The sequence below is a fragment of the Thiohalobacter sp. genome (assembly GCF_027000115.1).
GTDB lineage: Bacteria > Pseudomonadota > Gammaproteobacteria > Thiohalobacterales > Thiohalobacteraceae > JALTON01.
On sequence record NZ_JALTON010000040.1, the window covers coordinates 1 to 113696 of the forward strand.

At 67.3% G+C, this 113696-nt stretch carries 104 protein-coding genes and 1 pseudogene (1 of these 105 running past the window's edge); 71 read left to right on the forward strand and 34 right to left on the reverse strand.

All coding sequences use genetic code 11. The annotated features are described in order from the left end of the window. A pseudogene (locus MVF76_RS07040) lies at window positions 1-455 on the reverse strand (hypothetical protein); the annotation flags it as partial. After that, window positions 421-2004 carry a 2,3-bisphosphoglycerate-independent phosphoglycerate mutase gene (gpmI, locus tag MVF76_RS07045; protein ID WP_297528097.1) on the reverse strand — a complete coding sequence of 528 codons (1584 nt, stop codon included), beginning with the start codon at window positions 2002-2004 and terminating at the stop codon, window positions 421-423. The gene gpmI and the pseudogene MVF76_RS07040, both read right to left, overlap by 35 nt. A gap of 261 nt (window positions 2005-2265) precedes the next feature. Between gpmI and MVF76_RS07050 the strand changes: the two genes are divergently transcribed. The 5 genes from MVF76_RS07050 to MVF76_RS07070 all read left to right on the forward strand — a co-directional run bounded on the left by MVF76_RS07050 (window position 2266) and on the right by MVF76_RS07070 (window position 4980). Next, window positions 2266-2604, forward strand: coding sequence for an ArsR/SmtB family transcription factor (locus MVF76_RS07050; RefSeq protein WP_297528098.1), 339 nt, complete (start codon window positions 2266-2268; stop codon window positions 2602-2604). A gap of 72 nt (window positions 2605-2676) precedes the next feature. Beyond that, window positions 2677-3102: a rhodanese-like domain-containing protein gene (locus tag MVF76_RS07055; RefSeq protein WP_297528099.1), complete on the forward strand. Its 426-nt coding sequence runs from the start codon at window positions 2677-2679 to the stop codon at window positions 3100-3102. A 14-nt stretch (window positions 3103-3116) separates the two neighbouring features. Beyond that, complete coding sequence (gene grxC, locus MVF76_RS07060; RefSeq protein WP_297528100.1) at window positions 3117-3398, forward strand: glutaredoxin 3; 282 nt, start codon at window positions 3117-3119, stop codon at window positions 3396-3398. A gap of 101 nt (window positions 3399-3499) precedes the next feature. Beyond that, window positions 3500-3976: a protein-export chaperone SecB gene (secB, locus tag MVF76_RS07065; protein WP_297528101.1), complete on the forward strand. Its 477-nt coding sequence runs from the start codon at window positions 3500-3502 to the stop codon at window positions 3974-3976. Between the two features lie 5 nt (window positions 3977-3981). After that, on the forward strand, window positions 3982-4980 hold the full coding sequence (locus tag MVF76_RS07070) for an NAD(P)H-dependent glycerol-3-phosphate dehydrogenase (RefSeq protein WP_297528102.1): 999 nt from the start codon (window positions 3982-3984) through the stop codon (window positions 4978-4980). 580 nt (window positions 4981-5560) lie between these two features. Here MVF76_RS07070 and MVF76_RS07075 read toward each other — a convergent pair. Continuing rightward, a complete protein-coding gene (locus MVF76_RS07075; RefSeq protein ID WP_297528227.1) occupies window positions 5561-6025 on the reverse strand; it encodes a tRNA (cytidine(34)-2'-O)-methyltransferase in 465 nt (154 codons plus the stop codon). Window positions 6026-6123: 98 nt separating this feature from the next. Here MVF76_RS07075 and MVF76_RS07080 point away from each other — a divergent pair, with 98 nt between their 5' ends. The 15 genes from MVF76_RS07080 to pilM all read left to right on the forward strand — a co-directional run bounded on the left by MVF76_RS07080 (window position 6124) and on the right by pilM (window position 19860). Continuing rightward, entirely contained in the window at window positions 6124-7101 is a 978-nt protein-coding gene (locus MVF76_RS07080; protein WP_297528103.1) for a dihydroorotate dehydrogenase, read from the forward strand. A gap of 199 nt (window positions 7102-7300) precedes the next feature. Beyond that, window positions 7301-7903, forward strand: a complete 603-nt coding sequence (locus MVF76_RS07085) for a PilN domain-containing protein (protein WP_297528104.1) — start codon at window positions 7301-7303, stop codon at window positions 7901-7903. Further along, window positions 7900-8547, forward strand: a complete 648-nt coding sequence (locus tag MVF76_RS07090) for a type II secretion system protein GspM (protein ID WP_297528105.1) — start codon at window positions 7900-7902, stop codon at window positions 8545-8547. The genes MVF76_RS07085 and MVF76_RS07090 overlap by 4 nt, the downstream gene beginning before the upstream one ends. After that, window positions 8544-8858, forward strand: a complete 315-nt coding sequence (locus MVF76_RS07095) for a general secretion pathway protein GspB (RefSeq protein WP_297528106.1) — start codon at window positions 8544-8546, stop codon at window positions 8856-8858. Before MVF76_RS07090 ends, MVF76_RS07095 begins: the two co-directional genes overlap by 4 nt. Continuing rightward, window positions 8855-10585, forward strand: coding sequence for a pilus (MSHA type) biogenesis protein MshL (mshL, locus tag MVF76_RS07100; protein ID WP_297528107.1), 1731 nt, complete (start codon window positions 8855-8857; stop codon window positions 10583-10585). Before MVF76_RS07095 ends, mshL begins: the two co-directional genes overlap by 4 nt. Window positions 10586-10595: 10 nt before the next feature. Then, window positions 10596-11501: an ExeA family protein gene (locus MVF76_RS07105; RefSeq protein ID WP_297528108.1), complete on the forward strand. Its 906-nt coding sequence runs from the start codon at window positions 10596-10598 to the stop codon at window positions 11499-11501. After that, window positions 11498-12604 carry a tetratricopeptide repeat protein gene (locus tag MVF76_RS07110; protein ID WP_297528109.1) on the forward strand — a complete coding sequence of 369 codons (1107 nt, stop codon included), beginning with the start codon at window positions 11498-11500 and terminating at the stop codon, window positions 12602-12604. Before MVF76_RS07105 ends, MVF76_RS07110 begins: the two co-directional genes overlap by 4 nt. 1 nt (window position 12605) lies before the next feature. Beyond that, window positions 12606-14306, forward strand: a complete 1701-nt coding sequence (locus MVF76_RS07115; protein WP_297528110.1) for a GspE/PulE family protein — start codon at window positions 12606-12608, stop codon at window positions 14304-14306. A gap of 1 nt (window position 14307) precedes the next feature. Next, window positions 14308-15531: a type II secretion system F family protein gene (locus MVF76_RS07120; protein ID WP_297528111.1), complete on the forward strand. Its 1224-nt coding sequence runs from the start codon at window positions 14308-14310 to the stop codon at window positions 15529-15531. A 147-nt stretch (window positions 15532-15678) separates the two neighbouring features. After that, window positions 15679-16071, forward strand: a complete 393-nt coding sequence (locus MVF76_RS07125) for a type II secretion system protein (protein WP_297528112.1) — start codon at window positions 15679-15681, stop codon at window positions 16069-16071. Window positions 16072-16172: 101 nt separating this feature from the next. After that, a complete protein-coding gene (locus tag MVF76_RS07130; RefSeq protein WP_297528113.1) occupies window positions 16173-16643 on the forward strand; it encodes a pilus assembly FimT family protein in 471 nt (156 codons plus the stop codon). Continuing rightward, entirely contained in the window at window positions 16640-17035 is a 396-nt protein-coding gene (locus tag MVF76_RS07135; RefSeq protein ID WP_297528114.1) for a prepilin-type N-terminal cleavage/methylation domain-containing protein, read from the forward strand. Before MVF76_RS07130 ends, MVF76_RS07135 begins: the two co-directional genes overlap by 4 nt. 11 nt (window positions 17036-17046) lie before the next feature. Next, window positions 17047-17580: a prepilin-type N-terminal cleavage/methylation domain-containing protein gene (locus MVF76_RS07140; RefSeq protein ID WP_297528115.1), complete on the forward strand. Its 534-nt coding sequence runs from the start codon at window positions 17047-17049 to the stop codon at window positions 17578-17580. Continuing rightward, window positions 17577-18857, forward strand: a complete 1281-nt coding sequence (locus MVF76_RS07145) for a pilus assembly PilX family protein (RefSeq protein ID WP_297528116.1) — start codon at window positions 17577-17579, stop codon at window positions 18855-18857. Before MVF76_RS07140 ends, MVF76_RS07145 begins: the two co-directional genes overlap by 4 nt. A gap of 67 nt (window positions 18858-18924) precedes the next feature. Continuing rightward, entirely contained in the window at window positions 18925-19860 is a 936-nt protein-coding gene (gene pilM / locus MVF76_RS07150) for a type IV pilus biogenesis protein PilM (protein ID WP_297528117.1), read from the forward strand. Window positions 19861-19898: 38 nt separating this feature from the next. On the opposite strand, the gene ntrC is transcribed toward pilM, so the two are convergent. The 8 genes from ntrC to MVF76_RS07190 form a co-directional block, all read right to left on the reverse strand. Beyond that, window positions 19899-21329, reverse strand: coding sequence for a nitrogen regulation protein NR(I) (gene ntrC, locus MVF76_RS07155; RefSeq protein WP_297528118.1), 1431 nt, complete (start codon window positions 21327-21329; stop codon window positions 19899-19901). Beyond that, on the reverse strand, window positions 21322-22398 hold the full coding sequence (gene glnL / locus MVF76_RS07160) for a nitrogen regulation protein NR(II) (RefSeq protein WP_297528119.1): 1077 nt from the start codon (window positions 22396-22398) through the stop codon (window positions 21322-21324). The genes ntrC and glnL overlap by 8 nt, the downstream gene beginning before the upstream one ends. 199 nt (window positions 22399-22597) lie before the next feature. Further along, the gene (locus MVF76_RS07165) at window positions 22598-23143 is read right to left on the reverse strand and encodes a DUF4124 domain-containing protein (RefSeq protein ID WP_297528120.1); all 546 of its coding nucleotides are present in this window, start codon (window positions 23141-23143) and stop codon (window positions 22598-22600) included. A 135-nt stretch (window positions 23144-23278) separates the two neighbouring features. Continuing rightward, on the reverse strand, window positions 23279-24688 hold the full coding sequence (gene glnA, locus MVF76_RS07170; RefSeq protein ID WP_297528121.1) for a glutamate--ammonia ligase: 1410 nt from the start codon (window positions 24686-24688) through the stop codon (window positions 23279-23281). Window positions 24689-24910: 222 nt separating this feature from the next. Further along, on the reverse strand, window positions 24911-26074 hold the full coding sequence (locus tag MVF76_RS07175; protein ID WP_297528122.1) for a cation diffusion facilitator family transporter: 1164 nt from the start codon (window positions 26072-26074) through the stop codon (window positions 24911-24913). A 70-nt stretch (window positions 26075-26144) separates the two neighbouring features. Then, window positions 26145-26372, reverse strand: a complete 228-nt coding sequence (locus MVF76_RS07180) for a sulfurtransferase TusA family protein (RefSeq protein WP_297528123.1) — start codon at window positions 26370-26372, stop codon at window positions 26145-26147. Next, the gene (locus MVF76_RS07185; RefSeq protein WP_297528124.1) at window positions 26369-27409 is read right to left on the reverse strand and encodes a tRNA (5-methylaminomethyl-2-thiouridylate)-methyltransferase; all 1041 of its coding nucleotides are present in this window, start codon (window positions 27407-27409) and stop codon (window positions 26369-26371) included. The genes MVF76_RS07180 and MVF76_RS07185 overlap by 4 nt, the downstream gene beginning before the upstream one ends. 360 nt (window positions 27410-27769) lie before the next feature. Further along, window positions 27770-28345 (reverse strand): hypothetical protein, encoded by a 576-nt coding sequence (locus MVF76_RS07190; protein ID WP_297528125.1) that lies wholly within the window; start codon window positions 28343-28345, stop codon window positions 27770-27772. A gap of 395 nt (window positions 28346-28740) precedes the next feature. Between MVF76_RS07190 and MVF76_RS07195 the strand changes: the two genes are divergently transcribed. From MVF76_RS07195 to MVF76_RS07225, 7 genes are all read left to right on the forward strand, one after another. Then, entirely contained in the window at window positions 28741-29268 is a 528-nt protein-coding gene (locus tag MVF76_RS07195; RefSeq protein ID WP_297528126.1) for an outer membrane beta-barrel protein, read from the forward strand. A gap of 102 nt (window positions 29269-29370) precedes the next feature. Beyond that, window positions 29371-30309, forward strand: coding sequence for a glycine--tRNA ligase subunit alpha (gene glyQ / locus MVF76_RS07200; protein WP_297528127.1), 939 nt, complete (start codon window positions 29371-29373; stop codon window positions 30307-30309). 57 nt (window positions 30310-30366) lie between these two features. Beyond that, entirely contained in the window at window positions 30367-32451 is a 2085-nt protein-coding gene (glyS, locus tag MVF76_RS07205; RefSeq protein ID WP_297528128.1) for a glycine--tRNA ligase subunit beta, read from the forward strand. A 9-nt stretch (window positions 32452-32460) separates the two neighbouring features. After that, the gene (locus MVF76_RS07210) at window positions 32461-32838 is read left to right on the forward strand and encodes a nucleoside triphosphate pyrophosphohydrolase family protein (protein ID WP_297528129.1); all 378 of its coding nucleotides are present in this window, start codon (window positions 32461-32463) and stop codon (window positions 32836-32838) included. A 132-nt stretch (window positions 32839-32970) separates the two neighbouring features. Beyond that, a complete protein-coding gene (gene gmhB, locus MVF76_RS07215; protein ID WP_297528130.1) occupies window positions 32971-33519 on the forward strand; it encodes a D-glycero-beta-D-manno-heptose 1,7-bisphosphate 7-phosphatase in 549 nt (182 codons plus the stop codon). After that, window positions 33516-34259, forward strand: coding sequence for a lysophospholipid acyltransferase family protein (locus MVF76_RS07220; protein ID WP_297528131.1), 744 nt, complete (start codon window positions 33516-33518; stop codon window positions 34257-34259). The genes gmhB and MVF76_RS07220 overlap by 4 nt, the downstream gene beginning before the upstream one ends. Window positions 34260-34318: 59 nt before the next feature. After that, the gene (locus tag MVF76_RS07225) at window positions 34319-34720 is read left to right on the forward strand and encodes a hypothetical protein (protein WP_297528132.1); all 402 of its coding nucleotides are present in this window, start codon (window positions 34319-34321) and stop codon (window positions 34718-34720) included. Between the two features lie 40 nt (window positions 34721-34760). Here MVF76_RS07225 and gyrB read toward each other — a convergent pair whose 3' ends face one another. The 4 genes from gyrB to dnaA form a co-directional block, all read right to left on the reverse strand. Beyond that, window positions 34761-37175: a DNA topoisomerase (ATP-hydrolyzing) subunit B gene (gene gyrB / locus MVF76_RS07230; RefSeq protein WP_297528133.1), complete on the reverse strand. Its 2415-nt coding sequence runs from the start codon at window positions 37173-37175 to the stop codon at window positions 34761-34763. A gap of 38 nt (window positions 37176-37213) precedes the next feature. After that, entirely contained in the window at window positions 37214-38296 is a 1083-nt protein-coding gene (recF, locus tag MVF76_RS07235; protein WP_297528134.1) for a DNA replication/repair protein RecF, read from the reverse strand. 24 nt (window positions 38297-38320) lie between these two features. Beyond that, complete coding sequence (dnaN, locus tag MVF76_RS07240) at window positions 38321-39421, reverse strand: DNA polymerase III subunit beta (RefSeq protein WP_297528135.1); 1101 nt, start codon at window positions 39419-39421, stop codon at window positions 38321-38323. Between the two features lie 234 nt (window positions 39422-39655). Next, window positions 39656-41008, reverse strand: a complete 1353-nt coding sequence (gene dnaA / locus MVF76_RS07245; RefSeq protein WP_297528136.1) for a chromosomal replication initiator protein DnaA — start codon at window positions 41006-41008, stop codon at window positions 39656-39658. Window positions 41009-41245: 237 nt separating this feature from the next. Here dnaA and rpmH point away from each other — a divergent pair, with 237 nt between their 5' ends. The 5 genes from rpmH to mnmE all read left to right on the forward strand — a co-directional run bounded on the left by rpmH (window position 41246) and on the right by mnmE (window position 45113). Next, complete coding sequence (gene rpmH / locus MVF76_RS07250) at window positions 41246-41380, forward strand: 50S ribosomal protein L34 (RefSeq protein ID WP_297528137.1); 135 nt, start codon at window positions 41246-41248, stop codon at window positions 41378-41380. Between the two features lie 10 nt (window positions 41381-41390). Continuing rightward, window positions 41391-41759 (forward strand): ribonuclease P protein component, encoded by a 369-nt coding sequence (gene rnpA / locus MVF76_RS07255; RefSeq protein WP_297528138.1) that lies wholly within the window; start codon window positions 41391-41393, stop codon window positions 41757-41759. After that, window positions 41744-41968, forward strand: coding sequence for a membrane protein insertion efficiency factor YidD (gene yidD, locus MVF76_RS07260; protein WP_297528139.1), 225 nt, complete (start codon window positions 41744-41746; stop codon window positions 41966-41968). The genes rnpA and yidD overlap by 16 nt, the downstream gene beginning before the upstream one ends. 18 nt (window positions 41969-41986) lie before the next feature. Next, entirely contained in the window at window positions 41987-43621 is a 1635-nt protein-coding gene (gene yidC, locus MVF76_RS07265) for a membrane protein insertase YidC (protein WP_297528140.1), read from the forward strand. A gap of 148 nt (window positions 43622-43769) precedes the next feature. Next, a complete protein-coding gene (gene mnmE, locus MVF76_RS07270; protein WP_297528141.1) occupies window positions 43770-45113 on the forward strand; it encodes a tRNA uridine-5-carboxymethylaminomethyl(34) synthesis GTPase MnmE in 1344 nt (447 codons plus the stop codon). 86 nt (window positions 45114-45199) lie between these two features. Here the strand turns inward: mnmE and slyD are convergent, their stop codons facing one another. The 4 genes from slyD to MVF76_RS07290 form a co-directional block, all read right to left on the reverse strand. Continuing rightward, entirely contained in the window at window positions 45200-45682 is a 483-nt protein-coding gene (gene slyD / locus MVF76_RS07275) for a peptidylprolyl isomerase (RefSeq protein ID WP_297528142.1), read from the reverse strand. Window positions 45683-45808: 126 nt separating this feature from the next. Further along, window positions 45809-47791: a transglutaminase TgpA family protein gene (locus MVF76_RS07280; RefSeq protein ID WP_297528143.1), complete on the reverse strand. Its 1983-nt coding sequence runs from the start codon at window positions 47789-47791 to the stop codon at window positions 45809-45811. Further along, entirely contained in the window at window positions 47788-48753 is a 966-nt protein-coding gene (locus tag MVF76_RS07285) for a DUF58 domain-containing protein (RefSeq protein ID WP_297528144.1), read from the reverse strand. Before MVF76_RS07285 ends, MVF76_RS07280 begins: the two co-directional genes overlap by 4 nt. Before the next feature lie 205 nt (window positions 48754-48958). Then, window positions 48959-49864 carry an AAA family ATPase gene (locus MVF76_RS07290; RefSeq protein WP_297528145.1) on the reverse strand — a complete coding sequence of 302 codons (906 nt, stop codon included), beginning with the start codon at window positions 49862-49864 and terminating at the stop codon, window positions 48959-48961. A gap of 111 nt (window positions 49865-49975) precedes the next feature. Between MVF76_RS07290 and mnmG the strand changes: the two genes are divergently transcribed. The 15 genes from mnmG to glmS all read left to right on the forward strand — a co-directional run bounded on the left by mnmG (window position 49976) and on the right by glmS (window position 65304). Beyond that, entirely contained in the window at window positions 49976-51871 is a 1896-nt protein-coding gene (mnmG, locus tag MVF76_RS07295) for a tRNA uridine-5-carboxymethylaminomethyl(34) synthesis enzyme MnmG (RefSeq protein WP_297528146.1), read from the forward strand. A gap of 9 nt (window positions 51872-51880) precedes the next feature. Then, entirely contained in the window at window positions 51881-52567 is a 687-nt protein-coding gene (gene rsmG, locus MVF76_RS07300; RefSeq protein WP_297528147.1) for a 16S rRNA (guanine(527)-N(7))-methyltransferase RsmG, read from the forward strand. A gap of 40 nt (window positions 52568-52607) precedes the next feature. Next, the gene (locus MVF76_RS07305; protein WP_297528148.1) at window positions 52608-53408 is read left to right on the forward strand and encodes a ParA family protein; all 801 of its coding nucleotides are present in this window, start codon (window positions 52608-52610) and stop codon (window positions 53406-53408) included. A gap of 13 nt (window positions 53409-53421) precedes the next feature. After that, window positions 53422-54303 carry a ParB/RepB/Spo0J family partition protein gene (locus MVF76_RS07310; protein ID WP_297528149.1) on the forward strand — a complete coding sequence of 294 codons (882 nt, stop codon included), beginning with the start codon at window positions 53422-53424 and terminating at the stop codon, window positions 54301-54303. A gap of 194 nt (window positions 54304-54497) precedes the next feature. After that, the gene (locus MVF76_RS07315) at window positions 54498-54863 is read left to right on the forward strand and encodes an ATP synthase subunit I (RefSeq protein WP_297528150.1); all 366 of its coding nucleotides are present in this window, start codon (window positions 54498-54500) and stop codon (window positions 54861-54863) included. Next, on the forward strand, window positions 54853-55722 hold the full coding sequence (atpB, locus tag MVF76_RS07320; protein ID WP_297528151.1) for a F0F1 ATP synthase subunit A: 870 nt from the start codon (window positions 54853-54855) through the stop codon (window positions 55720-55722). Before MVF76_RS07315 ends, atpB begins: the two co-directional genes overlap by 11 nt. A 55-nt stretch (window positions 55723-55777) precedes the next feature. Next, window positions 55778-56014 (forward strand): F0F1 ATP synthase subunit C, encoded by a 237-nt coding sequence (gene atpE, locus MVF76_RS07325; RefSeq protein WP_297528152.1) that lies wholly within the window; start codon window positions 55778-55780, stop codon window positions 56012-56014. A gap of 47 nt (window positions 56015-56061) precedes the next feature. Beyond that, entirely contained in the window at window positions 56062-56532 is a 471-nt protein-coding gene (locus tag MVF76_RS07330) for a F0F1 ATP synthase subunit B (protein WP_297528153.1), read from the forward strand. Window positions 56533-56544: 12 nt separating this feature from the next. After that, the gene (locus MVF76_RS07335) at window positions 56545-57081 is read left to right on the forward strand and encodes a F0F1 ATP synthase subunit delta (RefSeq protein ID WP_297528154.1); all 537 of its coding nucleotides are present in this window, start codon (window positions 56545-56547) and stop codon (window positions 57079-57081) included. Between the two features lie 14 nt (window positions 57082-57095). Further along, the gene (gene atpA, locus MVF76_RS07340; RefSeq protein WP_297528155.1) at window positions 57096-58637 is read left to right on the forward strand and encodes a F0F1 ATP synthase subunit alpha; all 1542 of its coding nucleotides are present in this window, start codon (window positions 57096-57098) and stop codon (window positions 58635-58637) included. Between the two features lie 66 nt (window positions 58638-58703). Further along, window positions 58704-59567 carry a F0F1 ATP synthase subunit gamma gene (atpG, locus tag MVF76_RS07345; protein WP_297528156.1) on the forward strand — a complete coding sequence of 288 codons (864 nt, stop codon included), beginning with the start codon at window positions 58704-58706 and terminating at the stop codon, window positions 59565-59567. A 134-nt stretch (window positions 59568-59701) separates the two neighbouring features. Then, the gene (atpD, locus tag MVF76_RS07350) at window positions 59702-61078 is read left to right on the forward strand and encodes a F0F1 ATP synthase subunit beta (RefSeq protein ID WP_297528157.1); all 1377 of its coding nucleotides are present in this window, start codon (window positions 59702-59704) and stop codon (window positions 61076-61078) included. Between the two features lie 88 nt (window positions 61079-61166). Beyond that, the gene (locus MVF76_RS07355) at window positions 61167-61592 is read left to right on the forward strand and encodes a F0F1 ATP synthase subunit epsilon (RefSeq protein WP_297528158.1); all 426 of its coding nucleotides are present in this window, start codon (window positions 61167-61169) and stop codon (window positions 61590-61592) included. Window positions 61593-61944: 352 nt separating this feature from the next. Further along, a complete protein-coding gene (gene glmU, locus MVF76_RS07360; RefSeq protein ID WP_317622947.1) occupies window positions 61945-63303 on the forward strand; it encodes a bifunctional UDP-N-acetylglucosamine diphosphorylase/glucosamine-1-phosphate N-acetyltransferase GlmU in 1359 nt (452 codons plus the stop codon). 174 nt (window positions 63304-63477) lie between these two features. Beyond that, on the forward strand, window positions 63478-65304 hold the full coding sequence (gene glmS / locus MVF76_RS07365; RefSeq protein ID WP_297528160.1) for a glutamine--fructose-6-phosphate transaminase (isomerizing): 1827 nt from the start codon (window positions 63478-63480) through the stop codon (window positions 65302-65304). An 11-nt stretch (window positions 65305-65315) separates the two neighbouring features. Here the strand turns inward: glmS and MVF76_RS07370 are convergent, their stop codons facing one another. After that, on the reverse strand, window positions 65316-65711 hold the full coding sequence (locus MVF76_RS07370; RefSeq protein WP_297528161.1) for a DUF2237 family protein: 396 nt from the start codon (window positions 65709-65711) through the stop codon (window positions 65316-65318). Window positions 65712-65993: 282 nt separating this feature from the next. Between MVF76_RS07370 and MVF76_RS07375 the strand changes: the two genes are divergently transcribed. The 11 genes from MVF76_RS07375 (at window position 65994) to uvrD (ending at window position 80838) form a co-directional block, all read left to right on the forward strand. Then, window positions 65994-67676, forward strand: a complete 1683-nt coding sequence (locus MVF76_RS07375; protein ID WP_297528162.1) for a putative bifunctional diguanylate cyclase/phosphodiesterase — start codon at window positions 65994-65996, stop codon at window positions 67674-67676. Window positions 67677-68137: 461 nt separating this feature from the next. Then, window positions 68138-68674, forward strand: coding sequence for a MarR family winged helix-turn-helix transcriptional regulator (locus MVF76_RS07380; RefSeq protein ID WP_297528163.1), 537 nt, complete (start codon window positions 68138-68140; stop codon window positions 68672-68674). Continuing rightward, the gene (locus tag MVF76_RS07385; RefSeq protein WP_297528164.1) at window positions 68671-68955 is read left to right on the forward strand and encodes a hypothetical protein; all 285 of its coding nucleotides are present in this window, start codon (window positions 68671-68673) and stop codon (window positions 68953-68955) included. The genes MVF76_RS07380 and MVF76_RS07385 overlap by 4 nt, the downstream gene beginning before the upstream one ends. A gap of 28 nt (window positions 68956-68983) precedes the next feature. Then, on the forward strand, window positions 68984-70351 hold the full coding sequence (locus MVF76_RS07390; RefSeq protein ID WP_297528165.1) for a KamA family radical SAM protein: 1368 nt from the start codon (window positions 68984-68986) through the stop codon (window positions 70349-70351). Window positions 70352-70375: 24 nt separating this feature from the next. Further along, complete coding sequence (locus MVF76_RS07395) at window positions 70376-71275, forward strand: PfkB family carbohydrate kinase (RefSeq protein WP_297528166.1); 900 nt, start codon at window positions 70376-70378, stop codon at window positions 71273-71275. Beyond that, the gene (locus MVF76_RS07400; RefSeq protein ID WP_297528167.1) at window positions 71272-73434 is read left to right on the forward strand and encodes an HAD-IIB family hydrolase; all 2163 of its coding nucleotides are present in this window, start codon (window positions 71272-71274) and stop codon (window positions 73432-73434) included. The genes MVF76_RS07395 and MVF76_RS07400 overlap by 4 nt, the downstream gene beginning before the upstream one ends. Beyond that, window positions 73434-75836 carry a sucrose synthase gene (locus MVF76_RS07405; RefSeq protein WP_297528168.1) on the forward strand — a complete coding sequence of 801 codons (2403 nt, stop codon included), beginning with the start codon at window positions 73434-73436 and terminating at the stop codon, window positions 75834-75836. Before MVF76_RS07400 ends, MVF76_RS07405 begins: the two co-directional genes overlap by 1 nt. Before the next feature lie 21 nt (window positions 75837-75857). Then, complete coding sequence (locus MVF76_RS07410; protein ID WP_297528169.1) at window positions 75858-76715, forward strand: hypothetical protein; 858 nt, start codon at window positions 75858-75860, stop codon at window positions 76713-76715. Beyond that, window positions 76715-77068: a hypothetical protein gene (locus MVF76_RS07415; protein WP_297528170.1), complete on the forward strand. Its 354-nt coding sequence runs from the start codon at window positions 76715-76717 to the stop codon at window positions 77066-77068. Before MVF76_RS07410 ends, MVF76_RS07415 begins: the two co-directional genes overlap by 1 nt. A gap of 37 nt (window positions 77069-77105) precedes the next feature. Beyond that, a complete protein-coding gene (locus tag MVF76_RS07420; protein ID WP_297528171.1) occupies window positions 77106-78596 on the forward strand; it encodes a 2Fe-2S iron-sulfur cluster-binding protein in 1491 nt (496 codons plus the stop codon). Between the two features lie 67 nt (window positions 78597-78663). Next, the gene (gene uvrD / locus MVF76_RS07425) at window positions 78664-80838 is read left to right on the forward strand and encodes a DNA helicase II (RefSeq protein ID WP_297528172.1); all 2175 of its coding nucleotides are present in this window, start codon (window positions 78664-78666) and stop codon (window positions 80836-80838) included. 67 nt (window positions 80839-80905) lie between these two features. Here the strand turns inward: uvrD and MVF76_RS12990 are convergent, their stop codons facing one another. Next, window positions 80906-82042 (reverse strand): methyl-accepting chemotaxis protein, encoded by a 1137-nt coding sequence (locus MVF76_RS12990; protein WP_317622945.1) that lies wholly within the window; start codon window positions 82040-82042, stop codon window positions 80906-80908. 199 nt (window positions 82043-82241) lie between these two features. Next, complete coding sequence (locus MVF76_RS07440; RefSeq protein WP_297528173.1) at window positions 82242-85115, reverse strand: putative bifunctional diguanylate cyclase/phosphodiesterase; 2874 nt, start codon at window positions 85113-85115, stop codon at window positions 82242-82244. Window positions 85116-85367: 252 nt separating this feature from the next. Here MVF76_RS07440 and MVF76_RS07445 point away from each other — a divergent pair, with 252 nt between their 5' ends. Then, window positions 85368-86447: a TRAP transporter substrate-binding protein gene (locus MVF76_RS07445; protein WP_297528174.1), complete on the forward strand. Its 1080-nt coding sequence runs from the start codon at window positions 85368-85370 to the stop codon at window positions 86445-86447. A gap of 138 nt (window positions 86448-86585) precedes the next feature. Here MVF76_RS07445 and MVF76_RS07450 read toward each other — a convergent pair whose 3' ends face one another. Genes MVF76_RS07450 through MVF76_RS07465 form a run of 4 tightly spaced genes read right to left on the reverse strand, consistent with a single transcriptional unit; the run spans window position 86586 to window position 89627 of the window. Beyond that, entirely contained in the window at window positions 86586-87986 is a 1401-nt protein-coding gene (locus MVF76_RS07450; protein ID WP_297528175.1) for a TRAP transporter large permease, read from the reverse strand. Continuing rightward, entirely contained in the window at window positions 87986-88498 is a 513-nt protein-coding gene (locus tag MVF76_RS07455) for a TRAP transporter small permease subunit (protein WP_297528176.1), read from the reverse strand. Before MVF76_RS07455 ends, MVF76_RS07450 begins: the two co-directional genes overlap by 1 nt. Window positions 88499-88535: 37 nt before the next feature. Next, the gene (locus MVF76_RS07460) at window positions 88536-88877 is read right to left on the reverse strand and encodes a DUF2782 domain-containing protein (protein ID WP_297528177.1); all 342 of its coding nucleotides are present in this window, start codon (window positions 88875-88877) and stop codon (window positions 88536-88538) included. A 24-nt stretch (window positions 88878-88901) separates the two neighbouring features. After that, entirely contained in the window at window positions 88902-89627 is a 726-nt protein-coding gene (locus MVF76_RS07465) for a TIGR00730 family Rossman fold protein (RefSeq protein WP_297528178.1), read from the reverse strand. A 133-nt stretch (window positions 89628-89760) separates the two neighbouring features. On the opposite strand from MVF76_RS07465, the gene polA reads away from it, so the two are divergent. Continuing rightward, entirely contained in the window at window positions 89761-92472 is a 2712-nt protein-coding gene (polA, locus tag MVF76_RS07470) for a DNA polymerase I (RefSeq protein WP_297528179.1), read from the forward strand. 494 nt (window positions 92473-92966) lie between these two features. Here polA and yihA read toward each other — a convergent pair whose 3' ends face one another. After that, a complete protein-coding gene (gene yihA, locus MVF76_RS07475) occupies window positions 92967-93569 on the reverse strand; it encodes a ribosome biogenesis GTP-binding protein YihA/YsxC (protein WP_297528180.1) in 603 nt (200 codons plus the stop codon). A gap of 155 nt (window positions 93570-93724) precedes the next feature. Between yihA and MVF76_RS07480 the strand changes: the two genes are divergently transcribed. The 7 genes from MVF76_RS07480 (at window position 93725) to MVF76_RS07510 (ending at window position 102856) form a co-directional block, all read left to right on the forward strand. Further along, the gene (locus MVF76_RS07480; RefSeq protein WP_297528181.1) at window positions 93725-94336 is read left to right on the forward strand and encodes a c-type cytochrome; all 612 of its coding nucleotides are present in this window, start codon (window positions 93725-93727) and stop codon (window positions 94334-94336) included. 95 nt (window positions 94337-94431) lie between these two features. Next, window positions 94432-96471: a cytochrome c biogenesis protein ResB gene (locus tag MVF76_RS07485; protein WP_297528182.1), complete on the forward strand. Its 2040-nt coding sequence runs from the start codon at window positions 94432-94434 to the stop codon at window positions 96469-96471. 5 nt (window positions 96472-96476) lie between these two features. Further along, window positions 96477-97652 (forward strand): c-type cytochrome biogenesis protein CcsB, encoded by a 1176-nt coding sequence (gene ccsB / locus MVF76_RS07490; protein ID WP_297528183.1) that lies wholly within the window; start codon window positions 96477-96479, stop codon window positions 97650-97652. Window positions 97653-97729: 77 nt separating this feature from the next. After that, complete coding sequence (locus MVF76_RS07495; RefSeq protein ID WP_297528184.1) at window positions 97730-98353, forward strand: thiol:disulfide interchange protein DsbA/DsbL; 624 nt, start codon at window positions 97730-97732, stop codon at window positions 98351-98353. Window positions 98354-98396: 43 nt separating this feature from the next. Further along, window positions 98397-100031, forward strand: coding sequence for an acetolactate synthase large subunit (locus MVF76_RS07500; protein WP_297528185.1), 1635 nt, complete (start codon window positions 98397-98399; stop codon window positions 100029-100031). Further along, entirely contained in the window at window positions 100028-100855 is an 828-nt protein-coding gene (locus MVF76_RS07505) for an endonuclease/exonuclease/phosphatase family protein (protein ID WP_297528186.1), read from the forward strand. Before MVF76_RS07500 ends, MVF76_RS07505 begins: the two co-directional genes overlap by 4 nt. A gap of 117 nt (window positions 100856-100972) precedes the next feature. Further along, window positions 100973-102856, forward strand: a complete 1884-nt coding sequence (locus MVF76_RS07510; RefSeq protein WP_297528187.1) for a GGDEF domain-containing protein — start codon at window positions 100973-100975, stop codon at window positions 102854-102856. 58 nt (window positions 102857-102914) lie between these two features. On the opposite strand, the gene MVF76_RS07515 is transcribed toward MVF76_RS07510, so the two are convergent. Together MVF76_RS07515 and MVF76_RS07520 are read right to left on the reverse strand one after the other, a co-directional pair. Next, window positions 102915-104585, reverse strand: a complete 1671-nt coding sequence (locus MVF76_RS07515; protein ID WP_297528188.1) for a monovalent cation:proton antiporter-2 (CPA2) family protein — start codon at window positions 104583-104585, stop codon at window positions 102915-102917. Next, complete coding sequence (locus MVF76_RS07520; RefSeq protein ID WP_297528189.1) at window positions 104585-105253, reverse strand: hypothetical protein; 669 nt, start codon at window positions 105251-105253, stop codon at window positions 104585-104587. The genes MVF76_RS07515 and MVF76_RS07520 overlap by 1 nt, the downstream gene beginning before the upstream one ends. Window positions 105254-105327: 74 nt before the next feature. Between MVF76_RS07520 and MVF76_RS07525 the strand changes: the two genes are divergently transcribed. Beyond that, the gene (locus tag MVF76_RS07525; protein ID WP_297528190.1) at window positions 105328-105711 is read left to right on the forward strand and encodes a SirB2 family protein; all 384 of its coding nucleotides are present in this window, start codon (window positions 105328-105330) and stop codon (window positions 105709-105711) included. A 7-nt stretch (window positions 105712-105718) separates the two neighbouring features. Here MVF76_RS07525 and MVF76_RS07530 read toward each other — a convergent pair whose 3' ends face one another. The 4 genes from MVF76_RS07530 to MVF76_RS07545 form a co-directional block, all read right to left on the reverse strand. Further along, window positions 105719-106681, reverse strand: a complete 963-nt coding sequence (locus tag MVF76_RS07530) for a sigma-54 interaction domain-containing protein (protein WP_297528191.1) — start codon at window positions 106679-106681, stop codon at window positions 105719-105721. A 106-nt stretch (window positions 106682-106787) separates the two neighbouring features. Further along, window positions 106788-107474, reverse strand: coding sequence for a sulfite exporter TauE/SafE family protein (locus MVF76_RS07535; protein WP_297528192.1), 687 nt, complete (start codon window positions 107472-107474; stop codon window positions 106788-106790). Between the two features lie 183 nt (window positions 107475-107657). After that, window positions 107658-109100 carry a DUF5666 domain-containing protein gene (locus tag MVF76_RS07540; RefSeq protein WP_297528193.1) on the reverse strand — a complete coding sequence of 481 codons (1443 nt, stop codon included), beginning with the start codon at window positions 109098-109100 and terminating at the stop codon, window positions 107658-107660. 1 nt (window position 109101) lies between these two features. Further along, window positions 109102-109935, reverse strand: coding sequence for a DUF6502 family protein (locus MVF76_RS07545; RefSeq protein WP_297528194.1), 834 nt, complete (start codon window positions 109933-109935; stop codon window positions 109102-109104). 251 nt (window positions 109936-110186) lie between these two features. Here MVF76_RS07545 and MVF76_RS07550 point away from each other — a divergent pair, with 251 nt between their 5' ends. The 3 genes from MVF76_RS07550 to nhaA all read left to right on the forward strand — a co-directional run bounded on the left by MVF76_RS07550 (window position 110187) and on the right by nhaA (window position 113489). Beyond that, window positions 110187-110855 carry a TetR/AcrR family transcriptional regulator gene (locus MVF76_RS07550; RefSeq protein ID WP_297528195.1) on the forward strand — a complete coding sequence of 223 codons (669 nt, stop codon included), beginning with the start codon at window positions 110187-110189 and terminating at the stop codon, window positions 110853-110855. A 149-nt stretch (window positions 110856-111004) separates the two neighbouring features. Beyond that, window positions 111005-112198: an NnrS family protein gene (locus tag MVF76_RS07555; RefSeq protein WP_297528196.1), complete on the forward strand. Its 1194-nt coding sequence runs from the start codon at window positions 111005-111007 to the stop codon at window positions 112196-112198. Between the two features lie 103 nt (window positions 112199-112301). After that, on the forward strand, window positions 112302-113489 hold the full coding sequence (gene nhaA, locus MVF76_RS07560; RefSeq protein ID WP_297528197.1) for a Na+/H+ antiporter NhaA: 1188 nt from the start codon (window positions 112302-112304) through the stop codon (window positions 113487-113489). On the opposite strand, the gene MVF76_RS07565 is transcribed toward nhaA, so the two are convergent. Next, window positions 113486-113696, reverse strand: partial view of a nitric oxide reductase activation protein NorD gene (locus MVF76_RS07565; RefSeq protein ID WP_297528198.1) — the final stretch only. It continues 1625 nt past the right edge of the window; 211 of the gene's 1836 nt are visible here — the last part of the coding sequence; its start codon lies beyond the right edge, outside the window; it ends in the stop codon at window positions 113486-113488. The genes nhaA and MVF76_RS07565 overlap by 4 nt on opposite strands.

A 113696-nucleotide genomic window follows, 5' to 3' on the forward strand; every position in this document is an offset into this window, starting at 1 on the left:
CGCTGCGGATCCTCCTGACTGAGCAGCAGCTTGATCCGGGCCTGGCGGCCGAGAACGTAGGCGCTCCGCACCTGCTCGCGCAGGGCCACGGTCTGACGGTCCAGTTGTGCCCGGGCCTCGGCCCGGGAACGGCGCAGCGCCTCCAGCCGCTGACGCCGGGCAGCCCGCTCGGCGTCCAGCCGACGCAACGCCCGGCTGGACGCGCCGATGGCGCCCTCGAGACGCGCCAGTTCGGCCGCCAGGCGCGATTCGCGATCCCGGTTGCGTGACAGCTCGCTGCGCAGGGACTCGATGCGGGCGCGCAGGTCGGCAAGTCGGCGCGCGGCGGCCTCTGCGTCCTGATCGGCCGCCGGAACCGGTGGCGGGAGCAGCGCCAGCAGCAGGGCGGCGGCCAGGCCCCGCCCCGTGCGGCAAGGCCCCTCAGGCGCCGCGCTGCTCCAGTTCCGCCGGTGCATGCCGGTCGTCGAGCAGGCGCACCAGTGAGGTGCCGGTCATCTCCGGGGGCACTTCCAGACCCATCAGGTAGAGCATGGTCGGGGCGACATCGCACAGCGCACCGCGGTCGGCCATTTCCGCCGGCCTGCCCACATAGACGCAGGGCACGGGGTTGGTGGAGTGGGCAGTGTGAGCCTGGTTGGTCTCGGGGTCGCGCATCTTCTCGGCGTTGCCGTGGTCGGCGGTGATGAGCATCTCGCCACCGACTCGATGCAGGGCGTGCTGCAGGCGGCCGAGGCATTCGTCAATGGCCTCGATGGCCTTGACCGCGGCGTCGAAGTTGCCGGTGTGACCCACCATGTCGGGATTGGCGTAGTTGCAGATGATCACATCGTAGCGCTGGCTTTCTATGGCTTCGACCAGCCTGTCGGTGACCTCGTAGGCGCTCATCTCCGGCTTGAGGTCATAGGTGGCGACCTTGGGCGAGGGCACCAGGATGCGGTCCTCGAACTCGAAGGGTTCCTCGATGCCGCCATTGAAAAAGAAAGTCACGTGCGCGTACTTCTCGGTCTCGGCGATGCGCAACTGGCGCAGGCCCAGTTTGGAAACGTACTCGCCGAACACGTTCTGCAGGCGCTCCGGCGGATAGGCGACGGGGATGTCGAATTCGGAGTTGTACTCGGTCAGGGACACGAAGCGGCCCAGCCGGGGCCAGTAACTGCGCTCGAAACCGTCGAAATCAGGCTCTATGAAGGGCCGGGTGATCTGGCGGGCGCGATCCGAGCGGTAGTTCATGAACACCACCACGTCACCGTCCTCCACCCGCACCCGCTCGCTGCCGGGCGGGACGATGGCCGTGGCCTTGACGAACTCGTCGGACTCGCCGCGTTCGTAGGCCATCTTCAGGCCGGTGAGGGCATCGGGCGCTTCGTACTCGGCCTTGCCCAGGGTGATGAGATCGTAGGCGGCCTGGATGCGCGGCCAGCGATGGTCGCGGTCCATGGCGTAGTAGCGGCCGATCATGGACGCAAAGCGGCCGCCGCCGAATTCGCGGAACTTGTCTTCCATCAGCCTGATCGAGGCCTCGGCGCTGCGCGGCGGGGTGTCGCGGCCGTCGAGGAAGGCGTGCAGATAGACCTTGTCGGCGCCGCGCTCGACCGCGAGCTGCACCATGGCATGGATGTGACACTCATGGCTGTGCACGCCGCCCGGGGACAGCAGCCCGAGGATGTGCACCGCCTTGCCGTTGGCCTTCGCCAGGTCGACGGCGTCGGTGAGCGTCTGGTTGCTGAAAAAGGAGCCGGTCTTGATGGAACGGCTGACGCGGGTGAACTCCTGGTACACCACGCGGCCGGCACCGAGGTTCAGATGGCCCACCTCGGAATTGCCCATCTGGTCACCGGGCAGCCCCACGGCCGCGCCGGAGGTGCGCAGCAGGGTGTGCGGATATTCCGCCCAGAGCCGGTCCCATACCGGCTTGCGGGCCGCGGCGATGGCGTTGAAGTCCGGGTCCTCGCTGTAGCCCCATCCGTCCAGGATGACCAGAACCATGGGTTTCGGCGTGCTCATGGGCTCGTCAGCTTCCTCTTGAACTCGATGTTTGGAATAAGTCTAAATTGTCCGCGCGGCCCCGCCAAGGGGGTACACGGCCAAGCATCCGGTACACGGGGTGGGAAAACGCCGAAACGCGGCCCTCGGCATCGCCACACTGGTAGAACGGCTTATTATTGTATAATGTTTCTTTTATGAAAGTCAGCGTAGGGGAGGCATGCCGTGTCCGACGGCCCGTGCTGCTTGTCCATCCTTTGTGCGCCCGTCGAGGGGGGTATCATGAGTGCAGATCCCATGAATGCGGAAATGTCGAGCGAGGAACTGATTTCCCGCGACGAGGACATCGAGCGCGCCTCGCGCTCGCTCAAGGCCATGTCCCACCCGCTGCGGCTGAAGATCCTGTGTACGCTCGGCGACCGCGAGGTCAGCGTCCAGGACATCGTCGAACACGTCGGCACTTCGCAGAGCAACATCTCGCAGCATCTGGCCATTCTTCGTGACAAGGGCATCCTCACCGCCCGCAAGGACGCCAACCGGGTCTATTACCGGGTCGGTGACGCCCGTACCCTGGCACTGATCGGCATGATGCGCGAGGTGTTCTGCTCCCGCAGCCGGTAGCCTTCCGCACCGCTTTCATCCGCCCGGCCGCCGCGGCCGGGCGGGGTTCCCGTTCACTCGCAGCGAGTCTCCATGCAGCAGTTCATCGAATTCGTCGCCCGTCACTGGATCCTGTCCCTGACCTTCGTGGTCCTGCTGGGCCTGCTGGTCGGTGGCGAGATCCGGCGACGGCGCTACGGCATTCCCCAGATCGGCCCGCTGGCCGCCACCCAGGCCATCAACCACGAGGATGCGCTGGTGCTCGACACCCGGGAAGACAGCGAGTACGCCCGGGGCCATCTGCCGCACGCCTTGCACCTGCCGCTGGGCAAGCTGCCCGAGCGCCTCTCGGAACTCGAGAAGTACCGTGACCGCCCCATTATCGTCTACTGCCGCAGTGGCAACCGTTCCATGTCCGCTGCCCAGCAGCTCGCGAAGGCCGGCTTCGGCAAGGTCTACAACCTGCAAGGGGGCATCATGGCCTGGGAAAGCGCCAACCTCCCCGTTACGCGCAAGTAAGCAGCGAAAGTACCATGAAGCATCAGGACAACCCCCCGCCCGTGGTCATGTATTCGACCCGTTTCTGCCCCTACTGCGTCCGCGCGCGGATGCTGCTCGACGCCAAGGGCGTGCCCTACGAGGACATCCGCGTCGACTTCGACAGCGGACTCAGGACCGAGATGGAACGGCGCAGTGGCCGCACCTCGGTGCCGCAGATCTTCATCGGCGACACCCATGTCGGCGGCTGCGACGACCTCTATGCCCTTGAACGGGCGGGGCGGCTGGACGCCCTGCTCGGCCTGGCCACCGAATAGGCGGGCCGGCTGTCGCGGCGCGGTCCGCCGCGCTACCATGGCCCACATTCGATCACCCGACGGCCGGCGGCCGTCGCCGCAACCCACAGGATGGAAGACCCATGTCCGAAGAAAACCAGAACGCCGGCGACAAGCAGTTCGCGATCCAGAAGATCTACGTCAAGGACCTCTCCTTCGAAACGCCCAATTCGCCCCAGATCTTCACCGAGGAGTGGCAGCCCGAAATCAACCTCAACCTCAACAGCGAGTCGCGCCCGGTAACCGATACCGTGTTCGAGGTCGTCCTTTCCCTCACCGTGACCGCGAAAATCGGCGACAAGACCGCCTATCTGGCCGAGGTGCAGCAGGCCGGCGTGTTCACCATCGCCGGCTTTGCGGAGGAAGAACTCAAGCCCATGCTCGGCGCCTTCTGCCCCAACACCCTCTATCCCTTTGCCCGCGAGACGGTGGCGGACCTGGTCAACCGCGGCGGCTTTCCGCAGCTCCTGCTGGCGCCGATCAATTTCGACGCCCTCTACGCCCAGCAGGCCGCAGGAAACGTGCAGGCACAGGTCGATCCGGGCAACGCGCAACACTGAGGCCGATGGACGCGGCCGACATCTCGGTCCTCGGGGCCGGTTCCTGGGGCACCGCCCTCTCCCTGCTGCTCGCCCGCAACGGCCATCGCGTCTGTCTCTGGGGCCATCTCGCCGACGCCATGGCCGAGATGGCCCGGGATCGCGAGAACCGCGCCTTTCTGCCCGGTTTCACGCTGCCCGAGCGCATCGCCCCCACCGCCGATCTGGCGCAGGCGCTGGCCGCCCGCGACCTGCTGGTGGTGGTACCCAGCCACGCCTTCCGCGAAGTGCTGACGCGCATGGCGGATGGCCTGCGTGACGACGCCCGGCTGGCCTGGGCCACCAAGGGCCTGGAGATGGCCAGCGGCAAGCTGCTGCACCAGGTCGCCGGAGAGGTGCTGCCCGGCCGGGCCTGCGCGGTCCTGTCGGGACCGACCTTCGCCCGCGAGGTCGCTGCCGGCCTGCCCACCGCGGCCACCGTGGCCAGTGCCGATCCGGCACTGGCCGAACAGTTCGCCGGACGCGTGCGTGGCGAGACCTTCCGCGCCTACACCAGCGACGACGTCATCGGCCTGGAACTGGGCGGCGCCATCAAGAACGTGCTCGCCATCGCCGCCGGCATCTCCGACGGGCTCGGCTTCGGCGCCAACGCCCGCGCCGCCCTCGTCACCCGCGGCCTGGCCGAGATGATGCGCCTGGGCGTCGCCCTCGGCGGCCGGCGCGAGACCTTCATGGGCCTCGGTGGCGTCGGCGACCTGGTGCTCACCTGCACCGACAACCAGTCCCGCAACCGCCGCCTCGGCCTCGCGCTGGGCGAGGGCCGCGACCGCGCCGAAGCCGAGCGCGAGATCGGCCAGGTGGTCGAGGGCGCCGCCACCGCCCGCGAGATCCACAAGCTCGGCCACAAGCACGACATCGAGATGCCCATCTGCGAGGCGGTGTACCGCGTGCTGTACGAAGACCTGACCCCGAAGGCCGCGGTGCGCGAGCTGCTGACCCGCGAGCCCAAGGCGGAGACCTTGTGAGTGCCCGGCCGGTCACCCCTGGGTAGGATAGGCAAAGGGAAGCGTGCCCATCAGAACCCCGCAAGAACGCCACGGACGACACGGAAGGCACGGACAGAAGAATGATGCCGGGCTGGCAGGCAGCCAGACCGGCCACCGACCCGGGTTCCGGTCCCCTCTGCCGCCCCGAGCATCGCAGCGGGACGCGGATCAGGCCGCGCGAGTGTCTGAGCGCAGCGAGTTGCGCGCGGCCCCGCGGCCCGCGAGAAGCGCAGGGCACCCGAAGGGGGCGGCAGCGGGGCGGCCTTTCTTTTGGTTACTTTCCTTTGGCCGGGCAAAGAAAAGTAAGCCGCCCGGCAGGGGCGGAAGAAAGCGCGGCTCCCGCCCATCCTGTAGCCCGGACGCAGGCCCCCAGGGCCGTAATCCGGGAAACGCGGTTGTCCCCGGGTTGCGCTCCGCTCCACCCCGGCTACGGCGTCAGCTGCGAGAGCCTAGCAGTTGATTGGATCCGTGCCTTCCGTGTCGTCCGTGGCGCACTTGTAGTTTTTCTGATGGGCACGCTTCGCTTTGCCCATCCTACCCGGGGCGAGCGGGTGGGCACTCATTCCGCACCCTCGAACCCCAGCTGCCGCCAGGCCTCGAACAGGGTGACCGCCACCGCATTGGACAGGTTGAGGCTGCGATTGCCGGGCCGCATGGGCAGGCGCAAGCGCCGTTCCCGTGGCAGGGCATCGAGCAGGGCCTGCGGCAGGCCGCGGGTTTCGGGTCCGAACAGGAAGGCATCGCCGGGGCGGTAGCAGGGCCCGTCGTGGCGGGTGTGGCCGCGGGTGGAAAGGGCGAACAGGCGCGCCTCCGGCAGCGTGGCCAGCGCGCCATCCAGATCGTCGTGGAGGGCGACCTCGGCCCATTCGCGGTAGTCGAGCCCGGCGCGGCGCAGGCGGCGGTCGTCGAACTCGAAGCCCAGCGGGCGCACCAGATGCAGGCGGCAACCGGTGTTGGCGCACAGGCGTATGATGTTGCCGGTGTTGGGCGGGATCTCCGGCTGATAGAGGATCACATGGAACATGGGTACCGGTACAAGCACGACGGTTTCCGGTATTCTACCGGCCATCCGAGCCGCCATCGGCCCCGTTTTCCCTCTCGAGTCCTGTATCGGCCCGCTGCATGACGCCCGAAGAATCTGAACTGCTCGCCCTGGATTTCTGCGGACTGCGTTTCGCCAGCCCGCTGGTGCTGCTGTCGGGCTGTGTCGGCTTCGGCGAGGAGTACACCCGCGTCGAAGGCTTTTCCAACCGCGATGTCGGTGCCGTCTGCCTGAAGGGCACTACCGGCGAGCCGCGGCTGGGCAATCCGCCACACCGGGTTTACGAAACGCCGGCCGGCATGCTGAACGCCATCGGCCTGCAGAACCCGGGCGTGGACGCGGTGGTCGAGCGGATCCTGCCGACCCTGGATTTCTCGGAGACCCGATTCATCGCCAATGTCTCGGGATCGACGGTCGAGGAGTACGTTCGGGTCACCGAGCGCTTCGAGGATTCGCCCATCGACGCCATCGAGATCAACATCTCCTGCCCCAACGTCAAGGAGGGCGGGGTGGCCTTCGGCAACGACCCGGACATGTCGGCGCGGGTGGTGGAGGCCTGCCGCAAGGCGACCCGCAAGCCGCTCATTACCAAGCTCTCCCCCAACCAGACCGACATCGCCGAGAATGCCCGCCGCTGCATCGATGCGGGCGCCGACGCCTTCGCCGTCATCAACACCCTGATGGGCATGGCCATCGACATCGAATCGCGCACCCCCGTCATCGGCAACAATCAGGGCGGCCTGTCCGGACCCGCCATCAAACCGGTGGCCCTGCTCAAGGTGCACCAGGTGGCCCAGGTGTGCCGGCCGCACGGCATCCCCATCATCGGCCAGGGCGGCGTGACCAGCGCCGAGGACGCCCTGGAATTCCTGATCGCCGGCGCGACCGCCGTCGGCGTCGGCACCGCACTTTTCTACGATCCCCTCATCTGCCGGAAAATCAACGCCGGCATCGCGGCTTACCTTCGCCGCCATGGCCTCGGAAACGTCAGCCAGTTGACGGATACCCTGGTCCTCAACCAGCCACCAGCGCCCGGCGGCGGTGGCTGCGGCAACTGACCTCAAGCCTATCTGACTGTTTTCCCTTTTCTTTCTGGCCCCGATCCGGTACACACCGGTCACCATGGTGCGCGCTGGTCCGAACCTTGCTTCAGCTTGGCCGGGAACGTGCGGCCGCGCGCCGGCGGCGCGTGAAACCCTCCGCGAGTCAGTCACCTGCGGCTGGCACAAACACAGGTCCACAGGGTCATCGGAGTCCATGCAACAGCAGGTCAACCTCTACCAGCCCGTCTTCCGCCGCGAGCAGCATCTGCTCTCGGGGCGGACCCTGATGCAGATTCTCGCACTGGCGGTGCTGGCGCTGGGTCTTTGGGCGGTGGCGGCAAGCTTCCAGGCCACGCGCGCTGCGCACAGCGCGGCAACGCTGGCCCAGGCCTACGAACGGCAGGCGGCCGGACTGGCACGCCTGGTCGATCCCGAGGCCCGTGCCCGGCTCGCCGGGCTGGACCGCGAAATCGAACGACTGGAAAGGCAGCTTGCGGAGGGCAAGCGGCTGCTGACCGCGATCGACACCCTGGTGGTGCCAGGTCAGGGCGGCTTCTCGCCTCGCCTCGAGGCGCTGGCCCGCCACCGGCTGCCCGGCCTCTGGCTGACCGGCATCCGCCTGCAGTCCGGCGGCGGCACCCGTCTTTCGGGCATGACGCTGGATCCACGGCTGGTGCCCCGCTACCTGGAACTGCTCAATCAGGACCCGCGGCTGGCCGCCTCGCCGCTGTCGCAGGTGCGCATGAACCGCGCCGGCGAGGACCCGCGTGCCCTGCACTTCGTTCTCGGCGGGGCCGGCGAAGGGGAGGCGTCATGAAGCTGCCCGCGCGCGTCGAAGGCTGGCTGGAACGACTGGACGCGCTGTCGCTGCGCGAGCGTCTGATCGTGCTCGGCACCGGGCTGCTGCTGGCGTGGTTCCTGTTCAACAGCCTGTTCATCGACCCTGCCCTGCGCCAACTGGAACAGCGGCGGCTGGAAATCACCGAGTGGGAGAGCCGGCTGGCCACGCTGGAGATCCAGACCCGCGAAATGGCCGGTGACGGCAGCCAGGCCATTGCCAGCCGTGAGGCCCGGCTGCAGGAACTGCGAGCGGCGCTGGCTGCGCGCCACGCCGAACTGGAAAGTCGCCTGGGTACCCTGCTCGAACCGCGTCAGGCCGCGCACCTGTTGCGCGACCTGTTGCGCGGCCATCGCGACCTGCGCCTGCTGGCCCTGGAAACCGGCGACCTGACCCCCTGGCCCGCAGACGAGACCGCTGACCCGGCGACCGGCTTTGCGCGCTATGACCTGCACCTGGAGCTGGAGGGCAGTTATCTCGCCGCGCTGGATTACCTCGCCGAACTCGAAGCGCTGCCCTGGCGGCTGATGTGGGATCGTTTCGAACTGGAAAGCACCGGGCATCCGCGGGCGCGGATCCGCATCGATCTCTACACGCTCGGCATGCGCGGAGGTGATGCATGAATGCCTGGCTGCTGCTGCTCGCGCTGATCGGCACCCCGTCCCAGGCCGCGCCGCTCGGCGACCCCACCGCCCCCAGCGAGCCGCTGGGCACGGCGGCCGCCAGCGGCCGTTCCGGCGGCTGGACCCTGAGCGCCACCCGTATCCGCAACGGCGACCGGCGGGCATTCATCAACGGCCGCGAGGTCCGCGAGGGCGATGCCATCGGCAACGCCCGTGTGCGCCGCATCCGCCACACCGAAGTCACCCTGGAGGCAGACGGCCAGCGCTTCACGCTGCGTCTGCTGCCCACTGCCATCAAGGCCAAGCCATGAACCGACCGACACAACCATCCATCGCGCTCGGACTGCTGCTCGGCGGCGCGCTGTTCGTCACCGCCGGCTGCCAGATGAATCCGGCGCGGGACAGCCGCGAACTGGCACCGAACCTGGGCGCCATCGACGACAGCCTCAAGAACCCGCCGGCCGCCGCGCCCGCGACGCCGCCACCGGAGGTCAGCGCGGCCCTGTTGCCGCCGCTGCAACTGTCGGTACCGACCCCGCGTGTGGTGGAACCGCGCTTCGACGTCGCCGTCAACGAGATGCCGGCGCGGGCCTTCTTCATGGGCCTGGTCGAGGGCACGCCCTACAACGTGGTGGTACATCCGGATGTCGCGGGCAAGCTGTCGCTGAACCTGCGCAACGTCACCGTGGACGAGGTGATGCAGACCCTGCGCGACGTCTACGGCTACGAATTCCACCGCCGCGGCAACCTGTATCAGGTGATGCCGGCACGCATGCGCTCGCGCATCTTCCGCATCGACTATCTCAATATCCAGCGCATCGGTGCCTCGCGCACCCGTGTCAGCTCCGGTCAGATCAGCGGCACCGACGTCGGCAACTCGGGCACTGAATCCGACACCGACAGCGACACCGAAACCACGAGTTCGAGCACCGGCGGCGCCGTTTCCGGCAGCGAGGTGGAAACCCGGTCCGATGCCGACTTCTGGCACGAACTGACGGAGTCCCTGCGCATGCTGATCGGTGAGGAAGACGGGCGCCGCGTGGTGGTCAATCCCCAGGCCGGCATCGTGGTGGTACGCGCCATGCCCGGCGAACTGCGCGACGTGCAGCACTTCCTCGATACCCTGCAAAAGGTGGTCGCACGCCAGGTCATTCTGGAGGCGAAGATCATCGAAGTGGAACTCAACGATGGCTTCCAGTCCGGCATCAACTGGGCGGCCATCGGCCGACCCGCGAAGGGCGAGACCATCCAGGCCGGCCAGACCGGCGGCGGCAACGTGTTCGAGAACGGCACCTCGGCGCTGGCCGGCAGCACCCCGGTGCTGTCGCCCGGCACCAATGTCACCAGCCTGGCCACCACGGCGCTCGGAGGCGTTTTCACGCTGGATCTCAACCTCAATGACTTCAATGCCTTCATCGAGCTGCTCAAGACCCAGGGCAAGGTGCAGGTGCTGTCCAGTCCGCGGGTGGCGACGGTCAACAACCAGAAGGCGGTGATCAAGGTCGGTACCGACGAGTTCTTCGTCACCGACATCGACACCCAGACCAACACCACCGGCGTCAGCGCGCTCAACCAGACGGTGAACGTGCAGCTGACGCCCTTCTTCTCCGGCGTCGCGCTGGACGTGATTCCGCAGATCGACGACAACGGCGAGGTGATCCTGCACATTCACCCGACGGTGAGCGAGGTCAAGGAAAAGACCAAGGAGATCAACGTTTCCACCGAAAGCACCCTGTCCGTGCCCCTGGCGCTGTCGAGCATCCGCGAGTCGGACACCATCATCCGCGCCCGCAGCGGCCAGGTGGTGGTGATCGGCGGGCTGATGAAGGACCAGCAGCGCGACGAAACGGCGAAAACCCCCGTGCTCGGCGACATGCCCGTGGTCGGCAACCTGTTCCAGCATCAGCGCCGGTCGCGCACCAAGAGCGAACTGGTCATCCTGCTGCGGCCCATTGTCACCAACGGCGTCGATTCCTGGTCCGAGGCGCTGCGCGCCAGCGCCGAACGCGTGCAGGCCATGGACCTGCCCCGCCACTGAGGCAGTCCGCATGTACCGCGCCCACTTCGGACTGCAGGACCGGCCATTCGGGATCACGCCCGACACCGGCTACTTCTTCGAGTCGCCGGGTCACCAGGAGGCGCTGAACGTACTCACCGTGGCCCTGCGCAGCGGCGAGGGTTTCATCAAGGTCACCGGCGAGGTCGGTACCGGCAAGACGCTGCTGTGCCGCAAGCTGCTCAACGGCCTCGACGAGGACTTCGTCAGTGCCTACATCCCCAATCCCTTCCTGAATCCGACCGCACTGCGCATGGCGCTGGCGGAGGAACTGGGGCTGCAGTTCGCGCGCAACATCGGCCAACACCGCCTCCTGGGGCTGATCCGCGAACGTCTCATGGCATTCGCCGCGGATGGCCGGCGGGTGGTGCTCGTCATCGACGAAGCCCAGGCCATGCCCGACGATTCGCTGGAGGCACTGCGGCTGCTCACCAACCTGGAGACCGAGCGCGAGAAGCTGCTGCTGGTGGTGCTGTTCGGCCAGCCGGAGCTGGACGAGCGCCTGTCGGCACGCTCGGTGCGCCAGCTCAAGCAGCGCATCGTGTTCTCGCATCACCTGCGGCCGTTCACGGCTGCCGAAACGGCGGCTTATGTACAGCACCGGCTGGCCCGCGCCGGTGCCAGCCGCTTCCAGCTCTTCGATCGCGGCGCACTGCGTCTGCTGCATCGCGCCAGCCGCGGCATCCCGCGCCTGATCAACATCCTTGCCCACAAGGCGCTGATGTCGGCCTATGGCGCCGGGGCGGCGCAGGTGAGCGCGCGTCACGTGCGCCTGGCCGCGGCCGATACCGAGGACGCCGAGCACCTGCCACGCTTCGGCTGGCCGGCGCTGCTCGGCAGCTTCGGCTCGCTGACCGCGCTCAGCCTTGCGGCCTGGCTGGGAAGAGGGCTGCCGTGAGCCTGGTCAACCAGATGCTGCGTGATCTGGAGCAGCGCCGCGGCGATGCCGCTGCCGCGGTACACACGCTCGAGGGCCTGCGCGCGGCGCCGGCCAACGGACCGGAAGCCGGGCTGCGCTGGCCGATCGCCCTGGCCGGACTGGGCCTGATCGCGGCTGCCGCCGCTGTCGGCTGGTGGCTGGCGTCCGCGGATGAGGCCGCGCCGGGTACGGCGTCACCGGCGAGCATCCAGGTCGCGTCTCCGGCAGCGGTGCCAGCGACGACCAGAGCGGAAACGATGCCGGAAAACGCGCAGCTTGCAGCGTCGGATGCCGGCGCGGACAGTGCGGCGCCCCAGGAACCTGCCGCCGGCAACGATCAGGTGCCTGCCGGGACCCCCGGGCCGGCAGACCGGCCCGAGGCCGCGGCGCCAGCGCCGACGGCGGGCGATGCAACACCGAAGGCACCCGTACGGGTGCGCGAGGCGGCACCGACGCCTGCGCCGGCGATGCGCAAGTCGGTGCACACGCCCACGCCCGCCGAGCAGGCCGAAGCGGCCTACGCGGACGCGGTGCGCGCCTTCGGTCGCGGACAACTCGGCCAGGTGGAGGCCGCGCTGCAAAGGGCGTTGGCCGCCGATCCGGACCATGTACGCGCCCGTGAAACCCTGGCCGGGGTGCTGGTGCACCAGGGCCGGCTGGCCGAGGCCGAGCGGGTACTGGCCGAGGGCCTGGCGCGCAATCCGACCCGGCCCGGACTGGCACGGCTGCAGGGGCGGCTGCTGGCCGAGCGTGGTCAGGATGCCGCCGCGATCGGCGTTCTGGAGGGCGCCCTGCCCGAAGCCGGCAACGATGCCGGTTATCTCGCCCTGCTGGCCGGCGTCTACCAGCGCAGCGGTCGTGCCGCGGACGCGGTGGCCGCCTATCGCGGGGCACTGGCGCTGCTGCCCGACCGGGGACCCTGGTGGATGGGCCTGGGCCTGTCGCTGGAATCGCTGGGCGACAGCGCCGGCGCGCGTGAGGCCTATGGTCGCGCCCTGCAGACCCGACTGCAGCCGCGCATCGAACAGTATGTCCGCCAGCGACTGGCGGTGCTCGATGCCGCTGCCGGGGAGGTGCACTGAGATGGCGGTACCCAAGCGCGTCCGCATCGGTGACCTGCTGGTCGAGAAGAAGGTCATTTCCGAGGCCCAGCTTCAGGCCGCGCTGGCCGACCAGAAGAAATCCGGGCGCAAGCTGGGACGGGTACTGGTCGACAACGGTTTCATTACCGAGGATGCACTGCTCAGGCTGCTGTCCGAACAGCTCGACATCCCCTATATCGATCTGAGCCGGTTCGAGCTGGACCCGGCGCTGGTGCAGCGCCTGCCCGAGACCTATGCCCGCCGCTATCGCGCGCTGGTGCTGAAGGAGACCGACGACGGCTATCTGGTGGGCATGGCCGATCCCACCGACATCTTCGCCTACGACGAGCTGGCGCGTATCCTGAAGAAGCCGCTGTCGCTGGCGGTGGTCAAGGAGGCCGATGTCCTGCGCTGCATCGACCAGGCCTACCAGCAGGGCGAGCAGCTGCGCAGCCTGGCCAGCGAGGTCGGTCAGGACATCGCCGAGAATGCCTTCGATCTCGGTGATCTTGCCGCCGACAGCTCGCGCAGCGATGCGCCGGTGGTGCGGCTGATCCAGACCATCTTCGAGGATGCGGTCCGGGTCAATGCCTCCGACATCCACATCGAACCGGACGAGGACGCGCTGCGCATCCGCCGCCGCATCGACGGGGTGCTGCACGAGCAGGTCATGGACGAGCGGCGCGTCGCGGCTGCCCTGGTCTCGCGCCTCAAACTGATGGCCGGACTCGACATCTCCGAGAAACGGCTGCCGCAGGACGGCCGCTTCACCCTGCGCATACAGGACAAGCGCATCGATGTCCGCCTGGCCACCATGCCCACGCAGAACGGCGAGGCGGTGGTCATGCGCCTGCTCGATCCCGACGCCGTGCGCCTGGACCTGGCCGAGCTCGGCATGCCGCCGTCGCTGCTGGCCGCCTATCGCAAGGTGGTTCACCGCCCGCATGGCCTGGTGCTGGTCACCGGCCCCACCGGCAGCGGCAAGACCACGACCCTGTATGCCACCCTGGCCGAACTCAACCGGCCGCAGACCAAGATCATCACCGTCGAGGACCCGGTCGAGATCCAGATGCCGCGCATCAACCAGGTGCAGGTGAATCCGAAGATCGGCCTGGACTTCGCCACCGTGCTGCGCACCGCCCTGCGCCACGACCCGGACGTGGTGCTGGTGGGCGAGATCCGCGACCGCGAGACGGGCGAGATCGCGCTGCGCGCGGCGCTCACCGGCCACCTGGTGCTGTCAACGCTGCACACCAACGACGCCGTGAGCACCGCGCTGCGCCTGATCGACATGGGCCTGGAGCCCTATCTGGTGGCCTCGGCGGTGCAGGCCATCGAGGCCCAGCGGCTGGTGCGTCGCATCTGCGACCACTGCCGCGCCCCGTACCGGCCCGAGCCGGCCGAACGGGCCTGGCTTCAGGGCCTGCTCGGCGACGACCAGCCGGTGCCGGAATTCCATGCCGGCACCGGCTGCGGCCATTGCAACCACACCGGCTACCGCGGCCGCATCGGCGTCTACGAGCTGCTGCGCATGGAGGCGCCCCTGATCGACGCCCTGCGCCGCAACGACCCGTCGGCCTTCGAGGCCGCCGCCGCGGCCCAGCCCGGCCACCGGCCGCTGGTGCACGAGGCCCTGGACCTGGCGCGGCAGGGCGTGACCACCCTTTCCGAGGCCATGCGCCTGAGCGGCGGGGTGGCGTGACATGGCGCTGTTCCGGTACAGGGCCCGCGGCCCGCGCGGCGACGCCATCGAGGGCACCCAGGAGGCCGCCTCGGCCGAGGCCGTCGCCGGCCGCCTGATCGAGGGCGGGCTGGTCCCCATCGACATCCAGGTCGTCGACGACCATCCGGCGGCCTCGCGCGACCTGCGCGATCTCTTCCCCGGCCGCGTCGGGCTGGCCGACCTGATCCTGTTCAGCCGCCAGATGTACAGCCTGGTCCGCGCCGGCGTGCCCATGCTGACCGCGCTCAACGGGCTGGCGGCCACCAGCCGCAACCGCACCCTGGCGCGCGCCCTCGGCGAGGTGGTGCAGATGCTCGAGGCCGGCCATGACCTGGCCACCGCGCTGAACCACCAGCCCGAGGTGTTCAGCGACTTCTATGTCTCCATGGTGCGGGTGGGCGAGACCAGCGGCCAGCTGGAGGACATCTTCCGGCAGCTGACCTACTACCTGGAGCGTGAGAAGAAGACCCGCGACCAGGTGCGCGCCGCGGTGCGTTATCCGCTGTTCGTGCTGGTCATGATCACCATCGCCATCGGCATTATCAACGTGTTCGTGGTCCCGGCCTTTGCCCAGATCTTCGAGCGTTTCGACGCCGAGCTGCCACTGGCCACGCGCATCGTCATCGCCCTGTCCGACTTCACCGTGGACTACTGGCATCTGCTGCTGGGCGGGCTGATTGGCGCCGTGGCCGGGCTGCGCATGTATCTCGCCACCGAGGACGGCCGCTACCGCTGGCACCGGGCCATGCTGCGCCTGCCGCTGATCGGCGACGTGCTCTATCGCGCCGCGCTGTCGCGCTTCGCGCGCCTGTTCGGGATATCACAGCGCGCCGGCGTGCCCCTGATCACCGCGCTGACGGTGGTGGCGCGGGCCCTGGGCAACGACTTCCTGCGCGAGCGTGTGCTGGGCATGCGCGAGGGCATCGAGCGCGGCGAGGCCATCAGCCACACCGCCGCCGGCTCGGGCATGTTCGATCCGCTGGTGCTGCAGATGATGGCCGTGGGCGAGCAGTCCGGCACCGTCGACGAGCTGCTGCTGGAGATCGCCCGCTACTACGACCAGGAGGTCGAGTACGCCATCGAGCGCCTGAGCGCCGGCATCGGCCCGCTGCTGACCATCTTCATCGGCCTGCTGCTGCTGGTGCTGGCGGTGGCCGTGCTGCTGCCCTGGTGGGACCTGGCCACGGTGGCGCTCAGCCGGTGAAATGCGCAAGCGACTGATTTTAAAGCCGACATGGAAGGGCGGGCGGCATCGGGCTAAAGATTCGGCCGCCGGCAAACGATACAGGTTCAGACAGGCTTCTCGTCCGTACAGCAGCCCCTGCGTGGGCAGGCAACAAGGAGACACCCGATGAACAGGCAATCCGGATTCACCCTCATCGAACTGGTGATGGTTATCGTCATCCTCGGCATCCTCGCCGCCATGGCAGTGCCCAAGTTCGTGGATCTTTCGTCGTCGGCCGAGGCCGCCGCGGCGCGCGGCATGAGCGGCGCGGTCAAGTCGGCGCATGCCATCGCCATCGCCGACCTCAAGACCTTCCCGACGGTCACCCAGCTCGCAACCTATGTGAATGCCCAGGGCGTAACGGCTGCCCCCGGCGGTATTCAGGTCGACATCAATGGCAGGACCTGTACCATTCCTACCTACACGGATGCCAACTGCTCTTCCGGCAACCAAACCACCGCGACTGGTAATACGGTGCAGTGTGTGGGAACCCTGACCAGCATGGCCAGCTGTACCTGAGGCAGGACGCCGCCCGCCAACGCTGTCATGACGTGAAGGGCTGGACGGAAGGGGTGGGCGCAGGCCCGCCCCTTTCCTTTTGCATCCCCGGGATACCTGCCATGAGCCACAGGGACGCGCAACGCCGCCAGCAGGCCGGCTTCACCCTCACCGAGCTGGTGATGGTGCTCATCCTGATCGGCGTGCTCGCCGCGGGTGCCGCACTGCGCGCCGGCTTCGGCGATGTCACCGTATCGGCCCAGGCCCGCCAGGTCGCCCGCGACCTGCGCCACACCCAGCTGCTGGCCATGACCGAGGGCCGCACCCTGCGCTTCGAGTCGCTGGGCACGAGCTACCGGGTCACCGATACCGTCAGCCCGGTCATCGATCCCGCCACCGGCGCCGATTTCGTGGTCAACCTGGAAGACGGCGCCCGCCTGAGCGCCGGCACCCTGGACTTCGACAGCCTCGGGCGCCCGGTCAGCGGCGGCAGCCTGGTCGCCGGGGTCAGCAGCTTCACCCTGAGCGGTGCCAGCCAGTCGGCCCGCATCGACATCCAGCCGGTCACCGGCTTTGCGAGCGTGACGCCATGAGGCCGGGCGACCGCGGCTTTTCGCTGATCGAGCTGGTGCTGGTCATCCTGGTGCTGGCGGTGGCGGCCGTGGCCCTGGCCACCCAGTTCAGCCAGTCGGTCGCCGGCATCGGCCTCGACGAGGAACTGCAGACCGCCACCCGCCTGGCCGAGGAACGCGCCGAGCAGCTGCTCGCCGACCGCCGCCGCAGCGGTTATGCCGCAGTGCCGCTGGGGACCACCACGGATACGCTCGCCGGATCCTACGCCGGCTACGGCCGCACCGTCACCGTCAGCGCCTATGCCGGCCCGGCCTGTCCGGTGCCGGCCAGCGGCTGTCGCGAGGTGGACATCACCGTCACCCGCGGCGCGGCCACCCGCGCGCGGCTCCGCTTCCTGGTCGCGAACTACTGAGGGCCGACGCAATGCACCGACACGGCCGCGGCTTCACGCTGATCGAGACGGTGGTCACGCTCACCGTGCTGGCCATCATCGCCGGCATCACCGCTTACGGCATCGGCCACGCGGTGCGGGCGCAGCAGCAGGCACAGACTGTGTTCGAGACCCTCGACCGCTTGCGCCTGGCCAGCGAGCGCCTCGCCCGGGAACTGCGCAGCGTGCGCCGTGATCCGACCACGCCCGCCAACTATGACTTCCTGTCGCGCACGGCGACCGCGGTCAGCTTCCGGCGGCTGGAAGCGGACGGCGTCACCGTGACCACGGTCAACATCGCCGCGAGCGGCAGCAACCTGGACCTCGGCTACGACAGCCCGGCCGGTGACTGGCGGCTGACCGACCAGGTCAGCAGCTTCACCCTCGCCTACTACCAGGCCGACGGCGCGACGCCCGCCACCGGCAACGCCGATGTCGCCTTTGTCGAGTTCGAGCTGGTGCTGCTGGATGGCAACGGCAACAGCTATCCGCAGCGCACGCGGGTGGCCCTGAGGAACACGCAATGAACAGGGGCGGCATCCGGCGGCAGCGCGGCGCGGCCATGGTCATCGCAGCGGTATTCCTGATCGTCGCCGTGCTGGTGTACGGCCTGGTGGCGCTGCGCATGGCCGGTACCAGCGTGACCGACTCGGCGCTGGTCGCCGATGCCGCCGAGGCCCTGTTCCTGGCCGAGAGCGGCCTGGAGCGCGCCGCCCAGCGGCTGGCGAACGGGACCGCCTGCGCCGCGCTGGCCCCCGACGCCGGGCAGGCCTTCGGCAGCGGCGACTTCCAGATCCTGTCGGCGGCCGATGTCGGCGGCCTGTGCCGGGTTCAGGTCGTGGGCAGGCGGTTGATGGCCGGCCAGCCACGGGCACAGCGGGTGATCGAGGGGGATTTCGCGCTCGGGGCCAGCGGCAACTGGGTGGTCGGCAACAACGGTGTGGTTCTCACCGATGGCAGCGGGAGCTGGTCGACAGTGCCCGCGTTCACCGGTGACGACCTGAATGGCATCGATTGCGCGGGCAGCAGCTGCCTGGCGGTCGGCGACCGTGGCGGCGCCTTTACCTACGACGGTTCCGCCTGGTCCGCGACAGCCACGGGTACCGGTCAGGACCTTGAGGATGTTGCCTGCGAACCGGGCACCACCAGCGCCTGTTTCGCGGTCGGCGAAAATGGCACCGCCCTGCGCTGGACGACGGCCTGGGCGGCGACCAACAGTGGCACGGGCCGCGACCTCAATGGCGTGTATTGCGGCACCGGCTTTTGTTATGTCGTGGGGGACAACGGGACCATACGACGCTGGACCGGTGGGACCAACTGGCTGGGCGGCGAGATCGCCTTCAGCGCCCGGAACCTCAACGGCGTCGCCTGTCTGCCGGGCAGTGCGACCGCCTGTTTCGCCGTCGGCCGGAACGGGACTCTTTTGCAACGCTTCGCTTTCGGACCCTGGGGGTTCTGGATCTCGGTGGCATCGGGGACGGGGCGCCACCTCAACGACATAAGCTGCCCCACAACCACCTTCTGTGTGGCCGTAGGCAACAACGGAACCGCCCTGGTCTGGAACGGCACGAGCTGGAGCGGCTCGGCCACCGGCACATCCCGGCGTCTGCGGGGCGTCGACTGTGAAACGGGCGTCGCCGGCAACTGCCTCGCCGTGGGCAACAACGGCACCATCCTGGCCTGGAACGGTGCCGCCTGGAGCACCCAGCCCTCCGGTACGGGCAGTCGGCTGAACGATGTCGCAGTCGCCAGCGGCGGTGGTGGCAGCGTCACCCTTGCCCGCTGGCGCGAGCGCATCTTCTGAGCCCGGCCTGGCACGCACCGCAGGCCGCCGGTATGCTGTAGCCACACCAACAAGAGGGCACACACCCTTGCTGTCCCTGTTCCGAAAGCGCGATGCCGCCATCCGCCATGCCGTCGTTCCGCTCGACCGGGGCGTGGCCTTTGCCGAGGTCGACCGCCGTGGCGAGGCGCGCCCTCGTCTCGTCCGCTGTGGCTTCGTACCCAACGGCGACGATGCCGCGGCGGCGCTGGCGCGTGCGGTGCGGGCATGCGGCGCGCGCCAGGCGCCGGTCTCCACCCTGCTCGATGTCGGCAGCTACAACCTGCTGTTGGTGGAAATGCCGCGAGTGCCCCCGGAGGAAATGCGCCAGGCGGTACGCTGGCAGGTCCGCGACCTGATCGACTTCCACATCGACGATGCCGTGATCGATGTGTTCGACGCGCCGGCCAGCGCGGCGCGCGGCGTGCAGGACCATCTCTACGTGGTCGCCGCCCGCAAGGCGCTGGTGCAGGAGCGGGTCGATGCCCTTGCCGCGGCCGGCGCGAAGCTGGGCGTGATCGACATTCCCGAGCTGGCGCTGCGCAATCTCGCAGCGCTGCTGGAAGAAGACCGCGAGGGCGTGGCGCTGTTGTATCTGGGCGACGACAGTGGCCTGATCGCGCTGTGCCGGCAGGGGGTGCTGTATCTGGCGCGCACCCTGGCGCTGGGACAGGTTCGGGTGTCGGAGGCGCTTGCCGGCGGCGACGAACAGCTGTTGGGTTCGCTGGCGCTGGAGATCCAGCGCACGCTGGACTACTACGACCGCCACTTCCAGCAGGCGCCCATCGGCCGGCTGGCCGTGGCGCCGCTGGCCTTCGACGGCGCCCCGCTGACCGAATCCATCCAGTCCCAGCTCGGCCTGCAGTCGCGGATGATCGACCTGTGCCAGACGCTGGAATGCGAGACCACCCCCGACGCAGAAACCGCCAGCCAGGTCACCCTTGCCGTGGCTGCGGCCTTGCGGCAGGAGACGCGCAGCCTGTAGGGATCAGGGCGCGGGCCAGCCCGCGCAACGACAGAACCTCACCCCGCCTCGCGACCGCCGTCCTCGCCTTCCATGCCCAGTTCCTTGATCTTGCGGGTGAGCGTGTTGCGACCCCAGCCCAGCAGCCGTGCGGCGTCCTGACGCCGGCCGCCGGTGCGGCGCAGGGCGACTTCGATCATGATGCGTTCGAAGGCGGGGGTGGCGCGATTGAGCAGGCCGCTCTCCCCCTGGGCGAGCTGCTGGTCGGCCCAGCGTTCAAGCGCCTCTTCCCATCCGGTGCCACCCTCCGTCGGTGATGCCCCGGTTTCCATCAGTTCCGGCGGCAGGTCGCTCATGTGCACCTCCTGGCTGGAGGCCATGACCGTGAGCCAGCGGCAAAGGTTTTCGAGCTGGCGCACATTGCCGGGCCAGTCCAGACCCGTGAGGTACTGCTCGACCTCGGGCAGCACGCGCTTGGGCTCCACGTTGAGTTCGGCAGCGGCGCGGTCAAGGAAGAAGCGCAGCAGCAGCGGGATGTCCTCGCGGCGCTCGCGCAGCGCGGGAATGTGGATGCGGATGACATTGAGGCGATGGAACAGATCCTCGCGGAAACGGCCCTCGCGCACCAGCTGTTCGAGATTCTGGTGGGTGGCGGCGATGATGCGAACGTTGACCCTCACCGGGGTATGGCCACCGACACGATAGAACTCGCCGTCGGCCAGCACCCGCAGCAGGCGGGTCTGCAGCTCGGCGGGCATGTCGCCGATCTCGTCCAGGAACAGGGTACCCTGGTCTGCCTGCTCGAAGCGGCCGAGGCGGCGCGACTGGGCACCGGTGAAGGCGCCCTTCTCGTGGCCGAACAGCTCGGACTCCAGCAGGTCGCGCGGGATGGCGGCCATGTTCAGGGCAATGAAGGGGTGCCCGGCGCGCGGACTGTGGCGGTGCAGGGCCCGCGCCACCAGCTCCTTGCCGGTGCCGGACTCGCCGTTGATGAGCACGGTGATGTTGGAGCGCGACAGCCGGCCGATGGCACGGAACACCTCCTGCATCGCCGGCGCCTCGCCCACGATCTCGGGCGTCGCGGCCGGGGCGACCGACTCTGCGGCGGCCTGAGACTGGCGGCTGTGGGCAACCGCGCGCTGGACCAGGGCCACGGCCTCGTCGACATCGAAGGGCTTGGGCAGGTATTCGAAGGCGCCGCCCTGGTAGGCGGCCACGGCGCTGTCGAGATCCGAATGCGCGGTCATGATGATGACGGGCAGCGTCGGGTGTTCGGCCTGGATGGCATTGAGCAGTTCCAGGCCATCGATGCCGGGCATGCGAATGTCGGTGATCAGGGCGTCGGGCTGCCGTTCGCGCAGTGTCTCCAGCACGCCGCTGGCGCTGGCGAAGCTGCTGACCTCCATGCCGGCCTGGCGCAGCGCCTTCTCCAGCACCCAGCGGATCGACTTGTCGTCGTCGATGACCCAGATCCTTTCCTGCCTACTCATCCCGTGACTCCAGGGGCAACAACAAGGTGAAAACGGTTTCGCCCGGTTCGCTGCGGCACTCGATCAGGCCGCCGTGCAGATTGACCAGCGACTGGGCGATGGACAGACCCAGTCCCGTGCCTTCGGCGTGACCGGTCACCATGGGCAGGAACAGGGTCTCGCGCATGTCCTCGGGGATGCCGGGGCCGTTGTCGATGATCTCCACGCTGAGCACCAGGCGGTGGCGCTGCTGGCCGATGGTGAACTGGCGCCTCGCGCGGGTGCGCAGGGTGATGGTGCCCTGGCCATCCAGCGCCTGCGCGGCATTGCGCACGATGTTCAGCACCGACTGGATCAGCATGTCGGCATCGGCCTGCAGTTCGGGGATGCTGGGGTCGTAGTCGCGCTCGATCTCGATGCCGCCGCCCTCGGCAAGCACCAGGCTGCGGACGTGCTCCAGCACCTCGTGGATGTTGGTCGGCTGCCGCTTGGGCAGGGTCTTCGGCCCCAGCATGCGGTTGACCAGGCTGCGCAGGCGGTCGGCCTCGCCGATGATGATGCGGGTGTATTCGCGCAATTCCTCCGAATCCAGCTCGCGCTCCAGCAGCTGCGCAGCACCGCGCAGGCCGCCCAGGGGATTCTTGATCTCGTGCGCCAGACCGCGCACCAGTTGGCGCATGGCCTGGCTCTGCTCCAGCAGCGTCTCCTCGCGGGCGATGCGCAGGTGGCGATCGACGCGGATCAGCTCGACGATCAGCAGGGTATCCCGGCCGCTCTCGGTCTGCGGGGTGACCGTGTAGTCGACGGTGATCTCCTTGCCGTTGTGCAGGCGCAGGTCGCGGCCCCGCTCGGTGAAGGCACGGAATTCGTCCAGGGCACTGGCAAGCCGACCGGCCAGGGGCTGGGCATCGGCGACCAGATCGCTGAGGGTGAGGCCGCGCAGATGGCGTGCGCTGTGCGCGAACAGGGCCTCGGCGGCCGGATTGAGGTGAAGGATGCGCAACTCGGCATCGAACACCACCACGGCGGTACTCAGGCTTTCCAGAATGCGGGTCTGGCCCGGGGTCATGAGATCGATCTCGGCAGCCATGAAAGATCTGCGTGCAAGAACCAAACCAGCTTCGGGTACCCGGCAGCGGTGTACTGCTGCGGCCACAACCAAGGTATAACTTGTTGAAAACCGCCAGGTTGATCGCCGAGTATTCGGCCAGCGCGCCCGGTGCGCCCTGTATGCTGGTCCAGGACCGTGCAGGGCACCCCGCCATTATGCACCACAATGGTGCGTTAGATCAGTTGGCCCGCTTACGGGCCGGAAAGAGCACCGACTGGCGGTGCAGATAGACGGTGACCGGCGCGCTCTCGATCAGCACCTGGTCCCGCGGGTCGACCACCTGGACCTGGATGCGGTGCTCGCCGCGATCGACGTTCTCGAACCGGTAGCTGCCGCCAGAGACGCGGGCAATCGGACGGCCGTCGAGCAGCACCCGGTACTGGTGACCCAGCTGCGACTTCAGGCCCGGTTCGGTGGCAAAGCGGATCTCGAAGCTGCCGGCGTTGTCGCGGATGGTGGCCTGGTCCTGGGGCTGGAGGATGCGCACCGCGCTGTAGGCAGGCGCCTCGGCGGGGGCCTGCGGCCGGGTCCGAATCGGCGGCAGCGGAGGCGGGGTGTAGGTGCTGGGTGGTGGCAACTCCACCTTCTCGGCCCCCGGCGGGGGCTGGTCCCCGAAGTGGACCGTGCCATCCTCGTCCACCCAGCGATAGACCTCGGCGGCCATGGCCTGGCCGGCAAGCAGCGCGAGCAGCAACAGCGTTAGACCAGTTCGATGCGGGTACATGAATGTTCCTCTCCCTGCTTCCCTGCAGACACCGGCGCCGGTGCCAGGTTCCGCTGCCTGAAGCGTAATGCGACAAGGCCCTGAAAAGCAAAGGGCCCCGCGAACGGGGCCCCTGCAAGCAGCGTTCCGCGGAATTCAGACGCTGTAGTACATGTCGAACTCCACCGGATGGGTGGTCATGCGCAGGCGTGTGACCTCTTCCATCTTCAACGCGATGTAGCCGTCGATGGCATCGTCCGTGAACACGCCGCCGGCGGTGAGGAACTTGCGGTCGGCGTCGAGGGCCTCCAGTGCCTGATCGAAGGAATGACAGACCTGCGGGATCTCGGCTTCCTCCTCCGGCGGCAGATCGTACAGGTCCTTGTCCATGGCGTCGCCCGGATGGATCTTGTTCTGGATGCCGTCCAGGCCGGCCATCATCATGGCCGCGAAGGCCAGATAGGGGTTGGCGGTGGAGTCGGGGAAACGCACCTCGATGCGCCGTGCCTTCGGGTTGGAGACGAAGGGAATGCGGATGGAGGCGGAGCGGTTGCGGGCCGAATAGGCCAGCATCACCGGGGCCTCGAAACCGGGCACCAGGCGCTTGTAGGAGTTGGTGGAAGCGTTGGTGAAGGCGTTCAGGGCACGGGCATGCTTGATGATGCCGCCGATGTAGTAGAGCGCCAGATCGGACAGGCCACCGTACTTGTTGCCGCTGAAGATGTTCTTGCCCTTCTTCACCAGCGACTGGTGCACGTGCATGCCGTTGCCGTTGTCGCCGACCAGCGGCTTGGGCATGAAGGTCGCGGTCTTGCCGTAGGCCGCTGCCACGTTGTGGACCACGTACTTCAGAATCTGTACTTCGTCGGCCTTGGCGACGAGCGTGTTGGCGCCGACGCCGATCTCGCACTGGCCGGCGGTGGCCACTTCGTGGTGATGCACCTCGGTCTTGAGGCCCATCTCCTCCAGCGCCAGGCACATGGCCCCGCGCAGATCATGCAGGGAGTCGACCGGCGGCACCGGGAAGTAACCGCCCTTGACCGATGGGCGATGGCCCATGTTGCCGTCCTCGAACACGCGCTCGGTGTTCCAGGAGGCCTCGCTGGAATCGACCTTGTAGAAGGCGCCGCTGATGTCGGAACCCCAACGCACGTCGTCGAGCACGAAGAACTCGTTCTCGGGGCCGAACAGCGCCTGGTCGGCGATGCCGGTGGATTTCAGATACTCCTCGGCGCGCACGGCGATGGAACGGGGATCACGCTCGTAACCGGACATGGTGGCGGGTTCTAGGATGTTGCAGCGGATGTTGAGCTGCGGCTCGTCGGAGAAGGGGTCGAGCACAGCGGTCTTGGTGTCCGGCATCAGGATCATGTCGGACTCGTTGATGCCCTTCCAGCCCGCGATGGAGGAGCCGTCGAACATCTTGCCGTCCTTGAAGAAGGATGCGTCGATGGTATCGGCCGGAACGGTGACGTGCTGTTCCTTGCCGCGGGTGTCCGTGAAACGCAGATCGACGAACAGGACCTCGTTGTCCTTGATCATCTTCTGAACCTTGGCTGCTGTCATTGCTGTTTCTCCACTTGCCTTTTGGTGAACATCCACTGCCGCGGAAGGTCAGGGCCACACGCGCGCGCAGTACCGGAATTCGGGTGTCCATCCGGGTGCATGTTCCATGCCACGGACAGACGCCCTTTTATTACCAATAGTTAGACGACATTTCGGGACCCGCGCCCCGACCAAATGCACCATTCTGGTGCCCCTCTACGCAGAGCGCACCATGATTGTGCATCATTCGAACAACACGCGCAGGTCACCGAATCCGTCGAGCTGCCGCGCGCGCGCTTCCAGCCGGGCGCGCAGCGCCTCGGCGGCGGCCCGGTCGGTGGCCAGCTCCAGCGGCAGCACCAGATCCACATGCACCTTGCCATCCAGGTAGTGCAGGGTGATGTCCCGGATCTGTCCGGCCACAGGATCGTCGGCCCAGAGCGCGCGCAGGCGCGCCAGCAGTTCGTGACGCAGCGGCAGATGATCACACGAAGAGCGGGTTTCGTCATCCTCGGGATCGATGTGCACGGTGACGTCGGCCACGGCATCGATGTCGTTGATCAGGGTCTGGCGGACCTTCTCGCCGATCTGGTGACCCTCGGAGACGCTGAGGGTGGGGTCCACCTGGATGTGGACGTCCACCAGCGCATCGCCGCCGCTCATGCGGCTGCGCAGCATGTGCAGGGCGCGCACGCCCTTGACGTCGCGGATGGCTTCGCGGATGCGCTGCAATTCCTCTTCGTCGAGCGCGGTATCGATCAGCTCCTGCAGGCTGCGCCAGGCCAGGTCCCAGCCGATCTTCGCCACCATGAAGCCGACGATGGCCGCGGCAATGGCGTCCATGTACGGGAGGCCGGCCATGGTGCCGGCGACGCCGATCATGACCACGATCGAGGAAATGGCGTCCGAGCGATGGTGCCAGGCATTGGCCCGCAGCATCTTCGAGCGCAGGCGGCGCGCGACCACCATGGTGTAGTGGTAAAGCGCCTCCTTGGCCAGCACCGACACCAGCGCACCCACCAGCGCCAGCATGCCCGGCACCAGCAGCTCTTCTGGATTGAACAGACGATGCGCGGCATCCCAGGCGATGCCGATGGCCACCAGCACCAGCACCACGCCGAGTGCCACCGTCATCACCGTCTCGATGCGACCATGACCATAGGGATGCTCCTCGTCGGCCTCGCGGTGGGCATGCTTGGCGGCGAAGATCACCATGACATCGGTGGCCAGGTCCGACAGGGAATGGATGCCATCCGCAACCAGAGACTGCGAATTGGCCGCGACACCGATGACGATCTTGCCGATGCCCAGCAACAGGTTGACGACGAGACCGACAAGGGTGACGCGCCGGGTCGCCTGATAGCGTTCGGCGGGCTCGGCGCGTGCGGTGTGAACGGGTGCGTGCATGCTGATCGGCGGTCCGGTGTCTCGGAAAGGGCCCTATTTCACCGCCAGCGGGCGGCGGAAGCAAATGGGTTCAGCCGCCCACGCGCACCAGGATGCGGATGTCCCGGTCCTGCTGCTCGGTGGCCAGCACCTGATGGCCATTGATGCGGCACCAGGTCGGGATGTCGTGCAGGGCGCCCGGGTCGGTGCAGTGCACCAGCAGCTCGTCACCCGGCGCCAGCCCGGCGATGGCATCCTGGGTGCGGATCACCGGGAGCGGACAGAGGATGTTGCGGGCATCCAGCTCGTGACGGCTCACAGCAGCCAGTCCCCGGGGATCTCGGCCGGTGGCAGGGGGCGAACCGTTGTCTCGCGCGGCTCGCCGCCCGGCGGAACGATGGCCACCGTGACCGCCTCGGCATCGCGGCCCTGGCCATAGCGGGCCACCAACCGCGCGGCCAGCTCCAGATCCTCCGCCGAAGGCGTGCCATCGACCAGTGCCAGCGGACCCTTGTGGCTGGTGGCATGCAGATGGGTGAACTGCCGGCGATAGCCCTCCAGAAAGCGGTTCTCGCCTTCCTCGCGGCCGATGATCAGCTTGAAGTGCGGGGCGGGGCGGATGTGGCGGCCGACCTTGAGCAGCATGATGTCGTCGAGTTCATAGCGCCGTTCGCCGCGCGCCGACCACAGGTCGGCCAGCTTGGCGGAATACTGGGCATCGGTGAGAAAGCAGCAGCCGCCGGCCGGCTGGGCATAGTCGGTGAAACCGTAGCGCGCCGCCAGCGCCATCTGCGGCTTGCGCGAGCGACCGCTGAAATCGTACAGGCGCTCCCGGTCCACCCAGCCCTCGCGCTCGGGCAGGGTCGGCGGCAGGTTCTTCGCGCACAGCGGCCGCAACAGCCGGTCCTCGGCACCGGACTCCTGCGCCACCAGCGGCAGGGTATCGGCGCGCTGCGACTTCGGCCGCTGGCCGACCACTTCGCCGGTGACGATGAAATCGAAGCCGTTGGCCTCGATCCACTCGGTGGCCTTGCGCACCATGAATACCTTGCAGTCGAGACAGGGGTTGAGGTTGGCGCCGTATCCGTGCTTCGGATTGAGCACGATGTCCTTGTATTCCTCGATCACGTCGATGATGTGCAGCCTGATGCCGAGTTGCTCCGCCACCCACAGGGCGTTGTTGCGCTTGGGCCGGGCACGGTCCTTCTTGCGAATGGCGTGGGTGTGGCCTTCGACGCAGAACCCCGTAAAGAAATTGATGCCCTCGACATGGATGCCCTGTTCCTGCACCACGCGCGCGGCAAGCATGGAATCGAGTCCGCCGGAGATGAGGGCAACGGCTTTGCGCTGGGTCATGGCACGAGACCGGATACGGCTGCAAGGGGAGGGGCATTCTACAGCGCGGCCGCGGCCGGCGGCCAGCGCGCCTATTGCACCAGGGGCTGCGGATGATGGCGGATTTGCAGCCGGGCTCGGGAGGCGCTGGCACTCAAGCCGTAGCCGTCGCTACGGCTTGAGTGAAGCACCCCCGAGGCCGAGCGAAAATCCGCCAGGGCCGCAGCAGGCAGCGGGCGGGCACAAATCGTACCCCGGGCCACGGGCAAAAAACCCGGTTCATTGTCCACCAGGACAACAAGCTACCCGCCGCCCGCTTCCGCCCTGGTGCAATAGGCGGGCTGGCGCGGCAACCGCCGTGTCGGTGGGGAACAGGGCCGCTCAGTGGCGCCGGCGGGGCGGTGCGTCGAGCGGCATGGGCGCGCTGCCGGTGGTCTCGGCCAGCCGGCGGCGGGCATGTTCGCTGCCGGTCTCCAGCCAGATCTCGGCCTGCACGAGGGGATCCAGTGTCGCCTGCGGGTCCATTTCGCGCATGGCCGAGAGCACGTCGCGCAGGGACACGAAGCCCTCCGACAGCCGGGCATAGACCTCGGCCGCGGCGTGGCGCAACCGCTCGGCCAGCAATCCGTAGGCGCTGCGGCCCATGTCCACGTAATAGCCGACCCGCACCAGCCGGCGCTCGGCCCGCTCCGGATAGAACCCGGAATAGAGCAGGCACTGGTCGCCGACATCGCGCAACTGTTCCGTCTGCAGCGCGCCCTGCGCACGCATGGAGCGCAGGAACTCCAGCGCCATCACCCGGCTGGCCAGATCCGGGCGCGCGGCAAAGCGCATGAGCAGAAACACCAGGTAGCTTTCCAGCTCCTCGCCCAGCCGGCACTCGCAGGCCGCCTCGGCCTCGCTGACCAGGGCGTGCCACTGGGCGGTCGAGGTGGGTCCCAGCACGATGCGTGGCATCTGAACCTCCTGACAGGGCCTGTCTGAAACAGCGGCGCGGAATGCGGGCCGCTTTAGCCCGCATAGTGCACCCGGGCGGAAGCGGGCGGCAGGCAACGGGTCGTCCCGGCGGGCAATGAACCGGATTTCTTGCCCATGGCCCGGCGTACGATGTGTGCCCGCCCGCATCCTGCTGCGGCCCTGGCGCAACATGCGAGCCAGGCCTGGAACCATGCAGGTTTCAGGCCATCGGTCATCCCGGCAACCGGCCGTGCCCCCAGATTGCGGTCTTCGGCGCGGCGCTTCAACCCCCTGTCGTGGCGGCGAATTGCCTGTACCGGATTGCCTGCTAGAATGGCCGGATGCAGTCCCGCGACTGCCGGAAGCCACAACAACACCAAGGTGGAGGAAAGCCCATGAGATACACCCCGCTCGCGGCCGCGGCCGCATTCACCCTGCTCGCTGCCCAGGCCCAGGCCGGCGGCTATGCCGGTATCGCCCTCGGCCAGGCCAGCATCGACGACACCGTCACTCAGTCGGGCACCAGTGCCGGCATCGACGAGAACGCCACGGGCTGGAAGATCTTCGGCGGCTACGGCTTCACCGACAACCTCGGCGTCGAGGCCGGTTGGGCCGATCTGGGCGACATGAACGAGGGTGGTGTCGTCGACACCGAGACCGAGGGCTTCTATGCCGCCGGCGTCGGCCGCTTTCCGATCGGGGACAGCGGCCTTTCGGTTCACGGCAAGCTGGGCCTCTATGCCTGGGATCAGGACATCGCCATCTCGGGCGGTACGGTGAGCCACGACGGTATCGATTTCATGTACGGCATCGGTGCCAAGTACCTCGTCAACGACCTGCTCGGCGTGCAGTTCGACTGGGAACGCTACAACACCGAAACCGACGCCGACCTGATTTCGGTGGGCATCACCCTGAACTTCTGAACCCGCCGGCACCGGCCGCCCGCGCCTGACTTGGGCCGGGTGGTCGGGCTATACTTGCCCGCCGACCCCCCATCCACCACTGCCAGCGGGTAGCGCACGTCAATGTCTGCCGACCAAGCCGCGGCCCCGGCCGCCTTCGAGCCGACCAGCTTCCAGGGACTGATCCTCGCCTTGCAGGGCTACTGGGCCCGCCAGGGCTGTGTGCTGCTGCAACCGCTGGACATGGAGGTGGGTGCCGGCACCTTTCATCCGGCGACCTTCCTGCGCGCCATCGGCCCCGAGCCCTGGCGTACCGCCTATGTGCAACCCTCGCGCCGCCCGACCGACGGCCGCTACGGGGAGAATCCCAACCGTCTGCAGCACTATTACCAGTTCCAGGTCATCCTCAAGCCCTCGCCGGACGACATCCAGGACCTCTACCTGGATTCGCTGCGCGAACTGGGCATCGACCCCCTGGTGCACGACATCCGCTTCGTGGAGGACAACTGGGAATCGCCCACGCTGGGCGCCTGGGGCCTGGGCTGGGAAGTCTGGCTGAACGGCATGGAGGTCACCCAGTTCACCTATTTCCAGCAGGTCGGCGGCCTCGACTGCCGGCCGGTGACGGGTGAGATCACCTACGGCCTGGAACGCATCGCCATGTACCTTCAAGGGGTGGAGAGCGTCTTCGACCTGGTATGGACCCGGGGTCCCGACGGCCCCGTGACCTACGGCGACGTCTTTCACCAGAACGAGGTCGAACAGTCCGCCTACAACTTCGAACACGCCGACGTGGATTTCCTGTTCCGCTTGTTCGATCAGTGCGAGCGCGACGCCAACCGGCTGATCGAAGCCAATCTCCCGCTGCCGGCGTATGAACAGGTACTCAAGGCCTCGCACGCCTTCAACCTCCTCGACGCCCGCAGCGCCATTTCGGTGACCGAGCGCCAGCGTTACATCCTGCGCGTGCGGGCGCTGGCCCGCGCCGTGGCCGAGGCCTATTACCAGGCCCGCGAGCAGCTCGGCTTCCCGATGCTGGCCACTTCGAAAAAGAGCGCCTGATCGAAGCAGTTTGCGGCAAAAGCCGCTGGATAGAGATATTTTCGAGGACGTTCCAAGTTGAACACAAGCACCGCGAGCCGTGACCTGCTGATCGAGATCGGCACCGAGGAACTCCCACCCAGGGCCCTGCCCCGCCTGTCCGAGGCCTTCGCGGACGGGGTCGCCGCGGGCCTCGATCGCGCCGGCCTCGACCACGGCGACCTGCGCGCCTTCGCCACACCACGGCGACTGGCGCTGCTGGTGGCCGAGCTGGCCGAGGCCCAACCCGACCGCGAGACACTACGCAAGGGGCCCGCGGTGACCGCGGCCTTCGATGCCGAGGGCTGTCCGACCAAGGCGGCGGAAGGCTTCGCCCGCTCCTGCGGCGTGGCAGTCGAGGCCCTGGAGCGGATCGAAACCGACAAGGGCGCCTGGCTGGCCTTTCGGCGTTTCGAGCCCGGTCAGCCCGCAACGGCGCTGATCCCGGGCATCGTCGCCCAGGCGCTGGCCGGCCTGCCCGTTCCCAAGCGCATGCGCTGGGGCGACGGCGAGGTGGCATTCGTGCGCCCCGTCCACTGGGTGGTGCTGCTGTTCGGCGACGAGGTGGTCGAGGCCGAGATCCTGGGCCTTCAGGCCGGGCGCGAGACCCGCGGCCACCGCTTCCACCATCCACAGCCCCTGTACGTCTCCGAACCGGCCGCATGGGCACCCATGCTGGAAACCGAAGGCCATGTGTTGGCCGACTTCGCCACCCGCCGGGAGGCCATCCGCGGTCAGGTGATCGAGGCGGCCCGCCGACTGGGCGGCGAGGCATTGATCGACGAAGAGCTGCTCGATGAAGTCACCGCGCTGGTGGAATGGCCCGTCGCGGTTGCCGGCAGCTTCGAGCAGCGCTTCCTCGAGGTGCCGGCCGAGGCGCTCATATCCTCCATGCAGGACCACCAGAAGTACTTCCCGGTGGTCGACGCGGAGGGCCGGCTGTTGGCCCACTTCGTCACCGTGGCCAACATCGAGAGCCGCGATCCCGAACAGGTCCGCGCCGGCAACGAGCGTGTGATCCGGCCGCGATTGACCGACGCCGCCTTCTTCTGGGACCAGGACCGCAGGCAACCCCTGGAGTCGCGGGTGGAACGCCTTGGCGACATGCTGTTCCAGAAGCAGCTCGGCACCTTGCTCGACAAGTCCCGGCGGGTGGCCGGGCTTGCCGCCGGCATCGCCGTGGCCATTGGCGGCCGCGGTGACTGGGCCGAGCGCGCCGCACTGCTGTCCAAGTGCGACCTGCTCACCCAGATGGTCTACGAGTTCCCGGAACTGCAGGGCATCATGGGCCGCTACTATGCGCTGCACGACGGCGAACCCGGTGAGGTGGCCAGCGCGCTGGAGGAACAGTACCGTCCGCGCTTCGCCGGCGACGACCTGCCGAAAACGGCCACCGGTCGCGCGCTGGCCATCGCCGACCGCCTCGATACCCTGGTCGGCATCTTCGCCGTCGGCCAGGCCCCGACCGGCGACAAGGATCCCTTCGCCCTGCGCCGTGCCGCCTTGGGTGTGCTGCGCATCCTCATCGAATGCGAACTCGATCTCGATCTCGAGCAACTGCTGGCCGAAGCCGCAGCCACCCTGCCGGGCGCGCTCGATGCCGGCGCCGCCGTGCCGGCGGTGTTCGAGTTCATGCTCGACCGCCTGCGGGCCTACTATCTGGACGCCGGTATCCGGCCGCAGGTGTTCGACGCCGTACGCGCCCGGCGTCCCACGCGACCGCTGGACTTCGCACGCCGCGTGCAGGCCGTCGAGGCCTTTCTGGCACTGCCCGAGGCCGAGAGCCTGGCGGCGGCCAACAAGCGCATCGCCAACATCCTGCGCAAGGCCGGGGACAGGATACCGGAGCAGGTGGACCCGGACCGCTTCACCGAGACGGCCGAACAGACCCTCTGGGAACGGCTCAGCGCGTTGCGTTCAGAGGTCGAGCCGCTGCTCGCCGCCGGCGATCATGCCGCAGCCCTGGTACGGCTGGCGGCGCTGCGCCCCGAAGTGGATCGCTTCTTCGACGAGGTGATGGTGATGGCCGAAGACGCAGACGTGCGGGCCAACCGGCTGGCGCTGCTCCGACAGTTGCAGGCGCTCTTCCTGCAGGTGGCCGACATCGCACTGCTACAGGTGTAGGTGACTACGATGAGCGAACGCAACCCCGATTCCTACCAAGCCATGCTCGATGCCGTGCAGGCCTTCCACGACAAGCACGACTTTCGCAACACCGGCGGCGAGGAACTGACCTACCGCATCGCGCTGATGGCCGAGGAGCTGGGCGAGATCGCCGAGGCGGTCACCAAGGGCAAGGGCAGGGAGGTGCTGGCCGAGGAGGTCGCCGACCTGTTCATCCTGCTCATCGGCACAGCCATCTCGGCGGACTTCGACCTGCGCGCCGCCTTCTGGAAGAAGATGGATCGCATCATGCAGCGCCCGTCACGCATGGTGAACGGGCGTATCCGCGTTTCCGAATTCCGCGACATGGACTCACCCGAAAAGTGCACGAAGCCGATTAAAGGTTGAGGTATGCCGATGTTTACAAGGAGTATTTCTCGTATATCAGCGGGTAGCGGATTGTTACCGCACCGCTCTGCCGGCGTCTGCACGCCAGGCGCACATCCATCCGGCAGCTTCGTGCAGCTTTCGGGCTAAGGCGTGAAGCTGATCATTCTCGACCGCGACGGGGTCATCAACGAGGACTCCGACGCCTACATCAAGTCGCCCGAGGAGTGGCGTGCCATACCCGGCAGCCTGGAGGCCATCGCCGCGCTCAATCGCGCCGGCTGGCGGGTGGTCATAGCGACCAACCAGTCAGGCGTCGCGCGTGGCCTGTTCGACATGGATATGCTCACCCGCATCCATGCCCGCATGCAGGAGGCACTGGCCGAGGCGGGCGGGCATGTCGACGCCATTTTCTTCTGTCCGCATGGGCCGGACGACCGGTGCGACTGTCGCAAGCCGCGGCCCGGGCTGTTCGAGGATATCGCGCGCCGGCTGCACCAGCCACTCAATGGCGTCCCGGCGATCGGCGACTCGCTGCGCGATCTGCAGGCCGCGGAGGCCGTCGGCGCCCGTCCCATCCTGGTACGCACCGGCAAGGGCCGGCTGACCGAGGCCGGACTGGGCACGAACCACCGGCTACCCGTGTATGACGATCTGGCCGCTGCCGTGCGCCGGCTGCTGGAGGAAGACACCGGGACATGAGCAGTACAAGACTTCCGCCGCGCCCGCTGCTGGTGCTGCGCTCTGCCCTCTTTTCGCTGGTGATGATCACCACGGTGCTGGTGTTCGCGCCGCTGGTGGTGCTGATGGTCCCCTTCCCCTTCGAGTGGCGCTACGCGGTGGCCACGCGCTGGGCACGGCTCAATCTGCGCTGGCTGAAGCTCACCTGCCGCCTCGGCTACGAAGTGGAAGGCCGTGAAAACATTCCGACTCGGGCGTCCATTGTCTTTTCCAAGCATCAGTCGGCCTGGGAGACGCTCGCCCTGCAGGAAATCTTTCCGCCCCAGGTCTGGGTGCTGAAGCGCGAGCTGCTGTGGCTGCCCTTCTTCGGCTGGGCGCTGGCCCTGCTCGAACCCATCGCCATCGATCGCAAGGCCGGCCGCAAGGCCGTCCAACAATTGGTCGATCAGGGTTGTCGCCGACTGGAGAAGGGTCGCTGGGTGGTCGTCTTCCCCGAGGGCACCCGAGTTGCGCCCGGCACCCGCGGACGCTATCGCATCGGCGGCGCCGTGCTCGCCGAGCGCAGCGGTGCGCTGGTGGTGCCGGTGGCGCACAACGCCGGCGAATACTGGCGCCGCCGCGCCTTCATCAAGTATCCGGGCACCATCCGGGTGGTGATCGGGCCACCCATAGAAACGAGGGGAAAGACCGCGCAGCAGATCCTGGCTGAAGCCGAGAAATGGATCGAGGCCACCATGGAAAAGATCACCACGCTTGGCTAGCCTGTTGGACATGAACAGGGGCACCATCAGGGCATGACAAGCATCCGGAGCCTTCTGCCATGAAACGCCTGCTGCCCATGCTCGCGCTTGCCGCTCTGGTCAGCGCCTGCATCCAGCGGCCCGTCATCCACGAAGCGGACATGGTGGTGGGGGACCGACACAACCGCGTCGAGATCCGCTTCAGCGACCGCGACCGGGTGCTGATCCGGGACTACTACCGTCGCCACCTGCCACCCGGACTGGCGAAGAAATCGCGACTGCCGCCGGGACTGCGCAAGCAGCTCTATCGCCATGGCGAACTGCCACCCGGTCTGCAGGGTCGTGGCCTGCCCGCCGAACTGGAGAGACGGCTGACGCGACTGCCGGATGGTTACGTACGGATTCGGGTGGGAACGGACGTGGTGCTGATGGATCGGCGCACGCGGGTCGTGCTCGACATCATTCGCGACATCGGCGACTGAACGGGCGCCGCGCAAGGCCGCGCAAGGCGAGGAGCCGACGTCAGACGTCGAGATTCGAGACGGCCAGCGCGTTGCTTTCGATGAACTCCCGACGCGGCTCGACCTGGTCACCCATCAGGGTGGTGAAGATCTCGTCGGCCGCAACCGCATCCTCGATCTGCACCTGCAACAGGCGGCGGGTCTCCGGATTCATGGTGGTTTCCCACAGCTGCTCCGGATTCATCTCGCCCAGCCCCTTGTAGCGCTGGATCTGCTGGCCACGGCGGGCCTGGTCCAGCAGCCACTCCATCGCTGCGCGGAAGCTGCTGACCGGCTGGCGACGCTCGCCGCGCTGCACATAGGCCCCTTCACCCAGCAGACCATCCAGCCGCTCGCCCAGCTCCGCCATGCGTGCGTACTCCGCGCTGGCGAAGAACTCGGAACCCAGCACCTGGGCCGGGGCCTCGATGCCGTGGGTGAGTCGCACCAGGCGGGCGCTGAAGCCGGGGTGTTCCGGGTCGGGTTCCAGTCGGATCTCCAGCCGCTGGCCCGGGGGCAGGTCGGCATTGACACGTTCGGCCAGCTCCGCGAACCAGTCCTGCACCCGGCTCCAGTCCACCAGATCGGTTTCTGCAAGCCGCGGCATGTAGACAATTTTATCAAGTAAATCAATCGGATATTTCTTATTCAGGCGGCCGATGGTCGCCATCACCGCCTGGTAGCGGGTAGCCAGGTCCTCCAGCGCCGGGCCGGCAATGGCCGGCGCCTCGGCGTTCACGTGCAGCCGGGCACCATCCAGCGCGGCACTCAGCAGGTAGGCAGACAGCTCCGCGTCGTCCTTGACGTAGTGCTCCTGCTTGCCCTTTTTCACCTTGTACAGCGGCGGCTGCGCGATGTAGACATGGCCGCGTTCGATCAGCTCCGGCATCTGGCGGTAGAAAAAGGTCAGCAGCAGGGTGCGGATGTGCGAGCCGTCCACATCGGCGTCGGTCATGATGATGATGCGGTGATAGCGCAGCTTGTCCGGGTTGAACTCCTCCCGGCCGATGCCGCAGCCGAGCGCCGTGATCAGGGTGCCGACCTCGGCCGAGGACAGCATCTTGTCGAAGCGCGCCTTCTCGACGTTCAGGATCTTGCCCTTCAGCGGCAGGATGGCCTGGAAGCGCCGGTCGCGGCCCTGCTTGGCGGAACCGCCGGCGGAATCACCCTCGACCAGGAACAGCTCGGACAGCGCCGGATCCCGCTCCTGGCAGTCGGCCAGCTTCCCGGGCAGGCCGGCGATGTCCAGCGCGCCCTTGCGGCGGGTCATCTCGCGGGCCTTGCGGGCGGCCTCGCGCGCGCGCGCGGCATCGATGATCTTGCTGGTGATGGCCTTCGCCTCGGCGGGATACTCGAGCAGGAACTCCTGCAGCTTTTCCACCATGGTGGACTCGACCACGCCCTTGACCTCCGAGGACACCAGCTTGTCCTTGGTCTGGGAAGAAAACTTGGGGTCGGGCACCTTCACCGAAAGCACCGCGGTCAGGCCCTCGCGGGCGTCGTCGCCGCTGGGACTGACCCTGGCCTTCTTCAGAATGCCTTCGGCCTCCATGTACTGGTTGAGAGTCCGGGTCAGCGCGGCACGGAAGCCGGCCAGGTGGGTACCGCCGTCACGCTGCGGTATGTTATTGGTAAAACAGAAAATGTTTTCCTGATAGGAGTCGTTCCACTGGAACGCCACCTCGACCCCGATACCGTCCTTTTCGGTCCTGAAGTAGAAGACAGTCGGGTGCAGCGGGGTCTTGTTGCGGTTCAGATGCTCGACGAAGGCCTTGATGCCACCCTGGTATTCGAACACATCCTCCTTGTCGCTGCGCTCGTCACGCAGCACGATGCGCACACCGGAATTCAGGAAGGAGAGTTCCCGCAGCCGCTTGGCCAGGATGTCGTAATGGAATTCGGTGTCCGAGAAAATCTCGGCGCTGGGCTTGAATCGGATCTCGGTTCCGCTCCGGTCGGAATCGCCGATGGCCTTGAGCGGCCCCTGGGGCTCGCCCAGCCGGTACTCCTGAAACCAGACCTTCCCGTCGCGACGGATAGTGAGCCTGAGGTACTCCGACAGCGCATTGACCACCGAGACACCCACGCCATGCAGGCCGCCGGAGACCTTGTAGCTGTTGTCGTCGAACTTTCCGCCAGCGTGCAGCACGGTCATGATGACCTCGGCGGCGGAGCGGCCTTCCTCGGGGTGGATGTCGACGGGAATGCCGCGCCCATCGTCGGTCACGGTCACCGAGTTGTCGCTATGGATGGTCACCGTGATTTCCTTGCAGTAACCGGCGAGGGCCTCGTCGATGGCGTTGTCGACCACCTCGAACACCATGTGATGCAGTCCGGTGCCGTCATCGGTGTCGCCGATGTACATGCCGGGCCGCTTGCGCACGGCGTCCAGGCCGCGCAGCACCTTGATGTTGGAGGAATCGTAATTTTCGCTCATGCAGGCATCCCCTCGGCAATCGTGCCAGTATACCACCTTCACCCCGCCGGCCGGACGCTACCCTGTTCCACGTGAAACACCGCTGCACCGATTGGCAAGGGGACGTCTTCGGCATGATTGGCCGTCACGAAGACCTGGCTCTCCAGCGCCTGCAGCCGGTCGATGAGCCGGGCGCGATGGGTCCGATCCAGCTCGGCCGGCAGGTCATCGATGAGGAAGAGGCTGTGCCGCCCGGTCGCCTCGCGATGGATCTCCGCCTGCGCCAGCAACAGCGCCATGACCAGTTGCTTCTGCTGACCCCGGGAGATCCGCTCCCGCGCCGGCACCTCCCCCACCCGGATGGCGAGGTCCGCGCGATGCGGTCCCTGCTGGGTGAAACCCTGACGAAGATCGGCCTCCAGATGCGCGCCAAGACTCTCGGCAAAAGAGCGGTTGCCTGTCCAGCCACTACGGTACTGCAGCGCTACGGGCGGGAGATCCACCAGTTCCGGCCCCAACCGTCGGAGCCGCTCACCGAGCCGCGCCACGTAAGCCCGGCGATAACTGTCGATGCTCTGAGCGGCCTCTGCCAGGGGCGCATCCCAGACCCGGATCCCGTCCACCCTGGCGCCCGCCCTCAAGGCCGCATTGCGCTGGCGCAGTGTTCTGGAGTACCGCTGCCAGGCGGGATAAAAGCCCTGTTCCACGTGAAACACCCCCCAGTCAAGGAACTGCCGCCGCTCCCTCGGCCCGCCCTCGATCAAGCGGTGGCTGTCTTGATTGAGGAGCTGCATGGGCAGGCAGGACACCAGCTCGGCCAGACTGCGAACGGGCTGGCCACCAAGCCGGATCCGTTGCTCCCCACCGCGCTGCCGCTCCAGACCGAGCGGCTCTGGCGCGCTGTCACTGCCCTCGGTCCGAACCCGGGCGGTCACCCGCATCAGCTCGGCACCTTCCCGGATCATCCGGTCCGGCTGTCGGGTTCGAAAGGATCGTGCGTGACCCAGATACCAGATAGCCTCCAGCAGGCTGGTCTTGCCCGAGCCATTGGCACCGTGAAGCAAGGTAAAGCCGCGGCCTGGCGACAGCCGGGCCCCGGCAATGTTGCGGAAATTTTCCAGATTGAGTTCGGTGAGCGACAAGCCCCGGGGATCCCTGGCCGCGGGCTAGAGCCGCATGGGCATCACCACGTAGCGACTCTCGCCACCATCGGGCGCGTCGATCAGGCAACTGCTGTTGGCATCGGTGAGCAGGACCCGAACCTGATCCCCCGGGAGGGCGGCCAGGGCATCCAGCAGGTAGGTCACGTTGAAGCCGATCTCCAGCGGGCCGGCGCTGTAGTCGACCTCCAGTTCCTCCTCGGCCTCTTCCTGCTCGGGGTTGTGGGCCTGGATCTTCAGGCTGTTTTCGTCCAGTACCAGCCGGATGCCGCGGTATTTCTCGTTGGAGAGGATGGAGGTGCGTGACAGGGCCTGGCGCAGCTCGCCACGATCGGCCACCACGGCCTTGTCACCGCCCTTGGGCATCACCCGCTGGTAGTCCGGGAAACGACCGTCGATGAGCTTGGAGGTGAACTGGATATCCGGCAGGCCGATGCGAATGTGGTTGGCGCCGAGCTGGACCTCGGCCTCCACGTCCGAGGCTTCCAGCAGCCGGCCCAGTTCCTGGATGCCCTTGCGCGGCACTATGACCTGCTGGGGTTCCGTCACGCCCGTCTCGGCCCCGGTTTCGGACAAGGCCAGCCGGTGGCCATCGGTGGCCACGGCGCGCACCCGGTCGGGTTGCAGCTCGATCATCAGGCCGTTGAGGTAGTAGCGGACGTCCTGCTGGGCCATGGCGAACTGGGTGCGCTCGATGATGGCCTTCAGCGCCTGCTGCGGCATGCGAAAGGATTGTGCCGTCTTCAGCTCCTCGATCACCGGGAAGTCAGCCGCGGGCAGTGTGGAGAGGGTAAAGCGGCTGCGTCCTGAGCGGACCAGGGCACGATCTCCGTCCAGCCGGAATTCCAGCGTGGATTCCTCGGGCAGGGAGCGACAGATGTCCAGCAGCTTGCGGGCCGGGACCGTGATCTCGCCACCTGCCTCAACCTCCAGAGGCAGGCGGGCAACCAGCTCGACCTCGAGATCCGTCGCCGTCAGGGTCAGTCCCTCGGGGCTGGCCTGGATGAGCAGATTGCCCAGCACCGGCAGGGTCTGCCTGCGCTCCACCACACCGACGATCTGCTGTAGAGGTTTAAGCAACGCTTCGCGCTGGACCTTGAATTTCATGCTGGCTCCTGTGCCTTTATCCCCAAGACAATATTTCTATCAAAGATCTTTTCTTGAACACCTGTTACTGTATCTACTGCCGACCCTGCCTGTGGAAGAAATCAATATTTTATTTTTTAAACAAATATTTAATACCAATTTCCTGGGACCTGAACCGGGCCTGTGGGCTGTTTGCCGCCTGTGGACAAGCTGTGTGGCGAAACCGGCCGCGAAGTTTTCCACAGCTTGCTCACATCATGTGGTCAGGGTTCTCAACAGGTTGTAATAGTCTTCCTTGATCCGTACATCCGTCTCCCGCAGCTCGGCCACCTTGCGGCAGGCGTGCAGCACCGTGGTGTGGTCGCGACCCCCGAAGGCATCGCCGATTTCCGGCAGACTGTGGCTGGTCAGCTCCTTGGCCAGCGCCATGGCGACCTGGCGGGGCCGCGCGATGGAGCGGCTACGCCGCGCCGACAGTAGGTCGGCCACGCGGATCTTGTAGTACTCGGCCACCGTCTTCTGGATGTTCTCGATGGAAATGAGGCGGTCCTGCAGCGCCAGCAGGTCGCGCAGGGCCTCCTTGACGAATTCCACGGTCACGGCACGGCCGGTGAAGCGGGCACTGGCAATGATGCGCCGCAGGGCGCCCTCCAGTTCGCGGATGTTGGACTGGATGCGCTTGGCGACGAAAAAGGCCACCTCGTTGGGCAGCTCGAGCTGGCTCTGCGCGGCCTTGGCCATGAGGATCGCCACGCGGGTCTCCAGCTCCGGCGGTTCGATGGCCACCGTCAGGCCCCAGCCGAACCGCGACTTGAGGCGTTCCTCCAGGCCGTCGACCTCCTTGGGGTAACGGTCGCAGGTCAGTACCACCTGCTGCTGGCCCTCCAGCAGCGCGTTGAAGGTGTGGAAGAACTCCTCCTGCGAGCGCTCCTTGCCGGCGAAGAACTGGATGTCGTCGATCAGCAGGGCGTCCACCGAGCGATAGTAGCGCTTGAACTCGTTGATGGCGTTGTGCTGCAGGGCCTTGACCATGTCCGCCACGAAGCGCTCGGAATGCAGGTACACCACCCGCGCGCCGGGCTTGGACTCGAGGATCAGGTTGCCGACGGCATGCATCAGGTGGGTCTTGCCCAACCCCACGCCGCCGTAGATGAACAGCGGATTGTAGGCCCCCCCGGGGTTCTCGCCGACCTGGATGGAGGCCGCCTTGGCCAGCTGGTTGGACTTGCCCTCGACGAAGGTCTCGAAGGTGAAGTTGGGATTGAGCGTGGGGCTGCCACCCGCGGTCCGGCGACCGGCCTCGCGGTCCTCGGCGCGGCTGAAGCGGGCCTCCGCCGGCCGCGCCGGCGTGCTCGCGGTCGAACTCTTGCGGGTACCGACTTCCAGACGGATCTCGGGCGTGGCGCCGAATACCTCGGTCAGCGTCTCGTTGATCTTGCCGATGTAGTGTTCGCGTACCCAGTCCAGGACAAAGCGGTTAGGCGCAAGCAGGCGCAGGGACTCGCCCTCGTTGACGGCATGCAGCGGACGAATCCAGGTGTTGAACTGTTGTTCGGGGATTTCCCCTTCAAGCCGGTCCAGGCATTTCTTCCACAGGGGCGCGTCCAACGCTGCCTTACCTCCGCGTGTGGTGTTGTTCTGTCCGTCGGTCGGTCATGAGGGAAAGGGCGCCAGTCTACCCCCGTTCGTGGGCGTTATCCACACCCTGGAACGGCCTGCCGCGAGTCCTTTCTGTTGACAGCAAAACGGCCCCGCCGGTACCATTGCACGTTCCCTGTGGCCGGCCTGACCGGTCCTGTTTTTCCGCGACTTTATCCGTTGCCGAAATTTCAAGAGTAGCTGGCCATGAAACGCACTTTCCAACCGAGCAATCTGAAACGCAAGCGCACCCACGGCTTCCGTGCCCGCATGCGTACCAAGAATGGTCGCCTGGTCATCAAGGCCCGTCGCGCCAAGGGCCGCGCTCGCCTGACCGTCTGACCCCGGTGCCTTGGGCCCGACCGACAACCGCTTTCCCCGCGCGGTCCGCATCGTCCGTCCCGCGGACTACCGCCGGGTGTTCGGTCAGGGTGTCCGTGTGAGCGACGCGGCGATGGCCGTTCACGCCGTCGCCAACGGACTCGGTCACCCCCGCCTGGGCCTGGCCATCTCCCGCAAGGTGTCGCCGCGCGCCGCCGACCGCAACCGACTCAAGCGCATGCTTCGAGAATGCTTTCGCACCCATCAGCGGGCCATGCCGCCGCTCGATATGGTGGTGGTCGGCCGCCCCGGCATGCTGCGCCTGGATTTCCACGAACTCTGTGCCCGGTTTCTGAACCACGCCGACCGCCTGGGTAGACGGCTATGCGAAGCCTCCTGATCGCCGTTATCCGCGGCTATCGCTACCTGCTCAGTCCCTGGCTGGGCGCGAGCTGCCGTTTTCATCCGACCTGTTCCTGCTATGCCATTACCGCCATAGAGCGTTTCGGCGCCCTGCGCGGGAGCTGGCTGGCCCTGCGCCGCATCGGCCGTTGCCATCCCTGGCATGCCGGCGGGATCGATCCCGTCCCCGACAAGACGCCCCACTGACCCACGACAAGCGACGCCATGGACAACACCCGCCTGCTGCTTTTCATTGCCCTGTCCTTCACCGCCCTGCTGCTCTGGGAGGCCTGGCAGCGCGACTACGGCGCCGCGCCGCAGCCCGTGGCGACCGAGCAGGCCGAGAGCCCCGGTGCCGCGACAACCACCGGCGCCGATGTCCCCAGTGCCGCGCCGGCCGCGGCCGCTGTCCCGGAAACCCCGTCACGGCAGGCCGATACCGCGCCCACCGTTACCGTGGTCACGGATGTGCTGGAGGTCCACATCAGTACCCGCGGCGGTGACCTGCGCGAGGCCGACCTGCTCGACTATCCGGTGAGTGTCGATCGGCCGGACGAGCCGGTGCGGCTGCTGGAGGATACGCCCGGCCGCTTCTTCGTCGCCCAGTCCGGCCTGCGCGGCAGCGGCAGTGCCGAGCCCACCCACTACGCCCGCTACACGGCTGCTGCCAGTGAATACCGCCTGGCCGACGGCCAGCAGGAACTGGTGGTGCCGCTGGAATGGGTATCGCCCGAAGGGGTGCGGGTGATCAAGCGCTATCGCTTCAGCCGCGGCGATCACCTGGTCGTGGTCGAGCACGAGGTGCGCAATGGCTCGGGGGAGGTCTGGACCGGACGCCAGTACCGTCAGCTGGTACGCAGCAAGCCCACCCAGTCCCGAGGCATGATCTATACCTACACCGGCGGCGTCATCTACAGCCCGGAGGAGAAATACGAAAAGTATGACTTCTCTGACATGGCCGATGTCCCCCTGTCGCGTGACATCACCAACGGCTGGGCTGCGGTCATCGAACATTATTTCCTGGCCGCCTGGGTACCCGAGCGGGGTGAGCCCAATCACTACTATTCCAAGGCGCTGCCCAACGACCGTTACGTACTCGGCCTCATCGGCCCCGACCGCAGCCTGGCGCCCGGCGAGTCGACCCTGTTCCGCAGCCAGCTCTATGTCGGGCCCAAGATCCAGTCCCGGCTGGAGCAGATCGCCGAGGGGCTGGAACTGACCGTCGACTATGGTGCGTTGACCATCCTCGCCAAGCCCATCTTCTGGCTGCTGCAGAAGATCCACGCCCTGATCGGCAACTGGGGCTGGTCCATCATTCTGCTGACCCTGCTCATCAAGCTGGCCTTCTACAAGCCCTCCGAGATGAGCTACAAGTCGATGGCGCAGATGCGCAAGCTGGCGCCGCGGCTGCAGGCGCTCAAGGAGCGTTACGGCGACGACAAGCAGAAGCTCAACCAGGCCATGATGGACCTGTACCGGACCGAGAAGATCAACCCGCTCGGGGGCTGCCTGCCGATCCTGGTGCAGATCCCGGTGTTCATCGCGCTGTACTGGGTGCTGCTGGAGAGCGTCGAACTGCGCCAGGCACCCTTCATTCTCTGGATCCAGGACCTGTCCACCAGGGACCCCTACTTCGTGCTGCCATTGATCATGGGCGTGACCATGTTCATCCAGCAGAAGCTCAATCCCGCGCCGCTGGATCCCATCCAGGCCAAGGTGATGATGGCGCTCCCGGTGGTGTTCACCGTGATGTTCGCCTTCTTTCCCTCGGGTCTGGTGCTGTACTGGGTGACCAACAACGTGCTGTCCATTGCCCAGCAGTGGGTCATCACCCGGCGCGTGGAGGCCGGCGGCAAATAGTACCAGGTCGGAAGCGGGCGGCAGGCAAGTCGTTGCGTAACCAGGCGATGAACCGGATTTCGTAGCCATGGTCCAGAGTACACTTTGTGCCTGCCCGCATCCTGCTGCGGCCCTGGTGCAACATGCGGGCTAGGCGGGCCACGCATCCATGACCCTGGATGCCGATACCATCGCTGCCATCGCCACGCCACCGGGTCGCGGGGGCGTCGGCATCGTCCGCATCTCCGGCCCCCGCGTGCCCGACATCGCGCGTGCCCTCGCCGGCGGCCTGCCCTCACCCCGGCGCGCCAGCCTGCAGACTTTCCGCGACGCCGCGGGCCAGCCCATCGATCAGGGCTTGCTGCTGTACTTTCCCGGCCCGGCTTCCTTCACCGGCGAGGACGTGCTGGAACTCCAGGGCCATGGCGGACCGGTGGTTATGGATCTGCTGCTGGCGCGGGTACTGGAACTGGGTGCGCGGCTGGCCCGTCCCGGCGAATTCTCCGAGCGTGCCTTCCTCAACGGCCGCATGGACCTCGCCCAGGCCGAGGCCGTTGCCGACCTGATCGACGCCGCCAGTGCCGCCGCCGCGCGCGCCGCCGTGCGCTCCCTGGAAGGTGCCTTTTCCGAGGCCGTGCACGGACTCAATGAACAACTGATCGAGCTGCGCATGTACGTGGAGGCCGCCATCGACTTCCCGGAAGAGGAGATCGATTTCCTCGCCGACCGCGAAGTGGAAAGGCGCCTGCAGGGTCTGAATGATGCCTTCGACAGCCTGCTGGCACGCGCCCGCCAGGGCAGCCTGCTGCGGGAAGGCATGACCCTGGTGATCGCCGGCCGGCCCAATGCCGGCAAGTCCTCGCTGCTCAACGCGCTTGCCGGTCGTGACACCGCCATCGTCACCGACATCCCCGGCACCACCCGCGACCTGCTGACCGAACGCATCGTGCTCGACGGCATGCCGCTGACGGTGATCGATACCGCCGGCCTGCGTGACAGCAGCGACCCGGTCGAACGCGAAGGCGTTCGTCGCGCCTGGCAGGCCATTGCGCAGGCCGATGCCATCCTGCTGGTGATCGATGACAGCAGCGGCGTCGATGGCGAGGATCAGGCACTCGTCGAACGCCTGCCGCAGCAGGTCCCGCTCGTGCGTGTGTACAACAAGGTCGATCTCACCGGGCGCGCGCCGGGCGAGGAGGAAGGCGGCGTGCTCGCGCTGTCTGCGCGCACCGGCGCCGGGCTGGATGCCCTGCGTGCCCGGCTCAAGCGCTGCGTGGACTATGCCGGCGAGACGGTGGACGGCTTCAGTGCCCGCCGTCGCCATCTGGATGCCCTGCGGCGGGCGCGTGACCATTTCGATGCCGGCCGGGCGGCGCTGCGGGTGCAGCGCGCCGGCGAACTGCTGGCCGAGGAGCTGCGTCTGGCGCAGAACGCCCTGGCCGAGATCACCGGCGAGTTCACCAGTGACGACCTGCTCGGGCGTATCTTTTCGCGTTTCTGCATCGGCAAGTAGCGCCCCCTCAACCGCGTCGCCGGCGCAAACGAAGACGGGCGGCCCCTGGGGGACCGCCCGCCGGTCGAGCAGAACCGCTGCCGCGATCAGTGATCGTGGCCGCCGGCACCGTGCACGTGGCCGTGGCTCTTTTCCTCCTCGGTGGCATCACGCACGTCCACGATCTCCACGTCGAAGGTCAGGGTCATGCCGGCCAGAGGGTGGTTGCCGTCCACGGTCACGCCCTCGTCGGACACCCGGGTCACGGTGACCATCAGCGGGCCGTGCGAGGACTGGGCCTCGAAGCGCATGCCGGGCTGGATGTCGTCCACGCCCTGGAAGGCCTCGCGCGGGACCGTCTGGATCAGCGCCTCGTCGGTCAGGCCATAGCCTTCCTCGGGCTTGACCTCCACGGTGAGCTTGTCGCCTGCCTGCTTGCCCTCGAGGGCATTCTCCAGGCCGGGGATGATGTTGTGAGCGCCGTGCAGATAGGCCAGCGGCTCGCCGCCTGCGGAGCTGTCGAGGGTCTGCCCTTCCGGGTTCTTCAGGGTGTAGTGGAGGGAAACCACCTTGTCGGATGCTACTTGCATGGGATCGCCTTTCTTTCGGTTGCTTGAAACGGGGGGTGCAGAGGGCCCGGGCGAGCTTCTTGGGGGGATGTCCGCGGGGGTCTTGCGTGGGATCGTGGCCGATGATACCGCGAAACGGCGTCCGGTTCACGCCGCGGGCCGTGGGGTTGGGGCGCGGCGGCGTGGCCGGAAGTCTGCGATCAGGCGGCGCAGTACGGCCAGCCGGGCCGGGTCCGGCGCCGGTCCGTAGCGCTCGGCGGCCAGCAGCTCGATGATGGCGGTGGCCTCCGCGGCGAGATCGGGCCGCCGGGCGAGGATGCGCTGGCGCTGGGCCAGGGGACCCTCGGCGGACCCGCGTTCCAGCCCCAGCGGCGCAAGGCGTCGCTGGAAGCGCCGCTCCAGTCGGGCCAGGGGATCGGCCGGCGGACGTCGCCGCAGCACCCACAGGCTGGTGACCAGCAGCGCCAGGCCCAGTGTGATTGCCAGCAGCCGGCCCAGCCCGGACCATGACAGCGCCTCCAGGCCGAAACGTGCCAGCAGCGCCCGCTGCCGCTCCGGCCCGTAGCCCAATACCCAGGCGTCCCAGCCGGCGGCCAGGCTGTCGGCGAAATGGCCGAGCGTCTGCCAGCCACGCATCAGCCAGCCGTCCGCCGCCACCAGGAAGCCCACCGCGCGGCCCTCGCCTGCCGTGGCCGCATCGATCCGGTACTCGATGCGCTCGGGCGCCACTGCGGCGGTCGGGTCGACCCGCACCCAGCCCTCACCTTCGATCCAGACCTCGGACCAGGCGTGGGCATCCGACTGCCGCACCACCAGATAGCCGCCGACCGGATTGAATTCGCCACCCTGGTAGCCGGTCACCACCCGCGCCGGCAGGCCGGCCGCGCGCATCAGCAGGGTGAAGGCGGCGGCGAAGTGTTCGCAGAACCCGGTGCGGGTGCGGAACAGGAAGGCGTCGGTCGGATCGGCGGCACGGTCGAGCGGCGGCGGTCGCAGGCTGTAGACGAAGGGCTGCTCGCGGAACAGGCGCAGGGCCGCGGCGATGATGTCGCGCGGATCGCGTGCCGAGCGCTGCCATTGCCGCGCCAGCGCCCGCACCCGCGGGGACAGGCTGCGCGGCAGCGCCAGGTTGCGGAAGCGCTGGGCCACGGTCAGCGCCGGCCCGGGGTGATCCGGCTGGGACTGCAGCCGATGGAACCAGCCGTCCCGGCTGCCCGCGGCCAGCCTGAGTTCGAGGTTCTCCGACAGCGTGGCGTCGTCCGGCGCCGCCAGCGGGCGGTCCAGTGCCAGCAGCCAGCGCTGGGGGCCGGGCTCCGGCAGGATGCGATAGTGGTACACCGGGCCGGTGGGACGCAGGGCCGGCAGGGTCACCCGCTCGCCCACGGCCTGCCAGCGCCGGCCGTCGGTCAGCTCCAGCACCGGCCCCCGCCAGTAGCGCTGGACGGGTGGCGGCATCGGTCCCTCGAAGCGGACGCGGAAGGCGACCGCCTCGGACCGCGCCAGTTCGCTGATGGCGCCCACCGTCATTTCCTCGCTCAGGCCCGTCACCGCGCGCCCGGCGTCGCCGGGCAGACGCCACAGGGGACCGGGGATGCGCGGAAACAGCAGGAACAGCACCAGCATCACCGGCAACGCCGCCGCGAGCATGCCTGCGGCGCGGCGCAGAAGGTCCTTCAGCGGCAACGGTCCCGAAAACCGGATCCAGACCGCAACCAGGGCCAGGGTCACGCCGCCGGCATAGAGGGTGTGAGCCAGGCCGGTGTCGAACAGCAGATCGGCGGCGACCAGAAAGAAACCCAGAAACACCACCAGAAGGCCGTCGCGCGGCCGCTGCAGTTCGGTGAGCTTCAGTGCCGCCAGCAGCACCAGCAGGCTGCTGCCCGCCTGCTGGCCGAACAGGGTGCCCTGGGTCAGCAGCAGGCCCAGCCCGGCGAGCGCCGTCAGGCCCAGCCGCAGCCAGCGCTGGATCCACCCGGACGCTGTGGAGTGGCCGCCCAGCCACCAGGCCCAGGCCAGGATCAGCGCCCACAGCGGCAACAGGGCGGTCGGCAGCCGGGGCAGGTGGGGCAGGCTGGCCAGGCCAGTGACCAGCCAGAGGGCGCGTGCCGGCAGTGGTACCGGGTCGATCACGCATCTTCTCCGAACAGGGCCAGGGCGCGCAGGCAGCGTGACCGCTGTTCCGGGCCGCGCCCCGGTTCCAGGGTGGCGTCCGGCAGGCGCAGGCCGTACCCGAGTCCGGCCGCCTCCGCGTCCAGCACCCAGCGACAGAGCTGGCTCAGGCGCCGTTCTGTATCGCCCGCCGTGGCCGCCCATTCCAGCCAGCAGTGCTCGCCGCCGTCACCGCCGAATTCCCGGGTCCAGAGGGTGTCGGTACGGGCAAAGGCCTTCCAGTCGATCTGCCGGGGCGGGTCCCCGGGGTGATAGTTGCGATAGCCGCGAAAGTCGTCCGCGCCGTGCCCGGCATCACCCTCGGCGGAAGGCCGGCGCGCGGATCCCGCGGGCGGTTCGCCGCTGCCCAGCGGGCGCGGGTAGACCAGCGCCTCGGTGTCGAAGTCGATCCAGGTCCAGGCGCGAAACAGGCCCAGCGGGAAACGGCTCTCCAGCCGAACCCGACCCAGCCGCTGCCGGCCGCGGCGAGGCGCCGGCCGCTCGAGCTGTACCTGCGTCGGCTGTCGCCCGACCCGGACGAGGCTCACGGCCGGGCCGGAATCCGGTGCGAGCCGCAGCGCCCAGCGCTCACGCTCGCCGGCCTCCAGCCAGAGATCGTAGCCGGCCGCTTCGCCGGCGAAGGCCGCGCGGGTGGCGCCCGCCCGTACCCGCAGTCCGGCCAGGTTGCGCCAGGTCTCGAGCATGGCCACCAGTCCCAGGCCGGTGAGCGCGAAGGCGAGCAGGAACACCAGGCTGTTGCCGTAGTTGGTGGCCGTGGCCAGCAGCAGCAGCACGAAGCCGGCCAGACCGAAACCGGTCCGGGTGGGCAGGATGAAGACGCTGCGCCCGGCGATTCCCAACGGCTGGCGGCCGACGCTGCGCGGGGTACGGCGATCGAAAAAGGCGGTCCAGGGTCGGGTGGTCAGGGTTGGTCGAGACAACACGAGGTCTTCCCCACGCCCGTGGGCCTGCATATAAAAGTAAATATATTCATATCGTTAGTGACATATTTGAGGTCATCTGCAAATATGGTCGAGACCCCGGATGCCGGGATGGGCGGGCCGGATGGATCATGCCGGCGCCCCATGTCGGGGTTGGCTCCATATATTTGAGGTATACCCCAAATTTGATCTTGATCATGGATCGGGGTCAGGGGATGGCCACGGCCAGCAGCGGCGCGAGCGGATCCTCGCCCGTGCCCGGGGGCTCGACCGGCACCAGCCGATGGCCGGCGACCGCGGGCAGCACGGCCTGCACATCGTCGGGCAGGACGTGGTCGCGGCCGTCGATGCAGGCCCAGGCCCGCGCTGCGTTGCGCAGGGCCAGCCCCGCCCGCGGGGAGAGCCCCTGGCGATAATGGCCACTGCGCGACTCGGCCAGCAGCGCCAGCAGGTACTCGGCCAGCGCCGGGCCGACATGCACCTGGGCGGCCTCCGCCTGCAGCCGGCACACCGCCTCCGCATCCAGCCGTGGCGGCAGGCGCTCGATCAGCTCGCGGCGGTCGCTGCCCAGCAACAGCGCGCGCTCGGCATCCTCGGCGGGGTAGTCCAGGCGGATGCGCATCAGGAAGCGATCGAGCTGGGATTCGGGCAGGCGGAAGGTGCCGACCTGGTCGATCGGGTTCTGGGTGGCGATGACAAAGAAGGGTTCGGGCAAGGGACGGGTTTCGCCCTCGACCGTCACCTGGCGCTCCTCCATGGCCTCCAGCAGGGCGCTCTGGGCCTTGGGCGTGGCGCGGTTGATTTCGTCGGCCAGCACCAGCTGCGAGAAGATCGGGCCGGGATGAAAACGGAAGCGGCCGGCATCGCGCTCGAACACCGCCACGCCGAGGATGTCCGCCGGCAGCAGGTCGCTGGTGAACTGGATGCGTTGATAGGCCAGGCCCAGCAGCCGCGCCAGCAGATGGGCCAGCGTGGTCTTGCCCACGCCGGGCAGGTCCTCGATCAGCAGGTGGCCGCGCGCCAGCAGGCAGGCGAGTGCCAGCCGCAGGGCGCGGTCCTTGCCCAGAATCACCGTGCCGGCATCGGCCAGCACCGACTGGATGCCTTCATGCATGGTCCCATGGTGCGGGCCGCCTGCGGTGGCGTCAATCGGGTTGCTGGTCAAGGTGGGCGGGGGCTCATACAATGGAGGGTTCCACCGCTACCGGGTCAGGCACGGGGCAGCATGCAGTACCAGGAGACATTCGATGTGATCGTCGTGGGCGGCGGGCACGCGGGCACCGAGGCGGCGCTCGCGGCCGCGCGCATGGGCGCCCGTACCCTGCTGCTGACCCACAACATCGATACCCTGGGCCAGATGAGCTGTAACCCGGCCATCGGCGGCATCGGCAAGGGCCATCTGGTCAAGGAAATCGATGCCCTGGGCGGGCTGATGGCGCGCGCCATCGACCGCGCCGGCATCCAGTTCCGCATCCTCAATGCCTCCAAGGGGCCCGCGGTGCGCGCCACCCGTGCCCAGGCCGATCGCCAGCTCTACCGCCAGGCGGTGCGCGGGGCGCTTGAGCAGGCCCCGAACCTCACCCTGTTCCAGCAGCCGGTCGACGACCTGATCCTGGACGGCGACCGGGTCGCCGGCGTGCGTACCCGCATGGGGCTGGACTTCCGTGCCGCCGCCGTGGTGCTCACCGTCGGTACCTTCCTTGGCGGCCGCATCCACATCGGTCCCTCGCAGCACGAGGGTGGCCGCGCCGGCGATCCGCCGGCCAACGCGCTGGCCCGGCGGCTGCGGGAACTCGATCTCGGGGTGGAGCGGCTGAAGACCGGTACCCCGCCACGCATCGACGGGCGCAGCATCGATTTCAGCCGTCTCGAGCCCCAGCACGGCGACACGCCGCCGCCCGTGTTTTCCTTCCTGGGCGAGGCCGCCGAACACCCGCGCCAGGTGCCCTGTCACATCAGCCGCACCAATGCCCGCACCCACGACATCATCCGCGCCGGACTGGACCGCTCGCCGCTGTTCACCGGGGTCATCGAGGGCGTCGGGCCGCGCTACTGTCCTTCCATCGAGGACAAGGTGGTGCGTTTCGCCGAGCGCGATTCGCACCAGATCTTCGTCGAGCCCGAGGGCCTGGATACCACCGAGGTCTATCCCAACGGCATCTCCACCAGCCTGCCCTTCGACGTGCAACTGGCGCTGGTGCGTTCCATCGAGGGCTTCGGGAACGCCGTCATCACCCGCCCCGGTTATGCCATCGAGTACGACTACTTCGATCCGCGCGGCCTGCGCCATTCGCTGGAGACCCGCGCCCTCCAGGGGCTGTTCTTCGCCGGCCAGATCAACGGCACCACCGGCTACGAGGAGGCCGCGGCCCAGGGCCTGCTGGCCGGTCTCAATGCCGCGCTGCGGGTGCAGGGCCGCGAGCCCTGGTGGCCGCGCCGCGACCAGGCCTACCTGGGCGTGCTGGTCGACGATCTGGTGACCCGCGGCACCACCGAGCCCTACCGCATGTTCACCAGCCGGGCCGAGTACCGGCTGCTGCTGCGCGAGGACAATGCCGACCTGCGCCTGACCCCGATCGGGCGCGAGCTGGGGCTGGTCGACGACCGGCGCTGGGACGCCTTCGCCCACAAGCGCGAGGCCATCGAGGCCGAGCGCGAGCGGCTGGCAGCGCTCTGGCTGCGTCCCGGCACGCCGGCGGCCGAGGCCCTCGCCGCCCGCACCGGCCAGGCGCTGACCCGCGAGCAGCGCGCGCTCGATCTGCTGCGGCGCCCCGACATCGACTATGACGCCCTGACCGCGCTGGACGGCATGGGCCCGGCCCATCCCGACCCCGCGGTGCGCGAGCAGGTCGGCATCCAGACCCGCTATGCCGGCTACATCGACCGCCAGCGTGACGAGATCGAGCGCCAGCGCCGCCACGAGGCCCAGCCGCTTCCCGACGACTTCGACTATGCTCAGGTCAGGGGCCTGTCCGCCGAGGTGCGCGAGAAGCTCGCCGCGCGGCGCCCGGCAACGCTGGGGCAGGCGGCGCGCATACCCGGCGTGACCCCGGCGGCGATCTCCCTGCTGCTGGTCCATCTGAAGAAGCATCGCGGCGCGCCCCGGCGCCGGCGAGCCTGAGGAATCCACATGGCGGTCTTTGCCAGGCGTATCCGCAAGTCATCCCAGGTCGAACGCGGCCCCGGTCCCGAGGAGCGCCTCGATCGGGGCCTGCTGGCGCTGGAAGTCGAGCTGCCCGAGGGCGCGCGCGAGCACCTGCTGGCGCTGGTGCGGCTGCTGGCCAAGTGGAACCGGGTCTACAACCTGACCTCGGTACGAAAGCCGGCCGACATGGTGGGCCGGCACCTGCTGGACAGCCTCAGCGTATTGCCGCATCTTCGGGGACCGCGGGTGCTCGACATCGGCACCGGGGCCGGTCTGCCCGGGCTGGTGCTCGCCATCGCCCGGCCCGACTGGCAACTGGTGCTGCTCGATGCCAGCAACAAGAAGCTGCGCTTCGTGCGCCAGGCGGTGGCCGAGCTGACGCTCGACAATGTCGAGGTGGTGCACTGCCGGGTGGAGGACTACCGGCCCGACGAGGTCTTCGACTCCGTGGTCAGCCGCGCCTATTCCTCGCTGGAGGAGATGTACCAGGCCGGCCACCGTCTGTGCCGGCCGGATGGCCGCATCCATGCCATGAAGGGCGTGTTTCCGGTGGCGGAAATGGATGCCCTGTCGCGGCCGGGTGTCGTCGAGCGGGTCGAGCGTCTGCAGGTTCCGGGGCTGGATGCCGAACGGCATCTGGTCATCATGCGTCCCGAGGCGGACGCCGAATAACAAGACAAGGGGGCCGGGTGCCGCCGGCGGCGCGGGTGTCATGGGCAGGATACTGGCAATCACCAATCAGAAGGGGGGGGTCGGCAAGACCACCACCTGCGTCAATCTGGCCGCGGCGCTGGCGCTCACCCGTCGTCGCGTGCTGCTGGTGGACCTGGATCCCCAGGGCAACGCCACCATGGGCAGCGGCGTGGACAAGCACGAGCTGGACTATTCCAGCTGCGACGTGCTGCTGGGCGAGATCGACATCCGCCAGGCGATCCAGCATTCCGAGGCGGCCGGCTTCGACGTGCTGCCCGGCAACAGCGACCTGACCGCCGCCGAGGTCGAACTGCTGGGCATGGACGACCGTGAGGACCGCTTGCGCCAGGCGCTGGAATCGGTGCGCGACCGCTACGATTACATCCTCATCGATTGCCCGCCCTCGCTGAACATGCTCACCGTCAACGCCCTCGCCGCGGCCGACGGCGTGCTGATTCCGATCCAGTGCGAGTACTATGCGCTGGAGGGCCTGAGCGCCCTGCTCGAGACCATCGAACAGGTACGCGCTGCGCTCAATCCCGGTCTGGAAATCGAAGGATTGCTGCGAACCATGTACGATGCCCGCAATAATCTCGCGGTGCAGGTCGGTGAACAGCTCATCGAGCACTTCGGCGACCGCGTCTACCGCACCATCGTGCCCCGCAACGTCCGCCTCGCCGAGGCGCCCAGCCATGGCATGCCGGTGTTGCGCTACGACAAGGCCTCGCGCGGCGCGCTGGCCTACCTGGCGCTGGCCGGCGAACTGGTGCGACGGGAGCAGGAGGCCGCCGGCGCGGCCGTCGAGACCCAACAGGCCTGAACAAGACAGCGACATGGCAGCCAAGAAGAAAGGACTGGGGCGCGGACTGGACGCCCTGATCAAGACCCGACCGGCGGCCCGGCCCGCGCCGGTGCCCGCCGCATCCGAAGCCGCCGGTGACGGCAGCCTGCGCACCCTCGCCATCGACCTCATCCAGCGCGGCAGGTACCAGCCCCGCACCGACATGCATCCCGAATCGCTGCAGGACCTGGCCGATTCCATCAAGGCGCAGGGCCTGGTGCAGCCGATCGTGGTCCGCCCCGTTGGCGGCGGCCGCTTCGAGATCATCGCCGGCGAGCGGCGCTGGCGCGCGGCCCAGCTCGCCGGCCTGCAGGCGGTGCCGGTGGTGGTGCGCGACGTGCCGGACCGCGCCGCCATCGCCATGGCCCTGATCGAGAACATCCAGCGCGAGAATCTCAATCCGCTGGAAGAGGCCCGCGCCCTGCGCCGGCTGATCGACGAGTTCGAGATGACCCACCAGGAGGCCGCCGAGGCCGTCGGCCGCTCGCGCACGGCCGTGTCCAACCTGCTGCGCTTGCTGGAACTCAACGACGACGTCAAGCAACTGGTCGAGGCCGGGAAGCTGGAGATGGGCCATGCCCGTGCCCTGCTGGCGCTCGCCGGGGCGCGGCAGAGCGAGGCGGCGCGGACGGTGGTGGCGCGCGGGTTGTCGGTGCGCGAAACCGAGCGTCTGGTGCGCAAGCGACAGCGCGGGGAACGGCCAAAGCCGAAGGCGGCGGCCCCCGACCCGGACGTGCAGCGGCTGGAACGCGAACTCTCCGAGCGTCTGGGTGCCCGGGTCAGCCTCAAGGCGGGCGCCCGCGGCAAGGGACAGCTGGTGATCAGCTACAATTCCCTGGACGAACTCGACGGGATCCTGGCGCACATTCGCTGAGGGGCGCTTTCCGCACACTTTAACGGGACATAATCTCCGTTTATCCGTGCATTGACCCCCTGTACGGCAGCCTTTATACTGCGCGCCCCGATTTTGGTTGACCGGATTTCAACCATCGCGGAGCACGGAACAACGGAGACGATTGTCGCGCGCCCCCCGATCCCCCCGGCGCATCGGCCCGGTGAGCGAGCGACATGCGTAAGTTGCTGTTCAGCCAACTGATCCTTGCCCTGTTCGTTGCGGCCGGCAGTGCCTGGCCAGGCGGCGTGCAGGGGGCGGTCGCCGCCCTGTTCGGGGGCGCGGTCGCGATGACGAACACGGCATTGCTGGCCTGGCGGGCGGCGCGCATGGCGCGACGGCCCACTGACACGCCGCACAGGGACCTGCGGCAGATGTATTTCGCCGCCCTGGAGCGCTTCGCCATTGTGGCGATGCTGCTCGCGGCCGGACTGGGTGCCCTGCACCTCGAACCCGGGCCGCTGCTCGCGGCCTTCATCGCGGGCCAGTTGCTGCACATGTTTTCCAGCTTAAAGTCGGGATTCTCAACCCATGTCGAGTGAAGCGATCACTTCCGGACAGTACATCAAGCATCACCTCACCAACTGGACCTTCGGACAGCATGCCGACGGCAGCTGGGGCTTTGCCCACAGCGCCGAGGAAGCCGCGGAAATGGGCTTCTGGGCCATCAATGTCGACTCCATGCTGTGGTCGGTCGGCCTCGGCCTGTTCCTGTTCTGGCTGTTCCGCAAGGCGGCGAAGAACGCCACTTCCGACACCCCGGGCGGCCTGCAGAACTTCGTCGAATGGATCGTCGACTTCATCGACGATTCGGTGCGCGGCTCCTTCTCGGCCAAGAACGACCTGGTCGCGCCGCTGGCGCTGACCATCTTCTGCTGGGTGTTCCTGATGAACTTCATGGACCTCATCGCCGTCGACCTGCTGCCCTGGATCGCCGGCCTGGTGGGCCAGTACGTGTTCGGCGTCGACCCGCACCACGTCTATTTCAAGGTGGTGCCGACCACCGACCCCAACATCACCTTCGGCCTCGCCATCGGCGTGTTCGTCCTGATGCTCTACTACTCGATCAAGATCAAGGGCATCGGCGGTTTCTTCGGCGAGCTGGCCTTCCAGCCCTTCCCCAAGTGGCTGTTTCCGGTGAACCTCATCCTCGAAGGCGTGGCGCTGATCTCCAAGCCCGTCTCCCTCGCCCTGCGACTGTTCGGCAACATGTATGCCGGCGAGACCATCTTCATCCTGATCGCCCTGATGTACAGCGCGGGTTGGGCCTTCGGCCTGTTCGGTGGCCTGCTGCAGCTCGGTTGGGCCATCTTCCACATCCTGATCATCACGCTGCAGGCGTTCATCTTCATGACGCTGACCATCGTGTATCTGGACATGGCCCATCAGGAACATCACTGATCGAGTCGTCCCCATTCAATTTCGAAACCTACCTTCTCATATACAGGAGAGAAACATGGAAACTGCACTGCTCTACATTGCTGGCGCCCTGATGATGGGCCTGGGTGCCCTGGGTGCCGCGGTTGGCATCGGTGTCCTCGGCGGCCGTTTCCTGGAAGGCGCCGCCCGCCAGCCGGAGCTGATCCCGATGCTGCGCACGCAGTTCTTCATCGTCATGGGTCTGGTCGACGCCGTGCCGATGATCGCCGTCGGTCTGGCCCTGTACGTGCTCTTCGCGGTCGTGGGTGGCTAAGTAACAGAGACGTTTGTCCACTCACTGCCACTTAGCGAGGTGACGGTATGAACTTCAATGCAACCCTCATCGGTCAGATGGTGGCGTTTGCGGTCTTTGTCTGGTTCTGCATGAAGTACGTCTGGCCGCCGCTGGTCAACGCACTGAATGAACGCAAGGCAAGGATTGCCGACGGCCTGGCCGCTGCGGAGCGCGGCAAGCACGAACAGGCGCTCGCCCAGGAGCGCGCGAAGGAAGTGCTGCACGAAGCCAAGCAGCAGGCCCAGGAGATCATCGGTCGTGCCGAGAAGCGTGCCGCCGAAATCGTCGACGAGGCCAAGGATGCCGCTCGCGCCGAAGGCGAGCGCCTGCTGGCGGCCGCCCGCGCCGAGATCGACCAGGAGGTCAACCGCGTGAAGGAAGACCTGCGCAGGCAGGTGGTGTCCGTCGCGGTTGCCGGTGCCGAAAAGGTGCTGGAGCGCGAGGTCGACGAGTCCACCCACGGCGAGCTGCTGAACAAGCTGGCAGCCCAGATCTGAAGGTAGCGCGCCATGGCCGAACTCACGACGATCGCCCGACCCTATGCCCTGGCCGTGTTCAAGCTGGCCCGGGAGCAGCAGGCACTCGACCGCTGGGCCGACATGCTCGGGCTGGCCGCCGTCGTTGCTGCCGATGCCGAGATGTCCCGCCTGATCGACAATCCGCGGCTGACCGAGCGCCAGCTCGCCGATCTCTTCATCGAGATCTGTGGCGATGGCCTGGACGCGCAGGGGCGCAACATGATCCGGGTGCTTGCGGAAAACCGCCGCCTCAAGGCATTGCCCGAGATCCACCGCCTGTACCTGGCACTCAAGAGCGAGGCCGAGGGTGCCATCCAGGCCGAGCTGGTCAGCGCCAGGCCGGTCAGCGAGGTCCAGAAGCAGGCAATCCTCGAGTCCCTGAAAAAGCGTTTCGGCCGCGATGTCGAGCTCGACTGCAGGATCGATGAATCGCTCGTCGGCGGTGCCGTGATTCGTGCCGGTGACCTGGTCATAGACGGTTCGGTGCGGGGCAAGCTGGCCCGACTGGCCACGGCCCTGAGCCACTGAGAGGAATTCCAACCATGCAACTCAATCCCACTGAAATCAGCGAACTGATCAAGAGCCGTATCGAAAAGTTCGAGACCGTTGCCGAGGCACGCACCGAAGGCACCGTGGTCTCGCTGACCGACGGCATCGCCCGCATCCATGGTCTGGCCGACGTCATGGCCGGTGAAATGATCGAGTTTCCCGGCGGTGTCTACGGCATGGCCCTGAACCTGGAACGCGACTCCGTAGGCGCCGTGATCCTGGGTGACTACAAGGGCATCTCCGAAGGCGACACCGTCAAGTGCACCGGCAAGATCCTCGAAGTGCCGGTCGGCGAGGCCATGCTCGGCCGCGTAGTCGACTCCCTCGGCAATCCCATCGACGGCAAGGGTCCGATCGAGGCCCAGGGCAGTTCCCCGATCGAGAAGATTGCCCCCGGCGTGATCTGGCGCAAGTCGGTCGACCAGCCGGTGCAGACCGGTCTGAAATCCATCGACGCCATGGTGCCGATCGGCCGCGGCCAGCGCGAGCTGATCATCGGCGACCGCCAGACCGGCAAGACCGCGGTGGCAGTGGACGCCATCATCAACCAGAAGGGCACCGGCGTTAAGTGCATCTACGTCGCCGTCGGCCAGAAGAACTCCTCGGTCGCCGCCGTGGTGCGCAAGCTCGAGGAACACGGCGCCATGGAGCACACCATCGTGGTGGCGGCCACCGCCGCCGAATCCGCGGCCATGCAGTTCATCGCGCCCTACGCCGGCTGCGCCATGGGCGAGTACTTCCGCGACCGGGGCGAGGATGCCCTGATCGTCTATGACGATCTGACCAAGCAGGCCTGGGCCTATCGTCAGGTATCGCTGCTGCTGCGTCGTCCGCCGGGCCGCGAGGCCTATCCGGGTGACGTCTTCTACCTGCATTCGCGTCTGCTCGAGCGCGCCGCGCGTGTCAACGAGGACTGGGTGGCCCGCGAAACCAACGGTGCGGTGACCGGCAAGACCGGCTCGCTGACCGCGCTGCCCATCATCGAGACCCAGGCCGGTGACGTCTCGGCCTTCGTTCCGACCAACGTGATCTCCATCACCGACGGTCAGATCTTCCTCGAGACCGACCTGTTCAACGCCGGTATCCGGCCCGCCATCAACGCCGGCCTGTCGGTGTCGCGTGTCGGCGGTGCCGCCCAGACCAAGATCATCAAGAAGCTGGGCGGCGGCGTGCGTCTGGCACTGGCCCAGTACCGCGAACTGGCGGCCTTCGCCCAGTTCGCTTCCGATCTGGACGATGCCACCCGCAAGCAGCTCGAGCGCGGCCAGCGCGTGACCGAGCTGATGAAACAGCCGCAGTACAGCCCGCTGTCGATCGCCGAAATGGCCGTGTCGCTGTTCGCGGCCAACGAAGGCTATCTGGACGACGTCGAGCTGAAGAAGGTCGTGGACTTCGAGGCGGCGTTGCATGCGCACATGAAGTCGAACTTCGCCGATCTCATGAACACCATCAACGAGACGGCGGACTACAACGACGACATCGAGGCCGGGCTGCGCAAGTGTGTCGAGGACTTCAAAGCCAACGGCGCATGGTAAATCAGGGCTCGCGCAGCGGGGTCCGCGTGATCCCGCTGCCGAACCCGGCAACCAGGAACTGAGCACATGTCTGGCGCGAAAGAGATACGCACCAAGATCAAGAGCATCAGCTCGACGGCCAAGATCACCAAGGCCATGGAGATGGTGGCGGCGAGCAAGATGCGCAAGGCCCAGGACCGCATGCTGGCCACACGCCCCTATGCGGAGAAGATGCGCAGCGTGATCGCGCACCTGGCGCAGGCACATCCCGAATACCATCATCCCTATCTGCAGGCGCGGGAACAGGTCAGGCGTGTCGGCCTGATCGTCGTTTCCACCGATCGCGGCCTGTGCGGCGGGCTCAACATCAACCTGTTCAAGCGCGTGCTGGGGCAGATGAAGCAGTGGTCGGATGCCGGCGTAGAGATCGATCTGGCGGTGTTCGGTACCAAGGCGCAGCAGTTCTTCAAGCGCATCGGCGGCCGCGTGCTGGCGCAGGCCACGCACATGGGCGACGCGCCGGAGCTGACCGATATTCTCGGCACCGTCAAGGTGATGCTGGATGCCTACGAGGAAGGCGGCATCGACGAGCTGCACCTGGCCTACAACGGCTTCGTCAACACCATGACCCAGTCACCGGCCATCGCTCAGCTCATTCCGATCCAGGGTGCCGGCGACGAGGAACTGAAGCATCACTGGGATTACATCTACGAGCCGGACGCCAAGCCGGTGGTGGATGCGCTGATGATGCGTTACATCGAGTCGCTGGTATACCAGGGCATCGTCGAGAACGTCGCCTGCGAGCAGGCCGCCCGCATGGTCGCCATGAAGGCAGCGACCGACAACGCCGGCAATCTCATCGATGAGCTGCAGTTGGTGTACAACAAGGCCCGTCAGGCGGCGATCACCCAGGAGATATCGGAGATCGTCAGCGGCGCGGCGGCGGTATAGTGCGCAGATACAAGAGCCAGGATACAAGCCATTTCAGAGAAACGAGAGACAGGATACAGGAGCCGGGATACAGAAAAGCAGGCATGGCCAGCTTGTATCTTGCATCTTGTATCTGAATCCAAGAGGACAGCAACATGAGTTCGGGCAACATCGTTGAAATCATCGGTGCCGTTGTCGACGTGGAATTCCCGCGCGACTCGGTACCCAGAATCTACGACGCGCTTACCGTCGACGAAGCCGGCCTGACCCTGGAAGTCCAGCAGCAGCTGGGTGACGGCGTGGTACGGACCATCGCCATGGGTTCCACCGACGGCGTGCGCCGCGGACTGTCGGTGACCAACACCGGTGCGCCCATCTCGGTGCCGGTGGGCAAGGCCACCCTGGGCCGCGTCATGGACGTGTTGGGCACGCCGGTGGACGAGGCGGGTCCGGTCGAGGCCGAGGCGCGGCTGCCGATCCACCGCGCAGCACCGACTTATGCCGATCAGGCAGCCAGCGTGGAGATCCTGGAAACCGGCATCAAGGTCATCGACCTCATCATGCCCATCGCCAAGGGCGGCAAGGTCGGCCTGTTCGGCGGCGCCGGCGTGGGCAAGACCGTGACGCTGATGGAGCTGATCCGCAACATCGCCATCGAGCACTCCGGCTACTCGGTGTTCGCCGGTGTCGGCGAGCGTACCCGAGAGGGCAACGACTTCTACTACGAAATGAAGGAAGCCGGGGTTCTCGACAAGGTCGCGCTGGTCTACGGCCAGATGAACGAACCGCCGGGCAACCGCCTGCGCGTCGCGCTGACCGGCCTGACCATGGCCGAACACTTCCGCGACGAGGGCCGTGACGTACTGATGTTCATCGACAACATCTACCGTTACACCCTGGCCGGCACCGAAGTGTCCGCGCTGCTCGGCCGCATGCCCTCCGCGGTGGGTTACCAGCCGACCCTGGCCGAGGAAATGGGTGTGCTCCAGGAGCGCATCACCTCCACCAAGACCGGTTCCATCACCTCCTTCCAGGCGGTGTACGTGCCCGCGGACGACCTCACCGACCCGTCCCCGGCCACCACCTTCGCCCACCTGGACGCGACCCTCGTGCTGTCCCGCCAGGTTGCCGAGCTGGGCATCTATCCCGCGGTGGACCCGCTGGACTCCACCTCGCGGTTGCTGGATCCGCTGGTCATCGGCAACGAGCACTACGAGACTGCGCGCGCCGTGCAGGGCACCCTGCAGCGCTACAAGGAGCTGCGCGACATCATCGCCATCCTGGGCATGGACGAGCTGTCCGAAGAGGACAAGCTGATCGTGGGCCGTGCCCGTAAGATCCAGCGTTTCCTGTCCCAGCCCTTCTTCGTGGCCGAGACCTTCACCGGTGCACCGGGCAAGTACGTCTCCCTGAAGGACACCATCCGTGGCTTCCAGGGCATCGTCAACGGTGACTACGACAGTCTGCCGGAGCAGGCCTTCTACATGGTCGGCACCATCGAGGAAGCCGTGGAGAAGGCCAAGAGCCTGTAACGGCCGGGAACGACCAGGACACGGCTTCCCGACCGCTTGGGCCCAGGCCGCCCGGCGGCCGGGAAGCCAGCAGCTGAGTGTTTATACTATGGCTATGGAAATTCATGTCGACATCGTCAGCGCCGAGGGCCAGATCTTTTCCGGTCCGGCCACGATGGTGTTCGCGCCGGCGGAAATGGGCGAGCTCGGCATTGCGCCGCGCCATACCCAGTTGCTCACCCGGCTGGTGCCCGGCGAGGTTCGCATCCAGGACCAGCAGGGCAACGAGCAGAGTTTCTTCGTATCCGGCGGCATGCTGGAGGTTCAGCCGCACGTGGTCACGGTGCTGTCCGACACGGCCGTCCGCGCGGCCGATCTGGACGAGGCCGCCGCCCTGGAGGCCAAGAAACGGGCCGAGGACCTGCTGGCCAACCGTGAGGCGGAGATCGACTACGCCAAGGCACAGGCCGAGCTGGCCGAGGCCATCGCACAGCTGCGTGCCATCGAGAAGATGCGCAAGAAGGGCCGGGCCTGACGGGATCGGTCGCTTGCGTGATTCCGAGGGGGCGGCCTGTGGCTGCCCCCTTGTCCTTTCGGGTGGGGCAATGCAGCGGTCTGGAAAGAGCAAGAGCGCCACGGACCGCACGGAAGACACGGACGAATTCAGTACTGAAACCGTTGGAAGGCAAAACCTTGCAACGCCGGCAGGCGCCTTCCCGTCCCCGGCACACCCCGCGCCTCCGTGACCTCGGCGTCACGACCGATGCGCTGGTGCAACATGCGGGCTAAAGCAAGGCGATGTTCCGCCGCTGACAGGGGTGTTGCGGATTCCGGCGACGGTTGGCTGGACGCCATCCCCGCCGCTCGATTAGGCTGAGTGAATGGAACTGCATGTCGTGATCCTTGCCGCCGGGCAGGGAACAAGGATGAAATCGGACCTGCCCAAGGTGCTGCACCCGCTGGCCGGCCGGCCGCTGCTGGGACACGTCATAGAGGCCGCTCGCAAGCTGGATCCTGCCGCCATCCAGGTGGTGTATGGCCATGGCGGTGACCGGGTGCGGGCCGCGCTGTCCGACGCCGGCGTCGACTGGATCGAGCAGGCCGAGCAGCTCGGGACCGGCCACGCCGTCGCCCAGGCGCTGCCGGCCATCCCCGACGCCGCCAGGGTGCTGGTCCTCTACGGCGACGTGCCCCTGATCGCCCCGGCCACCCTGCGCCGCCTGGTGGAGGCCGCCGGCACCGATGGCCTGGGCCTGCTCACCGCCGAGCTGCCCGACCCCGCCGGCTACGGGCGCATCCTGCGCGATGGGCAAGGCACGGTCATCGGCATCGTCGAGCACAAGGATGCCAGTCCCGAGCAGCACGCGATCCGCGAGATCAACACCGGCTTCCTCGCCGTCGGTGCAGAGCGCCTGCGCGACTGGATCGCGCGGCTCGACAATCGCAATGCCCAGGGCGAGTACTACCTGACCGACATCATCGCCATGGCCGCCGCCGACCATGTGCCGGTGCGCGCGGTTCACCCCGACGCCCTGCACGAAATCCTCGGCGTCAACGACCGTCGCCAGCTCGCCGAGCTGGAACGCATCCACCAGCGCCTGCAGGCCGAGGCCCTGCTGCTGGCGGGTGTCAGTCTTGCCGATCCGATGCGCTTCGACCTGCGCGGCACCCTCGAACACGGCCGCGATGTCCGCATGGACGTCAATTGCATTCTGGAGGGCCGCGTCGTACTGGGCGACCGCGTGCGCATCGGCCCCGGCTGCCTGTTGCGCAACGTGGAGATCGCGGACGATGTCGAGATCCTGGCCAACTGCGTGATCGAGGACGCCGTCATCGGCGCCGGTTCGCGTATCGGCCCCTTTGCCCGCATCCGTCCCGAGACGCGGCTGGACCGCGAGGTGCACATCGGCAACTTCGTGGAGCTCAAGAAATCGGACATCGGTGCCGGCTCCAAGGTGAATCATCTCAGCTATATCGGCGATACCAGCATCGGGCGCGGCGTGAATGTCGGTGCCGGCACCATCACCTGCAACTACGACGGCGCGAACAAGCACCGCACCGTGATCGAGGACGAGGCCTTCATCGGTTCGGACACCCAGCTGGTGGCGCCGGTCACCGTGGGTCGCGGCGCGACGCTGGGGGCGGGCACCACCCTCACCCGTGACGCGCCGCCCGGCGAGCTGACCCTCAGCCGCAGTCCGCAGAAGACCATCAAGGGCTGGCAGCGGCCGGTGAAGAAGAAGTGAGGCGTGAGATGAAGGAATACAACCGGTCACCCGGCGGCCGGATGGACAAGACACAGCGTGGCCATCATGAAACCGTGACTGCGCGAAGCCCGTTGCCGGCAACCGCCTGCACCTGTCGGCAGGACGGGCCGCCAGCCCGCCCATGCATCTCCGGACCAGGGAAGGCCTGATCCCATGTGCGGCATCGTCGGCGCCATTGCCCAACGCAACGTGGCCCCCATTCTCATGGAGGGCCTGCGACGGCTCGAGTATCGCGGCTACGATTCCGCCGGCATTGCCCTGCGCGACGCCGATGGCCGCATCCAGCGCATCCGCTCGGTGGGCAAGGTCGCCGAGCTGCAGGCGAGGCTGGACGCGGAACCCATCGAGGGTGAACTGGGCATCGCCCACACCCGCTGGGCCACCCACGGCATTCCCGCCGAACGCAATGCCCACCCGCACATGAGCGGCGAGTCGGTTGCCATCGTCCACAACGGCATCATCGAAAACCACGCCGAGCTGCGCGAGCGGCTGATCGGCGAGGGCTTCCGCTTTTCCTCGGAGACCGACACCGAGGTCATCGCCCATCTCCTGGCCAGCCTGCTGCGCCAGGAATCCGATCTGTTCGCCGCGGTGCAGAAGGCGCGCGAGGCCCTGGTCGGTGCCTATGCCCTGGCGGTGATCGCGCCCGGCGAGCCGGATCGCATGATCGTCGCCCGAGCCGGCAGCCCGCTGGTGGTTGGCCTCGGCGTGGGTGAGAATTTCATCGCCTCCGACGTGTTCGCCCTGTTGCCGGTCACCCAGCGCTTCCTGTTCCTGGAGGAGGGCGACATCGCCGAGGTGCGGCGCGATGGCGTGCAGGTGTTCGATGCGGCCGGCCGGCCGGTGGAACGCAGGGAAACCGAGTCCTCCCTGTCCGCCGCGCGTGCCGACAAGGGACCCTATGCCCATTACATGCTCAAGGAGATCTTCGAGCAGCCCGCGGTGATCGCCGAGACCCTGGAGGGCCGCATCCACAAGGGGCGGCTGCTGGAGGAGAGCTTCGGGCACGAGGCCAAGGCGCTGTTGGACCGCGCGCGCGGCGTGCACATCATTGCCTGCGGTACCAGCTATCATGCCGGCCTGGTGGCGCGCTACTGGCTGGAAGAGATCGGCATTCCCGCCAGTGTCGAGGTGGCCAGCGAGTATCGCTACCGCAAGGTGGTGGTGCCCGAGGACACCCTGTTCGTCACCATATCCCAGTCCGGGGAAACCGCCGATACCCTCGCCGCCCTGCGCGGCAGCCGTGCGCTGGGCTATCTCGGCAGCCTGGCCATCTGCAACGTGCCCGAGAGTTCACTGGTCCGCGAATCGGACGTTGCGCTGATGACCCGCGCCGGTCCCGAGATCGGTGTGGCCTCGACCAAGGCCTTCACCACCCAACTGGTCGCCCTGCGCCTGCTCACCCTGGCACTGGCGCGCCGCCGCGGCATGGACGCCGACCGCGAGCGCGAGTTGGTGGACGAACTGCACGCCCTGCCCCGGCAGGTGGAAGTGGTGCTCCAGCTCAACGATGCCATTGCCGACATGGCCCGCCATTTCGGCCACCGTCACAACGCCCTGTTCCTCGGCCGCGGCGCCTTCTACCCCATCGCCATGGAGGGCGCGCTCAAGCTCAAGGAGATCTCCTACATCCATGCCGAGGCCTACCCGGCCGGCGAGCTCAAGCACGGCCCGCTGGCGCTGGTCGACGAGACCATGCCCGTGGTCTGCGCCCTGCCCGACGACCCCCTGCTGGAAAAGGTACTGTCCAACCTGCAGGAGGTACGCGCCCGCGGTGGCGAGCTGTTCCTGTTCAGCGATCAGCGCGTGGACATCCCGCTCGACACCTGCCACAGCCTGACCCTGTCCGACATCTGCCTCGGCACCGCACCCATCGTCTACAGCGTGCCGCTGCAGCTGCTGGCCTATCACGTCGCCGTGCTCAAGGGCACCGACGTCGATCAGCCGAGAAACCTGGCCAAGTCGGTGACGGTCGAGTAGGCAACCCGCCCTCAGCTCAGGTCCACCGCGCTGGCCTTCAGGGTGTCCAGCGGAATCAGCTCCAGCGCCCGCCGGTGGGTGGCGCGCAGGAACACGCGCGGTGCCATCCCGGCCTCGTGGGCCTCCAGCCAGCGGGCGGCGCACAGGCACCAGCGGTCGCCGGGTTTGAGGCCGGGGAAACCGTATTCCGGCAGCGGCGTGCTGAGGTCGTTGCCGCGAAAGCGGGAGAATTCCAGGAACTCGCGGCTGACCTGCACGCAGACCGTATGCGAACCCAGATCCTGGTCGCCGGTGTTGCAGCAGCCGTCACGATAGAAGCCGGTCAGGGGACGTTCGCTGCAGCGCTCAAGGGGTTCGCCCAGTACGTTGATGGCAGGATGGGCATCGGGTGGTGCGGTCTGGTCCATGTTCCGGTCTCGGCTGGCAGGGGCAGGGAGGGCACTCCAGCCCGCACATTGTACCAGGGGCTGTGGATGATGGCGGATTTGCAGCCGGGCTCGGGGGCGCTCACTCAAGCCGTGGCCGTCGCTACGGCTTGAGTGAAGCCCCCCAAGCCGAGCGAAAACCCGCCCGGATGCAATATGCGGGCGAGGCCGGACTGGAGCGGGTATCAAGCAGATGCCGGCGCGAGCCGCTACACTGCCCATCAGGGAATCCGGCTGCGGGCCGGAGCGTCAGCCGGAAGGAACATGGACAGCGACTTCTATGCCGAGCTGCTTCGGGCTTACCTGGACAGCGCCAACGATGCCATCTTCGTGCTCTGCGACGAGCTGAAGTTCCTGGCCTGCAACCGACTGATGCAACAATGGCTTGGGCGTGACGAGGCCGAGCTGACGCGCCACAACCGGCGCCGGCCGATCACCGAGCTGCTGGGAGACAGGCAGGCCGCGGAACTGTTCCGTTCGGCGGTGAAGGCGGTCTTCGCCAGCGGCGCGCCCCGGCGTTTCGAATGCCGCATCCGTCCGCACCGGGGGGGTGAGCGCTGGGTCGAGTTCAACGTGACCCGGGTCGACGTGGAAAGCGGCGACATGGTGATGGTGGTCGCCCGCGATGTCAGCGAGCGGCGCGCACATCTGGCCAGGATCGAGCAGCAGGCGACCCACGATGCGCTCACCGGGCTGCCCAACCGGGTCTATCTGAACCGGTATCTGACACGGCAGGCGGAGAGCCCGCATGCGCTGCTGGTCATTGATCTGGATCGCTTCAAGGAGATCAACGCCGCCTACGGCCATGCCGCCGGTGACGAGCTGTTGCGGATCCTGACCACGAGACTGGAGGCAGCCGTAGACGCGGCCGGCTGGACGGCACGGGTCGGCGGCGACGAGTTCGTGGTGGTGTTGCCGGGCCAGACGCCGGAACAGGCGTGGGTCACGGCCGATCGCCTGCGGCATGTCTTGGCCGAGCCGGCCCAGATCGGGATCTGGCGGGTCCGGGTCGAGGTGACCCTGGGCCTGGCCTGCAGCCCGCAGCACGGGTCCTTGCGCCAGCTTCTGGTGCGCGCGGAGAGCGCGCTCTACCATGCCCGCGGCGAACATGCCCCGGCAGCCATGTACGAGGGTGCCTGGCATCGGGACGCGGTGCGCCAGGTGAAACTGCTGACGGCGCTCCACGAGGGCCTTGCCGCCGGCGAGATCGAGCCCTTCTATCAGCCCATCCTGCCCATGCGGGAAGCGGCCGCGCCGCGCGTCGAGGCCCTGGCCCGCTGGCGGCATCCGTCGCGCGGGCTGGTGTCGCCCGAGGCGTTCATCGGTCTGGCCGAGCAGTCCGGGCTGATCTGGCCGCTCACCCGCCGGGTCCTGGAGTGCGCGCTGTCCCAGTGCGCGCCGCTCCTGCGCGATGGCCGGATCGCGAGCCTGTCACTGAATCTTTCCCCACGCTGCCTGATCGAAACCTTGCCGGAAAGTCTGGATGCGGCGCTGACCCTGCATGGCCTGCCGCCGTCGGCACTGATTCTGGAGCTGACCGAGAGCGCGGCCATGGCGCATTCGCCCCGGGAGGCCCGGGTTCTGGATACGCTGGCGCAGATGGGCGTGCGGCTGGCGATCGATGACTTCGGTACCGGCCATTCCTCGCTGATCAAGCTCAAGCAGCTGCCGCTGTCGGAACTCAAGATCGACCGGTCCTTCGTGCACGACTGCACCCGCAATCCGGAGGATGCGGTCATCGTCGAGACCTCGGTGCGGCTGGCGCACAGCCTGGCGCTGGACGTGGTCGCCGAAGGCATCGAGGATGCCGACACCTGGGCGTGCCTCAGGGAACTGGGTTGCGATTTCGGGCAGGGTTTCCTGATGGCGGAGCCCATGCCGCTGGCGGCGCTGGAGGACTGGCTGGCTGGCGCGCGGGGGCGCAGGCGCCGCGGCCGGGACGACTGACTGGCAGCCTGACCGCACCGCGCCGGGACGGTTTCTGGGTGGGTGGCGGTCAACGGGTTCTTGCAGCCCACAATCTCCCATTGTTTTGGCATCTCACAGAGTAATTTCCCACTTCAATACATAAGACTCCCCGTTTTATGGGGACAATATTGCCTTTGCCCTGCATATCTCCGAAAATTTCGAGCTCTCACCTTGGCGGCGCCGACACGCCGCATGTTTTTCTTAAATTGGAACATTTGTGGTGGAATGAATCATAAATCTGCCTTGATACTTATAATTTGTGGTGAATATTATCTTTATTGGTTGGGATGATGGCCATTTTGTGGCAACTTGGGTGATTCCGCCCCGGCCCGGCATTTAACCTGCTGATCTCCAAGGCAAATGGACCTGAACGCCGGGAAATGGTATTGTGCAAAACCTTCACGGCACGCACCCCCGCTTCCCCAGGCTCAGGAGTCGAGATGCAGACCGCCCGCCCGGCACCCCGACCGGATGATGCCGCCGACCGTGTCGCCGTCATCGAACGGCTCAGGGTGGTGTACCGCGCCATGCAGGCGCACTCGCGCTGGGTGGAACGGCAATGCGGCGTCAGCGCCGCGCAGTTGTGGTTGCTGGCGGCGCTCGATCGCGACGGGGGCATGCAGGTGGGCGCCCTCTCGCGCGCCCTGTCCCTGCATCGCTCCACCACCAGTAATCTGCTCGACAAGCTCGAGCGCAAGGGGCTGGTGAGGCGCCGTCGAGACGGCGCGGATCAGCGGGTGGTCCGGGTCGAGCTGACACCGGCCGGCCGTGATCTGGTGGCGCGTGCACCCGGTCCGACGCAAGGTGTGATCCACGATGCGCTCGGACACCTCAGTGCCCATGAGCTGGCGGCGCTGACCGCCGGGCTGGAGGCGCTGGTCGCAGCCATGAGCTGCCATGCCGCCGAGGTTCCGCGGCAGCCGGGCATCGCCACGAGCGATGTGCCGATTCCTTCACCGATGGGAGAAATCACGTGAGCAAGGAAAAGATGTTCTACTGCATTCCGCAACAGGCCTACATGCGCACCGACAACTGTCAGAAGCTGCGCAAGCGGCCCACCGGCAAGGTGCCTGCCGGTGCCCAGCCGCGGCTGCGGGCCTGCGAGACCTGCACCATGTACCCGCTGGTGGATACCGGCAAGGTACCCACCGTCACTCTTGCGGCCTATCTCGGCGGCACCCGCCCCGAGGTCGCCAACCTCAAGTCGGCCAGCCTGCGCAAGGTGATCGAGAAGCACCTGGAGCGCGAGGCAGGCTGAGGCAGGTTGCCCGCCGGAGGGAGAAACCATGCGTGACAACGTACAGCGCAAGCCCCGGGCCGGGGAAGTGCCGGCCACTGAACGGTTCGAGGTATTCACCGAGCGCCAGTTCGACCGTATCGCCGAGCTGGAACGGCTGCCCGAGGCCCAACGCTTCGCCATGCGGGTGGTGGCCAATGTGCTGCCGTTCCGCGTCAATCGCTATGTCATCGAGTCGCTGATCGACTGGGAGCGCGTGCCCGACGACCCGATCTTCCAGCTGGTGTTCCCGCAGCCGGGGATGCTGTCCGAAGCGGACTTCACGCGCATGGCCGATGCGCTGAAGGCGGGCCTCCCCCGTGACCGGATTCGCGCCATTGCCCGCGAGATCCAGGCCGGCCTCAATCCGCATCCGGCCGGCCAGCAGGTGCTCAACGTGCCCCGCCTGAACGGCGAGCCGCTGCCGGGCCTGCAGCACAAGTACAGGGAAACGGTGCTCTTTTTCCCCAGCCAGGGGCAGGTCTGCCATTCCTACTGCACCTTCTGCTTCCGCTGGGCACAGTTCGTCGGCGACAAGTCGCTGCGCTTTGCCAGCAACGAGGCCGAGTCCCTGCACGCCTACCTGCGCGCCCACCCTGCGGTCACCGACCTGCTGGTCACCGGCGGCGATCCCATGGTGATGAAGACGGTGCATCTCGCCGAGTATCTCGAGGGTCTGCTCCAGCCCGGGCTGGAACACGTGCAGAGCATCCGCATCGGTACCAAGTCGCTGACCTTCTGGCCGCAGCGCTATGTCAGCGACCCGGATGCCGACGACCTGCTGCGCCTGCTGGAGCGCCTGGTCCAGGCCGGCCGTCAGGTGGCGATCATGGCCCACTTCAACCACTGGCGGGAGATGGACACCGACATCTGTCGCGAGGCCATCCGCCGCATCCGCGCCACCGGTGCGGTGATCCGGACCCAGGCACCGCTGATCCGGCATATCAACGACGACGCCGGGGTCTGGGCGCGCATGTGGCGTACCCAGGTGGGCCTGGGCCTGGTGCCCTACTACATGTTCGTGGAGCGGGATACCGGCGCCCGCCAGTACTTCGAGGTGCCGCTGGCGCGCGCCTGGCAGATCTACCGTCAGGCCATGCAGCAGGTGTCCGGCCTGGCCCGCACTGCACGCGGACCCAGCATGAGTGCCGGACCGGGCAAGGTGGAGATCCAGGGCGTTGCCGAGATCCAGGGCGAAAAGGTGTTCGTGCTGCGCTTCGTGCAGGGGCGCAATCCGGACTGGGTGCAGCGGCCCTTCTTCGCCCGCTTCGATCCCGAGGCCACCTGGCTTGACCAGTTGCAGCCGGCCTTCGGCGAACAGGCGTTCTTTTTCGAGGACGAGTACCGCCGCATGCAGGAGGCGGCCCTGGGGCGCTGATCCTCCCGCGGCAAAGGAGAGTGCATGGCGCGGGACGCGCAGCTTGCACGACCACTGATCTTCGGCGAGGTTCTGTTCGACTGCTTCGAGGACGGGACCGAGGTGCTGGGCGGCGCGCCCTTCAACGTCGCCTGGCACCTGGCCGGTTTCGGACTGGACCCGCTGTTCGTCAGCCGCGTCGGCCGCGACCCGCAGGGCGCGGCGGTGCGCCAGCGCATGGCCGACTGGGGCCTGCGCACCGAAGGCCTGCAGTTGGACGACCGCCATCCCACTGGTCGGGTGGAGATCCGCATGCTGGCCGACGGCGGCCACCGTTTCGAGATCCTCGCCGACCAGGCCTACGACCACATCGATCCCGCGCCGGTCACGGCACTGCTGGAGCGCCTCCCCGCAGATCTCCTCTATCACGGCAGTCTGGCCGTGCGTGCGCCGGCTTCGGCGGCGGCGCTGGCCGCGCTGCGCGCGCGCGGGCTGCCGCGCTTCGTCGACATCAACCTGCGCGCGCCCTGGTGGCAGCCGGAGCCGGTGCGCGAGCTCATGGCCGGCGCGCGCTGGCTGAAACTCAACGACGAGGAGCTGGATCTGCTGCAGCCCGGCGAGGCCGGGCCCGGAGCGCGTGCGCGTGCGCTGCGCGAAGCCAACGGCCATGACTGGCTGATCCTGACCCGCGGTGCCGCTGGCGCGACCCTCTACACCGCCGACGGCGAGTTCTCCGGCACGCCACCCTGGGTCGAGGTGGTGGATACGGTGGGCGCGGGCGACGCCTTCGCCGCCGTCTGCCTGCTCGGCCTGATCGAGGGCTGGCCGGCGGCGCGCACGCTCGAGCGCGCACTGGCATTCGCCGCCCGCATCTGTGGCCAGCGCGGCGCCACCGCGCCCGACCGCGCGCTCTATGCGTCGCTGCGCGAGCGCTGGCAGTCATGAGCGGGCAGGAAGGCCGTTACATTATTCTGATCAGCGTCCATGGCCTGATCCGCTGCCAGGACCTGGAACTCGGCCGCGATGCCGACACCGGCGGCCAGACCAAGTATGTCGTGGAACTGGCACGGGCGCTGGCCCGGCATCCGGACGTTTGGCGCGTGGACCTGCTCACCCGGCAGGTGATCGATCCCAAGGTGTCCGACGACTATGCCGAGCGCCTGGAGCCGCTGGACGACGGCGCCTTCATCGTCCGTCTCCCTGCCGGTCCCCGCCGCTACCTGCGCAAGGAAGTGCTCTGGCCCTATCTGGACAGTTTCACCGATGCCGCCCTGCAGCACATCCGGCGCATTGGCCGCCTGCCCGACGTGGTGCACAGCCACTACGCCGATGCCGGCTACGTTGCCGCACGCCTTACCGCCCTGCTGGGGGTGCCCATGGTGCACACCGGCCATTCGCTGGGACGGGTCAAGCAGGCGCGCCTGCGCGAGAAGGGGCTGAGCGATGCCAGCATCGAGTCCCAGTACAACATGAGCCAGCGCATCGAGGCCGAGGAGGTGGCGCTGGACAACGCCCAGATGGTGGTGGCCAGCACGCATCAGGAGGTCGAGGCGCAGTACGCCCAGTACGACAACTACCAGCCGAAGCGCATGCGGGTGATCCCGCCCGGCACCGATCTGGAACGCTTCCACCCGCCGCGCCGGGGTGAGCCCTGGCCGCCGGTGTTCGACGAACTCAAGCGCTTCCTGCGGGCGCCGAAGCAGCCCATGATCCTCGCCCTGTCGCGGCCGGACGAGCGCAAGAACATCCACAGCCTGGTCGAGGCCTTCGGCCAACGGCCCGGCCTGCGCGAGCGGGCCAACCTGGTCATCGTCGCCGGCAACCGTGACGACATCGCCGAGCTGGAACGCGGGCCGCGCCAGGTGCTCACCCAGTTGCTGCTGCAGATCGACCGCCTCGATCTCTATGGCGATGTGGCCCTGCCCAAGCACCATGCGCCGGAGGATGTGCCCGACTTCTATCGCCTGGCCAAGCGTCTGCGTGGCCTGTTCGTCAATCCCGCGCTGACCGAGCCCTTCGGCCTGACGCTGATCGAGGCCGCTGCCAGCGGCGTGCCCATCCTCGCCACCCGCGACGGCGGGCCGCGGGACATCCTCCGTCACTGCCGCAACGGCCGGCTGGTGGACCCGCTGGACGTGGCCGCCATCGGCCGGCATCTCGAGGAGATGCTGTCCGATCGCAGGCAGTGGACGCGCTGGTCGCGCAACGGCGTGCGCGGGGCACGGGCGCACTATTCCTGGTCGGCCCATGTCGAGCGCTACATGAAGGAGCTGGCACGCATCTGGAAGGCAGAGCGTCCCCGCGAAACGCTGTTTGTTTCTTCCCGCAGCCGAATGCCCACCATTGATCGCCTGCTGGTCAGCGCGCTGGACAACACCCTGGTGGGTGACGACGAGGCCACCCGCGAACTGATCGAGCGCCTGCGTGCCGCCGGCGATCATGTCGGCTTCGGCATTGCCACCGGCCGCACCCTGGACAGTGCCCGCCGCCTGATTCGCAGACATGGACTGCCCACACCCGATCTCATTATTTCCTCGGTCGGTTCCGAGATCCACTACGGTCACGCCATGGTCCAGGACGATTCCTGGCAGCGCCACATCGACTTTCGCTGGGAGCGGGAGCGCCTGCGCGAGACCCTGCGCCAGTTCCGCGGCCTGCGCCTGCAACCGAAGATCGAGCAGCACCGTTTCAAGCTGAGCTATTTCTACGACCCCGACAAGGCACCGTCACTGCGCGAGCTGGTGCGCCACCTGCGCCAGCAGGATCTGCACGCCAATGTCAGCCTGTCGCGCAACATGTTCCTGGACCTGCTCCCCATCCGTGCCTCCAAGGGCCTGGCGCTGCGCCACGTCTGCGTGCGCTGGGGGCTGGAGCCGGAGAAGGTGCTGGTGGCCGGAAGCTGCGGCAACGACGAGGAGGTGCTGCGCGGCAACACCCTGGGGGTGGTGGTGGCCAACCATGGCCCCGAGCTCGAACGCCTGCGTGGAAAACCGCGCATATTTTTTGCAGGGCATGAGCACGCCCGTGGCATTCTTGACGGCATCGACTACTACGATTTCCTGGGCGACATCCGCATCCCGGACGAAACCCTGATGGAGGCCTGATGCAAGCGCTGGACGATTTTCTGGTCGAACACCCGGATCAGCTCTACCTGCTGCTCAGGCACTATGTGAGCCTGGAGCGGCCGTTCCTGCTCCATTCCGATCTGTGGGACGAGTTCCAGCGCTTCTGTGCCGACGCCGGCAATGGCGGGGTGTGCAATTCGGCCCTGTCCGAAACCATCGCCGTGGCCCAGGAGGCGGTGATCGAGGCCCCCTGGGTGTACATGGCCATCCGGCCGCGCATCGCGCGCTGGGAGTATCTGCGCTTCAATCTGGACGCCGCCTGCCACGATCGGGTGGAGGTTTCCGAATTTCTGGCCTTCAAGGAACGCCAGGTGTTGCCGCCCGGGGCGCGCGAGGCGTGGGTGCTGGAGGTCGATCTGGGACCCTTCAACCGGGAGTTCCCGCAGCTGCAGGAATCGCGTTCCATCGGTCGGGGCGTGGAGTTTCTCAACCGCCGCCTGTCCAGCCAGTTGTTCGACCAGCTCGGCAAGGGCGATCGCCGGTTGCTGGAGTTCCTGCGCGTGCACCAGTGCAACGGCATGCAGCTGATGCTCAACCAACACATCACTGATGTCGCCGGGCTGCGGCAGGCACTGCGTCGGGCCGAGGATTATCTGGCCACGCAGCCGCCGGAGGCGGGCTGGCAGCAGGTCGGTCACCGCATGCAGGCGCTGGGCTTCGAAACCGGCTGGGGGCGCACGGTGGCGCGCATGCGCGACACCCTGCATCTGCTGTCGGACATCCTCGAGGCCCCGGAACCACAGAATCTGGAGCGGTTCCTCAGCCGCATTCCGATGATCTTCAATCTTGCCATCCTGTCACCGCACGGTTTCTTCGGTCAGGCCAACGTCCTCGGCCTGCCGGATACGGGCGGGCAGGTGGTCTATATCCTCGACCAGGTGCGAGCGCTGGAAAAGGAGATGCGTCGGCGGCTGAATGAACAGGGGCTGGACATCGAGCCGCAGATCATCGTCATCACCCGCCTGATCCCCGAGGCGCGTGGCACCAGCTGCGACCAGCACATTGAGCACATCATGGGCACCCAGAATGCCCGCATCCTGCGTGTCCCCTTCCGCGAGGCAGGCGGGGAGGTGGTGCCGCACTGGATCTCCCGCTTCGAGATCTGGCCCTATCTGGAGCGCTTTGCCGACGATGCCGAGCGCGAGCTGCTGGCCGAGCTGGGCGGCCGCCCCGATCTCATCGTCGGCAACTATTCGGACGGCAATCTCGTCGCCACCCTGATGGCGCAACGGTTGCACGTGACCCAGTGCAACATTGCCCATGCCCTGGAAAAGACCAAGTACCTCTACTCCGACCTGTACTGGAAGGACAACGACCCGGAATATCACTTCAGCGCCCAGTTCACGGCCGACCTCATCGCCATGAATGCGGCCGACTTCATCATTACCAGCACCTATCAGGAGATCGCCGGCGATCGCAGCAGCGTCGGGCAGTACGAGTCCTATGGCAGCTACACCATGCCGGGACTGTACCGGGTGGTGAACGGCATCGACATCTTCGATCCCAAGTTCAACATCGTCTCGCCCGGCGCCGACCCCGAGGTCTACTTCCCCTACACGGAAACGGAGCGCCGCCTGAGCGCACTGCATCCCGAGATCGAGGAGCTGATCCATGGCGCGCCCTGCGACGCGGCCCGCGGCGCGCTCACCGATCGCGACAAGCCGCTGCTGTTCTCCATGGCGCGTCTGGATCACATCAAGAACATCACCGGCCTGGTCGAATGGTTCGCCAACAGCCCACGCCTGCGCGAGGCGACAAATCTGCTGGTGATCGCCGGCCATGTCGATGTCGCCCGCTCCGACGACCGCGAGGAGCAGGAACAGATCCGGCGCATGCACGCGCTGATGGACGGATACGGCCTGGACGGGGAGATGCGCTGGCTGGGCATACACCTGGACAAGCGGCTGGCCGGCGAGCTGTACCGCTACATCGCCGATCGCCGGGGTGCCTTCGTGCAGCCGGCCCTGTTCGAGGCCTTCGGCCTGACCGTGATCGAGGCCATGAGTTCGGGACTGCCGACCTTTGCCACCCGCTACGGTGGCCCGCTGGAGATCATCGAGGACGGTATTTCCGGTTTTCACATCGATCCCAACCATGGCGAGGAGGCGGCCGAGCGCATGGCCGGCTTCTTCGAACGCGCCGCGCGCGAACCCGACTACTGGGAGCAGATCTCGCGCGGCGCGCTGGAGCGGGTACAGGCGCGCTATACCTGGAAGCTCTATGCCGAGCGCATGATGACCCTGTCGCGCATCTACGGTTTCTGGAAATATGTCACCAACCTGGAACGCGACGAGACCCGACGCTATCTGGAGATGTTCTACGGCCTGCAGTTCCGGCCGCTGGCGCGCGCCATGCTGCCCGACGCGCCGGAGCCATCATGAGTCCTCCGCGGCCGGACGAGGATGGGTGAAGCCGTGCAGCCTGCCTACTATGGTATCCGCCGCTTCTGCCCCTACCAGGGCGTGATCCAGGTGGTCGACGTGGGCGCGGCGCGGGCCTATTCGGTGGACGGTCGCCACTGGCAGGTGCGCATCCAGTCCGGGGCCGGGCGTTCCCGCTGGGCACCGGGGCGGGTGGACGAGCAGGCGGCGGTCGAGTGTCATGCGGAGGGGGCCGATGCCCTGATGCAGGCCCTGAATCATCGTCCCGGGATCCCGTTCCCTCTGGCCGATCGCTTCGAGCTCTGGCTGCTGCGCCGGGAAACGCGACTGCCGCTGGCCCTCGTCAAGACCCGCCTGCGGCTGGAGGACGCCGGCGAGGTGACCGATCCCGCGTGGCAGCCCTTCCTGATGTCACGCAGCGGTTTCCGCTGTCAGGCCCTGGAGGCGAGCCGTCCCGGGGCGCGCGTGCGCGCGCAGGACGTGCTGGAGCGACAGGTCAACCTCGCCGCCCGGCCGCTGCCGGTGCTGCAGTGGTTCGAGCGCCTGCCCGATGGCGGCGGCATCGGTCATGGCGGACTGCGCGTGGACGGAACCCTCGCCGGCCGTCACCTGCCTGCCGAGGCCTTCCCGGAATTGCTGGTGGATCAGGCCTGGGCGGACCCGCTGGAGCGCGCCCTGGTCGAGGACTATCACGCCTGGAACGCGCCGCTGCTGCTGGCGCACCAGAACCTTTCGCCGGCCACCCGTGGCTGGCTGGAGGTACAGGCACGCCGGCGTCCGGACGTGCTGCTGAGCCACTACCCCATGTACCCGGAAGTCCTGGACGAGTCCGCCATGCAGGTGGCGCTGGTCTCGGGCAAGCTGATGCAGAGCCAGTGATGCAGGCAGCGGTGGCAGCCCTGGAGGCGCAACTCGCGGTACAGGGCAGGGAATTCCTGATCGACGACTGGCCCGGCCCCGGCGAGGCGCGCATCCGTTTCCTCGGCCGGTTCCAGGGCCAGCCGGTGGTGTGGAAGGCCAGGCTGTGCGCGCTGGCAGCGGATGATGCCGGCCCACAGTACCTCGACATCGGCCCGGCCGAGGCTGACGGTGTGCCGCTGGAGATCGGGCTCGCGATTCCTGTCATCGACGAGGCCGCGATGCGCAAGACCGTGATCATGGTGCGCAACTACCGTCGCCTGCGTCCCGGCCGCCACGAATTCGCCGGGCCGCGCAAGCCGCCATCCTGCTAAGATTGGAAGCGACACCTCTCGGCAACGGAGCCTGCCCATGTCACAGCTGATCAGTCTTTCCCGTGCCGCGCGCCTCGTCGGCGTGCGCCGGGCGACGCTGCAGAAGCAGATTCGCGAAGGCAAGCTGCAGACCTTCGAGGGCGAACTGGATCTGAGCGAGCTGCTGCGGCTCTACCCGCAGACCGATCTCGACCGTGGCGGCATGATCGAGCGTGCCGACCGCATCATCGAGCAGGCACGGGGCAAGGCCTCCTTCAATCGTCGTGCCGGCCTGCCGGACGCCGAGGTTTTGGCCGCGCGGCTCACCGAGCTCAGTCACGAGCTGGCCACCGCGCGGGCGCGGCTCAACCGCTACGGCAAGCTGGTCGGGCAGTTGCGGGAGCGTCTGGAGAACCTGGCCGAGTCCGAGGAGGATCCCGCCCTGCGCGAGTTGCTGCGCTGGCTGGTCGAGCAGGAACGGGAGGCCGCGCAGGCCGTCAGCGCCCACGAGGAACTGGTCGCCAGCGATACCTTCATGCGCCTCATCGCCGCGCGCATCGTGCTGCATCCCTCCGGCCACGACTTCTTCGTGGAGGGCAGCGATACCCTGCTGGAGTCGGCGCTGCGTGCCGGGCTCAATCCCCACTACGGTTGTACCGACGGCAGTTGCGGCCGCTGCAAGGCGCGTGTGGTGCAGGGCGAGGTCAAGCGGGTGCGCGATTTTCCGGAGTGCCTGAGTGACGAGGATGTTACCGAGGGCTACTTTACCCTGTGCAGCCACACCGCGGTCACCGACGCCGTGCTGCAGGCCGAGGAGGTGCGCCGCCCGGAGCAGGTGCCGCAGCAGCGGCTGACGGCGGCAGTGCGCCGGGTCGAGGCGCTGGAGGAGGACATGCGCGGCCTCTATCTCACCCCGGTGACGCCGGCGCGGCTGCAGTTTCTGGCCGGCCAGTCGGTGGTGCTGGACATCGCTGGCGAAACCGCCAGCTTTCCGGTCGCCAGCTGTCCCTGTGACGCCACCCAGATCGAGATCCATGTGCCGCGTGGCGACGATACCGTTTCGCAGCGCGTGTTTCGCGGCCTGGATGTGGGCGACGAGGTCGGGCTGGCGGGTCCGCACGGCAGTTTCGTGCTCAACACGGACTCCCACCATTCGCTGATCTTCATCGCCTGGCACCGCAACTTCGCGGCGCTCAAGAGCCTGGTCGAGCAGGCGGTCGCCCTGGACGCGTCCGAGGAGATCTGGCTCTACTGGCTGGTGCCCGGTACCGCCAAACCCTACCAGCACAACCTGTGCCGGGCCTGGGAGGATGCGCTGGACAATGTGCGCTATCGGCGTATCCCCACCGACGAGATCGCCTTTACCCGTCCGGATTCCGAGGACGGCCGCCATGCCCTGATCGATGCCCTGGCGCGGATGGCCGAGGAACATTACCGGGTGCGCACGCACGACTTCTATATTGATGCCCCGCATGGCATCGCGCGCCACGTCAAGCGCTACCTGATCGCGCGCGGCGTGCCCGAGGCCCAGATCCGCACCCGCGAATGAGGCGGCAGCCTGGAGCGTCACGCCGCCGATCGGGTATACTGGCTGTATATCCATACAGCCCTGTTCCATGGACATCTCCCACATCATCGATCCCCTGAACGATGCCCAGCGCGAGGCGGTGACGGCGCCGGCCGGGCACGTGCTGGTGCTGGCCGGGGCGGGCAGTGGCAAGACCCGGGTGCTGGTGCACCGCATTGCCTGGCTGGTGCAGGTGGAACAGGTGTCGCCCTTCGGCATCCTGGCGGTGACCTTCACCAACAAGGCCGCGCGCGAGATGCGCGGGCGTACCGAGCAGTTGCTGGGCGTGCCGGTGGGCGGCATGTGGGTGGGTACCTTCCACGGCCTGGCGCACCGGCTGCTGCGTGCGCACTGGCAGGAGGCGGGGCTGCCGGAGACCTTCCAGATCCTCGATTCGGACGATCAGCTGCGGGTGATCAAGCGGGTGATGCGGGGGCTGGATCTGGACGAGTCACGCTGGCCGCCGCGCCAGATCCAGTGGTTCATCAACGGGCGCAAGGACGAGGGCCTGCGGCCGCAGCACATCGAGCACCAGGGCGATCCCTATCTGCGCACCCAGGTCGAGATCTACCAGGCCTACGAGGACCTGTGCCGGCGCTCCGGCCTGGTCGATTTCGCCGAGATCCTGCTGCGCGCCCACGAGCTCTGGCTGGAGCGGCCGCGGATCCTCGAACACTACCGCGCCCGTTTCCGCCATATCCTGGTCGACGAGTTCCAGGACACCAACAGCATCCAGTACGCCTGGCTGCGGCTGCTGGCCGGGGACAGCGGCCGGGTGTTCGCGGTCGGCGACGACGACCAGTCCATCTACGGCTGGCGCGGCGCCCGCATCGAGAACATCCATCGTTTCAGCCAGGATTTCGGCGATACCCGCCTGCTGCGCCTGGAGCAGAACTACCGCTCCACCGGCACCATCCTCGCGGCTGCCAATGCGCTGATCGCCAACAACCAGGGCCGGCTCGGCAAGAATCTCTGGACCGACGGCGAGCAGGGCTCGCCCATCGAGGTCTACAACGCCTTCAACGAGTACGACGAGGCACGGTTCGTGATCGAGGGCATCGAGGCCGCCATCGAGGAGGGCCGGACCCGCGCCGACATCGCCATCCTCTACCGGTCCAATGCCCAGTCGCGCCTGTTCGAGGAACAGCTCATGCAGCGCGGCATTCCCTATCGCGTCTATGGCGGCCTGCGCTTCTTCGAGCGTGCCGAGATCAAGGACACGCTGGGCTATCTGCGTCTGGCTGCCAACCGCGACGACGACGCTGCCTTCGAGCGGGTAGTCAACCAGCCGCCGCGCGGTATCGGCGAGCGTACCCTGGCCATGGTGCGCGACACGGCGCGCCTGCGCGGTATCTCCCTGTGGCGGGCGGCCGAGGCCGTGGTCGCCGAGGGCCTGCTGCCGGCCCGCGCCTGCAACGCGCTGCGCGCCTTCATGACGCTGATCGAGGAACAGGCGGACGGCCTGCAGGCGCTGCCGCTGGAGGCGCAGGTGCAGCAGGTCATCGACGCCGCGCGGCTGGTGGATCACTTCCGCAAGGAAAAGGGGGAGCGCGGCCAGGCCCGCATCGAGAACCTCGAGGAACTGGTCAATGCCGCGCGCCAGTTCGAGCTGCCCGAGGACGAGGCCGAACGGGGTCCGCTGGCCGCCTTCCTGGCCCATGCCGCGCTGGAGGCCGGAGAGGGGCAGGCGGACGCCTGGGAGGACTGTGTGCAGCTGATGACGCTGCACTCGGCCAAGGGGCTGGAATTCCCGGTGGTATATCTGGTCGGCATGGAGGAGGGGCTGTTCCCGCACCAGATGTCGGTGGAGGAGCCCGGGCGGCTGGAGGAGGAGCGCCGGCTCTGCTATGTCGGCATGACCCGTGCCCGCGAACGGCTGGTGATGAGCTGGGCCGAGCGCCGCCGCCTGCATGGCCAGGAGAACTACGCCTTGCCCTCGCGCTTCCTGCGCGAGATCCCGAGCGAGCTGGTGCAGGAGGTGCGGCCGCAGATCCAGGTCAGCCGGCCGCTGTACGGATCGGGCGCGCCGGTAGCGGCGCCTGCGCTGGCCGACGCCGATCCGCAGGCCCTTCAGCTCGGCCAGCAGGTACGGCATCCGAAGTTCGGCGAGGGCGTGGTGCTCAACTACGAGGGCAGCGGCGCGCATGCCCGCGTGCAGGTGAACTTCCGGGAGGCCGGCGCCAAGTGGCTGGTAGTGGCCTACGCCAACCTCGAAGCGCTTTGAACTCGCGCTGGCGTGTTATCGCGCGACCAGGGGCGCTACACGTAAGTCATGGCGACGGCTGGCCTCGTCACCCCCAACGAGCCAACAGATTGTGATCGTTCTCCCCGGTTGCGGCCATTTGTTCGAGGCATTCCAGGACCTCCATGCTGGCCTCTTCCATGGCGCGGAGGGCTTCAAGGGCGCCACGGATGTCGCCGTCGTTGTAACGCTTCAGGGCCTCGACGCCATTGTGATGAACCGCCTCGTGGGGCGCTTCCATCTCGCGGTAGCCGGCGAGCTGCGAGAAGCACTCACGTCCCTCGCCCTCGTAGTACCACTTGCCCAGACGGCACTGATGATGGGAGGCGAACTCCTCCACCGGCTTGCTGGAGATGCCCATGAGTATCTGATAGATCTCGAACTTGTAGCGCAGGTGGTCGGTCTTGGCCAGTTCCACGAAGCTGCGCAATGCACCGGCGGAAATGGCGCCTTCCATGCGCCTGGACAGAGAGAGGCTGGTGTTCATGGCGTTGCCGGCCTCTGTGCCGATCTGCCCCAGTTCCTCGCTGTCTCGCGCCATCTGTTCCATCTGTTCCCGAGCCTTGCCGGTTTCCTCCTGGATGCGGGCGACCTCCTCGGCGATTTCCTTGGTGGCGGTACCGGTACGTCGTGACAGGTTGCGGACCTCGTCGGCGACCACGGCAAAACCGCGACCGTGCTCGCCGGCGCGCGCTGCCTCGATGGCCGCGTTCAGGGCCAGCAGATTGGTCTGGTCGGAGATCTCGTTGATCAGGGAAACGATATTGCCGATGGCGGCAGCGCGGGCATTCAGACTTTCCACCATCTGTGCGGCATCATTGGTGGTGTCTATGACCTTGCCGAGGCTCGAAGTCATGCGCTGGGTGCTCTCGCGCGCCTTCACAGAGGCATTGGCGGCCTCGATGGCCGTGCCCTTTTCGTCCCTGAGCGATCCGGCCATGCTCGCCAGCGTCGACTGCAGGGCGACGATCGATTCGCCGAAATGGCGGAAGTTGCGGAACAGGCCGTCTGCCAGTTCGTGCCGGCTCGCACGTTGTGCCAGTTCGGCTTCCAGGTCGGAACAGGTCTGCTCCAGACGCGCCATTTCTTGGCGAGCGGCCTCGAGTTCCTGTCTCAGCCGCTCGTTTTCCTTGCGTGATTCTTCGAGTTGTTCGCGGCAACCGCCAAAAAGACCGGGAAATGCCATGGTTTTCTCCGTAACAGGGTGCTGGGTTACAGCCGGGATAACGGCGGGATACCGGAATATCTTTAAGCCACTATTGGGCCAAGACGGGAACCGGCGGCGGGTAAGCCGTGAGGCCACAGGGCAATGAAGCGGCTTCCGGTCCCGTCTGACGGCGCCCGCTTCCCGACACAATAAGGCAATATGCGGGCCAGGAACTGTCTCAGGCCTTGAGGGGGTGTACCGATGCCAGTGCGGGCTGGGCCAGGCTGAGCAGCCGGTCGCGCGGCTTGCCGATGAAGTTGCCCTGGGCGTAGTCCACGCCATATTCCCGCAGCAGCTTGAGGATGGCCTCGGACTCCACGTATTCCGCGATGGTCACCTTGCCCAGGGCGTGGGCGACCTGGTTCATGGATTGCACCATGGCCTGGTCCACGCTGGCCTGGGCCATGCCCTGCACGAAGGAGCCGTCGATCTTCAGCTTGTCCACCGGCAGGTGCTTGAGATAGCTGAAGGAGCTGAAACCCGAGCCGAAGTCGTCGAGCGCGAACTGGCAGCCGATGTCCTTGAGTTCGCCGATGAAGCGCTCGGCGGCGCCGAGGTTGGCGATGGCCGCGGTCTCGGTGATCTCGAAGGTGAGCCAGGCCGGGTCCAGCCCGGTTTCGCGCAGCAGCCCCTGGATCATGGGCAGCAGTTCGGCATCCTCGAAGGCACGCCCGGAAAGATTGATGGAGAAGCGCACAGCGCTGCCCTGCTCGCGCAGGCCGGCGAGCTGGTGCATGGCGCGGGCGACGATCCAGCGGTCCACGCTGTGGATCAGGCCGAAGCGTTCCGCCGCCGGCATGAAGCCGCCGGGCAGGATCACGTCGCCGTCGTCGCAGAGCATGCGCACCAGCACCTCGTAGTCACTGACCTCGCCGGTCTCGACGCTGGCGATGGGCTGGTACACCAGCTGGAAGCGGTCGTGCTCCAGCATCTCGCGGACCCGTGCCGCCCAGCCCATGTCCTCGGCCATGCCGGCCTTGTCCTTGTCCGCCGGGTTGTACAGGTGGACCCGGTTGCGGCCGTGGGTCTTGGCCATGTTGCAGGCCAGATCGGCATGCGAGAGCACTTCGTCGGCGGAATCGACGCTGGCATCGATCATGGCGCCGCCGATGGAACAGGTGACGTTGAAGGGCTTGCCGTCGTAGTGGAAGCGGTAGTCCTCGAACAGACGGCGGAAGTTCTCGCCCACCCGCGCCACCTGCGAGGCGCTGACGTTGTACACCAGCAGGGTGAACTCGTCGCCGCCGAAGCGTGCCAGCAGATCGCCCTCGCGCACATGCGAGGCGAGCAGGCCGCTGATCTCCACCAGCAACTGGTCGCCGGCGGCATGGCCGAGGGTGTCGTTGATGTACTTGAACTGGTCCAGGTCAATGTAGAAGAGCGCGCACTGGGCGCTGTTGCGCGCCACCCGCGCCACGGTGCGTTCCAGCTCCTGCTGGAAGTAGTGGCGGTTGAACAGCCCGGTCAGGGAGTCGTGCTCGGCCTGGTAGGCGAGCTGCTGCTGGAAGGCCTTTTGTTCGGTGATGTCGCGCGCGGTGCCGCTGATGTGCACCACCCGCCCCGCGTCGTCGACGTGGGCGCGGGCGTTGAAGCTCAGGTGGTGCGGGCGGCCGTCGCGATCGAGGTGCACCGTCTCGTACTGCACCAGGTCGCGGCCGGACAGGATGGTGCGGAAGGCCTCCTGGCACTGGTCGCGATGATCGGGCGCCTGGAATTCGGAGAAGTGCCGCCCGATCATTTCTTCCGGCGCCAGGCCGTAGATGGAGTGGCTGGCGCGGTTGAGATAGGTCCAGCGGCCCTCCGCGTCCATGCTCCAGACCAGGTCGTGTGCCGTTTCCACCAGGTCCCGGTAGCGGGCCTCGGCGCTGACCAGCCGTTCCTCGGCCTGCTTGCGCTGGCCGATGTCGGCAACCAGACAGGTGAACATGCGATGGTTGCTGATGCTCATTTCGCTCACCCGCACCGACAGCGCCAGCGGCTGGCCGTTACGGTGCATGCCGGTGGTCTCCTGTTCCTGGCCGGAGGGTTCGGGTACGCCGCGGTCGTTGACCAGCGCCGGCATCAGCCAGGCCAGCGGCTTGCCGCGGATCTCGGCAGCGAGGAAGCCGAACAGCTGTTCCGCAGCGGCATTGAAGGTATCGATGTTGCCGTCGGCATCGGTGACGATGATGCCCTCCGCAGCGGTGTCGACCACGGCCCGCATCTGGGACTCCTGGTCGCCGAGGCGGCGGAACACGCGTCCGAGGGTCTGGGTGAGGTAGCCGATCTCGTCGGTGGACTGCGGGCGCAGCTCCGCGAGATCCTGATGGGTGGACGCCCCGCTGCGCCCGAGCACGGCCTCCACCGGCGCCAGCGAGTGCGACATGCTGCGCACCGCCGCCCAGGTTACCGCGAAGGTCGCCAGGGTCAGCCCGCCCCACAACGCGAGCAGGCCGAGGTCCAGGCTGCCGATGCGCTGCCAGCTGAACTGCATCAGCAACGAGTAGGACAGCAGCGGCAGGAAGCCACCCAGCAGCAGGAGCTTGGACTTGAGGCTGACCTGCACCCGCGGCAGGCCCAGCCGCGGCACCAGCCCGCCAAGGCTGTCCAGCGCCTTGAGATAGAGCGGCAGGCCGACCAGTACCGCCACCGTGAGCTGCAGCAGCAGGAACTGGCCGATGGCACCGGCGTGGGTGCCGTCGAGGCGGCCCAGGACACCGAAGTAGACGATGGGCATGGCCACCGCGTGCAGCAGGAACAGCGTCCAGTAGGCCCGCGGGAAGCGACTCATCCTCCGATGCAGCGCCGCAGGGGCCGACTGCCCGGCCCCGGCCCGTGCGACCCAGTCTTGCAGGGGTGCCAGGTAGCGATCAAAGTGCCAGGCTGCCAGTGCGCCGAGCGCCAGCAGGTACAGCGGCAGGGCGCCGGTCTCGAGCAGGGTGCGGAACTCGTGCGGCCCGGTCAGCCCGAACAGGGCGGCAACGCCGAGTCCGGTCAGCGGGGTCAGGGTCAGGCCGAGGATGGGCCAGGCGAGCAGCGGCCGGTGGCCGCGGTCGGGGCTGGAACGGGTCACGGGCGGGGGCCTCTTCGAGGGTGGCGACGGTGGTCGACGGAATGTCGACGCGCCTGGCGGATGATATTTATTGTTGGATTTGAGTCCATTATCGCATCAAATGAACGTGTCGCGGTAATATAATCACACAACGCATTTGGCAGGCAATCATTTTTTGAATCAGTAAATCAGCGAGTGCTGATGCGCCGTGTCCGGTGCCGCGGCCGCCGTTTGCGTACAATGCCGACTGGACTCGATGATCTTGGGGGAGCCATGAAACGCCGTGATTTCATCCGTGCCACCGGAGCCGGCGCCGTTGCCGCCGGCGGTCTCATGGGCACCGCGCCTGCCATAGCCGGCAGGAAGATCCGCTGGAAGATGGTCACCACCTGGCCGAAGAACTTCCCCGGTCTGGGCACCGGGGCCAACTTCCTGGCCCGCACCATCACCGAACTCAGCGGCGGCCGCCTGACCGTCAGGGTCTACGGCGCCAAGGAGCTGGTGCCGGCCTTCGAGATCTTCGATGCCGTGTCCCGCGGCACCGCGGAGATGGGCCACGGGGCGTCGTACTACTGGAAGGGCAAGTCCGAGGCGGCCCAGTTTTTCTCCGCCGTGCCCTTCGGCCTGACGGCGCAGGAAATGAATGCCTGGCTCTACCATGGCGGCGGCATGGAGCTCTGGCGCGAGGTGTACGCCGAGTTCGGTTTGTTGCCGGCGGCGGCCGGCAACACCGGCGTGCAGATGGGGGGCTGGTTCAACAAGGAGATCAACAGCGTCGCGGATCTCAAGGGCCTGAAGATGCGCATCCCCGGCCTCGGCGGCGAGGTGTTGCGCCGCGCCGGGGGCACGCCGGTGAGCCTGCCCGGCGGCGAGATCTTCACCTCGCTACAGTCCGGTGCCATCGACGCCACCGAGTGGGTCGGTCCCTACAACGATCTCGCCTTCGGTCTCTACAAGGCGGCGAAGCACTACTACTATCCCGGCTGGCACGAGCCCGGCACCACGCTGGAATGCTTTGTCAACCGCAAGGCCTTCGAGGCCCTGCCCAAGGACCTGCAGGCCATCGTCACCCACGCCTGCCGCGTCGCCAATCAGGACATGCTGGCCGAGTACACGGCGCGCAACAACGCCGCCCTGCGCACGCTGGTGGAGGAACACAAGGTCGATCTGCGCCGCTTCCCCGATGATGTGCTGGCGCGGCTGAAGCAGCTGTCCGACGAGGTGGTGGCGGAGATCGCGGACAAGGACCCGCTGTCGCGCAAGGTCTACGACGCCTTCGTGAAGTTCCGCGAGCAGGTGGTGGCCTGGAGTGATGTCTCCGAGCGCGCCTATCTCAACGCGCGGCAGGACTGAGCCACGGCGGCGGTCTCGGTTGCCGGCGCTGCTGCTGGCCTTGTCCCTGACCGTGCCGGCGATGGCCGGCACGCCGCTGGCCGACGTCCACACCCACTGCAAGTGGATCCAGTCCGACGTCACCTCGCCCGAGGCGGGCTAGTTGCCGTAGACCACCCCGGGAAGCCAGGTGGCAAGACCTGGCCAGAGTGCGAGCAGGCCAAGCATCAGCAGCTGGATCACGATGAAGGGTGCCACGCCGCGATAGATGTCCCCGGTCTTCACCTCGGGGGGTGCGACCCCGCGCAGATAGAAGAGCGCGAAGCCGAACGGCGGCGTGAGGAAGGAGGTCTGGAGGTTGAGCGCGATGAGAACGCCCAGCCAGACCGGATCGACGCCCATGGCCAGCAGCACCGGACCGACGATGGGTACCACCACGAAGGTGATCTCGATGAAATCGAGCACGAAGCCGAGCAGGAACATCACCGCCATCACCGCCAGCAGGGCGCCGGCCTCGCCGCCGGGCAGGCCGGTCAGCAGTTCCTCGACCAGCGCATCGCCCTCGTAGCCGCGGAACACCAGCGAGAACACGGACGCGCCAATCAGGATCAGGAACACCATGCTGGTGACTCGCGTGGTGCTGCGCACCACTTCGCCGAGGATCGTCCGGTTGAGCTGGCGTCGCGCAGCGGCCAGCAGCATGGCGCCCACCGCGCCCACGGCGGCGGCCTCGGTGGGCGTGGCCAGGCCGCCCATGATGGAGCCGAGCACGGCAACGATCAGTGCCAGCGGCGGCAGCAGGGCGCCGGCGATGCTGCGCAACCACCCCCGGTCACGGCCGGCGGCGCGGTCCCCGGCGGGGATGGCGGGCATGGCCGCCGGGCGCAGCCAGGCCACGGCGACCAGGTAGAGCAGATAGAGCCCGACCAGCACCAGCCCCGGAATGAGGGCGCCGGTGAAGAGATCCCCCACCGAGACCGTTTCCGGCGCGAAGATGCCCATGTCCAGCTGCGCCTGCTGATAGGCCGAGGAGAGCACGTCCCCGAGCAGCACCAGGATGATGGAGGGCGGGATGATCTGGCCGAGGGTGCCGGAGGCGCAGATGGTGCCGCAGGCGATGCGCGGGTCGTAGCCGCGCCGGAGCATGGTGGGCAGCGACAGCAGGCCCATGGTGACCACGGTGGCGCCGACGATGCCGGTACTGGCCGCCAGCAGCATGCCGACCAGGGTGACCGAGATGCCCAGTCCTCCGCGCAAGGGACCGAACAGCGAGGCCATGGTGTCCAGCAGGCTTTCCGCGACCCGCGAGCGTTCCAGCATCACGCCCATGAACACGAACAGCGGCACCGCGATCAGGGTCTCGTTGGTCATGATGCCGTAGAGGCGGTTGGGCAGCGCCTCGAGGAAGGCAGGATCGAACAGGTCGAGCTGGTAGCCGATGGCCGCGAAGGCCAGCGCGGTGCCGGCGAGCGAGAAGGCCACCGGATAGCCGGCCAGCAATACCAGGCCGACGGCCAGGAACATCAGCAGCGGCATGGCCTCGACGACCCAGTCCGGCATCAGCGCTTGCCCCGACGGATCACGGCAATGCTGCGCAGCACCTGCGCCAGCCCCTGCACCAGCAGCAGCGTGGCCATCACCGGTATCGCGGTCTTGAGCAGGAACACGCCGGGCAGGCCGCCCGCCTCGCGTGAGCCCTCGTGCAGCCGCCAGCTCTCGGCCACGTAGTCCCAGCTGATCCAGAGGATGAAACCGCAGACCGGTATCAGCAGCAGCAGTGCGCCGAGCAGGTCGGTCCAGGCGCGGCCGCGCGGCGAGCGCTTGCGGTAGAAGATGTCCACGCGTACGTGGCCATCGTGGCGCAGGGTATAGGCGGCACCGAGCAGGAACACCAGCGCATGCATCCAGGTGATGGACTCCTGCAGCGCGATCCAGCCCAGATCGAAGGCATAGCGCAGCACCACCACCAGGAAGGTGACCAGTACCATGGCCAGTGTCAGCCAGCTGACCGCGCGCCCGCTCCATTCGGAGAGGCGCTCGATGCGGTCGGCGAGCTGTTCGAGTCGGTTCATGAGGCCGGCATTATACCGGCGCCTGCCGCGGCCGCGGTTACCAGCGGAAGATCACCCAGCTGGGGACGAGGATGCGCGGATCGAGTTCGCTGCGGCGGGTTTCCAGCTGGCCGTCGCCGTCGGCATCCATGAGGTAGTAGCTCGGCCCCTTGGCCGGCGTGACCTTGATCATGTAGAGCTGGCCGTTGAGCCGGTACTCTTCGACCGTGCGGTCCTGGCGGCGAATGATGGTGACCTCGGGTTCGATGCCCTCCTGTGCCGCCGTACCGGACGGCAGCGGCGGCGTGTCCTGCGCGGCCGGTGGTGGCGGGGGCGCGGGTTCCTGGGCGGCGAGCGGGGCGCTGAGGCAGAGGGCGGCGAGAAGCAGCGGCAGTCGCATGACGGTGTCCTGTAGGGTGGTGTCTCAGAGATCGAGCAGGATTTCCTGCTCCTCGGCGGAAGGCTCGAAGCCCCGGCTTTCATAATAGTCAAAGATGGCATCCACGACCTCGGCCGGCTCGTCCAGGATCCGAAACAGGTCGAGGTCCTCCGGCGAGATGGTGCCGGCCGTGACGAGGGTGTCGCGGAACCAGTCCACCAGCCCCTTCCAGAAATCCGAGCCGACCAGAATGATGGGGATGCGCCGGGTCTTGCCGGTCTGTACCAGGGTGAGGATCTCGGCCAGTTCGTCGAGGGTGCCGAAGCCGCCGGGCAGTACCACGTAGGCCGAGGCGTACTTCACGAACATCACCTTGCGCGAGAAGAAGTGGCGGAAGTTCAGCGCAATGTCCTGATAGGGATTGCCGGACTGCTCGTGCGGCAGCTGGATGTTGAGGCCGATGCTCGGCGAGCGCCCCGCCTGGGCGCCCTTGTTGGCGGCTTCCATGATGCCGGGTCCACCCCCGCTGACGACCGAAAAGCCCGCGTCCGAGAGTTGCCGCGAGATCTCTTCCGCCAGCTTGTACTCGTCCGACTCCGGTGGGGTGCGCGCCGAGCCGAAGACGCTCACCGAGGGCTTGATGCGTGCCAGCCGTTCGAAGCCCTCCACGAACTCGGCCATGATCTGGAAGATCTTCCAGGATTCCCGGGTCAGCTGGGTATCGTTGACCGGCATCATGCCGGGGTGGGAGCGTCGGGTCTGTTCGTCCATTGCCTCGCCTTGGGGTAATTCGGGTGCGCGGCTGCGTCACTGTCTGATCGGAACACCGTCCGGTGCCCGCTCTGGACGGGCAGGACCCATGCTACCATTGCGCGCGGGTCGCAAGCCATCCGGACACCCCGCCATGAGTGAACAGCAACCGACGCCCGTCGTCCTGGTGGACGGCTCCTCCTATCTGTACCGCGCCTACCATGCCCTGCCACCGCTGACCAACTCGCGCGGCGAGCCCACCGGCGCCGTCTATGGCGTCACCAACATGCTGCGCCGGCTGCTCAAGGACTACCCCGATGCCCATGTGGCCGTGGTGTTCGATGCCAAGGGCAAGACCTTCCGCGACGAGATGTTCGAGGATTACAAGGCCCATCGGCCACCGATGCCGGATGACCTGGTGGCGCAGATCGAGCCCTTGCACGAGGTGGTGCGCGCGCTGGGTTTCCCGCTGCTGGAGGTGCCGGGCGTGGAGGCCGACGACGTCATCGGCACCCTGGCCAGGGTTGCGGCCGAGGCCGGTCATCCGGTGATCATCTCGACCGGCGACAAGGACATGGCCCAGCTGGTCGATGACCGGGTGACGCTGGTCAACACCATGAACGATACCCGGCTCGACGCCGAGGGCGTGCGCGAGAAGTTCGGCGTGGGGCCCGAGCGCATCGTCGATTACCTCGCGCTGGTGGGGGATACCTCGGACAACATCCCGGGCGTGCCCAGGGTCGGGCCCAAGACCGCGGCCAAGTGGCTCAATCAGTATGGCTCGCTGGACGGGATCATCGCCCACGCCGACGAGATCAAGGGCAAGGTGGGCGAGAGCCTGCGCGAACATCTCGACGATCTCGAACTCTCGCGCCGGCTGGCGACCATCCGCCGCGATCTGGCGCTGGACGTGCGCCCGGAGGATCTGCGGTTGTCACCGCCCGACCGCGAGCGCCTGCGCGAACTGTTCGAGCGGCTGGAGTTCCGGACCTGGCTGCGCGAGCTGCTGGACGCCGCCGGGGCGGGCGAGGATGCCGGGCGGCCCGCCGGCGATACGCAGGGCGAATACGAAACCGTGCTCGACCTCGAACGGCTGGAGGCCTGGCTGGCGCGCCTGCGCCAGGCCGAGCTGTTCGCCTTCGACACCGAGACCACCAGCCTCGACTACATGCAGGCACGATTGGTGGGCGTGTCCTTTGCCGTGGTCGAGGGCGAGGCTGCCTACGTGCCCTTCGGCCACGACTATCCCGGGGCGCCCGACCAGCTCGCGGCCGAACAGGTGCTGGCGCGCCTGCGGCCGCTGCTGGAGGATGCCGGCGCGCGCAAGATCGGTCATCACATCAAGTACGACATGAACGTGCTGGCGCGTCATGGCATCGCCCTCGAGGGCATCGCCTTCGATACCATGCTCGAATCCTATGTGTTGGACAGCACCGCCAGCCGTCACGACATGGACTCGCTGGCGCTGAAGTATCTCGGCCGCAAGACCATCCGCTACGAGGACGTGGCCGGCAAGGGCGCGAAGCAGCTCGGCTTCAACGAGGTGCCGGTGGAGACCGCCGCGCCCTATGCCGCCGAGGATGCCGACATCACCCTGTGCCTGCACCACACCCTGTGGCCGCGGCTGGCGCCGGAGGACGGCCTGCGCCGGGTGCTGTGCGAGATCGAGTTGCCGCTGGTGCCGGTGCTGGCGCGGATGGAACGTACCGGGGTGCGCATCGACGTGGACATGCTGCGCCGCCAGAGCGAGGAGCTGGCGACGCGGTTGGCCGAGCTGGAGGCCGAGGCCCACGCCCTGGCCGGCCAGCCCTTCAACCTCTCCTCGCCCAAACAGATCCAGGAGATCCTGTTCGAGAAGCAGGGCCTGCCGGTGCTGGCCAGGACCCCCAAGGGCGCGCCCTCCACCGCTGAGTCGGTGCTCGCCGAGCTGGCCGCCGACTATCCGCTGCCGCGGCTGATCCTCGACTACCGGGCCCTGTCCAAGCTCAAGTCCACCTACACCGACCGCCTGCCCGAGCAGGTAGACCCGGACACCGGCCGGGTGCACACCTCCTACCATCAGGCGGTCGCTGCCACCGGGCGCCTGTCCTCCAGCGACCCCAACCTGCAGAACATCCCGGTGCGTACCGAGGAGGGCCGGCGCATCCGCCAGGCCTTCGTCGCCGAGCCGGGCTGGAAGATACTCGCCGCCGACTATTCCCAGATCGAGCTGCGCATCATGGCCCACCTGTCGGGAGACGAGGGCCTGCTGCGGGCCTTCGCCGAGGGCGTCGATATCCACCGTGCCACCGCCGCCGAGGTCTTCGGGGTGGCGCCGGAGGCCGTCACACCCGACCAGCGGCGCTCCGCCAAGGCCATCAACTTCGGACTCATCTATGGCATGTCCGCCTTCGGCCTGGCACGCCAGCTCGGTATCGACCGCGGCCAGGCGCAGGACTACGTGGACCGCTATTTCGAGCGCTACCCCGGGGTGAAGACCTACATGGAGCGCACCCGCGAGCAGGCGCACGCGCAGGGCTATGTGGAGACCCTGTTCGGCCGCAGGCTGTACCTGCCCGAGATCAACGCCCGCAACCAGCAGCGCCGCGCCGCCGCCGAGCGCACCGCCATCAACGCCCCCATGCAGGGCACCGCCGCCGACATTATCAAGCGCGCCATGATCGCCACCGATGCCTGGCTGCAGACCGAGGGGCTGAGCGCGCGCATGATCATGCAGGTGCACGACGAACTGGTATTCGAGGTACCGGAGGCGGCACTGGCGGCCTTCGAGCCCGGGTTGCGGGCGCGCATGGAGGGGGCGGCGGAACTGGCTGTGCCCCTGCGGGTGGACATCGGCGTGGGCGACAACTGGGACCAGGCCCACTGAATGCCGTGGCAGTTCACGGGCTTGCCGAAAGGAGGCGGATTCGCGCTTCGGCCAATGCCCGAAACCCCACGTTTTTCAGGGTCGCCTGTCCTTCGAGGATCTTTGACAGACGCGCCGGAAAAGTTTGGCTATAGTTTTCACTGAACCCTGATCCAGGCAGCCGTCCACGGAACTCTTTCCGCGCGAGGGAGCCTAAGGAGATGGAAACGCTGCAGACTTGAGGGGCCGTTCTTCCTCCCTGGAACGGAACCCCTCCCAACCCGGTAATCCCCAAACCGGGTGACCTTGACCCCGGTACTCTCCCCCCCTTGAATACCGGGGTTTCTTTTTGCCCGCGGTTCCATGGCGTCGCCCGGATGCAGGCCGCGGGGCCGGAGTCCGGGGTAACCCGCTCTGATGCCGGCGTTTGGAACACGGAGTCCACCGAGGCGCACTCTGCATGCAGGCGCAGCGGCCGGGGAAGGCGCGCCGATGCATCGGCTTCCGGCCTGGTGCTAATCGGCGACCTCCAGCCACTCGGCCAGCAGCCCCCGGGCGTCCTCGACCCCCTGGCGATCGTGTGCGGAGAACAGTTGCAGGCTGGCCTCCACGCCACCCTCCTCCAGCGCCCGCTTGACCCCCAGCAGGGCGGCGCGGGCGGCGCCGCGACGGAGCTTGTCGGCCTTGGTCAGCAGGATGTGCAGCGGCAGCCCGGCCTGTTGGCACCAGGCGATCATCTCCTGGTCGAACTCGGTCAGCGGATGGCGGACGTCCATGACCAGCACCAGCCCCGCCAGCGAGCGGCGCTCGTGCAGGTAGCGGGTCATCTCCCGCTGCCACTGCTGCTTCACCTTCGCCGCCACCCTGGCATAGCCGTAGCCCGGCAGGTCCACCAGCCGGGCGCGGTCGGTGACGGCGAAGAAATTGAGCAGCTGGGTGCGCCCGGGGGTCCGCGAGGTGCGCGCCAGCGCCTTCTGCTGGCAGATGGCGTTGAGCGCGGAGGACTTGCCGGCGTTGGAGCGTCCGGCGAAGGCCACCTCGCGGCCGTCGTCGGGGGGTGCCTGGCCGAGGCGGGCGGCGCTGGTGAGGAAGCGAGCGTGCGCGAAGGGATTGCTCATGCAGGCATTTTCCGGACGTTGCGGCAGGCCGTCACTATTGAATCGGCCCCCCCCGGCTGGTATAAAAGGCGATCCATTTTGGCCTCATGCCTGCCGCGTCCGCCCGTCCGACGCCCGTTTTCCCAACCTGCCAGGTACAGGAGTTCGTCAACACCATGAACAAGCAGTTTGCTTTTGCAGCCCTTATGTCCGTGACCGCGGCCCTGGCCGCGAGCCCGACCCTGGCCGCCGACGCGGCCGCGGGCAAGGCCAAGTCCGCCATGTGTGCCAGCTGCCACGGCGCAGACGGCAACAGCGCCAACCCCGAGTGGCCCAAGCTGGCCGGCCAGCATGCCAAGTACATCGCCAAGCAGCTCGCCGATTTCAAGGCGGGCCGCCGGGAGAACGCCATGATGGCGCCCATGGCCGCCGGCCTCAGCGATGCCGACATGGACAACCTGGCTGCCTACTTTGCCAGCCAGACCATGAGCCTGGGCGAGGCGGATCCCGATCTCGTCGAGCTGGGCGAGAAGATCTACCGTGGCGGCAACAAGGCCAGCGGGGTGGCCGCCTGCATGGCCTGCCATGCGCCCAACGGCATGGGCAACCCGGCGGCCAACTTCCCGCGTCTGGCCGGTCAGCACGCGAAGTACACCGAGAACCAGCTCAAGGCCTTCCGTTCCGGCCAGCGGGCGAACGACGCCGGCAAGATGATGCGCAACATCGCCGCCAAGATGACGGATGCCGAGATCGCGGCCGTGGCCTCCTATATCCAGGGCCTGCGTTGATCGGCGCCATCCTTCGCTGATCGAGCGCAGTCGGGGGGTGGCCATGGCCACCCCCTGTCGTCTCCGCCGCGGTATCTGAATCGGATGGTCCCTGCTTGAACCGCCCCGCACAGCCCGGCAAGTCCGCACCGGCGCCCAGCCGCGCCGGCATCTTCATCGAGTTCCTCGGCTCGATGAATCTGGCCATCACCCTGCTGGTGGCAGTGGCCATCGCCTCGGTGATCGGCACCGTCCTCAAGCAGAACGAACCTTACCAGAACTACATCATCAAGTTCGGACCCTTCTGGCACGAGATCTACCGGACGCTGGGACTCTACGATGTCTACAGTGCGGGCTGGTTCCTGTTCATTCTCGCCTTCCTGGTGATTTCCACCAGCGTCTGCATCTATCGCAACGCACCGGACATGGTCCGCGACATGCGCGAGCTGCGTACCCGGGTGCGCAAGGCATCGCTGCAGGGTTTTCATCACCAGCGCCAGTGGCAGGTGGCGCGCCCGGTGGAAGAGCTGGTGCCCTCGCTGATGGCCGGGCTGCATTCGGAGGGCTATCGCGCGCGCTGCGAGGCGCAGGGCGATCATCGGGTGATTGCCGCGCGCAAGGGTGCGCTCAACCGCCTGGGCTACCTCTTCACCCACGCCGCCATCGTCATCATCTGCATCGGAGGCCTGGTGGACGGCAACCTGCCGCTCAAGCTCAAGGAGATGGCCGGCCAGATCAAGCCCGAGACACGGGACATTCCGGCCAGCGAGGTGCCGAAGATCAGCTGGCTGCCGGTGGAAAACCCCTCCTTTCGCGGTAACGTCAACATCCCCGAGGGCGGTACCGCCAGCATCGTGTTCCTGCAGTTGCGCGACGGCTATCTGGTGCAGCCTCTGCCCTTTACCATTGCACTCAAGGACTTCCGGGTCGAGCACTATGCCACCGGCCAGCCCAAGTCCTTCGAGAGCGATCTGGTCATCCACGATCCCGAGCGCGAGGCACCGTTGACGGCCACCATCGCCGTCAATCATCCGCTGATCTACAAGGGCTACGCCATCTACCAGGCCAGCTTCAGCGACGGCGGCAGCCGGCTGCGGCTCAAGGCCTGGTCGCTGAACCGGCCCCGGGTCGACGCCCAGGACCTGGAGAGCGCGGTGTTCGAGCGGCTCCAGGTGGAGGTCGGCAATGGCGAGACGATGACGCTGGAGTTCAACGACTTCCGGCTGTTCAACATCAACCCGGCACCCGAGGGCTCGGGCAGGAAGTTCATGAACTTCGGCCCCAGTTTCACCTACAAGCTGCGCAACGCCCAGGGCGAGGCGCGGGAATACGAGAACTACATGAGCCCGGTGGAACTCGAGGGCCGTCGTTTCTATCTAAGCGGCATGCGCACCACGCCCTCCGAGCCCTTTTTCTACCTGCATGTCCCGGCCGACGCCCGGGATTCGCTGGAGCGCTTCATGCGCTTCAACGCCCTGCTGCGCGACGAGGACCGCCTGCGCGGGATTGCCGAGGCCGCCACCCGCGCCACCTTCGCCGCGTCCGGCTCCCCCGATGCCGAACTCAACAGTCAGGTGGTCAATACCATGCTCGGACTGATGGATCTGTTCACCCGCGGCGGCTTCGAGGCCATCGTCGCCCAGGTCGAGGAGAGCGTTCCCGAAGACCGGCGGCTGGATGTCATGGACGCCTACATGAAGGTACTGCGCAACCTGCTCAGCACCGCCTACGCGCAGGTGCTCGAGGAGGAAGGCGTCGACATCAGCGCGGGCATCAATGAGCGCGATGCCCGCTTCTACGAGGACGCGGTCAACGCCCTGGCCGCGCTGCCGGTCTACGGCTCGCCCTTCTACCTGCAGCTGACCGACTTCACCCACATCCAGGCCTCCGGCTTGCAAATTGCGCGGGCGCCCGGCAAGAATGTGGTCTATCTGGGCTTTGCACTGCTGACCCTGGGCGTGTTCATGATGTTCTACGTCCACCAGCGCAGGCTGTGGTTCTGGCTGGAGCCGGAGGGGCAGGGTACCCGGGTCCTGTTCGCCGGCACCGGCAGCCGCGACCGGCGTGATTTCGCGGCCGAATTCGAACGCCTGGCCGAGCGCTTCGCGCGCGTCACCGGCGGCAATGCGGGCACCTCGACGGGTCCGAAGGAGTAATAGACATGTCCGTGACCGAACAGCACCTGCTCGACGACTGGCGGCGTCCCTCGTTGTGGCAGCGGCTCTCCGCCTTCGACTGGATCTGGGCGATGCTGGTGATGGCCGGCACCGTCTATGCCCATGTCCGCTATCACACCCTGATGGACGCCTACGAGGTGGCCATACTCTATGGTACGGCGCCGGCGCTGATTGCCCTGGGCTGGCACTTCAAGGCCATTCGCGGCTTCAGCCTGGCGGTGGCCGCGCTCAGCCTGCTCGGCATCTGGCTGTACGGTCAGGATCTGGCGCGCAGCGAAACCAGTTTCCTGCTCAAGTACCTGCTCTCGTCCCAGTCGGCCATCATGTGGATGAGCGCACTCTATGTGGCGGCCACGCCGGTCTACTTCGCCGCCAGCGCCAGCCGTTCCGAGTTCGTCGGCAGGGTCGCCACGGGCATGACCTGGACGGCGACCACCATGGGGCTGGTGGGGCTGATGGTGCGCTGGCGGGAGTCCTACCTGATCAGCCATGATGTCGGCCACATACCGGTCAGCAACCTCTACGAAGTCTTCATCCTGTTTTCCATCATCACGGCCCTGCTCTACCTGTATTACGAGGGCCGCTACCGCACCAGGGCCCTCGGCGGCTTCGTGATGCTGGTGATATCGGCTGCCGTGGCCTTCCTGCTCTGGTACACCTTCGATCGCGGTGCCCACGAGATCCAGCCGCTGGTGCCCGCGCTGAAGAGCTACTGGATGAAGATCCACGTGCCGGCCAATTTTGTCGGTTACGGCGCCTTCGCGCTGGCTGCCATGGTCGGTGTCGCCTATCTCATCCGCGCCCGCCAGCCGGCGGACAGCGATGGCCTGGCGGCGCGCATGATCCCCGACCTGGATGTGCTCGACGACGTCATGTACAAGTCGATCGCGCTTGGCTTTGCCTTCTTCACCGTGGCGACCATACTGGGGGCGCTGTGGGCGGCCGAGGCCTGGGGCGGCTACTGGTCCTGGGATCCCAAGGAAACCTGGGCGCTGATCGTGTGGCTGAACTATGCGGCCTGGCTGCACATGCGCCTGACCAAGGGCTGGCGCGGCACGCCCATGGCCTGGTGGGCGATCGTGGGGCTGTTCGTGACCCTGTTCGCCTTCCTGGGCGTGAACATGTTCCTGTCCGGCATGCACTCCTACGGGGAACTCTAGGTGCCGCGTGCGGCTCAAAGTGTCTGCCGGCCCGGGGCCGGAAGCCCATTCACCGACAACAAGCAAAGGGTTGTGACATGCCGAACCGAATGATCGCCTGCCTGCTGGCTCTGTTTCTGCCGTTCTCCGCTTCCGCCGCGGAATTCGAGGCCGGCAAGGACTATCTCACCATCCGGCCGGCGCAGCCGACCAACGATCCTGCCCGCATCGAGGTGGTGGAAATGTTCTGGTACGGTTGTCCGCACTGCTTCCAGCTCGAGCCGCTGATCGAGGAATGGGCGGCGAAGTTGCCGGACGACGTCAATTTCCTGCGCGTGCCCGCGGTGCTCAGTCCGCGCTGGGAGCTGCTGGCCAAGGCCTGGTACACCGCCGAGCTGCTGGGGGTGACCGACCGCATCCACAAGGCCCTGTTCGACGAGATCCATGTCAAGCGCAAGCGCATCAACAGCGAGCCGGCGCTGCGCAGCTTCTTCGTGCAGCAGGGCGTCAAGGGCGAGGACTTCGACAACACCTTCAATTCATTCGGCGTCGCCGCCAAGGTCAACCGCGCCCGCCAGCTCACCCGCAACTACGGCATCCGCGGGGTGCCGTCGATGATCGTCGAGGGCCGCTACCGCACTTCGGCCACCGAGGCCGGCTCGCACGAGCGCATGCTCGAGGTGGTCGATTATCTGGTCGAGCAGGCGCGCAAGCAGCGCTGAGCGATCGCTTCCGGCGGCACTGTCCGCCCACAGGCAGGGATTCATGAAAGCGGCTGAACTCTTCGTTCGGTGTCTGGAAAACGAAGGTGTGGAATACATCTTCGGGGTGCCGGGCGAGGAGAATCTCGATGTCATGGATGCCCTGCTCGATTCCCGCATCGAATTCGTCACCTGTCGTCACGAACAGGGGGCGGCCTTCATGGCCGACGTGTACGGCCGCCTGACCGGCCGCGCGGGCGTCTGCCTGTCCACGCTCGGACCCGGCGCCACAAATCTCATCACCGGCGTCGCCGATGCCAACCTGGACCACGCGCCGCTGGTGGCCATTGCCGGCCAGGCCGATACCAACCGGCTGCACAAGGAGTCCCATCAGGTACTGGATCTCGAGCAGCTTTTCCAGCCGGTCACCAAGTACTCCTCGCGGCTGCTGACACCCAACATCATTCCCGAGGTGGTGCGCAAGGCGTTCAAGGTGGCGCAGTCGGAGAAGACCGGGGCGACCTTCATCGAGTTTCCCGAGAATATCGCCAAGATGACGCTCGACGATGTGCCGCTGCCGATCAAGCATCCGTCCACGCCCGAACCCGCGGCCGATCGCGTCGAGCGCGCCGCGGAACTGATTTCCGAGGCCCGCAATCCCATGATCCTGGCGGGTAACGGCGTTATCCGCCAGCGGGCCTGGAAGCATCTGGCCGAGTTCGCCGAGGCGCTCAATATCCCGGTGGCCAATACCTTCATGGCCAAGGGCGTGGTGCCCTTTGCGCGCAATCCGCTGGCCCTGGGCAGTGCCGGCCTGCAGGCCAACGACTACGTGAGCTGCGGCTTTTCGCGTGCCGATGTCATCATCTGCATCGGCTACGACCTGGTCGAGTACCACCCGCACCTGTGGCATCCCACGCGCGACCGCACCATCATCCACATCGATGCCAGTGCCGCCGAGGTCGATGCCCACTATCCGGTCGCGGTCGGGGTGATCGGCGATATCAAGCACAGCCTGATGCGCATCGCCGAACTGGCCACGCCGCACTCGGGCCAGCCCATGCGGCCGCTGCGCGACGCGCTGGTCGAGGAAATGAGTCAGCACGCCGATGATGTCTCGCACCCGGTCAAGCCGCAGAAGCTGATCTGGGACCTGCGCACGGCACTGGCGCCGGAGGACATCGTGGTCTGCGACGTGGGCGCGCACAAGATGTGGATGGCGCGCATGTTCCGCTGCGAGTATCCCAACACCTGCCTGATCTCCAATGGTTTCGCCAGCATGGGCATCGCCGTGCCCGGAGCCATCGCCGCCAGGATGGTTTACCCCGATCGCACCGTGGTCGCCGCCACCGGCGATGCCGGCTTCCTGATGAACGCCCAGGAAATCGAGACAGCCGTCCGGCGCAACATTCCCATCGTGATCCTGGTCTGGAACGATGGCGGCTACGGCCTGATCGAGTGGAAGCAGCTCAACCAGTTCCATCGCACCTCGCACGTCGACTTCGGCAACCCCGACCTGGTGAAGTTTGCCGAATCGTTCGGGGCACGCGGTTACCGGGTAGAGCGTACCGAGGAGCTGATGCCCATCCTGCGCCAGGCCATCGCCGAGCCCGTGGTCAGTGTCATCGACTGCCCCGTGGACTACGACGAGAACCTCAAGCTGACCGAGAAGCTGGGCAAGCTCGTCTGCCCCATATGAGCGCAGCCAGCCGCAAGCCCTCGCAGGCCGAAAGGCCGGAACCGGTCGGGAAGGCCGGTGCGGGTGGACACCGCCTCAAGGTGCTCAGCTTCAACATCCAGACCGGCATTTCCACCAGCCGCTACCGGCACTACCTGCTGCACTCCTGGAAGCATGTGCTGCCGCACCCGAACCGCTTCCGCAATCTCGATCGCATTGCCGAGATCGCGGCCGAGTACGACATCGTCGGCCTGCAGGAGGCAGATGCCGGCAGTCTGCGTTCGGGTTTCGTCAATCTCACCGAATACGTGGCGCAGAAGGCCGGTTTCCCTTTCTGGTACGACCAGACCAATCGCCGCATCGGGCGCATCGCGCGGCATGCCATCGGCGTGCTCAGCCGTTTCGAGTGCAGCGAGATCATCGAACATCGTCTCCCGGGGCCCATACCCGGCCGCGGCGCGCTTTCGCTGCGCTTCGGACAGCGCAGGGAGTCGCTGCTGGTGATGATCCTGCACCTGGCGCTGGGCCGCCGCGCCCGGCTGGCCCAGCTCGATTATGTGGCCGACGTGGTCAATGCCGAGCAGCATGTCATTCTCATGGGCGACCTGAACTTTCCCTCGCGCAGCCCGGAGATGGAGTTCTTCATCAACCGCACCCTGCTCAGCGAGCCCATTCATGACCTGCACACCTTCCCGAGCTGGCGTCCCAACCGCAACATCGACCACATCCTGGTGAGTCCCACGCTCAGGGTCGAGCGTGCCCGGGTACTGGACCATCCCATTTCCGATCACCTGCCCATCTGCATGGAGCTGGTGGTGCCGGAATCGGTGCGGCTGCCCGGCTGAGCCTGTTTTCCCCGTCCCTGCCATGTCAATTTCCGGCGTCTGCGACCGATAACCCTTGACGGTGGCCCCGTTTCCGGGGCTGGCCCTGGTTTTCAGTCACTTGGAGCGATCGCCTCAATGGCTACCGCCGAAGATCCTGCCAATTCCGTCGCCGCCTGGAAGCGCAAGTACTACGACAGTCTCGAGGAACTGGAGACGCGCGAGCGCCAGTGGGGGCAGATGGAGGACCTGCTCCGGCGCACCATTTCACGCCTGACCCTGGCGGCAGACGGTCTCGATCCCACCCTGGACGAGCAGCTGCGCGCCCTGCGCGATGCCATCCGTGACCGGGCCGAAGCGCCCGCACTGCGCGCCCGCATCGAGGCCATGTCGAAGACCCTGGTCAAGCTCGATAACCAGCGCGCCGCCGAACGGGCGCTGCCGGGCCGCGTGGAGATTCTGGCGCAGGTGCTGGAAGGCGCGCGCCTCCCGAAGCCGCTGGCACGGGAAGCGAAGGCGCTGCGCAAGACGCTCAAGGGTCTGGGCGAGGATGATCTGGACAAGGCGGTCAAGGCATTCGCGGATTTCCTCGCGCGCGCGCTGGCACCGGAGGCTGCCGACGAAGGCACGCCTGGGGGGCTGCTCGGCCGCCTGTTCGGGTCGCGTGAACAGAAGGCGGCGCCCGAGGCGACGACCGCACCGCCGGCTGCCGAGCCACCGCCCGCACGTGCCGAGCCGCCGAGCCTGGTCCCCGGCCAGCGCGACATGCTTTTGGGCCTGATCGAGCAGCTGGCCCGTACTCCGCAGCGTCGGGCAGGGGTCGGCGAACTGCGCGAGCCGGTGCTGCGTGCCGCCACCGAGGCCGAGTTGCGGCGGCTGGGCGAGCAGCTGGCAGCGCTGTTGAATACCTCCCCGACGCTGGCGGACGAAGTGTCCGCAACGCCGACGACCGACGTCGGGACCCGCGACGCGGATGACGCCGCCGTGCGTGACCTGCTGCGCCAGTTGCTGGAGCGCATCGAATTTCCCGCCGAATTTGCCGACGAGGTCGAGGCGCTCAAGGATCGCATCCTGGACACGGCTACGCCGCTGGATGTCGATGCCACCCTCCAGGCGCTGGCCGACCTGGTGTCGCGGGTGCGCAGCAAGCTGCAGGACGAGACCCGGGAATTCGAGAACTTCCTCAGCCAGCTCACCGACCGGCTGGCCGACATCGACGAGCATGTGCGCGGCAGCGAGGCCGACCGCATCGCCAGTTACAAGAACGGCCGCGAACTCGGCAACGCAGTCGAGGCGCAGGTGCAGGACATCGCCAGCAGCGTGCGCGATGCCAGCGACCTGCCGCAGCTGCGCGATGCCGTTCAGTCACGCATAGAGACCATCATTGCCCACATCGAGCAGCATCGTCAGGTCGAGGCCGCGCGTCACCGGGCGGCCGAGGCCAAGGTGCGCGAGCTCAGCGAGCGGCTGGCGGCGCTGGAAGAGGAAACCGGCGAACTGCGCAGCCGGGTGCGCGAGGAACGCAACCAGGCCATGACCGATACCCTCACCGGCATTCCCAACCGGCTGGCGTGGGAGGAGCGGGTTGGGCAGGAATACGCCCGCTGGAAACGTTTCGCCACGCCGCTGGCGCTGGTGGTCTGGGACGTGGATCACTTCAAGAAGATCAACGACCGCTTCGGTCACAAGGCCGGCGACAAGGTACTCAAGGTGATCGCCAACCTGCTGGCCGACAATGTACGCGAAACCGATTTCCTCGCCCGCTACGGCGGCGAGGAATTCGTGATGCTGATGATCGGCGCCAGTGCCGAGGACGCGCAGCGGGTCGCCGACAAGCTGCGCGAGGCAGTGGCGAATTGCGGCTTCCACTACAAGGGCGAGGCCGTGCCCATCACCATCTCCTGCGGTGTCGCCCAATTCAGCGAGGGGGACAGTATCGAGTCGGTGTTCGAGCGTGCCGACCAGGCCCTTTATCGCGCCAAGGACAGCGGTCGCAATTGCTGCGTGGTGGCCGACGCCTGACCTTCCGGCCGTTCCGTCCCGAATGCAGGCCAGATACCCTGCGGGCGCATCCCCTTCCTCAGCCGTAGTATTCCCGCCGCAGCCCTTCCACCAGCGCCTCGATGGCGTCTTCCGCCAGTCCGGCACTGCGCAGCACGCCGCTGCCGAGTTGCAGGCTGGCCTCCAGCGTTTCCGAGACCACCTCGGTGGCGCCCGCCCTGCGCAGCTCGTCGCAATGCAGGCGGTCCCGGCCGCGGGCGTGGATGGGCAGGTCGGGGTAGTGTTCGTGGAGCTGGCGCACCAGGCGGATGGCCGCCAGCGGCTGGTCGAGGCTGCACACCAGCAGGCGCGCGCGCTCGATGCCGGCAGCATGCAGCACGTCGACCTGACTGGCATCGCCGAAGAACACCGGCAGGCCCTCCCGACGGCCTTCCATGACCCGAACCGTGTCGCGCTCGATGGCCAGGAAGGGCACGCCACCCCGATGCAGCAGCCGGGCGATGCGCCGGCCCACCCGCCCGAAGCCGGCAATGATGATATGCGGCTGATCGTCTTCAAGATGCCGGGTGTTTACGTCGTGGGTTGGCTCGTCGCCGTGAAGCCGGCGGGACAGGCGTTCGCTGACGAGGACCGCGAGCGGCGTCAGCGCCATGGTCAGGGCGATGACCAGGGTCAGAAGCTGGAACAGCCGGTCCTCCAGCAGGCCCGAGACGGATGCCAGCCCGAACAGCACGAAGCCGAACTCGCCGCTCTGCGACAGCAGTCCGGCCACCCGCGTCGCATTGGCCGTGCCCTCGCCCCACAGTTTCACCAGCAGCCAGAGCACGCCGGCCTTCAGGGCCATCAGGCCGATCACCAGGCCGCTCACCAGCAGCGCCTCCTCCAGCAGCAGGCCCAGGTCCACGCCCATGCCCACGCTCATGAAGAACAGGCCGAGCAGGATGCCGCGAAAGGGCTCGATGTCGGCGATCACCTGATGCCGGTAGTGCGATTCGGCGAGCATGAGGCCGGCGAGGAAGGCGCCCAGTGCCAGCGACAGGCCGGCCTTCTGCATCAGCCAGGCGGTGCCCAGCACGGCGATCAGTGCCGCGGCGATGAAGAGTTCCCGGGTGCGGCTGGAGGCCACGGCCTGCAGCAGGGGCGTGAGCAGGAAGCGGCCTGCCAGGATCACCGTGCCGACCGCGAGCACTGCATCCAGCACCGCAAACTCGAGGCCACGGGCCAGGCCGGTATCCTCGGCCAGCAACGAGACCAGTGCCAGCAGCGGTACGACCGCGAGATCCTGCAGCAGCAGGATGGCAAAGGCCACGCGCCCGTGCGGGCTGCCCAGCTCGCCGCGTTCGCTGAGAATCTGCAAGCCGAAGGCCGTGGAGGAGAGCGCCAGGCCGAAGCCGATGATGACCGTGGTGCGCAGATCGATGCCGAAGAGCCAGACCACGGCCATGATCAGCCCAGCGGTGACCATCACCTGCGCGGTGCCCAGTCCGAATACCTGCCGGCGCATGGCCCACAGCCGCGCCGGCTTGAGTTCCACGCCGATCACGAACAGCAGGAAGACCACGCCGAACTCGGCGATGTGGCGGATATCCTCCACGTCCCCGATCAGCCCCAGTCCCCAGGGGCCGATGAGCGCGCCCGCCGCCAGGTAGCCCAGTACCGAACCCAGTCCAAGGCGCAGGAACACGGGGACCACCAGCACGGCAGCAATCAGCAGCAACAGGATTTCGACCAGGCCCGGGGCTGCATCCATCAGCGGTTCTCCTCCAGGGCGGCGAGTGGAGCGCGCAGGCGCGCGGCGAAGTCGCGGGGCGGCACATACTGCAACAGTTCACGGCCCTCCTGATCCATGACCAGGTCCAGTCCCAACCGCGGATACAGCCAGTGGGTCACGCCCTCTGTCTCGGCAATGCGCTCGACCGGTTCGCCGAAGCGCGCCACGGCCAGTGCCTCGTCGAGCTGGGCGGCGGGGATGAAGCCCAGGCCGGTGACCGGTGCCGCGCGGACCGTTGCCAGGTCATTGTCGGCCAGCCAGTAGCGCACGGCGCCGCTCTCCTGCGGCTTGCGGCGCGGCGCGTGACGTTTCAGGGTCTCGATCGTTTCCGGCGGGAGGTGGGCACTCACTACCAGCCGGCCCGACAGCGGACCGGCCTGAAAGCGCGGATAGTAGACCTCCAGCGTGCCGGCCTCGCCGGGACGGGCGATGATGGCGAGCTGGGCATCGCGCCCGTGGCGGTCGAGCACGGCGCCCACGTCGTCCACGCCGAGATGGATGTCGAACACCCGCGAGCTGCCATCGCCGGGGAGCTCGATCTGCCAGGGCAGGCCGCGCATTTCGGCCGGCGGCTGCGGCCGGTGCAGGGCCAGGGCCGCCGCCAGCAGCAGGCCGACCAGGAGCAGGGCGCGGAGCAGGGTCTTCATGTCGGCTACTGTACCTGAAACCGGCGCCTGACCAGGATCATTTGTACATCCCGGTTCCCGGGTAGAATGTCGGCATGGACTATCTGCTGGTCAAGTCGATCCACGTGGCCACGGCCGTGATCACGCTGGCGTTGTTCCTGCTGCGCGGGCTCTGGATGTGGCAGGGCAGCCTGGCGCGGCGCGGGCGCTGGGTGCGGGTGCTGCCGCATGTGAACGATGCCACCCTGCTGGCCAGCGCGCTGGCGCTGGTCGCGATCGGTGGACACTGGCCCTGGCAGCAGCCCTGGCTGGCGGCCAAGCTGGTGGCACTGCTGGCCTACATCGGGCTGGGCATGCGGGCGTTGCGGCCCGGTCGCCCGCCGGCGACGCGGCGCCTGGCCTTCCTATCGGCGCTGGGGGTCTTTGCCTATATCGTCGGCGTGGCGGTGCGCCGCTCGCCGTTGTCCTGGCTCGGGTGACGGGCCGTCATCCCTCGATGGCGTATTTCTTCAGCCGGTAGAGCAGGGTATCGCGGGTCAGGCCCAGCAGGCGCGCGGCCCGGCTGCGGTTGCCGCCGGTGCGGGCCAGTGCCTGGCGGATGAGTTCCACTTCCAGTTCCCGCAACGACAGGCCCTCGCCCGGCAGTTCCAGCAGCGGCCGCACCTGCGCCGGTTGCGGGCTGCGCATCTCCGGTGGCAGGTTGCCCGCCCCGACCCTGCCGCCCGGGAACAGGATCAGCAGCCGCTCGCAGAGATTGCGCAGTTCGCGCACGTTGCCGGGCCAGTGCCAGCGCCGCAGCAACTGCAGGGCATCGCGCCCGATTCGCGGTGCCGGCAGGCCATGCCGTTCGCCCAGCTCGGCGAGGAAGTGCTCCATCAGCAGGGGCAGGTCACCGGGCCGCTCGCGCAGCGGTGGGAGCCCGAGCGGTACCACGTTCAGGCGGTAGAAGAGATCGGCGCGGAAGCGCCCCGCGGCCACTTCTCCGGCGAGATCGCGGTTGGTTGCCGCAAGGATGCGCACGTCGGCATGCTCGGCACGCGGGGCGCCGATGGGCTGGAACTCGCCGGACTCCAGGAAGCGCAGCAGCTTGGCCTGCAGGCCGGAGGGCATGTCGCCGATCTCGTCGAGCAGCAGGGTGCCGCCATGGGCCTCGCGCACGAAGCCGGCATGGTCGGCATCGGCGCCGGTAAAGCTGCCACGGCGATGGCCATAGAGCAGGGATTCGGCCAGATCGGCGGGCAGGGCGGCGCAGTTCACCGCCACCAGCGGCCCCGACGCCCGCGGGCTTTCGGCGTGCAACAGCCGCGCCAGCAGGTCCTTGCCGGTACCGGACTCGCCCTGGATCAGCACCGGTACATCGGTCGCCGCCACCAGGCGCGCGGCGCGCAGCTGGGCCTCGAAGGCCGGGTCCTTGCCGATCAGCGGGGTCACGGGGTTGGTTTCCTTCATCGCCTGTTCCGTTCGTTCAGCATCCGCAAGTATCTATAATGTGTGTGCTCCGGCGCGCCTTGATGCAGGTCAGTCTCCTGGCCCTGCCCAGGGTGCAATATGCGGGCTAGGCGGCCAGCTCCGGCCCCAGCCAGATCCAGCCCAGACCGAAGGCGATCAGCACCGCGCCGATGGTGCGTCGCAGCCGTGCCCCGTCGCCCAGCCGCACAAACCAGCCCGTGAACAGGCCGGTCGCCAGGGTCGCGGGCAGCGTACCCAGCCCGAACAGGGCCATGGTCAGGGCGCCACCGGCGGCGCTGCCGGCCGCCGTCGCCAGCAACAGTGTCGCATAGACCAGCCCGCAGGGCAGCCAGCCCCACACCAGGCCGAAAGCCAGCGCCTGCCCCGGGGAGCGCACCGGCAGCAGGCGCCGGCCGACGGGTTCCAGCCGCCGCCACAGCGGGCGTCCGAGCTGCTCCACGCGCGCGAAGGCGGGGAACCAGCCGGCCAGGTGCAGGCCGATGGCGACCAGCAGCGCGGCCGATGCCAGCGCCAGCAGCCGGTGCCCGGTGCCGCCGGCCAGGCCACCGGCCAGTCCCGAGCCGATTCCCCCGGCCAGGGCGCCGGCTGCCGCATAGCTGAGCACGCGACCCAGGTTGTAGCCGGTGACATGTACCAGCAGGCGGCCGCGGTGCGCCTGCACTGCGGGATCGAGGCCGAGGCTGAGTGCACCGATGATGCCGCCGCACATGCCGACGCAGTGCAGGGCACTGGCCAGGCCGATCAGCAGCGGGGTAAGGGTGAAGGGATCCATGGGGGCGGCATTGCGGGTGTTGCTGCATCTTAACCCAAGATGGTGCCGCAGGGCGGACGCGAGCAGAGCGCAGGTCCATGCCCGGGAGGTTGATGAGACAGGTTGACCCGGCGGGCACCTGGGTGGAAAAGAAGGGCGGGGCGCCAGGCGCCCCGCAATGCCAAGGGAGGGGATTGACGGGCACTAGTTCTCGAACTCGACTTCCTCGGCGGTGCCGTCATTGTTGCTGTCCTTGATCTTCACCAGGTCGCCGGTCGATGCGCTGGAGAAGAAGGTGCCCGAGGTGATGCCGTTGTCATTGGCATCCTCGAAGCTGGCACCGCTGGTGTCGAAGGTCACGCCGAGCAGGGTCACGTTCGGACTGGCCACACTGTCGAGGCTGGCCTGCAGAATGGTAGCGCTTGCGCTGTCGCGCTTGAGCTTGTCGGCGACCACATTGCCCGAACCATCCAGGTGCGCCTCGATCTCCAGGAAGTCGCCGCTGGAGATGTCCGCCAGGGTGAAGGGCTCCCGATTGAGCACCTCGTCTTCCATCCGCGTCTGGCTGTTGGTGAGCACGGTCACCGAGCCCGTGCCCACGGTGAGCGTGACGGTGCCGGCCGTGGTGTCGACACTGGCGACGGGGGCCTCGATCTCGATGTTGCCGCCGCGGGCCTCGATCTCGGTGGCGGTCAGTACACCGTTGCTGACGGTGCCTTCCACTTCGATTTCAATGCCGTCGCCCAGTACCAGGGTGGCCGGTTCGAAGCGGGCCGCGCTGGCATCGACCGTCATCATGCCCAACTGGAAGTTCGCGTCGCTGACGTAATTGCGCACGATGCCCTCAAGGCTGACCTTGCCGGCATCATCGTCGAGGTCCTCGGACTCGATGCGGGTCGCGGTCAGGGTCGTGGCACCGGCGGAGGCCAGGGTGCCCTTGACTTCCACGTACTGGCCGTTGGCAAGCGTGCCGCCGTTCACCTCGCTGGTGTCCGGGCTGCCGGAGATGTCGACTGTCAGCGTTGCGCCACTGGCCATCTGCAGGATGAAGCTGCTGGCGCCCAGCCCGGTGACGGTGCCCTTGGCCTCGACCTCGGTGCTGTTGGCCGCAAAGGCGCCGGTCTTTTTCTCGATGTAGGTGGCCTGTAGCTGACCGTTGGCATCGAAGAAGCCGCTGACCTCGACCATGTCATTGCCGGCCAGCGTCGCGTAGCTGGTGTTTTCGTACACGGTGGTGCTGGCACTGGCGACCACGGTGGTGCCGAGCAGGCTGAAGGTCTTCGCCGACTGGTCGGCATTCTCGGTCGGCGCGCCGTTTATGGGGCCTTCGAGTTCGGCATCGAAACTCACCCGGGTGGCAGTGCCGGTGGTGCCGTTAGCGTCGATGGTGCCCTCGATGCGCACCACCATGCCCACCCGGAGGTCGCTTTCCGAGCCACTGGCATCGTCGACCTCGAAGCTGGTCGAGGTGGTCTCGTACTCGACACCGTTGACGAAGATGGAGCCGAAACCGGTGATGGTGCCGACGGTGGTGACGCCGGTGCCGCCGATGCCGGACAAGCTGCTGCCACCGCCCCCGCTACAGGCGGCCAGGCTGGCGACCAGGGCGGCGATCGAGATCGTTGCGGCAATACGAGGGTAGTTCATGTCAGTCTCCTTGGATCTGGGAGTCAAGCTGTTCGTGGTAATAGATGCCGAGGCTCACGTAGCGCGGCGCGTCTTCGGGCGCGCCGGCCCCGGCGCTCTCGGGTGATTCGTGACGGGCCAGCCAGGCGTCCAGTTCTTCCAGCAGGGCCTGGGCGCGCTCCGCCGACAGGGCGCGGAACGCGCGCAGGGCGCCGGCGCGCACGCGGTTGTTGGACACCTTGCGCTGGAACCAGAGGTCGTCGGGCGGGCGGGTCAGGTTGTGGCCGATGGTGCCGATCAGCTCGGCCGTGTCCGTGCCCAGGATGCGGATCTTGTCCACCGGGTCACGGGAAGGCACGTAGGCATGGCGGACCAGATGCGCGCGGCCATCATCCACGCGCACCGACTCTGCGGCTTCGAGCACGGCCAGCATGGCGCGCGGCGGGATGTCGCCGCTGTAGCGTTTGACCAGGGTTGCGAAGGTGCTGCCTTCGCCTTCCAGCGGGAGGGGAGCGGGCTGGCCGTCCGGGGCAAGGAACTCGCTGTCGTTGAGCCAGCCGGAGATCACCCGCACGGCACGGTGGTAGCGCTGCATGCCCTCGCCGTCGGCCGGGTCGTCGAGTTCCAGCAGGCGTTTCGCCTCCTTGCGGGTGAGTCCTGTCAGTGCGGACACCCGCGAGACGCTCGGCTTGCGGCCGGGCTCGGCGAACTCCTGCCAGGCGATGTCGGCATAGGTCTTCTTCGCCAGTTCCGCGAAGGCGCCCCAGGCCACGCCGTTGCGGAGCAGGATGCGGACCAGGGGCCGCAGCAGGGTCATGACCGCGGCGTTGAGTGTGCTGTTGAATGCGTTGTCCATGTTTGGGAATATAATCCCAAATCATGATCCGTCAAGGCGACGCAGTTCACGGTTTTTGGATCTGCCATCAGCGGCCCGTCAAAATGCTGGAGTTTCAGCAGGAAAGGGGAATATATAGGGTTAGCGCTATTTCTGGAGTGCTATCATGTATACGCGGGTGGCGCCGGTCAGAAGCTGGGCTGGCTGGTGCTTGCGTCGATTCATGAGGTAAGCTCCATATTTCTTCATAACCATAAATCCGGAGCCTGGCCATGAAGATCCCCCTGCGCGAACGCAAGGCCGCCCGCACTCGCCTGCGCCTCGCGGAAATCCTGCGCCAGCGACTGGAGCAGATGCCCTTCGAGGCGCTGGCGGTGCGCGACCTCTGCCAAGCCGCCGAGATCGCCGAGGCCACCTTCTTCAACTACTTCCCCCGCAAGCAGGACCTGCTGGCCTATGCCGGGCGCCTGCTGGCCCTGGATCTCAACTGGGGTGTCACCCGTGCCGCCGAGACCTCGCCGGGGCTGGCCGCGATCCAGGGCCTGTTCGAACAGGCCGCGCGGGAGGCCGCCGCCGCACCGGGTTTCGTGGGCGAGCTGATCGCGTATCAGGCGCGCCTGCGGGAACGCCCCGATCCCGAGCCGCTGCCGCGTGCCGACCGGCTGCTGGCCTTTCCCGATCGCCCCGGTATCGATGCACTGGAGGACGCGGGCATCGACGCCCTGATCGCCCGCGAACTCCGGCACGCAGTCGATCGGGGTGAGCTGCCGCCGAATGCCCATCTGCCGACCCTGGTGGTGGGCCTGGTCGCGCTGTTCAACGGCGTCATCATCGCGCTGCGGCTGGTGAATCCGCAGGGCATCGCGGCCATGTACCGCCAGCAGCTCGCGCTGTTCCGGGCCGGGGCGCGCGCCGCCAGCCAGCGTCCACTGCAGTCCTGAACAGACGACCACTGCATGCATCCTCACCGCACCGCAAGGCGCGGTACCCGATTGATGCACATCAAGGTGGCAGGTGATGGCTGACATAGAGTGACCGCGTTGGACCTGACCCGCCTATTTCACCAGGGCGTAAGGGAACGATGACGGCAATGAAGATCGACAGGCCGCCCCCGGTCGGACAGACCGAGGCGAGCAACGCGCTCCTCGCGCTCGGCTTCCGGCCCTTCTTTCTGCTCGCCGGTCTCGCCGTGCCGGTGCTGATGGCCCTGTGGCTGGCCCAGTGGTCCGGCTGGCTGGCACCGTCCGACTACTATGGCGTGATCGGCTGGCACGCCCACGAAATGCTGTTCGGCTACACGGCGGCGGTCATTGCCGGCTTCCTGCTCACCGCCGTGCGCAACTGGACCGGACAACCGACCCCGACCGGCACGCCGCTGGGCTTGCTGGCCCTGCTCTGGCTGCTCGGCCGGCTGTTGCCCTTCCTGCCGGTACCGGATCCGGTGATCGCCGTCGTCGACGTGGCCTTCCTGCCGCTGGTCGCACTGACCCTGGCCGGTCCGCTGTTTCGGGGTGCCAACAAGGTCAACCGGGTGATGCTGGTGCTGCTCGGCCTGATGAGCCTCGCCAACCTCATGGTCCATGCCGAGGCGCTGGGCGCCGCCCCGGGCTGGGCACGTCGCGGCCAGGACCTGATGCTCGACGGGGTGCTGGTGCTGATCCTGATGGTCGGCGGGCGGGTGATGCCCTTCTTCACCGAAATGGCGGTCGCGGGTGCCGTGCCGGTGCGGCGCCGTGGCATCGAGGTCGCCACCTTCGCCGGCGCCCTTGTCCTGCTGCTGGCCGATGTCCTGCTGGGTCGCGCTCATCCGCTGGCCGGCGGGACGGCACTGGTGCTGGGCCTGGTCCAGGCGCTGCGGCTCGCCGGCTGGCACGATGCGCGGCTTTGGCGGCTGCCCATGCTGTGGGTGCTCTACACCGGCTATGGCTGGGTCGTGCTGTCGCTGCTGCTCCGCGGCCTGTCTGCCTTCGACCTGTATCCCGCCAGCCCCGCGCTGCACGCCTTCACCGCAGGCGGTATCGGCGTGCTGACTCTGGGCATGATGGCACGGGTCGCGCTCGGCCATACCGGCCGCGCCATCGAGCCGGCCGCGGCGACCGTGCTGGCCTTCGTGCTGGTAAACCTCGCCACCGCCCTGCGGGTGTTCGGACCCTGGGCAGTGCCGCGGGCCGCGCACGGGTGGGTCGATGCCGCCGGTGTGTTGTGGATGCTGGCCTTTACCCTGTTTCTGGTCGTCTATCTGCCGATCCTGTGGCGACCGCGCGTGGATGGACGGCCCGGATAGGCCTGACTGGCGAGATAACTGGTCGCGTGCCCGATTGAGGCGGGCGACGGGGATGTTATGATGCAGCAGACGTGCAACCCGCACGAACCGCTGCGAGACCTGCATGCCCATCGTCGAGAAGCTGCGCGAGTTCCTGCGCCTGGAATCCTCCGGCGGCATCCTGCTGCTGATCGCTGCCATCCTCGCCATGGTGGCGCAGAACTCGCCGCTGAGCGGCCTGTACGACGCCCTGCTCGATACCCATGTCGAGATCCGGGTCGAAGACTTTGCGATCGGCAAGCCCCTCCTGCTGTGGATCAACGACGGCCTGATGGCCGTGTTCTTCTTCCTGATCGGCCTGGAGGTCAAGCGCGAGTTCCTGGCCGGCGAGCTGTCCGACCCCAGCCGCGTGATCCTGCCGGTGATCGCTGCCATAGGTGGCATGGCGGTACCTGCCGCCATCTATGCGGCCGTCAACTGGAACGATCCGGTCGCACTGCAGGGCTGGGCCATTCCCGCGGCGACGGATATTGCCTTCGCGCTGGGTGTGCTGGCGCTGCTGGGCAGCCGCGTGCCCACCTCGCTCAAGCTCTTCCTGATGACGCTGGCAATCATGGACGACCTGGGCGCCATCATCATCATTGCCCTGTTCTACAGTGCTGGCCTGTCGATGTCATCGCTGCTGGTCGCCGGTGCGGCCATGGTGATCCTGTTCATCATGAACCGTCGCGGCGTGCTGGCGCTGCCGGCCTACATGCTGGTCGGGCTGGTACTCTGGGCGGCGGTGCTCAAGTCCGGCGTCCATGCCACCCTGGCCGGCGTGATGCTGGCCTTCTTCATCCCCTTTCGCGCCGCCCCCGGCGAGGACCAGACGTTGCTGGAGCGTCTGGAGCACGACCTGCATCCGAGCGTGGCCTACGGCATTCTGCCGCTGTTCGCCTTTGCCAATGCCGGGGTATCGTTGTCCGGGCTGACCATGGAATCCTTCGTGCATCCGGTGCCGATGGGCATCGCCCTGGGCCTGTTCCTGGGCAAGCAGATCGGTGTGTTCGGCTTCAGCTGGGTATGCATCCGGGCAGGCCTGGCCGAGCTGCCGCGCGGCGCCAGCTGGCTTCAGCTTTTCGGGGTGTCGACCCTGTGTGGCATCGGTTTCACCATGAGCCTGTTCATTGCCTCGCTGGCCTTTCAGCAGGGTGGCCAGGGCATGGCCGTGGACAACCGCATCGGCATCCTCCTGGGATCACTGGCGTCGGGCGTGTTCGGCTATCTGATCCTGCGCTGCTCTGGCGGGAAGGGGGCATCTGCAAGCTAGAGTGTCAGCCGTGCATACAGCTTCGGCAGTTCAGCCGGCAATTGTTCGGGGCGGCGAATGACCAGGTAGTCGTTGCTGCCGAACAGGTAGGGCAGATAGTCGTTGCCCTGTTCGTCGATGGTCACGCAGAAGGGCCGCAGGCCGGCGCGGCGCGCCTCCTGGATGGCACGGCGGGTATCCTCGATACCGTAGCGGCCCTCGTAGGCA

Bases quoted from the DNA above. Each gene is read 5' to 3' on its own strand.
- gpmI (WP_297528097.1), bottom strand. From the start codon at position 2,004: ATGAGCACGCCGAAACCCATGGTTCTGGTCATCCTGGACGGATGGGGC.
- MVF76_RS07050 (WP_297528098.1), top strand. From the start codon at position 2,266: ATGAGTGCAGATCCCATGAATGCGGAAATGTCGAGCGAGGAACTGATT.
- MVF76_RS07055 (WP_297528099.1), top strand. From the start codon at position 2,677: ATGCAGCAGTTCATCGAATTCGTCGCCCGTCACTGGATCCTGTCCCTG.
- grxC (WP_297528100.1), top strand. From the start codon at position 3,117: ATGAAGCATCAGGACAACCCCCCGCCCGTGGTCATGTATTCGACCCGT.
- secB (WP_297528101.1), top strand. From the start codon at position 3,500: ATGTCCGAAGAAAACCAGAACGCCGGCGACAAGCAGTTCGCGATCCAG.
- MVF76_RS07070 (WP_297528102.1), top strand. From the start codon at position 3,982: ATGGACGCGGCCGACATCTCGGTCCTCGGGGCCGGTTCCTGGGGCACC.
- MVF76_RS07075 (WP_297528227.1), bottom strand. From the start codon at position 6,025: ATGTTCCATGTGATCCTCTATCAGCCGGAGATCCCGCCCAACACCGGC.
- MVF76_RS07080 (WP_297528103.1), top strand. From the start codon at position 6,124: ATGACGCCCGAAGAATCTGAACTGCTCGCCCTGGATTTCTGCGGACTG.
- MVF76_RS07085 (WP_297528104.1), top strand. From the start codon at position 7,301: ATGCAACAGCAGGTCAACCTCTACCAGCCCGTCTTCCGCCGCGAGCAG.
- MVF76_RS07090 (WP_297528105.1), top strand. From the start codon at position 7,900: ATGAAGCTGCCCGCGCGCGTCGAAGGCTGGCTGGAACGACTGGACGCG.
- MVF76_RS07095 (WP_297528106.1), top strand. From the start codon at position 8,544: ATGAATGCCTGGCTGCTGCTGCTCGCGCTGATCGGCACCCCGTCCCAG.
- mshL (WP_297528107.1), top strand. From the start codon at position 8,855: ATGAACCGACCGACACAACCATCCATCGCGCTCGGACTGCTGCTCGGC.
- MVF76_RS07105 (WP_297528108.1), top strand. From the start codon at position 10,596: ATGTACCGCGCCCACTTCGGACTGCAGGACCGGCCATTCGGGATCACG.
- MVF76_RS07115 (WP_297528110.1), top strand. From the start codon at position 12,606: ATGGCGGTACCCAAGCGCGTCCGCATCGGTGACCTGCTGGTCGAGAAG.
- MVF76_RS07120 (WP_297528111.1), top strand. From the start codon at position 14,308: ATGGCGCTGTTCCGGTACAGGGCCCGCGGCCCGCGCGGCGACGCCATC.
- MVF76_RS07125 (WP_297528112.1), top strand. From the start codon at position 15,679: ATGAACAGGCAATCCGGATTCACCCTCATCGAACTGGTGATGGTTATC.
- MVF76_RS07130 (WP_297528113.1), top strand. From the start codon at position 16,173: ATGAGCCACAGGGACGCGCAACGCCGCCAGCAGGCCGGCTTCACCCTC.
- MVF76_RS07135 (WP_297528114.1), top strand. From the start codon at position 16,640: ATGAGGCCGGGCGACCGCGGCTTTTCGCTGATCGAGCTGGTGCTGGTC.
- MVF76_RS07140 (WP_297528115.1), top strand. From the start codon at position 17,047: ATGCACCGACACGGCCGCGGCTTCACGCTGATCGAGACGGTGGTCACG.
- MVF76_RS07145 (WP_297528116.1), top strand. From the start codon at position 17,577: ATGAACAGGGGCGGCATCCGGCGGCAGCGCGGCGCGGCCATGGTCATC.
- ntrC (WP_297528118.1), bottom strand. From the start codon at position 21,329: ATGAGTAGGCAGGAAAGGATCTGGGTCATCGACGACGACAAGTCGATC.
- glnL (WP_297528119.1), bottom strand. From the start codon at position 22,398: ATGGCTGCCGAGATCGATCTCATGACCCCGGGCCAGACCCGCATTCTG.
- MVF76_RS07165 (WP_297528120.1), bottom strand. From the start codon at position 23,143: ATGTACCCGCATCGAACTGGTCTAACGCTGTTGCTGCTCGCGCTGCTT.
- glnA (WP_297528121.1), bottom strand. From the start codon at position 24,688: ATGACAGCAGCCAAGGTTCAGAAGATGATCAAGGACAACGAGGTCCTG.
- MVF76_RS07175 (WP_297528122.1), bottom strand. From the start codon at position 26,074: ATGCACGCACCCGTTCACACCGCACGCGCCGAGCCCGCCGAACGCTAT.
- MVF76_RS07185 (WP_297528124.1), bottom strand. From the start codon at position 27,409: ATGACCCAGCGCAAAGCCGTTGCCCTCATCTCCGGCGGACTCGATTCC.
- MVF76_RS07190 (WP_297528125.1), bottom strand. From the start codon at position 28,345: ATGCCACGCATCGTGCTGGGACCCACCTCGACCGCCCAGTGGCACGCC.
- MVF76_RS07195 (WP_297528126.1), top strand. From the start codon at position 28,741: ATGAGATACACCCCGCTCGCGGCCGCGGCCGCATTCACCCTGCTCGCT.
- glyQ (WP_297528127.1), top strand. From the start codon at position 29,371: ATGTCTGCCGACCAAGCCGCGGCCCCGGCCGCCTTCGAGCCGACCAGC.
- MVF76_RS07210 (WP_297528129.1), top strand. From the start codon at position 32,461: ATGAGCGAACGCAACCCCGATTCCTACCAAGCCATGCTCGATGCCGTG.
- MVF76_RS07220 (WP_297528131.1), top strand. From the start codon at position 33,516: ATGAGCAGTACAAGACTTCCGCCGCGCCCGCTGCTGGTGCTGCGCTCT.
- MVF76_RS07225 (WP_297528132.1), top strand. From the start codon at position 34,319: ATGAAACGCCTGCTGCCCATGCTCGCGCTTGCCGCTCTGGTCAGCGCC.
- gyrB (WP_297528133.1), bottom strand. From the start codon at position 37,175: ATGAGCGAAAATTACGATTCCTCCAACATCAAGGTGCTGCGCGGCCTG.
- dnaN (WP_297528135.1), bottom strand. From the start codon at position 39,421: ATGAAATTCAAGGTCCAGCGCGAAGCGTTGCTTAAACCTCTACAGCAG.
- rpmH (WP_297528137.1), top strand. From the start codon at position 41,246: ATGAAACGCACTTTCCAACCGAGCAATCTGAAACGCAAGCGCACCCAC.
- yidD (WP_297528139.1), top strand. From the start codon at position 41,744: ATGCGAAGCCTCCTGATCGCCGTTATCCGCGGCTATCGCTACCTGCTC.
- yidC (WP_297528140.1), top strand. From the start codon at position 41,987: ATGGACAACACCCGCCTGCTGCTTTTCATTGCCCTGTCCTTCACCGCC.
- mnmE (WP_297528141.1), top strand. From the start codon at position 43,770: ATGACCCTGGATGCCGATACCATCGCTGCCATCGCCACGCCACCGGGT.
- slyD (WP_297528142.1), bottom strand. From the start codon at position 45,682: ATGCAAGTAGCATCCGACAAGGTGGTTTCCCTCCACTACACCCTGAAG.
- MVF76_RS07290 (WP_297528145.1), bottom strand. From the start codon at position 49,864: ATGCATGAAGGCATCCAGTCGGTGCTGGCCGATGCCGGCACGGTGATT.
- mnmG (WP_297528146.1), top strand. From the start codon at position 49,976: ATGCAGTACCAGGAGACATTCGATGTGATCGTCGTGGGCGGCGGGCAC.
- rsmG (WP_297528147.1), top strand. From the start codon at position 51,881: ATGGCGGTCTTTGCCAGGCGTATCCGCAAGTCATCCCAGGTCGAACGC.
- MVF76_RS07305 (WP_297528148.1), top strand. From the start codon at position 52,608: ATGGGCAGGATACTGGCAATCACCAATCAGAAGGGGGGGGTCGGCAAG.
- MVF76_RS07310 (WP_297528149.1), top strand. From the start codon at position 53,422: ATGGCAGCCAAGAAGAAAGGACTGGGGCGCGGACTGGACGCCCTGATC.
- MVF76_RS07315 (WP_297528150.1), top strand. From the start codon at position 54,498: ATGCGTAAGTTGCTGTTCAGCCAACTGATCCTTGCCCTGTTCGTTGCG.
- atpB (WP_297528151.1), top strand. From the start codon at position 54,853: ATGTCGAGTGAAGCGATCACTTCCGGACAGTACATCAAGCATCACCTC.
- atpE (WP_297528152.1), top strand. From the start codon at position 55,778: ATGGAAACTGCACTGCTCTACATTGCTGGCGCCCTGATGATGGGCCTG.
- MVF76_RS07330 (WP_297528153.1), top strand. From the start codon at position 56,062: ATGAACTTCAATGCAACCCTCATCGGTCAGATGGTGGCGTTTGCGGTC.
- MVF76_RS07335 (WP_297528154.1), top strand. From the start codon at position 56,545: ATGGCCGAACTCACGACGATCGCCCGACCCTATGCCCTGGCCGTGTTC.
- atpA (WP_297528155.1), top strand. From the start codon at position 57,096: ATGCAACTCAATCCCACTGAAATCAGCGAACTGATCAAGAGCCGTATC.
- atpG (WP_297528156.1), top strand. From the start codon at position 58,704: ATGTCTGGCGCGAAAGAGATACGCACCAAGATCAAGAGCATCAGCTCG.
- atpD (WP_297528157.1), top strand. From the start codon at position 59,702: ATGAGTTCGGGCAACATCGTTGAAATCATCGGTGCCGTTGTCGACGTG.
- MVF76_RS07355 (WP_297528158.1), top strand. From the start codon at position 61,167: ATGGCTATGGAAATTCATGTCGACATCGTCAGCGCCGAGGGCCAGATC.
- glmS (WP_297528160.1), top strand. From the start codon at position 63,478: ATGTGCGGCATCGTCGGCGCCATTGCCCAACGCAACGTGGCCCCCATT.
- MVF76_RS07370 (WP_297528161.1), bottom strand. From the start codon at position 65,711: ATGGACCAGACCGCACCACCCGATGCCCATCCTGCCATCAACGTACTG.
- MVF76_RS07375 (WP_297528162.1), top strand. From the start codon at position 65,994: ATGGACAGCGACTTCTATGCCGAGCTGCTTCGGGCTTACCTGGACAGC.
- MVF76_RS07380 (WP_297528163.1), top strand. From the start codon at position 68,138: ATGCAGACCGCCCGCCCGGCACCCCGACCGGATGATGCCGCCGACCGT.
- MVF76_RS07390 (WP_297528165.1), top strand. From the start codon at position 68,984: ATGCGTGACAACGTACAGCGCAAGCCCCGGGCCGGGGAAGTGCCGGCC.
- MVF76_RS07395 (WP_297528166.1), top strand. From the start codon at position 70,376: ATGGCGCGGGACGCGCAGCTTGCACGACCACTGATCTTCGGCGAGGTT.
- MVF76_RS07400 (WP_297528167.1), top strand. From the start codon at position 71,272: ATGAGCGGGCAGGAAGGCCGTTACATTATTCTGATCAGCGTCCATGGC.
- MVF76_RS07405 (WP_297528168.1), top strand. From the start codon at position 73,434: ATGCAAGCGCTGGACGATTTTCTGGTCGAACACCCGGATCAGCTCTAC.
- MVF76_RS07410 (WP_297528169.1), top strand. From the start codon at position 75,858: ATGGGTGAAGCCGTGCAGCCTGCCTACTATGGTATCCGCCGCTTCTGC.
- MVF76_RS07415 (WP_297528170.1), top strand. From the start codon at position 76,715: ATGCAGGCAGCGGTGGCAGCCCTGGAGGCGCAACTCGCGGTACAGGGC.
- MVF76_RS07420 (WP_297528171.1), top strand. From the start codon at position 77,106: ATGTCACAGCTGATCAGTCTTTCCCGTGCCGCGCGCCTCGTCGGCGTG.
- uvrD (WP_297528172.1), top strand. From the start codon at position 78,664: ATGGACATCTCCCACATCATCGATCCCCTGAACGATGCCCAGCGCGAG.
- MVF76_RS12990 (WP_317622945.1), bottom strand. From the start codon at position 82,042: ATGGCATTTCCCGGTCTTTTTGGCGGTTGCCGCGAACAACTCGAAGAA.
- MVF76_RS07445 (WP_297528174.1), top strand. From the start codon at position 85,368: ATGAAACGCCGTGATTTCATCCGTGCCACCGGAGCCGGCGCCGTTGCC.
- MVF76_RS07450 (WP_297528175.1), bottom strand. From the start codon at position 87,986: ATGCCGGACTGGGTCGTCGAGGCCATGCCGCTGCTGATGTTCCTGGCC.
- MVF76_RS07455 (WP_297528176.1), bottom strand. From the start codon at position 88,498: ATGAACCGACTCGAACAGCTCGCCGACCGCATCGAGCGCCTCTCCGAA.
- MVF76_RS07460 (WP_297528177.1), bottom strand. From the start codon at position 88,877: ATGCGACTGCCGCTGCTTCTCGCCGCCCTCTGCCTCAGCGCCCCGCTC.
- MVF76_RS07465 (WP_297528178.1), bottom strand. From the start codon at position 89,627: ATGGACGAACAGACCCGACGCTCCCACCCCGGCATGATGCCGGTCAAC.
- polA (WP_297528179.1), top strand. From the start codon at position 89,761: ATGAGTGAACAGCAACCGACGCCCGTCGTCCTGGTGGACGGCTCCTCC.
- yihA (WP_297528180.1), bottom strand. From the start codon at position 93,569: ATGAGCAATCCCTTCGCGCACGCTCGCTTCCTCACCAGCGCCGCCCGC.
- MVF76_RS07480 (WP_297528181.1), top strand. From the start codon at position 93,725: ATGAACAAGCAGTTTGCTTTTGCAGCCCTTATGTCCGTGACCGCGGCC.
- ccsB (WP_297528183.1), top strand. From the start codon at position 96,477: ATGTCCGTGACCGAACAGCACCTGCTCGACGACTGGCGGCGTCCCTCG.
- MVF76_RS07495 (WP_297528184.1), top strand. From the start codon at position 97,730: ATGCCGAACCGAATGATCGCCTGCCTGCTGGCTCTGTTTCTGCCGTTC.
- MVF76_RS07500 (WP_297528185.1), top strand. From the start codon at position 98,397: ATGAAAGCGGCTGAACTCTTCGTTCGGTGTCTGGAAAACGAAGGTGTG.
- MVF76_RS07505 (WP_297528186.1), top strand. From the start codon at position 100,028: ATGAGCGCAGCCAGCCGCAAGCCCTCGCAGGCCGAAAGGCCGGAACCG.
- MVF76_RS07510 (WP_297528187.1), top strand. From the start codon at position 100,973: ATGGCTACCGCCGAAGATCCTGCCAATTCCGTCGCCGCCTGGAAGCGC.
- MVF76_RS07515 (WP_297528188.1), bottom strand. From the start codon at position 104,585: ATGGATGCAGCCCCGGGCCTGGTCGAAATCCTGTTGCTGCTGATTGCT.
- MVF76_RS07520 (WP_297528189.1), bottom strand. From the start codon at position 105,253: ATGAAGACCCTGCTCCGCGCCCTGCTCCTGGTCGGCCTGCTGCTGGCG.
- MVF76_RS07525 (WP_297528190.1), top strand. From the start codon at position 105,328: ATGGACTATCTGCTGGTCAAGTCGATCCACGTGGCCACGGCCGTGATC.
- MVF76_RS07530 (WP_297528191.1), bottom strand. From the start codon at position 106,681: ATGAAGGAAACCAACCCCGTGACCCCGCTGATCGGCAAGGACCCGGCC.
- MVF76_RS07535 (WP_297528192.1), bottom strand. From the start codon at position 107,474: ATGGATCCCTTCACCCTTACCCCGCTGCTGATCGGCCTGGCCAGTGCC.
- MVF76_RS07540 (WP_297528193.1), bottom strand. From the start codon at position 109,100: ATGAACTACCCTCGTATTGCCGCAACGATCTCGATCGCCGCCCTGGTC.
- MVF76_RS07545 (WP_297528194.1), bottom strand. From the start codon at position 109,935: ATGGACAACGCATTCAACAGCACACTCAACGCCGCGGTCATGACCCTG.
- MVF76_RS07550 (WP_297528195.1), top strand. From the start codon at position 110,187: ATGAAGATCCCCCTGCGCGAACGCAAGGCCGCCCGCACTCGCCTGCGC.
- MVF76_RS07555 (WP_297528196.1), top strand. From the start codon at position 111,005: ATGAAGATCGACAGGCCGCCCCCGGTCGGACAGACCGAGGCGAGCAAC.
- nhaA (WP_297528197.1), top strand. From the start codon at position 112,302: ATGCCCATCGTCGAGAAGCTGCGCGAGTTCCTGCGCCTGGAATCCTCC.